Below are 109,067 nucleotides of genomic sequence, written 5' to 3'. Positions count from 1 at the left end.
AAATAACGTTGGTGAATTCTCACCAACGTTATTTATTATAGAACCGTTTTTTTGTACAAGTCAGTAGTAGAATCGGTATGATAGGTATACTTAAAGAAATCTAAAGAAAGACTGAACTCGGTCTTTAGTCTGAGGTTAAATAAAAAAGGAACGCGTATGCTATAGAAGGAAAAGGGGTTACTAGCTTAATGTACATAAGGAGAAGATGGAATGGCTGAAAAATCAGAATATGCAGGATTGAGTTATGCAGAAGTAGAAACACGAAAAGTACGTGGAGAAAGTAATGAAGCTTTGCCACCTATGACCCGAAGTTTCAAACAAATCTTCTTGGAAAATAGCCTAACCTTATTCAATCTTATTAATATTATTATCGCCGGATTTGTCATTTATACCGGGAGCTACAAGAACTTGCTCTTTCTTGGCGTCATCCTCGTCAATACTGCAGTAGGGGTTTTTCAAGAATTAAGGGCAAAGAAAAATATCGATGAACTGACTTTATTAAACCAAGCTAAAGCGACTGTTATTAGAAATGGTCAGCAAGAAGAGATCTTACAAGAAGAAATCGTGAAAAATGATTTACTTGTCATCAAACGTGGCCAACAGATTGTTGTAGATGGAATCGTGATTCAAACAAGCGGTATCGAATGTGACGAGTCTCAACTAACAGGAGAAGTTGATCCAATATTGAAACAAGTTGGAGATACTGTTTATTCAGGCAGTTTTGTGGTCAGTGGACAAGCCTTGGTGGAAGCGACAAAAGTCGGAAGAGAAAGCTATAGTTCTAAACTAACATTGGAAGCAAAAGGCGAAAAAAGTATCTACAGCGAATTACTCCAGACGATGAAAAAAGGGATTCGAATTCTGACTTTTGGCATTATCCCAATAGGTACAGCGTTGTTTATGTCTAGTCTACTTAGTGATATGTCTGTAAATCAAGCGATTCTGGGATCGACTGCAGCGATGATCGGAATGATTCCCGAAGGATTGATCTTGCTGACCACAGTCGCTCTAGCGGTCGGTGTGATTCGCTTATCTCGAAAAAAGGTCTTAGTGAAGACAATGGGGTCAATTGAAACTTTGGCTCGAGTAGATATTTTGTGTCTAGATAAAACGGGCACGTTGACGAGTGGAGAGTTGAAAGTCATTCAGACCAACGTGACTGGTGGACGAACTGAGAAAGCGTTCAAAGAACTGGTCGGTCGATTCGCTCATGACTTAAAAGAAGACAATGCAACGGGGCTTGCTTTGATGGAATCTTTCCTGGAAATGGATGAATCCTACCCTATTACAAAAACAATTCCCTTTTCTTCTGTTCGTAAATGGAGTGCCGTAGAGTATGATCAAAAAGGCACTGTGGTCATGGGTGCACCAGAATACTTATTTGATACCTTTACACCAGAACTGACAGAAAGTATGCGTCTAGCAACAACAGAAGGACTGCGCGTATTAGCGATTGCTTCAAGTGAAGCGCCGCTGATTGATCAATCCTTACCGAGTGGGCTTAGACTTGAAGGGATCTTATTTCTGGAAGATGAAATCCGTGCGAATGCACCACAAACCTTACAGTATTTCAGAGAACAAGACGTTGAAATCTGTATCATTTCAGGAGATCATCCACAAACCGTGGCCCAAATTGCAAAACGAGCAGGAGTGAAAGATAGCGATCAGCTAATCGATATGAGCAAGGTAGAAGATACAGCGGATTATCAGTCATTAGTAAAGGAAAACCGTATATTCGGACGTGTCAGTCCTGAACAAAAGCGTGCATTAGTAGAAGCTTTGCAGGCGAATGGAAGAACCGTTGGAATGACAGGCGACGGAGTCAATGATATCCTTGCGCTCAAAAAAGCGGATTGCAGTATCGTTATGGCAAACGGAAGCGATGCAACAAAAGGGATAGCCGATTTTGTTTTACTCGATTCTAATTTTGATTCCATGGTCGGTGTCGTTTTAGAAGGACGTAAAGTCGTAAATAATATCCAGCGAGTAGCTTCTTTATACCTAACCAAAACGATTTATTCCATTTTGTTGGCGGCGCTATTTATTTTTATCAGTTCACCTTATCCCTTTCAACCGATTCAACTTAGTCCAATCAGTACGTTGACGGTCGGGATTCCGTCATTCTTTTTAGCGTTAAGACCGAACGTCTCTCCCATTAAAGGTCGTTTTTTCCAGAATATCCTGGAGCCAGCCCTGGCGAGTGGATTGAGTGTTGTATTCTTTGCGTTAACAATACTATTTTTCGGCACTAGGCTAAACTGGACCTACGAAGAAACTTCAACCATTACCGTTTGGATGACTGGAATCGTCTGCTTCGTTGTGCTTTATCATATTGCTAAACCAAGCAACTGGAAAATTCTACTCATGATTGGTGTTCTTTCCGGAATCTTTTTGATTTTGTTCGTGTTCTTCGGTCAAATCTTTTCACTGGTTAGCTTATTCCAATGGCATTTGGCACTAGTATACATTCCGCTAATGCTCGTGGTCATACCATTATTTTACACACTGAAACAAATCATGCATCGACTGCTAGGGAATCACCGACAGGCCGAAAAAATGTAAATGATTTTTCCACTATTCAATTTTTGCAATATAGTCCTGTTAAGAAAAAATTTCAAATGTTACACTTATGACTTATCTTTCTGAGATAAGTCTTTTTTTGAGGGAAAATAAACTTGTTGAATGTCGTAATTCAGAGACTGAAAAATGCTATATAATGAAGATAGAGTATATGTAAAAAGATTTTGACATAGAAATTATGGCGACTATAAAGCTATTTGATGGCATAAATGTTCAGTTGGCGTTATCTTCATTTTATAAGGAGCGGATTAAATGAAACTGGGTAATCAAATAAAAAAATATCGGAATAAAGAGAATCTCTCTCAGGAGGAGTTAGCCGAGAGGATATATGTTTCGCGTCAGACAATCTCAAACTGGGAAAATGAACGTAGTTATCCGGATGTTCACAATTTATTGTTACTTAGTGTATTATTCTCTGTTTCCTTAGATGAACTAGTGAAAGGGGATGTTAGTAAAATGAAAGATGAAATTTCTCGTTTAAATATGGATAAGTATACTAAAGTGATGATGTTTTTTATTGCAATGTCTATGCTGTCAATTGGTCCTTCTCTTTACTTGCCAAAATACTGGTTTTTCGTTCCACCATTCATTCTGTGGGCGATAGGTATGTACGCATCAATAAAAGTTGAAAAAATGAAAAAGGCAGAGAATATTCAGACATTCAGAGAAATCATAGCATTTATGGAACACCGGGATATTGAAGAAGTAAGAAAAACCAGAAATAATGTGAAAGATGGGTTGTCAAAATTTTTTATAGTTATGGCTTTCTTATTAGTAGGGGTCATCATTGCTGTCTTATCAATATTTATCTTCAATTTCTAATAGAATAATAATGTTAAACACTAAAGGTATTGATCTTTGGACAGTAATAGACAAATTGACTTTGAAGAATCGCTAACTAGAGGATTCTTCTTATTTGTTTCAAGTACGATTAGTTCAATCTATAAAACTTATTGAATCTACTACTAAAAATATTATGAGACATTATGCATCTTTTACAATTTGTAAGTAAATTCATGATAAAATAAAGAAATCACATCTATAAGGAGATCATGAGTAAATGACATACGCACTAGAAATAAAAGACTTGAAAAAAGTCTATGGTACAGGCGTTGAAGCCCTACGTGGAATCGATCTAACCGTGGAAGAAGGCGACTTCTATGCTTTGCTAGGTCCTAACGGTGCCGGTAAATCAACTACGATTGGAATTATCACCTCACTAGTCAACAAAACATCTGGTAAAGTGAATGTTTTTGGCTACGATATTGACACAGACCTTGTTCGCGCTAAGCAACAAATCGGACTTGTTCCTCAGGAATTCAACTTTAATCCTTTTGAAACGGTTCAGCAGATTGTTGTTAACCAGGCTGGTTACTACGGTGTTTCTCGTAAAGAAGCGCTAGAACGAAGCGAAAAATACTTGAAGCAATCTGATTTATGGGAAAAACGCGATGTTCGTGCCCGTATGCTTTCAGGTGGGATGAAACGTCGATTGATGATTGCCCGTGCTTTGATGCATGAACCGCGTTTATTGATTTTAGATGAACCTACTGCTGGTGTAGATATCGAATTGCGACGCGAAATGTGGACATTCTTGAGAGAGTTAAACGAGAACGGAACGACTATCATCTTAACAACGCATTATCTAGAAGAAGCAGAGATGCTCTGCCGTAACATCGGAATTATTCAGACAGGGGCGCTGATTGAAAATACAAGCATGAAGTCACTGCTTTCGAAACTTCAGTTTGAAACCTTTATCTTCGACCTAGAGCCTTCTGACAAGAAACCGGAAATCACTGGCTACCAAAGCCAACTTGTAGACGAATCAACATTAACAGTAGAAGTTGAACGGAATCAGGGTGTGAATGACTTATTTGAACAACTCAGCAGACAAGGAATCAAAGTATTGTCTATGCGCAATAAGTCTAACCGCCTAGAAGAACTATTCCTGAAAGTTACGGAAGAAAAACATCAAGTGGAGGAAACCAATGTTTAATCTTTATTTTACAGCCTTAAAAAGTCTGGCAGTCAAAGAAACGAATCGGTATCTGCGTATCTGGATACAGACTTTAGTACCACCGGTTATTACGACGTCTTTATACTTTGTCATCTTTGGGAATCTGATTGGAGACCGCATCGGAGAGATGGAAGGATTCTCTTACATGGAGTTCATCGTTCCAGGTCTGATTATGATGTCGATCATTACAAGCTCTTATTCAAATGTCTCATCCTCTTTCTTTTCTCAGAAATTCCAGAAAAATATTGAGGAAATATTGATCGCACCTGTACCGACCCATGTAATTGTTTGGGGATTCTTAATTGGTGGACTTGGAAGAAGTATTTTAGTAGGGATACTCGTTACCGTTATTTCTCTATTCTTTGTACCACTTCAAGTGTATTCTTGGGCTATTGTCATCATTACATTATTCATGACCTCTACGCTATTTTCACTAGCAGGATTATTGAACGGGATTTTTGCTCAATCGTTTGATGATGTTTCAATCGTTCCAACATTTGTTTTACAACCATTGACTTACCTGGGTGGAGTCTTCTATTCAATCTCTATGTTGCCACCATTCTGGCAAGGAGTGTCTAAAGTGAATCCAATCGTTTATATGATTTCAGGATTCCGCTATGGATTCCTTGGCGTCATCGATGTACCAATCATGTTATCGATGGGGATTTTAGTTGCGTTTGTCGTGGTGCTTTACGCAATTTGCTGGTATCTTATTGAAAAAGGTCGCGGATTAAGAACATAAGTTAAAATAAGAAAGCTGGTTCAGGACAATTAGATGTCTTGAGTCAGCTTTTTTCGTTTATCTTTGAGTATAACCCGCTTTGAATGTTCATTTACCAGTGAGTTCTAGTACGACTGGATAGGATTTGTTTTATACTAGATATATAAATAAGGTACTGAAAAATAGAGTGATAGAGGAGACGATAGGATGAGGATAGAACACGTAGCACTATGGACCAACGATTTAGAAGCCATGAAAGAGTTTTACGAGACGTACTTCAAAGCAATGAGCGGATCGCGTTATCATAATGAAAAAACAGGATTTACTTCTTACTTTCTGTCCTTTGATTCCGGAGCGAGACTGGAAATCATGCATAAAGACGGGATGACCAAGACTCAATCTGAAAGCATAGGATATGCACATCTAGCTTTTGCAGTAGGGACAGAAAAAATAGTCGATTCTTTGACAAATAAACTAGTAAAAGATGGATTTTCATTACTGAATGGCCCAAGAGTAACAGGAGACGGCTATTATGAATCAGTGATTGCGGATCCCGAAGGAAACTTGATTGAAATCACAACGGATTAACTAAACAAAAATAGCCCAACACTCTATTATTGAAGTGTTAGGCTATTTTTTATATAGAACCTTTACTAAGCGTTGAAACCGTTCAGAAATTTACTGGCATCACTGTTAAACTTCCAAGTTACTCCAAATGAATCAATCAGCATACCAAAGCTAGCAGACCATGGCATTGAAGCTAGTGGCATGATCACTGCTCCGCCTTCAGATAAGTTGGTGAAGAGCTGCTCATTTACTGTTGGCTCTGCATCTATTACGCTGATCAATACAGTATTTCCACTGGTAACTGGACCAGTAACAGCTTGCATAGAAGGTAAAACATCAGAAAGCATCAAGACATTTCCAGAAAATTCAATCCGTGCTTCCATAACCATTTCTTGTTCTGTTTCGGATAAAGGATAATTCGGATCTTGTCCAAAAGCACCAAAGCGGACTTCTGTTACGTCAGTTGCCTGTAAAGCATTTTTGTAAAACGATAGAGCCTCTGCTGCGTTGCCGTTAAGTTGAAGATAAGCGATAGTTTTCATTTTTTATTTCCTCCTTTTGATAATTGAAGTATACTTGGGTATCGATGACAACTGTATGTCGTATATAGGAGAATGGAAATGAAAAAAATTGAACGATTGATTTCAATGGTTATGATTTTACTACAAAAAGAAAAAGTTTCCGCTACGGAATTCAGCCAGCTATTTAATGTTACAAAACGGACGATTCAAAGAGATATTGAAACGCTGGGCTATGCCAATATCCCAATTTATGCAGAACTTGGATCCAAGGGTGGTTACGCCCTGATGGAGGAGTATAAATTCGACAAGCGACTTTTGACGCACGAAGATATTGAAAATATCCTGATCGCATTAAGTGGATTTGAAGGATTGATTGCTGACAGGCAGATACAGGCAACCATTCAGAAAATTAAAGGAATGACCACAATTTCAGCATCACCAAAATTGGGTCTATCTTTTTACGAATGGGCCGGCAGAAATGAGATGCGAGAAGAAATTTCACTGATCAATCAGGCCATCGAACATCATTGGCGATTGAAAATAGCCTACGTTGACCGAGAAGGGAATAGGTCACAGCGTGCTGTAGAACCCTATGGATTACAGTTGAACGAAATGCATTGGTATCTGGTAGCCTATAGTTTGGATAGAGAAGATTATAGAACGTTCAAGTTAACGAGAATTCTATCTATTGAAAGAGAAGGATTTTTCTCACCAAGACTAGCTCCTGTTTATGAGAAACCCTCTGTTCAAAAAATGCAGCAGGAGATGACTCAAGTAAGCTTGTGTATAGCGCTTGAAGTAAGAGATCAGTTTATAGAGCGATACGGAAAAAGTGCAGTAAGCGAAGTAGTAGATGGAAACTGCATAGTCAATCTATCTTTGCCAGAGAATCAATATGCTTTTCAATTTCTAGCGGGCTTTGGAAGTAAAGTTAAAGTACTTGGACCGGATCAATATAGAAATCAATATATCCTCTTCTTAAAAAAAGCCCTTGAACTATATGAATCCTGATAAATCCCCTAAAAGAATGTATGCATAAAAGAGGCTGCGCTTAGAAATATCTAGCGAAGCCTCTTTGTGTCATCATTTAGATAATCAAAAACACTCATTCTTCTATCAAACGACCGTGATCATTCCATTGACCATAGAGTCTATGTTCTCTTGTATGTAAAAGGAATTTTTCTAATCGTTTACGAAATAAATCTGGTTGATTCTTGTAGCTTTGGATCGTATCGATTCTGATCCTTCTGTATAATTCCGGAAAACTTAGAAATATTTGATATAAATCTGGATCCGTTTTTAATGCTTGTTCAATTTCTGGATCGATTTTAAAGGCACTCGGATCCATTTCAGGCAACACTCGACGGCCGCTATCGGTCATAAGTCCCAGACGTTCTAATCTACGAACACGTTCTTTATTTAATTCTGTCCAGTTACTGTTAGGTTTTCTAGGAGATAAGCGTTGAACGAGTCTACCGTCAGCTAGCTTCTTTTTGATGCCGTCGATCCAGCCAAAGCAGAGCGCTTCTTCAACAACATCCAAGTACTGAATAACGTTATCTTGTTCTTTCATACCAACAACGATCCAGCAGAATTTTTCAGTCTCCGCATACTTTTCTAACCAGCATCTAAACGTTGCTCTCGACGTTACGGTGAGAAGTGGTTCAGTGTCCATTTTACAGGCTCCTATCAGAATCTCTTATATATTATAGAGTTCACATCCAATTAAACAGCAGTTGCTTCGCTTTCAGTGCGGTTAATCAGCGGCTGAAGTCTTTTGATGATAATGCCTAATAAAGGCGCAAAAATCAGCATACCAATAATCGTACCTTCCCTAACGGTTAGTGGAATATCTACTGTAAAAGTAAGGGATAGCGTTAAGATAACAGCAAGTATATCAACGGACTGTCGAATAACCGAGAAACGAGTCCCTACTTTCAAGGCAACAGCCATACAAAAAGCTTCTAAAGGAAAGGTCACGACATTCACGACCATCACCATACTCACGGCAAAAGCAGCTAAAAACGTACCTAGAAAGAAAAGAAGGGTGGACATCAAGTAGTTTGGTAGAACTAAGGTGTCAAAAATAGTGTAATAAAAGAAATTAACCAATACACCAATAAGGACGCTAGCAGGAATCTGAAGCAGCTGTCTGATTGGGAATTCTTTTCTCAATAGAACCAGTTGTCCAAAAACACAAGAAATATTCAGCATCATGCCAATTGTACCGACTTTAATCATTGAAATATGAGAAAGGGACTGGGCAATAGCATCCCACGGAGAAAGTCCGATGGCTGCTTTTATAGTCATTGAAGCGGATAACGATACAAGCGTCATGGATAGAATCATCAATGTAATTCTTTTAAACTTATGCACACGCAAATCTCCTATAGTTAGTAGTTAAAAATCATTTTATTTAAGGGAGTAAACAGGACTTGAATTTATTTGATTAAAAATAGTATATCAAAGATAAGCGCTAAATAAATCTTTTCTGAACAATAAATCTGTAAATACTTTAAATATTTTATAGCACCTTCAGTATTGAATAAATAATATTCCTAAAAGATTTTTACTTATTTTTGTATAGTAGGTTTACAAACAGATTCGTTTCACTTATAGTTGACTAGTCAATGATTGATAAGTCAAACGTTTGGAAGGAGGATGGAAATGGACCTTAAAGGATCTAGCAAGCTCTATTATCAGATCAAAATCGCAAATCAGGTCATGGTATCCAGGTTTGAGAAAAAAGTTGGATTTAGTCTGACCAGGTACGAATTAATGGTATTTCTTAAAGAATCCGGGAAATGCTCACAGAAAAAAATACAGTCTGAACTGTGTATAGACAGCGCCGCTGTTACGAGACATTTAAAGATTTTAGAAGAAAAAGGATACGTGATTCGTGAAAGAAACAAAGATAATAACCGCGAAGTCTTCGTAGAGGTCACTGAAAAGGCGAAAGAAGAACTGATGAACTGTGAAAAACAATTTGATGCTTCGCAAAGTGCTTTATGCCATTCACTGACTCCGGAAGAAGAAGAACAATTAGCAACGTTGCTTCAAAAAATAATTAAACAAGAAGAGGGTTAAGAATGACAATGAATAACGATTTTTCAGATATCACTTATAACAGAAAATCCATCCGAGTTTACGATGAGAATGTAAAAATTCCTCACGAAGAAATGCTTGAAATGCTCCAGAAATCAACGATTGCACCCTCATCTGTCAACATGCAGCCTTGGCGTTTTGTAGTAGTTGAGAGCGATGAAGAAAAAGCGAAATTAAAACCATTAATCCGTTTTAACACTAGACAAAATGATACATCTTCAGCAATGGTGCTTATTTTTGGGGATATGGAATGTTATGAGTACGGAGAAGAAATTTATGATCAAGCAGTAGCAGAAGGTAAAATGTCTCAAGAAGTCAGAGATGAGCAAATTTCTGCTATCATCCCTTATTACAAGAACCTTACTAGAGAAGAAATGAACGATGTTGTAAAAATCGATTCAAGTCTAGCTGCTATGCAATTTATGTTAGTTGCACGTTCTTATGGATACGACACAAACCCTATCGGTGGATTTGAAGCAGACCAGTTAGCAGAAGCATTTGGTTTAAACAAAGACCGTTATGTACCTGTTATGATTTTGTCTGTTGGTAAAGCAGTAGAAACGGGTTACAATTCTATTCGATTAGATGTAAAAGAATTCACTACTTTTAAATAAGAGAGGAAGATTATCAAATGAAAGTCATTAATGCATCGTTTTTCATTAAAGAAGATAAACGCGAAACATTTTTAGCAGATACGAAAGCACTGATTGCAGAAACAAGAAAAGAAGAAGGGTGTATTGAATACCACCTTTACGAATCAGTGGAAGAAAGAAACACATTCATCATGATGGAAATCTGGGCAGATCAAGCAGCCATCGAAATCCATAACCAAAGTCCCTTACTACAAAAATTATTTGGTAATGTAGCAGACTTTAGTGCAAAACCACCTGTCTTAAGAGTTTCTGAACTGGGAGAATAAATGATGTCGATACTGTCTACTATACTGACAACAGTGGTGGCACTTGAATTTTTCTATATCTTTTACATTCAAACGATTAAGACAACTTCTAGTACAACCAGTCGAATATTTAATATGAATCAGAATGAACTGAAACAAAAATCTCTGAACACCTTACTCAAGAACCAAGGCGTATATAATGGTTTAATTGGACTGGGACTGCTTTATAGTACCTTCTTCTCGACCGCCTCTCTTGAAATCACGAGGCTCATATTAATTTACATTATTCTTGTAGCTTTATACGGTAGCATCACAAGTAGTAGAAAAATCATTTTGACCCAAGGTGGACCCGCAATAATCGCCTTGATCTCGACTGTATTCTAATGAAGATTCAAATAACAGACTACTTCGGTTTTTAGAAGTAGTCTGTTATTCGTTTTTCTAGTGAAAGGTTACTCGAAATGAATTAGAATCTCAAAAAAAGATTCAATAAGCGAACTCTAAAAGTTAGTTCAATAAAAAACGTCTGTTAATCAGCTCGAAAATCTGTTATGATAATCTTTAAAAATATCATGAGGACAGCGAAGTCGCTGAATAGATTACCAGGAGGTAAACGATGAATAGAACGCAGATACATAAACTTCCTAAAGTTGAGTTGCATTGTCATTTAGATGGATCTGTTCCAATCAATCTGTTGAAAGAAATGGCACTTGAACAAGGGAAGGACCAAAAGATCATGGATAGCGTTAGAGCACCAGAGGATTGTGAAGATTTAGAAGATTACCTTTCTTGCTTTGATGTGATTTTATCCGTCTTACAGACTGAAAAAAACTTAGTGAGAGCCGTTTATGCCGTTATCGAAGAAGCTCACAAAGAAAATGTACGGTACTTGGAACTCCGTTTTGCACCACTCCTTCATTTAGCAAAAGATTTGACACCAAAACAAGCCATTGCAGCAGTCAGTGAAGGCGTAGTGAAAGCAAAAGAAGACTTTCCAATTCATGTCAATATTCTTGTATGCGCACTCCGAAAAGATTCGGAAGAAGAAAATATGCAACTCTTTGAAGCCGTACATGAACTGAAAGCTACATACGTAGTAGGAATCGATGTAGCAGGAGATGAAGCGAAATACCCGAATGAATGTGTTGAAAAATCTGTTCGATATGCGGACGAAAACCATTTTCAAATCACCATGCATTCGGGAGAATGTGGATGTGCTCGAAATGTGCTGACTGCTATGCACTTAGGTGCGACCCGAATCGGACACGGTGTAGCTATTCAAAACGATCCAGCAGTGTTAAAAGAAGTTAAGGACAGAAATGTTTTACTCGAGATGTGTCCTACTAGTAATGTTCAGACAAGAGCCGTAAAAAGTTGGGCAGACTATCCGCTCAGATTCTTTCTTGACCAAGGCATTCCTGTTAGTATCAATACAGATAACAGAACCGTGTCTAATACGACATTGACGGACGAATTTATGTTATGCGTAAAACATTGTCAACTGACTAAGCAGGAAATGAAAATAATCCTTTTGGACTCAGTTCAGCATTCATTTGCAACTGAACAAATAAAAAAAGAAATAACAAAACAGATAGACATTCAATTTGCACAGTGATATACTCATGTACAAATCAGCAAACAAATTAAAAGCGTTTAGAAAGAAAAGTAGTTACTCGGATTGTTTAAGAGAGCCTATGGTTGGTGAGAATAGGTACAAGAAAAGTGATGAAACAAGTCTTTTTAGCTTCTATGTGGATTCTTTTTGATACATAGACGTCAGTCCTCGTTACCGGACTAAGTATTTATTGATACTGAATGAAGAGAAAGTCATGTACTTTCAAAAATGGATGGCACCGTGATAATTTATCGCTCCTAGATTAATTTCTAGGGGCTTTTTTTGTATTCTAAAGGAGGAATTAAATAATGGAAAAGACAAATCGAACGATTACCGCTCTACTGACAAGCGTAGGGTTATCGAACATAGGCGAGTGGATTTATTTTATCGCTTTGAATATGATTATTTTGAGTAATGGAGGGAATGCATTCTCAGTAGGTTTGTTATATATTATAAGACCTATTGCAGATTTACTGACAAATATTTCATTTAATGCCTACATAGATCAATTACATAAAAAGAAATGGATGGTCTTATTAAGCTTTTTTAGAGCCTTTTTGGTAGGAATTCTCATACTCAATCAAGAACTGTGGATCATTTACATGGTTGTATTTTTCATTCAAGCATGTAGTTCAATCTATGATCCACTCAGTTTAGGCTTTGTTAAATTAGCGATCCCAAAAGACAAAATCAAAAAATTCAATTCTTGGAAAAGTGTCGTAAGTTCAGGAGGCTTTCTGATTGGACCAGCTATTGCTGGAATACTCCTGTCGGTAGGGACTCCTTTGATTGCTATTATCGTCAACGTAGTCGCATTATTCTTAGCAGGCGTTATTCAATTGTCTCTGCCTGATTATAGTGGTAGAAGAGTCAAAGAGTTAAACAAGCGTTCTTTGTTATTAGACAATAAAAAGGCTTTACTGTATTTAAAAGATTTCTACAAGAACCATCATAGAATGGTCTATCTTTACTTCTTTATATCTTCTCTGACGGTTCTAGCGGCAGGATTAGACTCTGTTGAAGCAGCGTTCTCAATCAATGTACTGATGATGAGCGAACAAGAATATGGATTATTAGTAAGCATAGCGGGAGCAGGATTTGTAACAGGTGCGATACTGAATAGTTTTATAGTAGAAAAATTGACAATCAAGCAAATGATTATTTTTGGTAGCATTGTCTATGTCTCAGGCTATCTGGTTTTCAGTACATCTTCTGGCTTTGAAGTAGCAAGAATTGGCTTCTTCTTACTTTCTTTTGCCTTAGCCTTTATCAATACAGGGTTTTTAACCTTTATTCAAATTGTCTTTCCTGAAAATAGAATTGGACAGCTGACAACGGCATTTAATACCATTAACTCCGTCCTTCAAATGATTGTCGTTGCAGCGGTCAGCGGACTCGGCAGTTTCATCAGTATAAGACTGGTGCTCATTGCGACTGAGCTTTTTATGGTCGGGATCGTCTTTCTAATCATACGCCATTCAAACATCATGGAAGTTGATCATCCTGTAATTGTAAAAGAATAAACAAAATAGCATCAAAAGCACAGAGAAAACACTGTGCTTTTGATGCTTCAAGTTAAAATCGTTTTATAGCGTTACAATAATCGGTCCGTCTTCAGACACGATGATCGTATGTTCAATTTGAGCCACTTTGCTTTGTTCAACCGCCAAAGTCCAGTCGTCATCTTTTTGATAAATTTCTTCTTCAAAAGAAGAAATAAAGGGTTCAAAAGCAATGACCATACCTTCTTTTAACTGAACGTTATCCCATTTATTTTTATAATTGAAGATGTGTTTGGGTGATTCATGTATAGAACGGCCTACGCCATGACCGGTTAGATTCATAATAACCGTCAAATCATTTTGCTTAGCTGTTTTGTGTACAGCTTCTCCAAGGTCGCTTGTCGTAGATCCAGGCATCGCTTTTTTAAGTCCTGCTTCAAAAGCAGCTTTTGCCACTTCACAGACTTTAGCGGATAACTCAGAGCCATTTCCGACTACGAAAGACAAACCAGTATCCGCAAAATAACCATTCTTTGATCCAGAGATATCGATATTCACTAAATCTCCTTCTTGGATTACGCGGTCTCCGGGAATACCGTGAGCCACTTCTTCATTAACACTGATACAAGCAAAGCCAGGAAAATCATAGACGCCTTTTGGTGCAGATACCGCGCCAGCTTCTTCAAATCGCTTACCCGCTATTTCGTCTAGTTCTTTTGTTGTAATGCCTGCTTTTGTTTGTTCGATCAGTTCATCTCGAATCGCTCCGCAGATTTTTCCGATTTCTTTTAATCCATTATAATCTTCTTCTGTTTTTGCAATCATGTTATAGCCTCATTTCTTCTATTCAAAAAGTGTAAGTAGTTATTTTACCTTAATCATACTCCCTTTTGCCACTTTAAGAAACTCCATTCCACCAATAAGTGACGAAGTTGTCTTACTAAAGGATCATTTATCCAAGCTAAAGGTAGTAAAAACACGTATTTTACTATAAAAAAAGCTTATGCTTACTATATCAAAAGAAACCGATTACATTTAAAGTGGAGTTATCATTTAAAAAAGGGGACAGTCGATGAAGTATCAAAATCCAATCATTAGTGGCTTTTATCCAGATCCAAGTATTTGTAGAGTAGGAGAAGACTTTTATTTAGTAACTAGTTCATTTGAATATTTTCCAGGGGTACCCATTTTTCACAGTACTGATTTAGTGAACTGGAAACAATTAGGACACTGCTTGACAACAACAAAGCAACTGCCATTGATTGAAACGCCTAGTTCTTGTGGAATTTATGCACCAACGATCCGCTATCATGAGGGTGTATTTTATGTAGTGACCACCAATGTATTGGATGGTGGAAATTTCTTTGTAACTGCGACAGACCCAGCTGGCCCTTGGTCAGATCCAATCTGGTTCAAAGATAGCTATGGAATTGATCCTTCTTTCTTTTTCGATGAGGACGGAACTTGTTACTTGACTGGAACAGGTGGTCACGGAGAAGAGCCAGGAATCTATCAAGTAGAGATAGATGTCAAAACTGGAGCATATCTATCTGATCGGAAATGCCTTACAGTGGGAACAGGAGGCGCTTTTCCAGAAGGTCCTCATCTTTATAGAATAGGAGAATATTATTATCTGTTGATGTCAGAAGGGGGAACGGAATATGGACATATGCTGACGGTTTTCAGAAGCAAAACGCCGTATGGTCCATTTGAAGGTTATGAAAAGAATCCGATTCTCACTCACCGTAGTAAAGATCATCCCATTCAAGCCACTGGTCACGCCGATTTTGTACAACGTAGCGATGGATCTTGGTGGGCTGTCTTTTTAGCCATCAGACCCATTGGGTATCCGAGAAAATACCACTTAGGAAGGGAAACTTTTTTAGCGCCCGTATCTTGGACGGAAGATGGATGGCCGGTAGTAGGAAACGACGGAATGGTCGACGAAGTAATCGAAAGCGAGTGGCTTATAAACGAGCAGCACAAGGAATGGAAAGAACGGGATAACTTTGACCAAGCTACATTAAATTTGAAATGGATTTATAGAAGAAATCCTATAGAAGAACATTATTCATTGAATACCAAAGAAGGGTATTTAAGTTTGACGGGCTCGTCAGTAACTTTGAATGATACTGCTGCACATACCTTTATCGGTCGTAGACAAGAGCATTTCGACTGCAAAGTGTCTACCTCACTTCGATTTGAACCCAAAGAGTCAGAAGAAGCGGGGCTGACAGTTTTTGCGAATGAACATTTTCACTATGAGATTGGCTTGAGAAGCGTTAACGGAAAAACAGAAGCCTTTTTCAGAAAAACAGTCGGTTCGTTAACGCTTATTGAAAAACGACTGGATTATGAAGAAGATCGCATTGAATTATGTATAACAGCTGATTCTCAATGGTACCACTTTGAAATCGTATCTCCATCTGGAGAAGTGACCGAGTTAGGTAAAGGAGAGTGCGGCCTGCTTGCAACGGAAGTAGCTGGAGGGTTTACTGGAAACGTCTTTGGCTTGTACGCAACGGCAAATGGAAAAAAGACTGCTAACCAAGCACGGTTTAACTGGTTTGATTACAAACGATTTGGAAAAGTATAAAGCTTTCGGAAATATCCGTTAGAAATATAAACATACACGTCCGAGAAGTAAAGATCACTGTTCTTGGTCGTGTATGTTTTATTTTATCATTAAAATATATATTCTATTATTTGATTAATTTTTGCCATATCTTGTATGGGTAATTGGTCTTTGTATTTCAATTTTCTTTTTCTAAAATCAAGAGATTTTAATTGAGATATAAGGACTTGACCTTTAATATCTATACCATCAGGTAATGTGTATCTAGTTGGATTGTTTTTGATTGTAGAAGTAATAGGGCAAATCACAGCAAACATTGTTTTACGATTGAAGTCGTATCTAGATACGACTAGACCGGGTCGTCTTTTTTGGATTTCTTTAACAATTGAAGGATCAAAATCGATCCAAACGATATCGCCTTTTTTAGGAATAAATATTTCCGTTTCTTCTACTATAACAATTCTCTCCCTACTGGTTCAATATCTGCCCACTCATCTTGATCATAATACTCACCTTCAATACCTTTAGTAAAAGGATCTTCAATTTTTGGAACCAAAGTAATCGTTCCATCTTCGGAATAAACCACAATGTATTCTTGATTAGGGTCCGGTTTTTTACCATTATCTGATGGTAAGGTAACGACTACTGAATTTCCTTGTATCCTAGATTTAGCTGTAAGCATACTATCACTCCTCAGTAATAGTATACCACCAAATACTCAATATTTTAAGTCTCATCTAATCACACTATATAGGTTTTTTATTATAAGAATCTACAAGATTTTACTATTATTGATGTGCCAACAACAAAAGACTTTTCAAGAAATACATAAAAGAGTATTTGACAAAATCTCTGTAAAAGATAAAATAGATAAAGTTAGTTTAAATGAGTTTCTAATCACTCATTTTATGCATAGGAACTGGATAGAGGACCTGATCAAGGAAGGAATTAAAGATTCAATATGGAAAATAACTTTTGGAATGAATTGCCGAAACCATTTTTCGTTTTGGCACCTATGGAAGATGTAACAGATGTTGTATTCAGACACGTTATTAGCGAAGCGGGTAGACCCGATGTTTTCTTCACAGAGTTTACAAATACAGTAAGTTATTGTCATCCAGAAGGGCGCAATAGCGTACGCGGACGTTTGACGTTTACTGAAGATGAGCAGCCAATCGTGGCACATATTTGGGGAGATCAACCGGAACATTTCCGCGAGATGAGTATCGATATGGCAAAAGAAGGCTTCAAAGGGATTGATATCAATATGGGCTGCCCCGTACCCAATGTAGCTAAAAAAGGTAAGGGAAGTGGGTTGATTCTTCGTCCAGAAGTTGCGGCTGAATTGATTGAAGCCGCTAAGGCTGGTGGATTACCGGTCAGCGTGAAGACAAGACTTGGCTACGCAAAACTAGATGAATGGCGCGACTGGCTGACACATTTATTGAAGCAAGATATCGCTAATCTATCTATTCACTTACGTACTAGAAACGAAATGAGCAAATACGACGCACACTGGGATATGATTGCAGGAATTAAAGAGTTACGTGATGAGATTGCACCCAATACGTTGCTGACGATCAATGGAGATATCCCTGACCGTAAAACCGGCTTAGAGCTTGTAGAAAAATACGGAGTCGATGGTGTCATGATCGGGCGTGGCGTATTTACAAATCCCTATGCTTTTGAAAAAGAACCAAGAGAGCATAGCGGTGCTGAATTACTGGAACTTTTAAGAATGCATTTAGATCTGTTCGATAAATATTCCGTTGGGGACGGGCGATCATTCAAACCGCTTCGTCGCTTCTTTAAAATTTATGTTCGTGGAATGAAAGGTGCAAGTGACTTGAGAGTTCAGTTGATGGAAACAACAACGACTGATCAAGTGCGTGCACTGCTGGATGCCTATGAAGCAGCAAACCAAGATGTTTTAGAAGACGAAAAAACGAGTGTCACTGTAGAACAATAAAAAATAGACTTCGCCTTAATGAACTGGCGAAGTCTATTTTTTTGCTTTCTATAACAAATCTCCTGGATACGGAAGATCAGCTAATGCCCCTTTATCAATAATCTGCTGCTTTTGTTTTAAGTTCATAAGATTTTTCTGATATTCTTTAGCATACAATACGGAAAATAACGTATCTAAAATGTATTCAAAAGCGACTTGAGAAGAAAAGGTACCGACTTTCAGAAAATCATATTCATCTTGAGTAGCGACAATCGACAAATCAACGAATGCTTGTAAAGAGGAAGTTGGATTACCTGTCAAAAGAATGGTCGGAACACCTTCTTTTGCAAAATAGTCAATGTATTGATCGTACTGAGGAATTTTTGCACTATAGGTGATAAAGACCGCGCAGTCATTTTTGGAAAGATTGGCTGCATTCCAAGCCTGATCGGCATAGTCTTCTGCAATCACTAGAAAACGGTTGAGCTTGACCATTTTATTTTGAAAGCTTCGAGCTCGGATTTGAGAATCCCCTTGTGCGAACAAAAAGATACGGTCAGCTTTCGTTAACATTTCTGCAGCGGTATCCAGTTTATCAGGCGTTAATTGCTCAGAAGCTCTTCTGATAGCTTCTATTGAAAGGTCCGCCATTTTCTGAGAGATTTGGCTTGTTGTATCCGTTGAATCAAAGGGGAAATTTGCATCGACTTTTCCCAGTTGATGCAAGTCTTTGTAAACTGTTTCAGAGAGTGCTAGTCGAAATTGTTTGTATCCCTCAAAGCCCAACTTTTTGGACAGGCGAACGATAGCAGAGTGAGAAGTATAAGTCTTTTTAGCGAGTGCCTCAATTCCAGTAGATGGAATTGAAGTAATATGTTCAAGAATATAGTTTGCAATTTGTTTATCAGTAGGGGTTAAGCCTTCTTGGCGTTTTAATTTATCAATTAGTAACATAAGTTCACCTTTTTATCAAAATGGTCTGGCTATCTTAAGTATACTATATAAGAAACAAACGCCGCATACAAAGGTGGTTTAAACAAAATGTTTAACGATTTTTTGAAACCGGCCTCTTTAATGGCAAAAGAAACCAGAATAGAAAAGAATCCTCCGAATCTAGTTTAAATCCATTATAATGAAGATAACGATTATAGAGGAGGCAAAACATGCTAACAATAGCTTATATAGGAAATGGTAAAAGTACAAACCGATACCATATACCTTTTTCTACAAAATTAAAAGACAAAATCAATATCAAAACGATTTATTCCCCTTCTGGTAAAAAAGATTGGACACCACTTGAAGGTGTTCACTATACAACCGATATCAAAGATATCTATGATGATTCTGAGATTCAATTAGTGGTCCTTTCTACCCCAGTTACGACGCATTTCAGTTTAGCTACAGAAGCTCTAGAAAATGGAAAGCATGTACTTGTTGAAAAACCATTCACTGAAACGGCTGAAGAAGCGCGTGCATTATTTATATTGGCAAAAGAAAAAGGCTTAGTGATTCAGTGCTATCAGAACAGACGATATGATTCCGATTTCCTTACAACACAAAAAGTGATTGAAAGTGGCGTACTCGGAGACATACTGGAAGTAGAGATGCATTACGATTACTACAGACCAGAAGTGCCTGAAAATACGACCTTTTCTAAAGAAGAAAGCTACCTTTACGGGCATGCGTGTCACACGTTGGATCAAGTCTTGTCCTACTTTGGTGAGCCAGAAAACGTTCATTACGACGTTCGTCAGCTTTTAGGCGAAGGCCGAATGAATGACTATTTTGATCTGGATCTTTATTATGACAAGCTGAAAGTATCTGTTAAATCTAGTTACTTCCGTCTAAAAGAACGACCAAGCTTTGTAATCTATGGGAAAAAAGGTGTGTTTGTTAAACATACAAAAGACAGGCAAGAAGAGCACCTCAAAGTCTTTTATATGCCAGACCATAAAGACTTTGGGATAGACTTACCTGAACATTATGGCGTATTGACGTATATGGATGATCAAGGACATTATCACGAGGAAAAAGTCATTTCAGAAGTTGGCGATTACAGTCAAGTTTACGCAGATCTTTATGAAACAATCGTGAATGGGAAAGAAAAGGTCATCAAAGACAGTGAGACGATTCTGCAGATGGAAATGCTAGAGGCTGGTATTCAGAAGTTAAAGTAGCCCATCAGTATAATAGATCAGAAGAAAAGTGGGAGGATTATGATGAAATTAGGTATATTAGGCTCAGGAATGATTGTGAAAGATTTTTTGAGTATGGTTGTAGATTTACCACAGATTGAGCTCAAAGGAATCCTTGGCACTGAAAGAAGTAGAGAGGTTATGGAAGAGCTCAAAGATGCCTATAAAATTGAGCATGTCTATACGGATATCGAGCAATGCTTAGCCAATGATACAATCGATACCATTTATGTTGCGCTGCCTAACCATTTGCATTATACCTTTACAAAAAAGGCGTTAGAAGCAAACAAACACGTTATCTGTGAAAAACCTTTCACATTAAGTTATGACCAGTTGGTTGAACTAGAAATGCTTGCGTCAAGTAAAAATCTGGTATTAATAGAAGCCATTACCAATCAATATTTAACGAACTACAAGAAAATAAAAGAAGAATTGAAAACACTCGGTAAAATCAAACTCGTAGAGTGTAATTATTCTCAGTATTCTTCAAGATATGATTCATTCAAAGAAGGAACCGTCCTTCCGGCATTCAATCCTAAAATGGGTGGTGGCGCCTTAATGGACATCAATATCTATAACATTCATTTTGTTGTTGGATTATTTGGGGAACCAGAAGCCGTTCATTATTTTGCAAATGTTGAACGAGACATTGATACATCGGGCACACTCGTACTCGAATATCCAGATACTAAAGTCGTTTGTATTGGAGCGAAAGATTCTACATCCGAGATTCAGTCTACGATTCAAGGAACAGATGGATCCATCATCGTTAAAGGCGCGACAAATGTTGTGGATGCTTACAAGAAGATCCTCAATAAAAAAGAAACAGAACTCGTTAATCATAATAGTCATCCACATAGAATGTATGAAGAATTTAAAGTGTTTGATGAAGTGATTAAAAATCGAGATACTGAGTTTGCAAAAAAACAACTGGCCCATAGCAAAGTAGTGATGAGCATTGTTGAAAAAGCACTACAACATGCAGGGATTTCGCTAGGTTAAACTCAAATAAATATAAAAAGTCATACTTATCTGCTCTTGATTTAGTCAAATCAGGAACGAGATTGGAATGGCTTTTTCTTTTTGTATAAAGAGAGAACAGTAGCCTAAACACTCCATTATATTCTGAAATCAGGGTATGTTATGCTAGAAAAAACGAAAGGAGACTGTGTAGTTAAATGACAATATTTGATGAAATCAAACAAGAAATTATGGAGGATCCGCTCAATAAAGTCTTCACGGAGAGAGGTGTTCCGCCTTTATTTAAAGCTTCTACAGATGCAACAATCGCAATCGTAGGTCAAGCTCCGGGCCGAAAAGCTGAAGAAACACAGTTGTTCTGGAATGATCCGAGTGGAGATCGTCTGCGTGAGTGGATGGGAATCACTAGAGAACAATTTTATACAACAGACAAAATCGCTCATCTACCAATGGACTTTTATTATCCAGGTAAAGCAAAATCTGGAGACGTACCGCCGCGCAAAGGATTTGCTGAAAAATGGCATCCCTGTTTACTAGAAGAGATGCCACAATTGGAGACAATTATTCTGATTGGAACGTATGCCCAGAAATATTATCTAGGAAAGCAACGTGGAAAAACATTGACAGAAACAGTCAGAAACTTTGAACACTATTTACCAGAATACTTACCACTCGTTCATCCTTCACCGCTGAATCATGGATGGCTAAAAAGGAACCCGTGGTTTGTGGAAGAAGTTGTGCCAGAGCTCAGAAAGCTCGTATCTATCGAATTATAAAGCTGTTAAATTCAGTTCTTTGAGTGTAGCATCAATGAATGTCCGACGCATAAGGAAGTCGCTTCCGTGTTTTTTAACAGCGGTAACCGTTCCTTCATCTGAATAGACACCGGCATAAATCTCAGGATGTTCAACAGCTGAAATCACTGACTGACTGCCTTGTTCAATCGTTACGAAAAAAGGAGCTAACAGACCAAAGACTAAATCTCCAGCTTTTTGTCCAACATTATTTTTTCCGATATTCGTTGAAACCATCCCCGGATGAACCGCCGTTACTTTAAGACCTTTCTTGGAGTACATTTCATGCAATTCTTGTGCTAGGTAAAGGGTGCCGAGTTTAGAACGACCATAACCGGTAATTGGATCAAAGTGTTTGGGATTAAAGAAGGGTTCTTTCATTGGAACAAATTTGTAGGCTCCAGATGATAAGATTATGATTTGTTTGCTTGAACTATTTTCTACTAGCGGTAACAGTTCGTGGGTCAGTAGGAATGGACCTAAATAATTTGTGGCCATCATTAGTTCATAGCCATCTACGCTTTTCTTTCTATGAGTAGAAACCATACCGGCATTATTGATGAGGCAATCAATATAAGTATAACGATCACGAATGGTTGCCGCAGCCGCTTTGACAGAAGCTAAGTCACTTAGGTCACATTCAACAAGTTCTACATATACAGAGGAGTTGGCCTCTATGAGTTCTTGTTTCAGCTGTTCTCCTTTTTCTAGATTTCGACAAAGTAGAAGTACACGATCAAATCTTGGAGCGAGAACTTTAACCGTTCCTCTACCAATCCCTGAAGTTGGACCGGTAATAGCTAAGATTGATTCAGACATACGATTCCTCCTATAGATTTATTAAAGACTTACGGTACTTGATAACTCTTCTAGTGCTTTGTAATCCAGAATCGTATAATGAGATTTATGTTTTTCTATAATCTGTGCTTCTCTAAAACTGGTAATGGTGCGCAATAAATGTCGATAGCTTACATTTAAAATGACCGCACAAGTCGTTAGTTGGTAAGAAAAGGTGAGGTCTTTTTCATGTTCCAAAATAAATTTTGCAAGACGAGTTTCTACAGGTTCCGTTAAAGAGTTTGCTAGATTCACCCCGGAATTTAGTCGATAACTTAATATTTGACAGATACTTTGAAGAAACCTGACATCGTTTTGAAGTGTCTGGCGGTATCGTTTCAGACTAATCCCCAAGCAAACACAAGACGTCATCGCTTTTACATTACTTTGAGGCGTCATCTCCCACAAAGAGGACGCTTCTCCAAGCAGGGTAGCTGGATGAGAGTAATCGATACAGATATTTTGAGTGTCAGATGAATAAGAATAAATCATTACAGTACCTTTGACTAGAAAATAGAGATAATCTGAACGACTGTCCGTTTGAATTAAGTGTTCGTCCTTATCGAACGAATAGAGTGCAGCAATCGATAAAAGATCTGTGTCCATATAGGACTGCAAGTCATGCTCTTTAATATAGTTTAGTAATTGTTCATCACGATTCAGTTTAAGCATTGAGATGAGAACTCCTCAAAATGGTTTTATTTTTATTATAAAGGATTCAGTTATGCACCACAATACGAACGAAGTTAGATTACAGGTGTTAAACGTATGTAAAAATAATGTAAATGTGACACGCGTCACTTCCAGATCAATCAACAATTGTTATGATAGAACAGTACTAGATACTAGTTCAAGCAGGAGGAGAAAAGAATGGCGTTCAAGCGATTGGCACAAGGGTTAGTTGGTTTGTCATTATTAGCGGTACTGTCAGCATGTGGAAACTCAGGGGATTCATCAGATGAAACACTCGTGGTTCAATTTGTACCAACGAATAACGATGGGACGATGGAAGCAAAGTCGGAACCATTTGCAGAGTATCTTTCCGAAAAATTGGATCGTGATATTGAAGTAACTGTCGCGACAGATTATTCTGCTATTGTAGAAGCAATGGATTCAGGTCAAGTGGATATTGGTATCATGCCACCAGCTGCTTATGTTCAAGCGAGAGAAACAGATGGCGCTGAAGCGATTTTGACGTCGCAATTAGGGGATTATGATCAAGAAACCGGTCTTCCGCTTGAAGGAGAGCTGACGAACACATTCAAAGGGGAAATATTGGTTCGTACGGATAGTGATATAGAATCTCTAGAAGATCTAAAAGGCAAGAACATTATCACCTTAAATCCGACTTCCGCAAGTGGCTATATTTATCCAATTGCAGAGATGAGAGAAGCTGGAATCGATCCAACAAATGAAGTGACCATGACGACAGTCAGTGATATTCCAAGCGAACTGTCAGCTGTGCTAAGCGAACAAGCCGATGCTGCTTTTGTATTTGAAGGCGCTCGAAACGTGTTTGCCTCTTTCTTTACGGAAGATGATTTGTTTGAGGAATTAAGAGTCCTTTATTTAACTGAAGGCGATATTCCAAATGATGCAATCGCTGTGCAACCAGAAATGGACGCAGAACTGAAAGAAGAGATCAAAGCAGCCTTCTTGAATATGAAAGATGATGAAGAAGGCTCGGAAGCCATGGCAATATGGGGGCACCAAGGGTATGAGGAAGCGGCTGATTCAGCGTATGACACCATTCGTGAGTACACTGAAAAAGCCAGTCAATAAAGTAATGATAGATAGTAGAGGATCGTTCGTTACTAGATTCAAGAAGGATCATTGAGAGGATTTTTCTTGAATGATCAGCCAGAGTAGAGGCTGGTCTGATTGTATATAAACATAAGGTAGAGTGTGCAACTAAAAAGCTTTTTGAGAGAAGCTTTTTAATTGCCATGCAAACGTAGAGTAGAATAAATACCGTCTTGATGGAGATCATGGCGGTATTTATAGTTATTTCTGGCTACGTAATTTGAGGAAAGAAAATGAGTATAGATGAATATAGTGCACATATCTGATATCCACTTCAGAAAAACCTATGAACAAAGCAGTGAAGGATACAAGGGAATGTTGGCGAAGATGCAAAGTCCTCTTATTCCGCTTAAAGAGTGTCTGGAAGAGATCCGAAACAAACAGGAAATTGATCTTCTGATCATCAGTGGAGATTTAACAGATGATGGAGAGGCAGAAGACTATCGATTCCTGAAACAAGTAATCCAAGAAATCGTCGGTGACATAAAAGTGATTGTTACATTAGGAAATCACGACATCAAAAGACAGTTTCGAGAAGGTTGGTTAAACGAAATATCGTCTGACGAACCGTATAATCTTATTGAGACTTTTGAAGACTTTCACGTTATTTCATTTGATAGCGCCATTTACGGAAACTCCAATGGACAGGTCAGTAAAAACCAAATGAAGTGGTTAGACCACGCGCTAGAACGCACACAGGACAAGCCAGTGATCGTAGTAACACATCACCATTTACTGGAACAACAAAGCTCTATCCCAAGTTTGCCAGAAGGTAAGCAAGTATTAGAAAAATTACAAGGTAATAATATATTGTGTATTCTAAGTGGACATACGCATCATGCCTATAAAACAAAAGTGGAGAATATTCCCTATTTCACGGTTGTAGGGATGTCTTTTGTAGGAGAAGATATCGGACAGTGTCAGGTACAGTTTGAAGAAAAATATGGGTACAACGTTTACCAGATTGAAAACGGTCAGTTCAAAGATGCAGAACAAAAGACGGTCTCAACAGGAAAACAGTTAAAAATAGTCGATATGAATTAATAAAGAATGAGTATTTAACAAACCTAGTCGATCAGCTTATGTAGCTGTTGGCTAGGTTATTTTTGTTTTAAATCGGGTAGCTGATTAACGGAAATATTCAGTATAAACCGCTTTATATACATTTATACAGCTTGTTTTTGTATAATAATAGAATATAATTGTGATTAAACTGTATATATGCTACGCTAATACTCGACTAAAATAGGAGGTTCCAACGAAATGGCCACTAAATTAAAATTTGTTTTGTTATCATTGCTTGGCTTTATATTTTTTCTAGTACCATTCACCATTAATGGCGAGAGTAGTATACTAATCTCCCATATCGTAACTTTTGTAAATGAACAAATTTTTGAAGGATTTATTTTGTTTACAGTAGCGTGTTCTTGGATTGTTCTGCTTGGAACAATCATCTTTACTTTTTATACTTCGAAAAGTGAGTACCTGAATTCCGTTTTCAAAGCTTCTCCGTTGAATGTTTTTCTAAGAATTGTAGGATCGTTTCTTTACTTAATGGTCATCAACGGATGGTTTGAACAATCCGCTATCGGACAAGCGATTTTAGATGGGGGAACTGGAGGAACGATGGCAGGTGACGGTGGGTTACTAACGACACTTTATATTACGTTCTTTGTCGGTATCCTAGCTCTTCCGTTACTTACGCATTTTGGTATCGTGGAATTTATGGGGGTCTTACTCGGACCGGTCATGGAGAAAGTATTCAAGGTCCCGGGATACTCTACGATTGATGCCATAGCTTCTTTTGTTGGAGACGGGACGATTGGAATTGTTGTAACGGATACCCAATACCAAAGAGGGTATTACAATCAAAGAGAAGCCTACGTCATTTCAACGAGTTTCTCGATTGTAGGAATCGCCTTTGCTGCAGCGGTCGCTCAAGAGTTAGGTTTCGGATCAATCTTTCCAGTATTTTATGGATCTATTATCATAGTGACACTCATTATTGCGTTCATTACAGCACGTTTACCACTCAAAAAATTCAAAAGAACGTATTATGAAAATCAAGAACCAAAAGCAGCGGACGTCCCCGAAGGTAAATCTACATTCAAGCATGCTTATGATTCAGCACTTGAACAAGCAGAATCTACTAAAATTTTAGAAGCAATCGTAGAAGCCTTAAAACATGTAATCAGTATATTTGTTGGGTTTTTACCCATCATCATGGCTGTTGGGACATTTTCTCTAATCTTAGCTGAATATACACCGATTTTTGATATTATCAGTGCACCGCTTGTTTACGTTTACGACTTTATTGGATATAGCACGGATGTCGCAAGACAAATGGCACCCGCTTCTCTAGCCGGTTTTGCGGATATGTACTTGCCAGCCTTATTCATTACAGATTCGCCATCAGAAGCGTCTAGATTCTTTATTGGTGTACTTGCCTTTACGCAACTCGTTTTCATGTCAGAGACGGGTATGATTCTAGTAAAAACAAAAATTGGATTAAACTTTTTCGATATTTTGAAAATTTTCTTATTCAGAACAATTATTTCATTGCCCATATTAGTCCTTTTGACTAATATTTTAGCAGCAATGAATATCATCTCATTTTAAATAAATTAAATTAAAATCAAGCATGATTGAACTGTACTTTAAGGTACAGATCAGCCATGCTTGATTTTTTATTGTCCGAGATCATCTTTTATGTTACCGTTTTTTAAGAGGAGGGATAGTATTCATAGAAATCGTAAGTTGTTTATTATAATGATTAGTATGGCTGTAGGGTTGATGATACTTAGTATTTCGGTCCACGCTTACTTAAGAATGGATTATCCATTGTTTCTGAAATATGACCGTGATGAAATTTACTACAAATCAGAAGAGGGATATAAAGAATATCGTTTTAAACTAGAATACATAACCAACGATGATATCGATACTGTCGTTGAACAAATCGAATTTCCAGAGCACCCTCAGCTTCAAGCCATTGTGTCTGAAGTGAATTATCCGGATTATTTAAATTATGATACGTATAATCGAATACATAGTGGATCAACATATGGGACATATAATGTTAGACAGCTATACATCTTACTTAGAGATTCAAGTGAAAATCGAAATGAAGAAGAACCTATTATAAGGCAAGCCAAAATCTATTTTAGTGATCGGACAGAAAGAGTTTCAGATATTGGCGAGCTTCATTTAAAAAATAATAAGGATACAAATGAATCCTTATTAGAAAAGACCATAGAGCATTATGAGGATGGTATAGGAGAAGTCCAATATCGTGTATTAAAACCGATTAAATTGAAAGAGATTGATCAAAACAGAATAGGTAATTATCAAGACAATCTTCAAGTAAAATTAGAACAGAAACCATTAGAAGAAATTGAAGGATCTACACTACAAGAAAATGAAGAGGTAGTTTTTTACACTGAATTGAAAAATGGAGAAGATCTATTGGACTCGTTTGTGTCTGTAGACTTTTCTCCAGATACTACACTAATAGATGAGGAAGGTCATGAGTCAGTTCAATCGCTATTTTCGATTAGAAAAGAGAGAACACCTTTCAATTTCAAAAATATTCATCGCTATGTGAAAAACCGGACGAGAAACGAATGAATAAGAAAGCATTTGGAATAAAGATGAAGAACTGATGACTAAGGATTTATTGTAGAAAAGGAGCGATACTATTAAAAAGAATCATATTTTATTTATTACTTTCATTAGTCTGATCAGTGGATTAGTGATATTTGGGTATACAGGACGCGCGTATTTTCGTCTGGACGAGCCACTTTTCATGAAAAACGATCAAGAAAAGTGGCCGATACAAAATGAAAACCAAGAGAGTAAATACGATATCGAGCTGTCTTACCTGACAAACGCAGACAATACCGACAAAATTAGTCAGATAGTATTTCCAGATTACCCCGATGTTCGAGTAGATTATCCAGCATTAGGAATCATTGATGAATGGGATAACACACAGGTGAGGATGAATGAAAAGCATTTTGATATTTATCATTTAAAAGAAGTTAGGTTTAGAATTTATGATGTTTCTGAAGACGTTGATGATAAAGACAAGGTACTCGAACAAGCAACGATTTATTTTACAGATGGAAGTGAAATAAATGTGGACTTGGGTGAAATTCATCTAAAGACTAGTGAGCCTAGAAAAGAACCTCTAGAAATGTACTCAACCATTTTATTTGAAGGTATTCTTGAAAATAGGTTCGAGGTACGAGAGAAAGTTACACTGACTGATGCTAGAATAGACCAAATAGACGAGTATAGGGATTTGGTAGATATTCAAATCGATGGCGTACCAATTAGTGAAGCAGAGGGAATGACGTTCCTGCCAGATTCCACAGTAGTCGTTACTTCAACATTGAAGAGTGATGAAGACAGGATGACTGAATTTACTCAAATAGACCTTGCGTTCGATATTATCCTAACCGATGAAGAAGGAAAAGAAATTCCCCAGAAAATCAGTTCAGTCATTAGTGAAGGTCACGTCTACAATTTTTGGGATGTACACGATTATGTGAAAATAAGGGAGGCGGAGTAAAATGATTTCTGGATACAAGCTTGTTTTTTGGGGACTGATTCTTGCACATGTGAATTTCACAGTCGGCTTTTTCACATTGTTTCCAGCATTTGTAGGCTATATTGTTCTTCTTTGCGGATACTATGATATAGAAGCTAATACGAAAAAGAAACGCTATTTAACCCCTAGAATATGCACTGCACTACTCGTTTTGATAACCATCATTTTACCCTATATGGAGTACTTTATGAATATGGATATTTATTCAACGCTGATCTATCAGTATTATCAGAGTGTATTGATGTTATTGGAATTGATTGTAGTCCACTATGTGTTTGAAATGGGGATCAACGAACTGGAAAGAGAACAGTTAAATGATACTGCCAGAAAATTTATCAGAAAAGATAAAATATTTTTATGGTTGATGGGTTTAGGTCTATGCGGTGTGACGATTGGTGTAACAGCTAATACAAATTACTTTCAAATCGTGGCGCTGGTAGGAAACACGCTAGCCTTCTTAGCTGGGATTGTGCTTCTTTTTACACTGAGCGATTTTAAAACGACATTTTTGGAAAACGAAGCTTAATAGTTAAATGATAAGTATCGATTTGAAGCTTTCTTGTCATTAGTTAAGAGGGTATACTAGTAGTAACATACGACAGGGTTCAGGTAATAGGAGAAATATCGTAGACAAGAGACATTGGAGGAAATGATGAATAATAATGATAGATTGGTTCGATTAAGATATGCTTTAGATATTAAAGATAACGATATGGTAGAAATTTTCAAATTAGGCGACAAAGTTGTAACGGTTAAAGAGGTCCAACAGCTGTTAACGAAAACAAAGCAAGATCAAGAAGAAGTCGAAGAAGAGCACACGGAAAATGAGTACGTCAAAGCTTGTGGCAATCAAACTTTGGAGTCTTTTCTTAATGGGTTGATCGTGTTCAAACGTGGTAAAAAAGAAGATAGCTCAGGCGAGGCGAAAAAGCATCAAAGCATGATCAAGAATGACCGTAGTGTAAATAATGTTTTACTGAAAAAAGTGAAAATTGCTCTAACACTGACAAGTGATGATATGCTAGATATTTTAGATGAAGCTGGCATTTATATTTCCAATAGCGAACTAAGTGCCGTTCTTCGAAAAGAAGGACAGCGAAACTACAAAGAATGTGGTGATCGCTACGCTAGAAACTTTTTAAAAGGTCTAGCTTTAAGATATAGAGGATAATTACTCTCCAAACAAATAGAAAACCAAGGGAACTGTAGTAAAGTACAATTTCCTTGGTTTTTTTGTTTTATTTCCACGATATTTAACAGTTACGTTCGAAAGGAATGGATAGTCAAAGGTGTTTTCGCACGTATCGGGCGCTTGCGTTCGAATTTTGTCAAAAGCAAACCGATTTTCACACGCATCCGTCACTTTCGTTCGACTTTTACAGAATAGTAGACCCTTTTTTGAACGCATCCAGCCTTTTTATGAAAAAGAGCTCCAAAGACTCCAATCAAAGTTCCCTATTCATAGCTTATGGTACTCAAAAACAATCATACTTCTCCATGAGAATCTCTTATCTCGGAAGTACATCTTTATACTGCTTACGCAGTTCATGTAGCTTATCTAGCTGGTTCAAATTAGTTTCCTTTTCATAGGAACTGATGGCAATGATCAACATTTCGATCATCAAAGTAGGGGCGACCATGGAGTGAAATTCCCAAGGTTCACCGCGGCTCCCAAACAAGGTAATATCTGCTTGATCTGAAATAGAAGAGACAAGTTGATCGGTCACAGCGATTACTTTGTAGCCAATTTTTTTAGCCTCAGAAAAGATAACAGCCTCTTCAGGAAGAACTTTTCGCCCAAAGGCTAACAGAATCACGACATCTTCTTTGTTTAAATGAATCATATCTTCGAGGAGTTCACTTCCACTATTCACCATCTTGTGTAAAGACAATCCGTAACGAGCTAATCTGAAATACAAAAGATCCTGAAGGCCAACGGAAGAACCTTGGGCGTAAATATACACTTTATTGGATTGAGTGATAAGTTTGGCTGCTTCGTCTAATGTTTCTTCTGAAAACTGTTTTGCGGTAAATTCTAGATGATTCATCACCGTATGAAAGTTTTTAGATAACCCTTCCGCTTCAGAGGACTGAGACAAAATCGTCTCGATCTTTTTGGCAGGTGTCGGCGTCATTTGTAGGTTTGTTTTCTTTTTAAAGTCTTTCATATTTTTGAAACCAGAAGAACGCCAAAAGCGCGAGATGGAAGCAATACTTAAACTCAGTGTATTTGCCAATTCTTGTTCGGTAGAGAGCAAGACCGTTTGTAAGTTACGCTCTACATACTCAGCGATTTTCTGCTGGGAAGTCGTCATTTCCAATGTGTTCCAATCAAATTTCAAATTTTTACCCTCCTGTTAAATCAGCTTGTAATGTAAGTATAACACTAGAATGTAAGAAAAGTTACATTTTATATTAAGTGATATAATTTTTACAATCAATTTACACGATTTAGGTTTTAAGTTAACAATCGAACGGTATAGTGTGGTTAGAACTTAAATTGGAGGGATAAAAAATGAGTCAATTGAAGACACGGTACGTACTGACAGAACAACAAAAAATGATGGTGTTTATTTTATCGATGTCACTATTTGGTATGGCAACGATGGTATCAGAATTACTTCCGGAACTGAAATTTGGATTAGTTGAATTCAAAGTTGAATATTTCTTGTTTATTCCATTGTCATTAGCCATCTTATTCCATCCGCTACATGCAGCTGTGGGTGCTGCACTAGGCAGAATCATCTTCGGGGAAATTATGCTTGGACAATTCGAAGCACTCGGAGAGATCGAAAGCTTTCTAGGTCTCGTGTTGGCGTTATATGTAGCCGGGATTATCGTTAGAGATCCGTCCAACAAAATCATGGTTGGATTCGCAGCACTACTCGCCGTCATCATTGACCAATTTATCAGCATGGCTGTCGATATCGGTAAAGTCTGGATTGGTGTTGAAGAACTTGAAGCCGTTCCTGGATTGATTGAAAGTATTGTAGCCATCGAAGGGTTCGCCTTCTTGAATGATGTTCTGTTTTCTGGAATCTTATTCGCGATGATCCCAACCATGTACCTCGTGCCTAAATTATATGGCAAAATTGAACCATTACTTGGAGTGAAACCGAAAACCAAAGACCTACATGTTCCAATCAGTGATATCATCACACCAAGATTTATGGTCGGCGCAGCAGTGGTTGCGGTTATCGCCTTTGTAGCTGAAGCCTTCTCCGAATCGGAATTCGCGCCTTCCTTTGAATGGGCCTTTGCCGTCGAGAACGAAATCTTGTTTATGATGATCAGCCTGATTGTCGCTTCTTTAATCTCCATCCTGATTATCTGGAAAATTATGAGTAACCGAGAAAACAGAAATACCGTAAACTAGACAATCTGCAGTAACGGATTTAGAAAGGACAGTATATGAGCTTAATCGAAATCAATCACGTGACATTTCAATATCCCGGAGCGACCCAGCCATCGCTGACAGACGTTTCCCTGAACATTGAAAAAGGAGACTTTATCGCTATCATGGGCGGGAATGGATCCGGAAAAACAACCTTGTGCAAGCTACTCAACGGCTTGATTCCCCACTATTATGTGGGCGACATCGAAGGCGAAGTGATCGTTGATGAAATGAAAACCTTAGAGAGCAAAGTGACCGATTTAAGCGGTTCTGTGGGGTATGTTTATCAGGACTTCGAGAATCAGTTAGTAAGAGCAAAAGTCATTGAAGATGCTAGTTACAGTCCACTCAATTTTGGTTATCCAGATTATCTGGAGCGCGGCAAGAAGGCGCTGGAAAAAGTGGGGCTGGTTGGAAAAGACAATGAATACATTTGGGAATTAAGTGGTGGACAAAAACACTTGCTGGCACTGGCAGGCGCTATTTCTTTGGAACCTGGGATTCTGATTGTAGATGAGCCGGTTGCACAACTAGATCCTCAGCATGCGAAGGAGTTGTATGAAGTATTAAAGTTGTTGAATGAAAAAGAAAAGACCACAGTCATTGTGATCGAACATCATACAGAATTTATTTCTGAATACTGTAAAAATGTAGTGCTGATGGCCGATAGTCGAATTCTATGGAAAAAAAGTGTGCGAGATGGACTGACGCGTATTCAGGAGTTAAGGGATAGACAAATCTTTCCACCACAAATCACGCAGGCAGCCTACGCTTTAGTTGAAAAAGAAGATACGACGCTACCAATCAACTTAAGTGAAGCTGTTGACTATTTCAGAGCATTCAACTTAACGGAACATTATCAGCCGTACTTGAATCCTGTTCCAAACCGTACAGGTGAGAAAATTGTGGACATCAGGGGCGTCGATTTCTCTTACAAAATGATTTCCAGACAGAAAAAGAAAATTTTAAATGATATCAACTTATCTATTCATAAAGGGGACCGAATCGCACTCGTTGGAAATAACGGTGCTGGAAAGTCCACATTGATGAAACTGATGACAGGCATCGACAAGCCGGAATTTGGAGACGTCATGCTCAAAGACAAGAATACAAAAAGCTTTTCTCCAGAAACTTTTGCGGATAGCGTCACTTATATCTACCAGAATCCGGAAGAGATGTTCATCGAAGACTCGATTCAAGCAGATATTGAATACTTCTTGAAAGCAAGAAAGGTCAAAGACTACCCAGAAACCGTAGAAAAGATTATCGACTTATTTCAGCTAAGGGAAATCAAAGACCGCGATGGTCGACTGTTAAGTGGTGGACAGCAAAGAAGAGCGTCTTTAGCAATTGGTGTTGCGATGCAGCCTTCTTTGATACTACTCGATGAACCGACGGCGAATCTGGATATTGGGACTAGAAAACATATCTCCAAATTTATTCAGTCCCTCAAAGATGAAGCAGAAGCAGTGATTATTGCGACGCATGATATGCAGCTCGTTTCTGAATGGGCCAATCGAATCATTGTGATGAAAGATGGCCACATTATTCATGACGGAGACCGTGCTTCCGTATTTTCAAACGCAGCACTACTGAAAAGTGCAGGTTTGACACCCCCACAAATTATGGAATTGAGCAGGATGTTAGGCACTAAATTAGCCTATTCAGTTGAAGAATTTGTAGACTACGCAAAGATCTGTAAGGAGGAAATGGCGTTCGATGGACATTACAAAGAAGCTGCAAGAGTTTATTAGTGTAGAGCAATTGAAAATTGAAGTATTGAACGCTGCTTACGGGAATACAGAAACAACGATTGCCAAACTGGATTCAAGAACAATATTTATGTGGTATTTCTTTTACGCGATTTTTCCGTGGTTAACGCATAGCTGGATCGTATTGATTGGAATGTTTTTGATGCTTGTTGCTATGATTTATCTAGCAAAAGTGAGCTACTTGTTACTTTTCTTGTTTGTATTTGGACTCGTTGGTCAAGGAAGTATGGTGCTGGGCGTTTCCTTACTCTTTGGCGGAAGTCTAGCAACCCTTTTGCCTTTGATGATGTTTGAACTTAAGCTGGCCATTATATCGCTAGCTGGACTGATTGCTTTTTCAACGATGGAACCAGAAAAACTCAGCGATGGCTTACTGAAAATTGGCGTACCGGGACAAGTATCTTTCAGTATTTCCTATGGTTACCGGATGTTGCCAACGCTGATTGAAGAGTATCACCATGTCTTTATGTCATTTAGACTAAGAGGGAAAGCACCTGAAAAACATGGTTTTCTGTACTGGAGATCGGTTGTCTACTTTATGACATTAGTTGTAAAGTCATTTTACCCACTCATGCTCAGTTCAGCGAAGCGAGCACGAACTACAGTGGAGTCACTAGAATCAAGAGGCAGCTTGTACTCTTTTAAAAACCCAGCAGTTAAAAAAGTGAAGCTAGGGTACATGAAATTTTCATATAAAGACAGCTTGTTTGGTCTATTCAACGTATTATACGTTGTGATGTTGTTTATGCTAGCAGTCACATTAAATTAAAAGGGAGTCATTAGATGAATATAGATTTTCACACGCACATCAAAATTGCCAAGATTTCTCGCTTTATGCCAGAATATTTTGAGGATATGGTGGAAGAAGCAAAAGTTGCTGGCTTAACAGCGATTTGTATCACGGAACATTTCAATACGTTTCAGTCCATGGATACGTACGACTATTTAAAGGCGCATTACACTTACGAACAAGAACACTATAATGTTAGAGGACTAAAAGTATTTACGGGTATGGAAGTGGATGTAAAAGAAGTCGGACATATCTTGATAATCGGTCAGCGAGACGAAATTGTCAGTATGAGACAACAGCTCACAGGCTTTGAACAGAAGCCGGACTTTATGCCGTTTAAAGCATTAATGGACTTGGCAGATCTGTATAACGTAATCAGAATTGGCGGACATCCTCTGAGAACTAGCACACCATTGACACATCACAACCCAGAGCAATTAAAACGTCTGGACGCACTCGATTTGAATGGAAGAGATTTGTATGCTCAAGGACAACATCCTTACAGAGAAGAACTAGAAGCATTCGCAGATTCTATAGGACTTCCAATCGTTGGGGGCAGTGACACGCATCAATACTTGCAATACGGCTCTGTCTATAACGAAAGTAAGCAAGAATGCGAAACGATTGAAGAGTTGAAAACGATGATCAAAACGGGAGACTATGAAACAAAGGTCTCAATAGAACTAGATCTCAAGGTTAAGTCTGCAAGCCTCGTGAAAAAACTGATCAAAACATCTCTAGACGAAAATGGGATCGCGACCGGTTATAGTAATGTTGCGCTGAAAAGAGATTCCACAGAAGTGATGAGTTAATCCTGATAAAGAAGCGATCTGAGCCTAGCTCAGGTCGCTTTTATGTGTTTAAATAGATAAAAAAGATTAGTGAATAATCAATAAACCGTGTATACTTCGAATAACAATAAGGTGAAGAAGAGGTGTACAATGAATAGAAAATCAATGAGTCTATTTCAAATTTTAGGTGTAATAGCATTGATTTTTCTAGCGCTATTTGCTTTGGCAGCTTGTCAGTCAAATGAATTTTTTGACGAGGAAACTATAGTAGTCAAAATTGAAGTTATCGAGGATCAGACGGAAGAACCTGTCGCAACCATTACAGATCAAGCCTTTATTACATCACTTACAGAAGAGCTAGAGTCTGCTCAGACGAGTTCAACGGACAATATGGATATAGAAGGACGAGACTACCAGCTATTGTTTTTAGACAAAACGGATAGCATTATTCAAAAAATAGGCTATTATATCGAAGAAAAGAACTTTGGAGTAATTGGTCGATACTTTTACAAAGGAGAGCTTATTGCTGTAACAACGGAATTGCCGATTTAAACTACAAAGAAGTTAGATTCAAATCATTCAATTGATCAAGCATTATATATATATGCAATAGTTTTCTTCATAAAATCGACATGGTATATTTAGAGTACTCTTAAACAATAAAACATACTATTATTAAAGCTAAGCAAAAATATATAGTATTTATAATAGAGTGAAACTTACTACAGGAGACTAATCATATGGAATACATAACATTGGTTGAAAGCACTACCGAAAAAATCAAAGCGTTGATAGAAGAACAAAATCTACAAGTTGGGGACAGACTCCCTAACGAGTTCGAACTCGCTCAACAATTAAAAGTAAGTAGAAACACCATTCGTGAATCAATCAAGATGCTAAAATCTCGTAATATACTCGAGGTTAAGCAAGGATCAGGAACGTTTATTAGCAAGAAGAAAGGACAAATGGATGATCCTTTGGGATTTTCAACACTAGAGGATAAAATAAAACTGACAAAGGATTTATTTGATATTCGATTTATTTTAGAACCCTATGTTGCCTCACTAGCAGCTCAAAATGCCACTGAGTCGGATTTAGTAGAAATCGATCATATTCGAATCGAGCTAGAAGAAGAAATAACGAAAGATGGTACCCGACATTTAGAACTTGATCAGAAGTTGCATGCTAAAATTGCGCAAGCTTCGGGGAATACGGCTTTGTATCATCTTGTTCCGCTGATAAGCGATTCTATAAACCTATACAATAATCACTTTACAAATGAAAAAATGAAAACTGAAACAGTAGCATCTCACAGAGATATCGTTGAATATATCAAAAAGAAAGATAGTTTTGGAGCACAACAAGCAATGTTGATTCATATAAGTCATAATCGAATATCATTAGAAAACGACTAAAGGTAGGACGTATTTATATAATACGTCCTTTTTTATCTTTTAATTGACAAAACGTCCTACGTATTTTAGAATACAAGCATAGATAACGAATGAATTAAGCTTCTGTCTATTGAATGCTATTCAAAACGTAGGAGGACTAAGATTGGAAAAATTATCAAGAAAGTTACCGAAAAATTTTCTGTGGGGAAATTCAGTTTCTAGTATGCAAACAGAAGGTGGATGGAATGAGGGAGGAAAAGGGGCCTCGGTTTATGATGTAAGAGAAGCAACTGAAATGCTCTCTGACTGGAAAGTAGCAAATGATAATTATCATGAATATGATACTGACTTAACTATGATGAAAGAGATCGGAATGAATTGTTATCGCTTTCAAATATCTTGGAGTAGAGTGAATCCAAATGGAAATGGTGCTTTTAATGAAGAAGGCATTCAATATTACAGTGACTTTATAGATGCTTTAATTAATAAAGGGATTGAGCCAATGATTTGTCTATATCATTTTGACATGCCGTTACATCTTGCTGAAAAGTATAATGGCTTTTTAAGTAAAGAAGTAATGAAAGCGTTTGTTGATTTTGGGATTGAAATGGTCAAACGATTTGGAGACAGAGTTAAGTACTGGATCACATTCAACGAACAGAATTTATTTCACGTCCCGGAAGTCTTCAATATTAGTGGTTATATGAAAGGTGAAAAAACGATTGAAGAACTCTATCAAATCAGCCATAACGTTATGATGGGACATGTAGGAGTTGCGAACTATATCCATGAACAGACGGACTGTCTAATTGGAGGAATGTTGGCTTATTCTGAAAGTTATCCGGCAACAAGCAAACCAGAAGATATCTTACTAGCTAGAAAGTGGGATGAATTTATAAACTATCATTTATTAGATGCTTTTGTTCATGGCCGCTATAGCAAAGAAGTTCTAACTTTTCTAAAAAATAATGGTATTAATATGCACGCTACACCAGAAGAATTAAACGAGCTAAGTAAATTAAAAAGTGATTTTCTTTCGTTCAGTTACTATGCAAGTTCAACACTAAATTCCGATTTAGTCGATTCAAAGACACCAATTAATTTTGCCATGCAAAAAGGAAAACAACCAAATCCACATTTGAAAAGTACAGAGTGGGGATGGCAAATAGATCCTTTAGGGTTTAGAGATATATTTAATAAGCTGTATCAAAGATACCAAATACCAGTTTTTCCTATTGAGAATGGTATAGGCGTTAAAGAAAACTGGGATGGTGTTAACCCGATTCATGATGACTATAGAATTAACTATCATAGAGAGCATCTCCAAGCTATGAAGGATGCAATGTTCGAAGATGGTGTTGAAGTTATAGGATATCTAGGTTGGGGTTTAATCGACATTCTAAGTTCTAAAGGAGATATGAATAAGAGATACGGTTTAGTCTATGTAAACAGAGACAATCATGATTTAAAAGATATGAAACGAGTACCTAAAAAAAGTTATGACTGGTTCAAAAAAGTTATTCAATCCAATGGTGAAGAACTAGAATAGGAGAATAAAAATGAAAGAAAATAATTCGTTTGTTGATCGTTTTACAATGTTCGCAGTGAAATTGGGTAATCAAGTACATCTTAGATCTTTAAGGGATGCTTTTGCAGTTATTATTCCGTTCTTTATACTGGCAGGCCTTGCTGTATTAATGAATAATGTCGTCTTTCCTTGGTTTTTTACCGGAGAAAGTTTAGACAGTATTAAAGTCTGGGGTACGGTTATCACCAATGGAACGTTAAATCTTGCCAGTTTATTGATTGCTCCTATGATTGCATATAGTTTGTCTAAAAATAAAGGATTTCAAAATCCTCTAGCATCAGCTGCGATAGCAATCGGAACACTCATTATTATGATGCCAACAACGGTTTCTATGAATGTTGTTGAAACTGGTGAAGCAGCACTAGTATCGGGTGGTCTGACGTTCAACAACTTAGGAACTACCGGAATGTTCTCCGGAATTATTGTTGGACTATTAGCTACTGAGATTTTTATGAAAATTTCGAGTTTGAAAAAATTACAAATTAATTTAGGCGACGGCGTTCCACCTGCAGTTAGTAGATCTTTTACAGTTATGCTACCTACATTGATAACACTAAGTTTTTTTGGAATAGTCTCCGCACTTTTAATTAGTGTATTTGATACAAACTTAATTGAACTAATAACAAATGTAATTCAAGAACCTCTACGTAAAATTAATACTAGTTTAATTGGGACTGTGATCATTTATAGTTTTTCGAATTTTTTATTTACTATAGGAATTCACGCGACAGTAGTTAATGGAGCAATACTTGATCCCTTGACACTACAAAATATGAATGAAAACATGCTTGCATTTGGAGCAGGAGAAGAAGCACCGAATATTATCACTAACTCATTTCTATCAACATTTGGGATGATTGGAGGAACTGGATCTACAGTTGCACTGATGATCTCTATATTGATTTTCGGTAAATTGAAATCATCAAGAGAGGTCACAAGTATTTCTTTAGCACCCGGTATATTTAATATTAATGAACCAATGATTTTTGGATTTCCAATTGTATTTAACCTTCCGATGATGATTCCTTTCGTATTATTGCCTGCGATAGGTATTATAGTGGCTTACTTTGCTACTGCTCTTGGTTTCATAGGGAAATCAGTGATAATGGTCCCTTGGACGACACCTCCTTTAATGAACGCTTACTTAACCACAGCAGGTGATTGGAAAGCCGTTCTTGTTCAACTAGCTATCATAGTGTTTGGAATATTCCTGTATATGCCTTTTATTAAAATCAGCGAGCGTGTGACAAGAGCACAAGCTGAAATGAGCAATGATTAGCTAGAGTGAACGGTTGAAAAAGCAAAAAATATAGATCAACGGAGGGACTATGAAACTAGGGTTTAGATGGTATGGACAAAGTGATAAAGTGAAACTAGACTACATCAGACAAATTCCTAACATGAAAGGGATTGTTAGTGCTTTATACTCTATCCCTGTAGGAGAGGTATGGCCGACCAAAGATATCAAAGAGTTAAGGAATGAAATAGAGAATAATCAGTTAACATTAGAAGTGATAGAGAGTGTACCCATTCATGAAGATATCAAATTAGGCTTGGAAACAAAAGATACTTGGATAAGAAATTATCAGCAGACTATCAAGAATTTAGCTGAACAAGGCGTTAAGGTCATTTGTTATAACTTTATGCCTATCTTTGATTGGACAAGAACAACTTTGGACTTTCTAAACAAAGATGGATCCAGTTCACTTGCGCTAGATGAAAAAGCGTTAGAGAAATTAGATCCTCTAAATCAGTCGATTTCTCTTCCCGGCTGGGATGAGTCTTACGAATATGAAGCTTTAAAAGAATTGATGGATCAATACGAATCTGTGGATGAGGAAAGACTCTGGGAAAACTTAACCTATTTTCTTCAGAACATCTTACCTGTTGCAGAAGAAGTAGGAATCAAAATGGCGATTCACCCAGATGATCCACCTTACAGCATTTTTGGATTACCAAGAATTATCAAGAATAAAGAATCATATAAACGTTTGTTTGAAATATCAACAAGTCCATCTAATGGCATCACGTTTTGCACAGGTTCACTTGGGGTTGGTAAGGAGAATAACATCTATAACATGTTGGATGAATACTTGAGTATGAAAAAAGTTCATTTTATGCATGTGCGGAATGTTCAATTGCATAAGGATACAAGCTTTGAAGAGACAGCACATGCGTCAAATTATGGCTCAATCGATATGGTTAAAGTTATGAGTTTACTGAAAAAACACCAATATAGCGGTTATATGAGACCTGATCATGGACGCATGATCTTTGGAGAGAAAGGAAAACCGGGGTACGGATTGTATGATCGATCATTAGGTGCGAGTTATCTATATGGTATATGGGAAACATTGAATTATCCTGATAGAATAAACTGAAAATAGAGGAAGCCAGATGTTGTACAGTCTGGGTTCCTCTATTTTTGATGATCAGTAAAGTTCATTTTAAAACTTCTTCTTAGGATGCTTATCTATAATTTCAGGATATTTCCCAAGCAGGGAAAGACCGATTGAGGTCAACATATAGCCACGAATGTTGAACAATGTTTCAAGTTCGTCTTCAAGATAAGCGCTTCTGACGCGGTCCATCAATTGTCCCTTAGTCAAAGTGGAATAGCCAGTTGCGTTTTTGTCTTTTAGTAAAGCTTTTAGTTGTGCAGCGTTTAGATGCGTTAAGGACTCCATTGAAGATAATTCTTTAGCATAGTGTTTTTCTAATACGTCCTCAAGAGCTTGTTCAGCATTGATTCCATATGTATATTCAAAGTATTTTGGAAAACCACTTTCGTTTGTAAATGTTGAAAAGCTGATTCTCCAAAGCAAGATTAAATGACCAGGCAGGATACCTTCTTCTAAACGAACCATATTTCTTTTCGGTACAAGTGAGGCCGAACCAATCTCAATATCTTTTAACCAAGCGTTTAAATCGCGGCCTGGAGACAGGTAAGGTGCTTCATCATGCTGGTCATATAACGATAAATAGTTCTGCACATTCTCGTCGTTTTGATCCAAATGCTGGTTTTGTAGTTCAATGTTACGTGTATTCATGATGACTCTCCCCTTTGATGAAATAACTGATTGAATTCCATCATACCAGATGAGATACATAGAGACAAAAGGTAAGCTAGTAAAATCAACGATGTCACTAGTCTATATACTGTTCGATTTTTATTTTCTATTAGTGAGTTATATTTGGAAATACAACTTCAAAATTTTGGCAAACCAAAATAATTTCGGGTGTATAGGTTAACCCATAGTCCCTAAACTCATTTATAAAAAAAATTTCATGTTCTTTATACCAATATTCGTAAGTTAAATCTCCTTCTCCTTCTGAGATAGCAAAAGCTTTACTCACTTGGTTCATAGGTATTTCTTCAATTTTTGTATATTTTATGATTGCTACAGGTTTGCTGTCACCATTCAAAATAATATCATACTGTCCAACTTTGGGAATAGCTTCTTTTTCGACTATATAACTTTCTTTTGCAGCGCACGTACCTGTCTTTTTTCCTGACAAAACTAAATTGACTAATTCGTCACCTAAGGCTTTGCTACCATCACCAAACATCCAAGAATCAGGCGTCTTTAATGTTAATCCATTAGATTCGGCATAACTATGCCAATATTTTTCTATATCTGTCATTGAAAATCCTCCTACTTTAAATATAAACTTTTGAAAATAGTCAAAAAAACAAGTCTATAACAACGCTGTTTTTTATTAATTACAACTTTTTAGGTAGATCTATCTAAAAAGTATTAGTCTTTCATATAAATAGACATGCCCACTTCAGTATCTTGAACACGGATATCTCCACCTTGTCGAGAAATCAAAAAGACCCAGTAAAAGTCTCCGACACAACTGGCTGCATGGCAGGATGCTAGAAAAATCAACGGAATAGACGTATTTAGAGAAAATAGAGCGTAACCCATGAGTGCCGAAGAAATCAAAACAAAAGGTGCCAGACAGATCAGAATAAATTGTCCTCTTGTGTAAAAGGAATTAGGACTCGTCGCATAAGCCATTCCGTTCTTGAATCCAAACTTTACCTTTCCTTCTGGATGAAACAGTTTGAAAAAAGCACCGTGAATCAGTTCGTGCACTACAATTAATAAAAAAAAGAACAATAAAAATATAACGAAATCCATTAGACCAAAATTCATGGATACACCGAAATCTTCGTTTCCATAAAAGACATATAATAAGGTTGTAAACAAAAATATAAACAAAAAAATCAAAGGAATAGAAATCACATTCAGCCAGAAAATCACTTTCTTATTTTCCATCAGGTTGTAAGCTTTTATCAAGGTCATGCAAAATCATCTCTTTTCTCTTAGTTTTATATGTACAGGTCACTTAGACCTTATACATAAAAGTATAGAGGAATGAAAAACATTGAGCAATATAGGATGTGTATGAATAAATAAAGCGAATCACTAGTAGACGTCCTATTTGATAAAGCGCTATCTATATCAAAATCCTTCTGATAAAATTGTATTAAGCAATACATAGTCTATCTAAGGGGGAAGTCTCATGTTCAAAAAGAAGTGGCTTGTGGCAGGAATAGGATTAGGCATTTTGTTAGCGGGTTGTTCAGGGGGAACGGATTATTCAGAGAGCGATATGTCTACGGAAGAAGCAGTGACGGATGATTTTTCTGGAGACATGTGGGATTCTGAAACAGAAGAAAGTACAACGAATACCGACGATGGAGGAATTTTGATTGGAGAAAAAGTCATCAGGTTCGTTTATCGAGATTATGAAACACTGGACTTTGAAGAAAGCAATACGTATATCATGAATAAGGTGACAGAGTTCAGCGGATTTGTTGAGCAGTCCAATCAGTCTACTGGAAACTATATGGATGATTCGAACCGTGTGTACCGTGATGGGTACTATACTTTGCGCATTCCAACCGAATCGCTTGAAGGCTTTTTAGGAGAGTTAGACGGTATCGATGCCGTCAAACTAAACGAAAATGTGGGTACAGAAGATGTAACGCAAAACTATACGGATACAGAATCCAGAGTCAATGTACTCAGAAACAAAGAAGAACGATTGAATACTTTGCTAGAACAAGCAGAATCGATAGAAGATATTATTCAGATTGAAAACAGTCTTTCGGAAACGATTTCAGAAAGAGAATCTTTACAGACAGTACTAGACAACTACGACAGTCTGGCCGATTATACAAGGGTTGAAGTCAGTCTGTCAGAACGTCCACGGATTTCTGGAGAAAGAGAAAATAGGCCATTCCTTGAACGCATTCAGGAAGCACTAGTTGATTCTGCATATGCCTTTTACTATGTGTTACAAAATCTGATTATCGGTTTGATCTATGCTTTGCCGTTTCTGATTGGAATTGGTCTGATTATCTGGATTGGTTACTACGTTCATAAAAAGAGAACAAAGCATGACAAATAGTTAAAGCCATAAACCGAAGGCGAGACCGCAAAAAAGCGGGACTTGTTTTCGGTTTTTCTATTTAAGAGAACGAATGAAAACAACAAAGTTGATTCGAATAGTGAATTAAAGTAGGGTAGAAGAAACGGGAGATTCATGAACGGATTACATAAATAGACGGGGTGAAGAGAGTGGCATTTGACTATGATTTGGATTTCGATAATATTGATTTCCGCGAACAACCAGAGCTCTACAGAGTCGGTCGAGGAGAACAAGGCGTATTGATGGTAGAGCCTTATAAAGGCGAGATTCTTCCCCACTGGCGCTTTAAAACGCCTGAGATCGCCAAAGAATCTTCTGAGAAAATTTATCAGATGTATTTGGATTACAAGGAAGCAGACGATTTCGTAGGGATGGATATGGCAAGAAAATTCATTCAAATGGGTTATACGCGCGCTCGTCGTTACGCGAATTATAAAGGCGGCAAGAAGTACGACAAAGATGGCGAAGTGAAAGAGCGAGATATTGATGAAGAAAAGGCCGAATCCGCTGCTATCTTTGAAAAGAAATGGATTATTGTTCGAGAAGACGAAGATTATCTGAAATTGAAAAAAGCGCATCAGAAAAAATACGGTTAAAACTCAAAAAGATACCTTCGAATCCTTATGTTATAGGAACTCGAAGGTATCTTTTTGTATCAATCATTATGTAGAGTGTCGGTCATCGTATTTATCGAGTTCCAGTTGATAAATAAACCACACGATTCGAGCAATAAATAATAGAATCAATATTGGCGCTACTTGAACAAAGAAATTTCAGAATAAATAGAGATAATACATTATATCTGCCATATTACTAGTAGAATATTCTGTGATTTCCATAGTACTGTCCGTTGCTATCATTAATAAATGATATAACTGCATCATTATTTCCCTCCATTTTTGCCAGTATAGCATAATCAGTGAAGAGAGAACTGACCTTTTTCAAAGATGCATTAGACCTGCCTTGTTCTATTAGACCGCTATTTGTATAATGAACAAAAGCCTACCAGAAATTGAATCCAACTAAGCGAAAACGAGGAGCCATATATGATAAAGATTATGATCGTAGAAGATGACCAGACCATCGCAGAATCTTTGAAATCAGAACTAGAAAAATGGCAGTATGAAGCCTTTTGCATTACGAATTTTCAGTCTATCCTAGAAACATTTATGGCCGAACAGCCGCAACTTGTTCTAATGGATATTAATTTGCCCGCCTTTAATGGCTACCACTGGACGCAGGAAATTAGAAGACGCTCCGATGTGCCCATCATCTTTATCTCATCACGAACCGATGATATGGATATGGTTATGGCCATCCAAATGGGTGCGGACGACTTTATTCAAAAACCCTTTAGCCTGACCGTTGTGATCGCCAAAGTCCAAGCTATGCTGAGACGGACCTACGACTACGCTGAAAGCGAAAACTACCTCACAGTAGAAGACGTCATCCTAAAACCGGCAGAGGCTGCCATCACATTAGGAGACCAGTCCATCGAACTCACCAAAAACGAAACGCAAATTCTAGAACTCCTTTTTAGAAACAAGGGTACCTTCGTCACCAGAGAAACGATCATCACCAGACTGTGGGAAAACGAATCCTTTATCGACGACAACACACTAGCCGTCAACATCTCCAGACTTAGAAAAAAATTCAAAGAACTAGAAAAAGAAGACCTAATCAAAACCAAGAAAGGAGCCGGCTATGGCGTCTGATAAAATAGCTTTGACACGCGGCTTCTTGAAGTATCTGCGTCCGCAGATCATACTCTTTTTTCTGCAGACACTCGTCTTTGGAGCGGTTTATTTCTTGACCCGACAAGAGTCTAGAGTGTTCACGACGGCTTTTCAAATCTGTTTGTTGTTATTCATTCTGTCAGTTGGAATCCAGTTTTATCTTTACACAGCAAGAGTTAAAAGAGCAGAATCGACCCAGTACGCAAAAACTGATGCCTTTTTGTCCAGTGACTACATCCACGAAATGTATGAAGAGAACTATATGAATCTAGAAGAAACCTTGTTGCGCAAAAAGCAAGCAGACATAGAAAAACAATCTGAATTGATGGATTATTTTTCCTTATGGATCCACCAGATCAAGACTCCTCTATCTGCGATAAGTTTGATCCTACAACAACAAAAAGACCAAACACCTCAGCAACGTAAATTGGAGCAAGAATTGATACACGTCAATGATTACATCCACCTTGCCCTAAATTATCTTAAGCTAGAAGAGACCGGTAAGGAACTGGAAATCGAACAAGTCGACATCGACCTCGTTATTCGCTCCGTTCTGAAAAAATATGCCATCCTCTTTATCTACAACAAAATCAGTCTGGACTTTGAACCAACAAATCTTATAGTCCAATCAGATAAGAAATGGGTACAAGTCCTGATTGAACAGATTCTATCTAACAGCTTAAAGTACACGGAAACTGGCACCATCAAAATCACAGCCACACCAGACCAGAAACTGATTATCGAAGATACTGGAACTGGCATCAGCAAAGAAGACTTGCCTAAAATTTTTGAAAAAGGCTACACCGGATTAAACGGTAGACTGCACGACAAATCGACGGGGATTGGTTTATTCATTTCAAGGAAAATCACAGAGAGATTGAACATCACCCTGACCATCGATTCTGAACTAGGCAAAGGGACACGAGCTATTATTGACTTCTCCAGAAAGAAAACGACCCTATTTGAATAAGCCTTGATTTTGAACCTTACAGATTTGTAAGGTTACTTGAGAAATCGTAAGAATAGATAAATGCTCCAGCTCGCAGAAGATTATATGATGGGTATAACAAAAGAGAGGGGCAAAACACAATGGGATTTTTAGAAGTAAAACATATTCGTAAAACATATACAGGCCGACTAGGCGCTAAAGAAACGACCGCATTAAAAGACGTGCATTTTTCAGTAAACGAGGGAGAATTTGTTTCAGTCATGGGGGAATCTGGTTCTGGTAAGACGACCTTGCTGAATCTACTATCGACACTCGATAAACCATCTGAAGGTGAGATTACTTTGGCGGGTACACCACTTACGACGATCAAAGAAAAAGAACTGTCTAAGTTCAGAAGAGAACAACTAGGATTCGTATTTCAGGATTTCAACTTACTGGATAACTTTTCCCTTAAAGACAACATCTTACTGCCACTTGTACTGGAACAGATGCCGGTAAAAGAAATGGAAGACAGGCTGAAACCACTTGTTGAAAAATTAGGCATCAGTCAATTGATCAACAACTATCCTTACGAGGTTTCAGGTGGACAGAAACAAAGAGCGGCAGTAGCCAGAGCACTAATCACGAAACCTAAACTGATTCTGGCTGATGAGCCAACTGGTGCACTGGATTCGAAAGCATCCGAAGTATTGATGGATCTGTTTTCAGATATTCATGCAATGAACCAGACCATTTTAATGGTGACACATAGTGCTCGAGCAGCAAGCTATTCAAACCGTGTCTTGTTCATTCGCGACGGCGAAGTCTATCACGAGATTTACCGTGGAGATCAGACTACTGAAGTATTTATGGATAGAATTTCCAAAGCCTTACTGTTTTCATTCGATAGAGGTGAGCAAGATGGAATTTAACCTTGCCTTAAAGCTGGCTACTCGAAATATGAAGTCCAACAAACAGGTTTATATTCCTTTTGTTGTATCTTCTACGCTAATTGTGTCAATGTTTTATATGATCGCTTCATTGATTACAAACTCCTTTGTCACTGAGCGAGGAGAATCTTTATTACCACTCTTTCGACTCGGAGCCATCGTCGTAGCGATCTTTTCTCTTGTATTTATTCTTTATGCGAATAGTTTCCTCATGAAAAGACGAAAAAAAGAAATCGGGCTCTTCAATATTTTAGGGCTTGAAAAAGGACATATTGCTAAGATTATTGCGATCGAAACGATTATAACTTTTGCAGTCAGCTTAATAACAGGATTGATTATAGGTTCACTACTAGGCCAGCTAATGTTTTATGCCATTGATTTCATTCTGATTTTACCGCAGAATTTTATCTTCACAGTAGGGATTTTACCGATACTATTGACGGCAGCGTTATTTGGAGTCATTTTTATCGTCGCTTACTCAATCAACGTAGTGAACATTCAATTTTCAAATCCGATTGAATTGCTGAAAGGTGGACAATCAGGAGAAAAAGAACCGAAAAGCTCGCCGATTTTATTTGTCCTTGGACTGGTTTCAATGGGCGCAGGTTACTACCTTTCTTTAACCATAAAGGATCCGGTTCAGGCTATATTATTATTTACAGTAGCTGTAGTATTAGTGATGCTTGGAACGTACCTCTTATTCAATGCAGGAACGATTATTATTCTAAAAGCTTTAAAGAAAAGAAAAAACTTTTACTATCAACCAGGTCCATTTATCTCGATTTCTGGAATGCTTTATCGTATGAAACAGCACGCGACAGGTCTGGCAAATCTTTGTCTGTTATCTGCGATGGTACTCATCACAGTCTCTACAACGACAGCACTTTATACGAGTGCTGAAAATCTGGTTAGGTTAGCTATTCCAGTAGAAAATACTTTAAATGTTTCAAATGTAGATGATCTAAGTGAATCCGAGTTTGAAGAGACCAAAGTAGAACCGTTACTAAATATCGTGAGAGAAGAAACAGAAAATAGCGCAGTGGACATCGAAGACTTGAAGTCGTACTCAAAAATGTCTTTTTATGATAATCAGATTATCGATGATGAGCTGATTTATCGCTATTCAGGCAAGGCTGTAGAAAGTGATGCTGTTGAGAACGTTAATACCGTCATGATTACGCTACAAGATTATAACGAGCTAACCGGTCAGTCTCTGACGCTTGAAAATGGCGCTATCTATGTAGATGATCCTTCAAAAATGATCTCAGGTAATACTTTAGATATTGAAGGTGTGGATTATAGAATCAATCAACTGGATGATGTACCGGATTATCTAGTTACGACAGGTCCAAATATGAATCAACTTCTAGTCGTTTTGCCAGACATGGATACCTTGATGTCTATCCGTAGTGTCATAAATGGATATTTAACGGACTTCACGGAAAGTGTCAGTAAAGAAATTATATGGTCAACGACAGGTTCACAGACAGAAGAACTGGCCTACGCTGAACATATGACAGAGGTTTTCAGAGATAGAAGCCTTGGCTTTCCTTTTTATCAAAATAGAGAACAGTTCCGAATCAATTACTACGACATCACAGGTGGCTTCTTGTTTCTTGGAATCTATTTAGGATTCTTGTTCGTTATTGGAACCGTATTGATCACATACTTCAAGCAGATCTCTGAAGGATATGAAGATAGAGCAAGAATTCAGGCCATGCAGAAAGTTGGGCTCGATAAAAAAATGACAAGAAAAGCGACTCGCTCTCAAGTAATTTGGATGTTCTTGTTGCCACTTGTGGTAGCAATTATACACACGATTGTTGCGTATCCGATTTTGTTCCAGATGCTTTCTGCTATCGGACTCATCACACACACGCTGCTAGCTGGGACAGTTGCAATTGTAGCTCTGGTATTCAGTCTGATTTATGGCATCGTCTATCTGATCACCTCGAAAATTTATTTGAAAATTGTAGAATAAGATAAAAAAGCGACACCTCCTCAAAACACCAGCTCATTTGCTGAGTGAAATGAGGCGGTGTCTTTTCGCGTTGACCATTTCATGATAGGGATTGTTCATTGTATAGGCAATTTGTATAATGAGTGAGAATGACGCATGAATATGATCGATAAAATTACGGACTTAGAGGTGACTTATGCAACTATTAATCGTTGAAGACGACACTACAATCGCTGCTGGTCTGGAATATTCTCTGCAAGGAGAAGGATTTAGTACCGTTCTCTGTCATGATGTTGCTTCTGGAAGGAGCGCCATTGAAACAACAGACTTTGATCTATGTCTGTTGGATATTACCTTACCGGATGGCACGGGCTATGAACTATGCAAACTGATTAGAAAAAAAAGTAACTGTCCGGTTATTTTTCTGACGGCTTTAGAAGAAGAAGTGAACGTAGTGATGGGGCTGGATATGGGCGCAGATGACTATATTACGAAACCATTCAGATTAAGAGAACTGATTTCCAGAATCCATTCTGTGTTAAGAAGGTATCAAAAACCACAGGAAGATTTGACGGGGTATACGATTGGTCAGATCAGAGTGAACAGGCAAGAAGCAAAAGTATACAAAAACGACCAAGAAGTTGCGTTAACAGCTCTAGAGTATAAGCTTTTACTGACCTTTATTCAAAATGAAGGGCACGTTTTATCTCGGGCGCAGTTGCTAGAAGGGATCTGGGATGTTGCCGGGGACTTCGTGAATGATAATACGTTAACAGTCTATATTAAAAGAATCCGAGATAAACTGGAAGAAGATGCCCAGAAGCCACAAGTCATTAAAACAGTCAGAGGACTGGGATACAAGTTAGGGGACTGATATGTTCAGAAACAAAGGAATAAGTAAAATGCTACTAAGTATGATGGGTGTGGCTTTGATTGGTGTGCTGATTATTGCTTTGATCAATCCACTTTCTGGGATTGTAGCTTTGCTCAGTATGAGTGGTTTGATTGGAGTCAGTCTCTATTTTGATCGTCAGCGGTATAAGGAAATTGAATCTTTGTCAGGTTACTTGAGAACAATCAGTAATGGCCAGTATTCTCTTGATGTAAGAGACAATCAAGAAGGTGAACTGAGTATCTTGAAAAACGAGATCTACAAAGTGACCTTGATGCTATCCAAACAAAGTGATTATTTGAACCAAGACAAGAAACGTCTAGCAGATGCACTGTCAGATATTTCACATCAGCTGAAAACACCACTGACTTCGATGCTTGTTATGATCGATCTCTTGAGTCAGCAAAATCTCACTGAAGAAAAACGGATAGAATTCACTGGAAACATTGAAAAACAACTGGAAAGAATGGACTGGTTACTCAGTTCTTTGCTGAAACTATCCAAAATCGATGCAGGCATTGCCATCTTCAAAAAGGAAACCATAGTTGTAGAGGATTTAGTTCTACAGTCGCTCGAACCGCTACGTATTCCAATTGAATTGAAAAATCAGGACCTCCTGATAACGGGGGAAAACAGCGTAACATTTATAGGAGATCAAGCTTGGACCAGTGAAGCCCTTATCAATATCCTGAAAAATTGTGTCGAACATACTCCAGCAGAAGGTCGCATTAGTATCCACTATAAAGAAAACCCGCTCTACACAGAGATTTTAATTGAAGATACGGGGAAAGGCATTTCAAGAGAAGATCTTCCAAATATATTCAAGCGATTTTATAGAGGCAAGAATGCATCAAAAAATAGTATCGGAATTGGATTAGCTATGGCGCATACGGTTATCGAGAGCCAGCAAGGATCGCTAGACGTGAAAAGCGAACTTGGAAAGGGCACGCAGTTCAGTATAAAGTTTCATAAACGTTAAAGTGACTAAATTGCAATAATCGAGTCACTGGAGAGTCATGTTCGACAGGTAAACTAATGTCATAGAACAAGAGGAGGACAAAAACATGGAGATTGTAAAGGTTGAAGGTCTGTCTAAGGAGTATGGCAGTGGTGAAACGATTGTGAAAGCACTGGACGACGTGTCGTTCACGATAGATAAAGGTGAATTTGTGGCAATTGTTGGTGCGTCAGGTTCGGGGAAGTCTACTTTGATGCATATGCTTGGTGGAGTGGACAAGCCAACGACTGGGAAAGTTTGGGTCGAAGATACGGATATTTATGAACTAGATGAAACGCAGCTAGCCATTTTTAGAAGAAGACAGATTGGGCTGATTTATCAGTTCTATAATCTGATCCCTGTTTTGAATGTAGAAGAAAATATTTCCCTTCCTTTGTTACTGGATGGTCACAAGATCGATCAGGAACAGTTTGAAAAGATCATAAAGTCACTTAAATTGGAAGAAAGACGGACGCATTTACCGAATCAATTATCCGGTGGTCAGCAGCAGCGCGTCTCGATTGGTCGAGCACTCGTCAGTAATCCAGCAATTATGCTAGCAGATGAGCCTACAGGAAATCTGGACAGCAAGAACAGCGAAGAAATTATGTCGTTGCTGAAACATTTCAACAAGACGTTCAGCCAGACGCTAGTAATGATCACACATGACGAGGAGATCGCTTTAATGGCTGACAGAATTATCGCCATAGAGGATGGACGTATCATCAGAGACGAGAGGATCCGCTCATGACAATCGTTCAAAAATTAGCGATAAAGCAGTTATGGTTGAATAAGAAACGCTCCTTGATCACCGTGATTGGTGTGATCATTTCGGTCGCGATGATTACAGGTGTAATTACATTAGGTCTCTCTTTTATGAATCTCCTGCAGCGTCAGGTAATTGCGAATGAAGGAGAATGGCATTTTTCTTATTCTGACATCAATGCTACTCAGCTGGAAGCAATCGAGCAAGATCCAAAGCAAAGAGATATTTTAGTCAGTCAGGACGAAGGGTACGCAGAGTTTGAGGGAAGCACGAATCCAGACCGACCTTATTTTTTAGTTCGTAATTACAATGCAACAGCTTTTGAGACATTTCCAATTCAGTTAAAAGAAGGAAGGCTACCTACAGAGTCCAATGAATTATTGATCTCTGAGTCTGCTAGTAATCAGGATGCTTTTACGTATGAAATTGGTGATACCATCGAAATGGAGTTGGGACAGAGAGTCCCCTCTGATGATCCTTCTAGAACGTTGACACAAGAAGATGAGGTCGTCAATTATGAAGGTGCTTCAGAAACACTGACTATAGAAAAATCAGCCGTTTATACGATTGTCGGTATGATGGAAACACCTTTTTTTGAAAATAGCTGGAATCCAGGCTATGTATTTTTATCCTACAAAGATATGCAGATGATTACGGATGACCAGACAACAGATGCTTATATCGTAATGGACCACTTAAATCAAGCATCTCCGGAATATATTACAGCGTTCGCAGAAACTCAAGGCATTGAATCAGTGGGGTCGCATGGTAACTTATTAAGATATTATGGGATTCTTTCTCAGGATAGAACACGAAATATGTTGATCACTTTGTCGATCATCGTTATCGTCATCATTGTGGTCGGCTCGATATCGCTGATCTATAATGCTTTTGCGATCTCCGTTTCAGAGCGGGCAAGACAACTTGGGATGTTATCCAGTATCGGTGCGACAAAACGTCAGAAACGCCAGATAGTCTTCTGGGAAGGCGCTTTGATTGGTGCGGTCAGTATCCCAATTGGAATCATAGTTGGCTATACAGGCATTGCTTTAACCTTTTTGATCTTCAATACATTAATCCAACAAGCAATTGATACGACTGAAAGCTTGCGCGTTGTCTTTTCTTACTGGACAATTCTGATTGCTTTAATTATTTCGATCAGTACGCTGTTCCTTTCCACCTATATACCGGCGAAGAAAGCGTCTGAAATTACAGCCATCGATGCAATCCGTCAGACTCAAGCGATTAAAATATCGAATAAAACGGTTCATACACCTAAAATCTTGCGTAAAATATTTGGTATTGAAGGAGAACTAGCTTCGAAGAATATCAGAAGAAACCGATCTGGTTACCGGGCAATCGTTTTTTCTTTAAGTATCAGTATCGTATTATTTCTGACAATCACTTATTTCGCAGCTAGTCTGTCAAAATCGAACCAATTGCTTGAGCAAGGAGTGAACTACGATGTTGAGGTCACTTTAGAGCAGAGAGGAAAAGATCCAATAAGCCCAGAACTGTATGCTAAACTTACAATACTTGATGAAATCGAACAAGTAGCAGCGCTTAGCTGGATTTCGGGTACATCATGGATTGAGGAAGACAAAATCGCTGAAGAACTCGCTGTATATGCGCAGCTAGAAGATGGGAAATATCCTTACGGCATAACGATTTATGGACTTGATGCCGAGACGATGGAAAACTATGCGGCTTCTAACGGTGTGGCATACGAGACGATGACCAATACAGAAGATCCAATGATGATTGTTCAGGAAACCATACAATATTTAACAGAAGATGGAGAAGAGAATATTGTTGAAACAAAAGCACTGAACGCAGAAGTTAACGATGAACTCGTACCTGAAATATATGATCTCGAAACCGACAGCAACTTCAATCTACCTGCTTTGAAAATTGCGGCTTTGTCGGATACATCACCGATAGGGATTACGAATAATGTAACGCTTGGTATGGTAAACGTATTCGTTTCAGAAGAAGTGTTCAACGCCTTGGTAGATGATCAACGAGTGGAAGCTGAACTAGTCGAAAGAGGATTTTATTACCAAAGCGATCAGGCACAATCGCTCGAAAATAAACTGCTAGATATTCAAGCAGATTCAGGAGGCGCGAGTTTCTCAATCTACAATAGACAGAGAGCCAAACAACGAGGAGAACAAATTATTCTCTTAGGATACGTCTTCTCAAATGCCTTTGTGGTATTGATTACGCTGATCTGTATCGCTACGATTTTCAACACTATTTCTACGAGTATCTCACTGAGAAAAAGAGAGTTTGCGATGCTGAGGTCAATGGGGATGACACCAAAAAGTTTCACCAAAATGATCCAACTGGAAAGTCTATTTTATGGATTGAAATCACTCTTATATGGACTGCCCATTAGTTTCCTAATGATCTATGCATTTTACCAAGTGTGGCGTACCAGATTCCAATTCGCCTTCGAAATGCCCTGGACTGCTATCTTCATAGCCGTTATCAGTGTGTTTGTGATCGTCGGACTAGCCATGATCTATTCCAGTAACAAAGTCAAAAAAGATACCATCATTGATGGATTGAAACAAGAGAATATATAATCAAAAAACAAATAGTAGATAATCTACGTCGTTCAGTCGAGTCATTTTGATTGAACGATTTTTTGTTTTGATTAAACGTTGATGCTTGTTTTGGTGAATGTTATAGTTTTATAAGAGTATGACAGAATAGAAGATATTTAATTATGGATAATCAATTAAGTTGATTAGTAATAAAAAGGAGTGTACGAATAGTGACATTATTTGGAATAAAAATGAACCCCAAACGACTTTTGATGGCTGCGGTAGGTGCCCTATTTTCGACTGAATTTATAGTTAACTACTCAGAAATTTTTGCGACTATTTACGAAACAGGACGCGATTTTGGTAGAAGCCTCGTCAGTCTGTTTATGTCTTGAAAAATAGTATATCTATTTACATAGTATTTTAGGATAAGCTTTTGCAGAGGAATATGTATGGTGGTCTTTACTTTCGACTGAATTTGCAATACATTCTAATGATTTTGAAATTTTGTAAATCAGGACACTAAAATAAATGATAATGAGAGATGTAACTAAAAGAGGTATCAATGGATAAAGATCCCAGTATCTGATGCGAAGGTGTTATAATAACCAAAACGGTGCTTTTAGATTTGAATTAGAAAAGGAGCAACTTCAACATGATGCCTACAAGAGATAATGGGTATACCAATATAGTGATGTTAGTGGCAACGGTCGTAGGCGCGATTAGCGGAACCATCATTGGACTTGTTTTGGGTCGAATGTTAATGGGGACATTCATTGGTGGCGGACTCGGTTATGCAATTGGAACATTGATTTATTTCTTGAAAGTTAAAGAAGATATCAATAAACATAAATAGAATAGATTTAAAGTTAAGGTACCATAAAAGAACTCGAAGACTTCACAGCGCGAACGTGAATGCTTCGAGTTTTTTGCATTTAGAAAATTAAACATACAGTACGATTCTGTTCACATTTCAAACAAAAAGCGGTTACGTAAAGAGGATCTTTTTTGATAGAATAGAGAAAAGATAAAATCGTACTATTTTTTTCAGCTTTTACTATAGGGGGAGAAAGTATGGAGAAACTTAAAAACGAGTTGAATATCGCAATCAGAGGAATCGTGTTTATATTTATACCAATAACAGCAATGGTCTATGTACTATACGGACTTGTATTCAAAACGGAACTCAATATCTTTACCTTTGAATTAGCCGCATCCCTATTCTTATTTTTAAACTGGATGACGGATAAATACAAACAAAATGAAATTGAAATACAACTGGAAAATCTAAGAGAACTCGAAGACGTTATTCAAGAAGGAAAGTGGGAGCTCATGGATCGACGCCAAAATAAACTCTTGATCAGACCGAGCTTCGATTTTCCGTTCAGTCTCGTCGTACCGGATCAAATCACGATTCATTATACATATAGAAGAGCCACCATCGAAGGACCGAATCATTATATTAGCCTCTTAAGCGAACACTTTAAAGGCGATCAAACAGGTTGGTCCAGAAAGTGGTCAAGGTTCAAAATCTTAGCCTCAGGATTTGTTTTATTTTTACCTCTTTTTCTGGATTCAGGCATTCTTTGGGAAAGCAAAGTCCTTTATCACAATGTCTTCGCAACAAATCACGAACCAGTCGAAGGCGTCGACGAACGTACACGAGGAAATCTAGTAGAGAATATTATCAATTCGGGTATCGGTGTAGAAAATGAGGCGTACATCTTTTACTTAGAAAATGATAATCAGATCGTTAGAACAGATAAATACTTTAAGAACAAGGAATTTTTAACGGAGATTGATTCAGGGTATTACAAAGGAGATTTGAATATCGCTGGAGACTGGCTCTATTATACAGAAGATAAAACCATCAAAAGGATTCAGTTTGATGGGACAGAAAAAGAAACAATTTTTGGTCTCGGTTATCCACGCAATCTTCAAATTCGAGGAGAGTGGATTTATTTTATCAGTGAAGATGCAGAATCAAACATTTACCGAATGAATCTAGATGGTAAAAACCTAGAACGTTTCTCGGATGTACATGCGTCTGAGTTCGCTCTGTATGATAATCATCTACTTGTAAGCTATAGCGAAGAAGAGTACGACTTTTATAAAACGATAGAAAGAATCGACTTGAATAATCATTCTAGAACGGTTTTATTTGAAGGCGATATATCCGGACTAGTTGAGTGGGACGGTTACTACTATTATACAAATGAAAATTTAGCTTTAATTAGAAGGGGAATCTCAGAACCAACAGAACCAGAAGTTCTTACAGAGCTATGGATTTCAGACTTCATCATCACGGAACAAGGAATTTTCTATGGACTCGACCGAGCCTATCAATCTGGTATGTATAGAATCGACTTAGACGGACAAAACGAAGAAAAACTCAATGTGAAATCTAACTTGATCGATGGGCTGAATAAAGTAGGCGACTCAGTGATCTTCCGAATTAATAACATAAATGATGAACCGACAATCAAAAAGTTGGATCCTGAAACGAATAAAATCACAGATATGGAAGTTTAACCTTTCGAACACATAGTCAAAGGAGTATCAAAAGATGAAAAAAACAAAAAGAAAATACTGGAATTGGCTTGATATTGCATTAAGAGGCACGCTTTTTCTATTTCTACCAGGATTCCTATTTATCTATATATTCTACCAAGTGTTATTCAATGTAGAACTAAACCTGTACTGGCTAACTATACTCATTGCATGGAGTGGTGTCGTCAAGTGGATGATTGAGAAATATGAACACCGGTCATTGAATGAACCCTTACCGACCTTTGACGGAGTAGAAAGATTACTAACCGCTGAAAACTGGGAAATTTTGGACAGAACGCCAAGCAGTATAATCATCAGACCCACCTTCGATTTCCCATTCAATCTATTATTAAGTGACAAAGTAACCGTGCAGTATGCCAGTGGCCGCGTGACTGTTGAAGGACCCATTCAGTACTTAAATGTCTTTCTCCAAGAAATACGAGGAGACCAGAAAAAAGAAAAAAAGAAAAATATAACAGTATCAAATGTCATTTTAACGATCTTCCTGGTTTCTTTGCCGATTTTACTAGATGGAGGAATGTGGCGTGAGATGAAGATCTTTTACCATAACGCCTTTGCTAGTTCAGAAGTTCAGATAGAAGTACCAGAAGAAGGGTTTTTAGGGAATTCCGCTGAAAATATCTTAAGCAGCGGTTTCGGAGTAGAAAACGAAGCATTCGTCTTTTATATTGAAAATAATGAAATCATTAAAACCAACAAAAACTTTGAAGAAAGAGAAGTTTTACTAGATTCCCAAGGCGCTACCCGAATGAATTTGAACGTCGTAGGCGATTACTTGTATTTCACAAACTACGATGAATTGAAAAGGATGCCAATTAATGGTGGAGAAACGGAAACGATTTATGATATGGAAGTTCTGACAGAAGTCCAGATCAAAGATGACTGGATCTACTTTACAAGTTACGAAGATAACAGTAACTTGTATAGAATGGATCTAAACGGTGGGCAGATAAAAAGACTGTTAAATGAATATGTCAGCAAATTCAGTGTCTATGAAGACAAAATTCTTGTCAGTTATGAAGAAAATCATGCGCTGAGAACAGATGAACTTAGTTTAGATGGCAGCGAACAAACGCGACTACTAAACGAAGATACCTTCAAGCTGCTAGAATGGGGAGACTATTACTATTATCTAGATTCCGGCAGCAAACTTTACCGCAGTAAAGTAGATGGCTCAAGCGAACCAGTACTCATTCTCTATGAGAACGTCCGAAACTATACCATCACTGACCAAGGCATCTTTTACTCCATCTACCAGTCTGACCTGACCAATACCCAAAACGGTGTTTACCTAACTGACCTAGAAGGAAAAGAACAAGAAAAGCTCTTCACCGCAACAAACGTCACGAACTTTGCCAAAACAGAAAAAGGTGTCCTATTTCAATCCAGTGACTCCTCAGGAAGACCAAGAATTTATGACTATTCAAGTGGAGAAGTTCGGGTATTGGATTAATAAAGCTATATAAATCGTAAGCGAAATAACTAAGCCTACAAAAAAAGTGTACCTGATGATTTTGAATCAATCAGGTACACTTTTTTCTCTAGTTTTATTTATACTGATACATAAACCGTTCCATGTAATAAATGAGGGTCTGGTTATAAAAGCCAGGGAAATACAAGTCACTAGCGTGTTCACCGTAAGGCGTTCGGATGGTAGCAATTTCTGAGTTATTGTTTTCAAGATAAGCAGCTTCAAAGAGTTCTGCTACTCGTGGGTTAACAATGGTGTCGTGCTGGCCTTGATAAACTAATGCAGGTGGGCTATCTTCCGTCACAAGCAAGGCGGGATCGACAAGCTCATCTTCCCCAGTAATATCTTGATATCCAGCTAATCCGTTTGCTGGATAGATAGGGATGATACCATGAACAGTCAGTCGCTCATCTAACAGATCTGTGTACTGACCACTGGATAGTCCGAGTGCCACAGCATTCGCTAAATGACCACCAGCTGAACCACCTGAAACAAATACAGAATCGATATTCGCTCCATATTCATCGTTATGATCGGCTAAAAAAGTCGTAAAGATACCTAGATGACGAACCATATCATCAATTGAGAAGTCTCCGGAAACCTCATCTGGAACGGTGGAGAATTCGACAAATTGTTCTTGATTATTTAAACCATACTGAACATCGAACACGACGTAACCCTGTGCAGCGAAATACTTATTCACTTGTGCGTAGTTATCGGATCCGTTACTACCTGTGTTCCAGCCACCACCATGGATTCGTATCAAAGTAGAGCCTTCTCCTGGAAGTTCTGCAGGGTCTGTTGTAGGCGTGTAAACATCAAATCGTAGTTCTAGTCCATCGTCGACGCCTTCTGTTCCTTCATAAAATAAAACATCTTTAGACACATTATATTCTGTCGATGGCGTACCAAAGAAGTAGTCAGGAATCGAAATTGGGCTACTCATAAATAGAGAATCGTCTTCACCAATCGTTTTCCATTCCTCACCAAAGGCTTCAGAATAGTTTTCTTCCGCTTCATGTAATACGGACTGAATCGTCGTCAACGGCAAGCTGAAAAAGGAGAATAAAGATAGGCCGAAAAAAGATAAAAGTAATCCTGGCATTGAACGGATTTTGATGCTTAAAACTTTCATCAGTAAACCTGTCAGACTAAGGAAAATGAAGCCATAAAACAAGCTATACTGAGATAGGACAACTTGTAGTAAGCCTACATCTCTGTTTGTTACCATGACGAATGCTAAAAAAGTACCGACTATTAAAAACAGTGCAATAAAAACTGTTAGAATCCATTTAAACAGTCTCTTCATTTTCTTTTTGGATTGATTTTTCAGTGAGTAAGGCCTGTGAACAGGCCGAACAGAATACAGCTGCGGGTTACTCGTGATGATCATGCCTAAAATCATCATCAGAAAAAGGATTATAATTGATACTAAACTTCTAGATGATTCATTAGTAGGAGAGATTGAAGCAACGGTGTTCAAAAGCATTACAGCAACCAAGCCAATACTGGATAATAGTAGGTAGACAATATCCAAAGGCTTGTAACGACTTCCAATCGTACTAGCAATGACATTGCTAATCAGGGTCGCAATCAATATAATCCCAAAACTATTTGAAAAAATAGGGTTCATAGGAAGAAATAGGTAAAAAATGCTAAGTAAAAACGAGACAATGTTCAAAATAAAGACTGACTTAAAAAAAGTTTTCATATACTCACTCCATGTTTCAGTGACGACTATATCATTGCCACCAATAAAATTTTCCGCTCCCCCTATTGTATGCAATAAAATGACCAGTTGCAAAGTATATGTGAGTAAAATATAGTAGTGAAAATCAATCAGTTAGGAGATATCAAATGAGTTCATATCAATTCATTGCCAGTGACAAGCCGCTACCAGAAGTGAAAAATCCTTATGAAGAATATTTATCCATCAACGACATGATCAAGCGGAAGATAAAAGTGGACAAGAACCTGTTGAAAGGAAATGCTGTCAATAGAAACGAGAAAATTGTTCTGTATTATCCTACAGAAGAATCTACAAACGAACTGGTTTTGTATAAAGATCAGGGTTATGCTCACTATGCCAAAGAATATTCTACCAAACGTTTCTTCACAGCTATTCAGTGGCAGTATACTGAAAAAAGAGCGGAACAGTTATTAGGATATCTAAAGGAACAGCTTAAGAATAATGATGAGTTGGAAGTCTGGGATATCTGGTTAGATGATCACGAAGAGGCTGTTGTAAGAACAGTTAAAGCAAACCAATTATCCATAGCTGATTTGGCTTTTTTACTTTGGGATCAAGGCTTTGAAAACCCAGAGTGTCTGATTATTAAGAAGTGATTCACAACTTAACTACTACTGACGTTGCAGGTGAACATCTACTAAGAATCAAAAGTTTTATTCTAACAAGTCCAATATCTATGATATGCTGGTAAAAGGTGTTTTTACGCAGTGATCATTTATTGGACAGGAGGGATAAAATGATTCAAAGAGGTGCGACCTTTATCCTTGAAAGAGGAAACCCATTCAAGTGGGTAAAATTTTCCATTTTGACACATACCGTATTTGCTATTATTAAGATATTGACCAGTATTGTGAGCTTTTCTATTTTTCTTTTTATTCATGCTTTTTATAATATTATGATCGTCAGAACCAAATACTTAGTCTTCAACACGCACCGAGATGAAAACCAGCAATCCTTAGATACGGAAAAAGTTTATAAGGTCATTGGCTATTCTATTGTTGCCATCAGTTTTATTTTTATGGTTTATTGTATAAGGCTGTTTCATCCGGATTATAACATGATTGCTTATCCTAAATTTGTGGGTATTTCAGTAGTGGTTTTCACTGTGGTTGAGTTGATGATTTCTATATCTGGAATCGTAACCGCTAGAATGGAACGGGATGTATTAGCAGAGGGATTAAAGTTTATTAACATGACTTCTTCGCTGATTTCTATCCACTTGTCTCAGTTGACCTTAGTTTCTTTTACCAATACTAATTATCAAGTGTCCATTTATATCGGGATTTCTGGGTACATGATTGGACTAGTTATTCTAGGCATGGGACTGTTTATGATCAAAAGAGCGGCACGATTTCAATCGAAAATAATAGTATAATTTAAAAAAGTTCGTCGAACCGATTGACTAGCTTTTGTAAGGCAGTAGAATCTGAGGATTTCTACTGTTTTTTTGCATAATCTGCTAATGTAGATTATTTTTATACTCTCTTTTTTACAAAGTGCGCTTGATAGGTCGTTGAGTCAAATGTAACAATTGTCTTTTCCAAAGGGAGATTTTCATCACTATAAGTAACGTGGGTAACTTCTAACAGTGGTTGATCAATTTCAATCTTTAGAGCCTTTTGAAGTTGCTTATTTGAAGAAATAGCATGCACAACTTGATGGCTGTAACTAATCTTATAGTGTCTTATTTCTTCAATGTAAAGCATCTTTGACTGAGTTAGATGAGCAACCGAGAAATCTGGAAAGTAGGAACAAGGCATATATCCTCTTTCGAAGCAGTAAGGGAAATCATCTCCATATAATACACGTTCATAATAAAAAACCATTGAATCTGGTTCTAAAAAGAGTTCTTCACGGAGCTGTTCAGAGGCAGGAGATAACTCGAATTTTGTAACTTTTGAAGAAGCTTTACGTCCTAAAAGATGCATCTCATCTGTAAATGATAGTACGTCAGCTGACCGATTCATGATTGTGTTTTTATTAAAATAAATGACCTCAGTACCACTACCTTGTGTTTTACGGACGAATTGACGTTCTACTAAAAGTTGTATAGCCTGTCTAATTGTAACTCTTGAGACATGATAATGATCACAGAGTTTTGCTTCGGTTGGGATTTTTGTCCCTTTTTGATAATAACCTCTAACTATATCTTTAGTTAGTTCGTCAGCAATAGTTTTATATAAAGGCTCGTTCATGATTTTTCCTCCTGAATTATAAGACAGCATTTTGTATGACCAATTCTTAATTTGTATTATACCAAAGTAATTTGTTATATCAAAAAGCGACCATTATCTTGGTATCGCTTACAGTTAGTGCTAGTATAATTTATATTCAACAGAAATGAGGTACGGATAGGAATGAATATAGTATATCTTCACACACATGATACAGGAAGAGTGATCAGTCCGTATGGTTACAAAGTCCATACACCAAATTATCAAGCATTTTGTGAAGCGGAAGGTTCTGTTCTCTTTCAAAAAGCTTTTAGCGTTGCTCCAACTTGTTCTCCCAGTAGAGCAAGTTTACTGACTGGTGTTTATCCACATCAAAATGGGATGCTAGGATTAGCACAAAGAGGGTTTGATCTAAAACAAGAAATGCACCTTGCAAATATCTTGAAGAAAAATGACTATCATACTGCTTTATGCGGTGTTCAACATGAAATTGGCTATTATACAGATCACGAGATGGCCATTGGAACATTAGGATATAAGCAAGACTTGAGTGCAGATCATCGACAATACTCTGAAAAGGAATTAGTCATATGGGATCAGGAAAACGCTGATAAAGTCGTTAATTTTCTAAAAAATTATCAAAAGGATCAACCATTTTTTGTATCTTATGGCATGCACGCCACACATCGTGCCTTTCCAGATAGTATACATGAAGATGAATCTGTAGATTTTGCCCAGCCACCTGTAAATCTTCCGAATAATGAGGTGACGAGGGAGGATTATGCGAGGTATAAGACAAGTTTGAGGATAGCTGATGAAAATATCGGGAAAGTTATCAACGTACTTAAAGAAGAAGGACTTTACGAGAATACAATCATTATCGTAACAACTGATCATGGGTTAGCATATCCTTTTGAAAAATGTACATTGAATGACGAAGGTATTGGCGTATTGCTAGCTATGAATGTACCAGGTTCAACCTATAACAAAAAAAGCTATGATGGATTGATTTCTCAAATTGATATGGTTCCAACATTATGTGACCTAATCGGTATAAGCCAGCCTGATTATATTGAAGGTAAAAGCTTTGCAGGAATTTTTACAGGAGAATACTTTGAAGAGAACAATGCTGTATATGGTCACATGAATTTCCACACATCTTATGAGCCTGTAAGGTCAGTTAGAACTAAACGATACAAATATATTCGCTTCTTCGATAAAGATTATTTAAGAGTCAACCGTTCGAATATAGACGCTTCTCCAATAAAAGAGTTTTATAAAAACCACGAACTTGTGGAAGTTACTAAAGATGAAGAATGTTTATATGATTTGTACTATGATACATTCGAACAAAATAATCTTGTAGATAATGAACGCTATCAAGAGGCGCTAGCAAATATGCGCGAAAAGTTAGCGGCTGTTATGAAAAAGACAAATGATCCACTACTTGATGGAAAAATAGAGATTCAACCTGAGTGGAAGGTGAATAAGCGCGAATCATATGCAACAGGTTCAAAAGATCCAAAAGATTACGATAGTTTCGGTCAATAAGAAACAATGAAAAGGGGATACGAGAATGAAAGCGATACCATTTGTAGGCCACGGAGAACTACCGAGTGCAATGATGCAATCTGTACAGATGATTGCCGGAGACAATGAACACCTTTATGCTGTTTCACTTGAACCAGAAGATGGAAAAGAAGAATATGCAAAAAAGCTAGCTCAGGTTAATGATCAACTGAAAAATTATGAAACCGTCACCGTATTCGCAGATCTAATGGGGGATCGCCAAACAATGCGGCTGTCGAACAGTATTTGGATCAAAATCATGTCGAAATCATTTCAGGTATGAATTTGCCAATGGTTTTAACCGCTGTGATGGGCGATTTACCCAGTCAGATGGTGATTGATGAAGGGCGAGCCGGAATCAAAGATGTGAAAGGTGAAATTTCTGGAACGAACAATACGGATGCACCTGCTCATAAAAATATAAACCAAGAAACAAAAGCACCAACTATAAATAGCGGAGAACCTTTTACGATTGAAAATGTCCGCGTTGATGCCAGGGGTGTCCATGGACAAGTAGCAACAGCTTGGATACCAAAACTGGGTGTTGACCGAATTGTTGTGATTGATGATCTGACTGTTAAAGATGATATGCAAAAAACGGCCCTTAAAATGGCTAAACCAAACCAGGTGAAATTGTCTGTCTTATCAACGAAAAAAGCAGTTGAGCGTTTAAATGAACCAACGAGTTATCCCGGTCAAAAATTATTAGTTATCATACAAAGAATCGATACACTAAAAAGCTTAATGGAGTTAGGCTATCATTTTAAAGAAATCAATATGGGCAACGTACCTAATCGACCGGATACTACCTCATACAGAAGAACCGTTCATTTAACGGAAAAGGAAAAAGAAATCATACAGCAATTGATTAATAAAGGAACTCATTTTACAGCTCAAATGGTCCCAAACGATAGTAAGGCAGATTTCGACAAAATCATTCAATCATAGAATAAAGACATAGGAGGAAAAAATCATGGCAATATGGCAAGCATTATCGATCGGTTTCTTTGCATATCTTGGTCGAAATCAGGTTCCTTGGTTATTTGGAACAACCGGTGGATGGTACGGAATTGGTAGACCATTAGTAGCAGGATTAATCTGTGGGATTATATTAGGTGACATTCAAGCAGGGGTACTTTGTGGTATAGCAGTACAAGCAATTTTTATAGGACAAATCACTCCAGGAGGAGCGGTGCCGTCAGATTTGAATCTAGCTGCCTATATTGGTATTCCTTTAGCAATCGTTGCTGGGGGAAATGCAGAAACAGCAGTTGCTTTCGCTGTTCCGCTAGGAGCTTTAGGTGTAGCTTTACACAATTTCACTATGACCGTGCAAGCAGGATTTGCGCACAGAGCAGATAAATATGCAGAAAAAGCAGATGCTAAAGGCGTAAGACAATCCAATATTCTCGGCACTTCCGTCTCATTCGTAGAACGATTCACTATTGTAGCGTTGACGTGTTATTTTGGAGCACCATTTGCACAACAGTTACTATCTGCATTGCCAGCAGGGGTATTAAGTTTTCTAGAAGTAGGGGGAAGAATGCTTCCAGCATTGGGATTTGCTATTTTATTGAAACAAATTATAGATGAAAAATGGATGATTTCGCTTTTCGTTTTCGGCTGGGTTTTTGCATCGTCATTTGATATTACAACTACAGCATTAGTCTTTATTGCAATTGCACTTTCTTTGATTTATGTATTGGCACGTTATGGAAACACACCTCCAAATGGTGGAGACGGTGGACAAATGGCATCAAGTACTGGAACAACGGTTTATGAAGACGAGGAGGGTAACTATGAAGAATGAGAATAAATTGACCAAAAAAGATATTGCGAAAGCAGCTTGGACTTGGATGTTCTTTCCTCAAAGTTCTCATAACTACGAACGAATGATGGGGACTGGATTTGCGCACACCATGTCAAAACCTTTAGAAAAATTATACAAAGATGATGATGAAGGATTAAAAGACGCTTTAAAAAGAAATTTAACATTCTTTAACACAGAACCTCAACTAGGTTCTATCATACCTGGCATTGCATTAGCACTCGAAGAAACATATGCTAATGATGAAGAATTCGATCCTGAAATCATTGCAAGTACCAAAAATGCGCTGATGGGACCAGTGGCTGGGATTGGCGATTCGATATTAGTGGGAACATTGAACCCAATTTTGTTGAGTATAGGAATAGGACTATCAGCTGGGGGTTCACCAATCGGCCCACTAGTGTTTTTGTTTTCATGGCTCGCAATTGTCGTTACGATGAAATACTGGTTATTTGTAAAAGGATATGCACTTGGCCTGGATGCCGTTAAGATATTAACTGACGAAAAGACAAAACGGATTGTAACAACGGCCTTGACTATGATTGGACTCATCGTTATCGGCGGAGTTGCTTCTTCAACAGTACAAGCTTCAATTGGATTTGAATATGTATCTGGGGATATGTCGATCAATATTCAGGAAATCTTGGATAGAATTTTACCGAATTTCATGCCGCTAATTGTTGCTTTAGTGAGTTACTATCTAGTGGATAAAAAAGGATGGTCAACTAACAAACTATTGTTAGGTATTTTAGCTTTCGCGGCAGTTATGGTGTTGCTTGGGATTATGGGATAACCAACTTTGTGAAAGTAAGATAAAATAAAAGCGCTAAAGTTAGTCGTTGTAGACTGACTTTAGCGCTTTTATTGCCACATTGAAAGTAGATTTAACAATTTCACAACTTTTAAAAAGTACATGAAGGTTGCGAAGAAATCGAATTAAATCACTGTTGCGCCAAGTGTATTTTTAAAATGTCTAAGCGCCCATTCATGCCCAAGCTGATCGAAACTAGCGACTGCATCTTGGTGAACAACGATTGAGAAGCCTTTGTTATAAGCATCAACTGCCGTGTGTAAGACACAAATATCTGTACAGACACCGACTAAGTGAACTTCCGTAATGTTGCGTTCTCTTAGTTTAGTTTCTAAATCTGTTCCATTGAATGCACTGTAACGTCTTTTATCTGTATAGTAGACTGTTTTAGCCTCTTTTATTTGTTGATAGTAAGCCTCCAAGTTACCATAAAGCAAACGACCATCAGTTCCTTCAATGTTATGCGGAGGAAACAAATCTGTTTCAGGATGATAAGGATCGTTTTCAGTATGCTTATCAATAGTAAAGGCAACGAAATCCCCTGCTTCATAGAATTCTTTTGTCAATGTTAATACTTTATCGTGAATAGCTTGCCCCGGTTTACCGGCTGTTAATGCGCCATCTTCAGCAACAAAATCATTTGTGTAATCAATATTAATCAATGCTTTCATTTAAGGGTATCCTTTCTAAAAATCCTGTTTAACTTTAGAGTATCAAAACTAGAAGATAAAGCAAGTGATTCATAAAGTAGAGTCAATTTAATTGTATATAAATTCAAAAAGAAGTGATTTCTTTCTTCATTAGTAAGAGAGGGGGATTTCTAAAGAAACGATTATTTTAAGGATTGTTTAATGCTGGAATTAGCGTATGATAAGCTTTATATAGTGGATTTTATTTTGCGAAATCAAGAGGTTTATTGAATGATATAAATAAACTGATGCATAAATATTTGGTGAAAGTGGATGGTAAAGTGTGAAGATAAGAAACTTCTTTTTTCAGTACCTTTTAGGACTGTTAACGAGCATTATGATTGTAAATTTAGTTAGAAATATAGACGATAATAGTTTGTTCAGTATATTCGTTAGTGTACTGACTATTCCTTTTATAGTCGTATCAAGTATGATGATATCAAACGAAATCAATAAGCAGACAAAACTATACATAGGTAGTTCTTTCAATGCACTCCCTTTGATTTTTGGGATCGCGTTGTCAGGAATCACACTAAGAATATTTTTTCCGCAATTAGTTTTTTAACGTTTAAAATGCTAAGCATTTACCTAACATAACAGTAAAAATACCTGTTATCCAGAAAAGAACTACAAGCAAATAAGATCTATAACAACCGATTGACAAATCTTTCTCACCCTGTTACTATTATGAAAATGAACAAATGATTAGAGTAATATTAAAATGTAGGTCACGTTGAAGAGAAGAGTACATGCTAGAGTATGATCAAAGAGAGCCTCTGTTGGTGGAATGAGGTATCAGAAAAGGAATGGAAGATGGTCTTGGAGTGAAATGGTCGAAGGTTCAATGAATTTCAGACCATTACGGGTGCGCCCGATAAAGCGCCACAGTATCAGTAAGCCTTTAAGGTTGAACGCACTGGTTAAGGCAGTTACTGTGAAGTGATTGCGAATCAAGGTGGTAACGCGAGAGAAATTTATCTTCCGCCCTTGCACAAGTTTATTTGTGCAAGGGCGGATTTTTTTGTTTTCAAAAGCTGGGAGGATATTGAAATGTCATTAGTCGTTAGAACAGGACCGCAGGAATATGAATGTCGAGTTGGGGTGCTAGAGACCCTTACAGATCGCTTAAATAGGCATCACTATAAGAAAGTCGTGTTAATTCATGGTGCAACGTCTTGGAGTGTCGCAAAACCTTATTTGAATACCTTGCTTGAAAGTGAGATTGACTGTGCGTTGAGTCTATTTACTGGAGAATGCACCTATGCAGAAGTGGATCGGATCGCAAAACTTGCTCAAGAAACAGATGCAGATATCATCATCGGAGTAGGTGGCGGGAAGCTCTGTGACACGGTCAAATACGCAGCGGCCAAGGTTTCAGGTGTGCAGTCTATTCTCGTTCCAACCTTAGCGAGTAATTGTGCACCATGGACACCGCTAAGTGTGATGTACGATGAAGAAGGGCTTTGTCTTGGTTTTGATATTCATAACGAACAAGTTGGTATTCTATTGATTGAACCTGAACTGATTTTAGATTCTCCAGTTAACTATTTTGTCGCAGGTGTAGCGGATACACTGGCGAAGTGGTATGAATCAGATGTCATCTTATCGCAGCCGGAACATCAGACCAACGCCTTCTTACTGATGGCAAGATCAGCGGCATTGAATTGTAGAGACAATATCGTTCAGAACGGACTTCAAGCTGTTTCAGATATCCAGGCACAATCACTAACACCGGTATTCACGCAGATCGTTGAGACTATCATCGCGATCAGTGGTTTAGTGGGCGGACTTGGTGACAGTTATGCCAGAACTACAATCGGGCACGCAGTCCATGATAAAATCACGATTTTCCCGGAGTCACATGCTTATCTGCACGGCGAAAAAGTCGCTTATGGCGTTATGGTCCAGCTTGCTTTTGAACAACAGTGGAGTGAAATCGACCAGCTAACAACTGTTTATAATGAACTGAAACTACCGAAATCATTAGTAGACTTGAATCTTGGTCATTTAACGGAACAACAAATCAAAACATTCGCAAATGAAATTATTCATGACGAAACACTTGTGAGCTCAGGATATCCAGTGACGCACGAAGGACTCTACCAAGCAATGGTTGCCTTAGAAGCTTATGTAAAATTAAAAGTGGAGGAATAGAGCATGGTCCAGTTTGAACAATCCAATACACTGAAACGTTTACCGAGGCAATACTTTTCTTATCTTGCGGAAAAGAAAAATAAAATCAAAGCTCAATACGAAGATGTGATTGACCTCGGCATCGGAAACCCGGATCTACCCGCGCCAGGCTTTATCATCGACGAACTCAAAGCGGCAGCCAGCGACCCAGTCAATGATCAATATGGACCGGCAAGAGGATTTGATTACTTGAAAGAAGCCGTAGCAGAGTATTACCAAAGAGAATACAACGTTACGCTTGATCCCAAAACAGAAGTCGCCATCTTACACGGATCAAAAGCCGGGATAGTTGAAATCAGTCAGTGCCTTTTGAACCCAGGGGACACCGTTCTCTTACCGAATCCGTCTTATCCAGATTATCTGTCTGGCATCGGACTCGCAGGCGCCAAGATCAAAGAACTACCTTTACTTCAGGAAAATGCGTTTCTACCAAGGTATGAATCGATAGACAAAGAGAGCGCTGAGGCAGCAAAATTGTTGTTTCTGAATTATCCCAATAACCCGACAGCTGCAGTGGCTACGGCAAATTTCTTTTCAGAGACAGTACATTTTGCCAAACAGCATGGCATCTGTGTGGCTCATGATTTTGCTTATGGAACGATCGGTTTTGATGGAGAAAGACCATTGAGCTTTTTACAGACACCGGGCGCAAAAGAAACGGGGATTGAGTTTTTCACCTTATCGAAGTCACACAATATGGCGGGCTGGCGTATGGGATTTGCTGTCGGCAATGCGTCAGTGATTGAAGGGATCAATCTTTTACAAGACCATACAGGGTGTGGCTACTACGGAGGGATCCAAAGAGCCGCAGCCAAAGCACTGACAGGAGATCAGTCTTCTGTACGGGAATTGACGGCTATTTACGAAAGACGCCGGGATTTCTTTTTAGATGCCTTAAGCGAAACTGGACTAGAACTCAATAAGCCAAAAGGTTCATTTTATATCTGGTTGAAAGTACCTGATGGTTTAACTTCGGAAGATTTCATGGAGTATCTAGCCCACAATGCACGTGTACTTGTGGCACCAGGAGACGGCTTCGGCAGTTTAGGAGAAGGTTATGTACGCATCGGCTTATCACAATCGGACGAGACCTTGAAAGAAGCAGCCAAACGTATCAGAGAACTCGCACCGTTTACCAATATCAATCAAAACAAAGAAGCAACTAAACATTAGGGGGAAGAATAAAATGAAAAAAGTATGGGGAATCTTAACAACAGTAGCTATCGGAGCCGTTTTAACAGGGTGTGGCGGTCAAGAATCAGGATCTGCAGAATCAGAAGGCTTGCTTGATGATGGTGTTCTAACAGTCGGTGTAACGGCCGGTCCACACGAAGATATTGTAAATGAAGTGAAGAAGCTGGCTGCAGAAGATGACTTTGAAATCGACATCGTCTCTTTTACAGATTTTGTAAAGCCAAACGCGGCACTAGCCGATGGGGAAATAGATTTAAACTCTTTTCAAACAGGGATCTTTTTAGATACGGTGGTAGAAGAAAGTGGTTACGACTTAGCCAAAATCGAACCGACGTTGACGATTCCAATGGGGATTTATTCGGAAAAATATGATGACGTCAGCGAGATTCAAGAAGGGGACGTGATTGGTATTCCAAATTCACCAACTCAAGAAGGACGTGCCCTGCAGTTATTTAACGCAGCGGGTCTGATCACATTACCAGAAGGATCAGGTGTTGAAGTCACAACGAGCGATATCGTAGAAAACCCGTTGAATCTAGATTTCGTCACATCAGAAGCCGCGCAACTTCCGTCCCAACTACAAGATGTTGGTGCTGCAGGAATCAATTCCAACTTTATTTTAGATGCCGGAATCGATCCACAAGAATACGGTATTTTCATGGAAGACGTTGATGACCTTGTACAAGTGAATTACATCGTTTCCCGTACAGAAGACCAAGGCGACGAAGCTCTAGCACAATTCGTTGACTACTACAAAACACCAGAAATCAAACAGTACATTGAAGAAACCTTCAAAGGCGCCTTAGTACCAGCTTGGTAGAATAGAAAATAATAACAGACTATCTCAAAGAAGATAAAACTACAAAAATCTCCAAAAAGTTGAGTGAAGACTCTAACTTTTGGAGGTTTTTATAGTTAATTTAGAAAATCGGATTTTAAAAGGTAGTATTCATTCATATCTCTATACTGATCATACATAATCATATCTTGTACCTTGACACCAACTAAGCTGAAACCAGTTTTTAAAGCGACTTTATTGCTAGCAATATTTTCGACATCAGCAAAGATGACTAATTTATTTAAATCAAGAGCCTCGAAGGCATACTCACAGATTCTATTTACCGCTTTAGACATAATATTTTGGCCAGTTTGACTTGAGTGGATCCAATATCCGATTTCTGCTTTTTTGTTAGTGAGATCCATTCGGTGTAAATCAATGGTACCAATGATTTTATTGTCTTTAAAAATAAGAAATAATTTGTCCGTTCCGTTGGCTGCGCCGGTTAGTTTGAGTTTGATATAGTCTGTCTGATTGCTTACATCAACGGTACTGTCTACAAAACTTAAGAAAGACCTGATATGTTCTCTGTCGGAATCAACTAACTGGAAAAGTTCATCCGCCATGCTCAATTCTGGAACAATTAAATCCAAGTTTTCTTCAATATTTAAACCAATATACTTTGTCATAACATTCTCCTTAAGTACTTATTCAATTTGCCTTTTATAATAGTGATAACTACTATTTAATCTTAAAGTAAGCTCAATTGCAAACGCTGTTTAACAAATGATTTTGACATTATTGATGTATCTTACTAAAACAGTTAATCTCGTTTAAACTTATTTTCGTCATTCAAGATTGAGAAGAATGGATGAATTTCAAATTTTTTTGATGCTGTTTTACTGCATTCTATTAAAAGAGAATTAGACAGAAAGATATCTGATAATAATAAATTTCAAATGTAAACGTAACCTTTTTTATTTTAGTGAAAATGCCCAACACCAACGTTCTATAATGTGGTATTATTATGAATTATAAATGAGAATGATGCTAAAGGGGACTAGGATATGGAAGGGTTTATGGAGCAGGTCATGAAGGTGAACGAGTTCGTGAACAACCTCGTTTGGGGATGGCCATTTTTACTATTAATTTTTGGGACAGGGATTTTCTTGACGGCTTTCACAGGATTTATTTCTTTTAGAAAATTTGGATATATCATCCGACAGACGTTTTTCAAAATCTTCAGTAAAGACCAAGTTGGTGAAGGGGAAATTACAGCATTTCAAGCTGTTTCAACCGCTTTAGCTGCGACAGTCGGTACGGGGAATATCGCGGGTGTCGGGACAGCCATCGCGATTGGTGGACCAGGAGCGGTTTTCTGGATGTGGATCGCTGCATTATTTGGGATGACAACAAAGTATGGGGAAGTTGTCTTGTCTATCAAGTACCGTGAAAAGACAGAAGATGGTCGCTTCGTTGGGGGACCAATGTACTACTTAACGAAAGGTGCCAATATGAAATGGCTCGCGATTGTTTTTGCGGTATTTGGAACACTTGCGACCTTTGGGATTGGAAATATGGTTCAATCGAATTCCGTTGCGGATTCATTGAATGCGACGTTTGGAATCAATCCATTGATCACAGGTGTTGTGCTCGCAGTTCTGGTAGCACTCGTTATATTGGGTGGTATTCAATCCATCGGGAAGGTTACTGAAATCATTGTGCCTTTCATGGCAGCCATCTATATTATCGGTGGTGTCAGTATCATCTTACTAAACATCACATTAGTACCAGAAGCATTTAGAGTCATTTTCCATGATGCCTTCACAGGCTCAGCAGCAACTGGTGGATTCGTTGGGTCTTCTATTATGTTATCTGTTCGTTATGGTGTAGCTAGAGGAGTCTTCACGAATGAAGCCGGACTTGGTAGTGCACCGATTGCGCATGCGGCTGCGACAACAGATCATCCTGTTAGACAAGGTCTATGGGGTGTTTTTGAAGTTTTCGCAGATACACTTGTCTTATGTACGATTACAGCACTGGTTATCGTCATGACAGGGGCTTATGATTCAGGACTAGACGGGGCGCCACTAACTACTGCGGCCTTTGAAGAAGGACTGGTGTACGGTGGATATGTTGTAACGTTTGGACTGATTTTCTTTGCTTTTTCAACACTACTAGGATGGTCATATTACGGAGAACGTTGTATGGAATTCTTGTTTGGGCCTAAATCGATTATTGTTTATCGTCTAGTTTACTTGCCATTGATTGTTGTAGGATCAGTTGGAGGACTACGTGCAGTATGGGCACTAGCGGATACTTTGAATGGTTTAATGGCTCTACCAAACTTGATAGGACTTCTCATTTTGAGTCCAGTTATTGTCAAACTCACCAAAGAGTATTTTGGTAAAGGCGGAATCTACGAAAAAGAAGAGAAATAGAAATAAGTAAAATAGAAATTGACGGAGAACCTCTAAATTAGGGGTTCTTTTTCTCTGAAGAAGTGTAAAATAAGAGTATATAAAGGAGGTTATCTTGTGTCCATCGTATTCTATCTAGTATCTGATTTTTCTTTCGAGGAGCAAGTGGAAGATACAATTTCATACTCAATAAGCGAACTCGAGAAGAAAGGGATCACTAAAAAAGACTTGAAAAAGCAGTTTGCAAATTGGGCAATTGATTTAAGTCAAATCGACCGCCATGAAAAGTTGTTTTTCCTTATCGATGATTTATTTGATGAAGGCCAACCAGCATTCAGTGTTCTTGAAGATGCTGATCCTCAAGTCATAGTTAAATACACGAAAAAAAGATATTACTACGAAATTAGAATCAATAATAAAGAACGATTTTACAGTGAATTCATAGGATACTTAGAGAATCAAAATCAATCCTTTGAACTGTGGAAAATATGGGAAGGCGAATATGAACCATACCATCTTAGAACACACACTGTAAAGAACTGGACACATGATGAACTTGAAAAAATATTTGGTGATCGACTATTTAGACAGTCTATTAAAATGATAAAACACGCATAATCAACTAATGAGAAAGATAGGATTGAAAATTTGGTCTATGTGAGTGATACTACCAAAGTAGTAGTTGTTTCAATAAAAAATCTAGGAGTGATAACTTATCGATACAAAAATAATCAGAAGCAAAGCAAATGAAATTGTGAAAAAGAACCGCTTGATTACATACGGTTCGGTCATCGTACCACCGATTCTTATATATGTAGTGATGCTTAGTGCAATTATTATCCCTATTTTATTTGAAAGTTTTATTTCGGCCTATACAATTGCAATTTTAATTGGTTTAATCGCTGGAATCGTTCCTTTTCTAGTAGCTAGTATTCATTTGAAACTTGTGCGAGACGAAGAAACATCTATTAGAGAATATGTGATTGGTGAAATCAGAAATAATGGTATACGTTATTTCGTAGGTTCTTTGCTCGTTCAAGTCTTTATCTTTCTCTGGGCATTGTTGTTTACGATACCTGGTATCATCAAGCAGTATTCCTATGCCATGACACCTTATATTATGAAAGACGATGCGTCTATTAGACCCATTGATGCGATTACAGAAAGTCGTAGAATGATGGATGGACACAAGAAATCTCTATTCTTCCTTTTTTTAACTTACGCATTACCGCCGGCCTTATTGTATATACTGGCATTGTTTGTTGCGATAGTTGGCACAGCCTTCTTGCCTGATGGCGCATATGAAGGGGGCACTGCAATTTTTATTTCCTTTGCTGCCCTAGTAATGTTCATTATTGCAGTAATAGGTCCGCTTGTCCTAGCTATTAGAAATATTCCTCGCTACAATGTCGCAGCTGCTCTTTTCTACGAAGAAGTTCGTGGAGAAAGTCATTACGTTGTTGAAGAAACGCAGCCTGAATGGGACGAAGAGTTTTAAAGTAGGTAATTAGATACATCAAAAGGAAGAATCGCTGAGTATAGCGGTTCTTCCTTTCTGTTTGAATTGACTATTTCTTAAAATCAATGATAAACACTTTCTCTCAACGATTTTTTTGCTAAATAAATTTCAGAAATCAGTAGCTTATTTTCTATAATACAGGAAAGAATAGCTGTAAGATCAACTTCGTCTTTAACTTCTAACATTATTTCTGAACTGCTCTTTAGTTGTATTTCATTCTGAAAAACATTTGAAAGAACTGCACAGATTTTCTTGGCTTCAGATGACTTCAATAGATATGAATAGTATTTAGCTGTTTCGTTACCATAAGTTATCTCAGAAACAGATCCGTGGTTCACTATCTTACCTTTATCCAAAATGTAGACGTAGTCAGATACTCTTTCTAGTTCGTCCAAGTTATGCGATGTTAATAGAATACCAGCTCCATCTGCTTTAAGTTGTTCAATGACTTCTAACATGATGATTGCTGAGGGTTCATCTACGCCAGAAGTGGGTTCGTCAAGAATATAGGTATCATATTTTCCTATACAAGCCTGGATGAAACTCAACTTCTTTTTCATCCCAAAAGAATAGCCACTGATTTTCTTTTTCAAATCTTGGGAAAGGCTCAATGTTTCAGATAATTCTAACGCTTGATCAATTGATACAGATTTTAGTGAACTTATGAATTTTAAAAATTCTTTTCCTGTAAAGTCTTCGTACATTGTATTCGCATCGGGCATGATGGAAATCGAACCTTTTTTTATTTCACCAGAATCAGGGGGATAATAACCAGCTATAGCACCGATAATTGTTGATTTACCAGCTCCATTACTTCCGACTAACGACGTGATTTGCCCGTTATGCACCTTAAGTGAAATACTCGAAACGATTATTCTTCGGTTAAATGTTTTAGTAATCGATGTGCATTCTATCATAATTATAATGATTTCCTTTCAAATAACGTTGCACCTAATATGTACACTAAGATGGCTAATAATAATAAAATAAGAATCTCCCAACCACTATTCAAATATCTAAATGGTAAAAGCCAGTTTAAAATATTTAGTAAAGTATAATCTTTGAAAAATGTGTAAGTAAAAATGATTGGAAATAAGAGGCTCAATACAATGCCGATCAGCGTGGCTGTTCTTTCATTTCTACTAACAGTAGAAATGAGTAGTACGAGCGCTAGAGTATACAAGAAAAATACTAGTATATTAGCTAAACTAGCCAAAGGAATAACGATAGCACCGCGGCTTACAAATAATATTGTTAATGAAAAAACAATCATTAAAGCGAAATAAGTGAGTGTGACGAGATACTTTGCCAAGTAAATTTTTTTTCTGGAAAGATAGGGAGATATGTAGCGAATTGTCTCCGTTTCAATTTCTCTAGAGATAATGCCTCCAAATAAAATAGATGAGAACAAAAATCCTAAGAACATGTATAGAACAAAAAGCGTATCTATGGCTGGTGAAACACCATTATTATTTATTGCAATAGTAAGTGAAGGTGAAAAATTGGCTATTAGAAAGGATAGACCAGTAAATACTAAGCTTACGACAATAGTCTTTATAGATTTTAGTTCATATTTCAAACCATATAAATAAATACTTTTCATATACTACTCCTTTTTTCTTCGTAAAAGAACATTTTATCACTTTGAACTAAGAATTGAAAATTGAATTAGACAAAGAACTTGTATCACAGTACTAAACAATTTTAGTAGTCAACGATACGATTGCTTTTCATTTTTAATGTAAGCTTGTATTTTTAATCAGTTACTTATACGATAAGACCAACCCATTAGGTGATTTTCTATTAAAAAGTACTTAAAGGAGTGAAATTATGAGAAAAAACAGTTTGGACAATAAAGTATACTTCACGATTGGGCTAACACTCGTTGCGATTAGCCTGATTTATATCGGTGCGTATGCATTTTTTCTAAAGGAATATAGTGCAATGCATTTTATATTGAGGTACTCTTTTATCTACTTTCTGATTGCTCGTCCAGTTTTTTATACCGCTCTATTCGCTGTCATAACTAGAATCATCATATTGAGGCCGTTTCTTACACTGCCCACTGGCTACATACGTTTTGCCAGATGCCTATTCGCTATTCTGATTTTGCTTTACATATTACTGATGATTCAATTCTTTTTCGTAGTTTTTCCGTTAATTCCGTTCAATATAGACTTTTATTTAACGTTTGATAGTCCTATTTTATATATATTAATCGGTATTTTTTCAAGTTTGAGTATATCTACAAGGTGAAATAATTGAGTCATTCAAGGATTGAAGACAAAAAAATACCAGAAGTTAGCCGTTAAGCTGACTTCTGGTATTTTAGTTTTTTATTGATCTTTATTTAAATCTTCTTGTTATTTCTCACTAACAGTAACGGATGATTTTCCTGATTTAGATCGCTCTTCTTCAGCTAATTTTTCAGCAACAGCTTCTACGAGTGCTTCATCTTGAACTCTCGTTTGAATAACTTCGCCAATAATATGATCATCTGTAACTCTTTGTAGTTTTTGGTTAACTGCTCGTTCAATCAAGAATTCCTGTCTTAAACCTAAATAGAGTGAATAGATCATTGCGAGCAGGATAAAGGTGAACGGCAAGCCGGTAATTACGGAAGCTGTTTGTAGGGCAGATAATCCACCCCCAACAAGTAATGTTGCTGCGATGATCCCGGAAATAGCTGTCCAAAAGATACGTTGCGGAATTGGAGAGTCCAATTTCCCACCAGAAGTTAAGTGATCGACAACTAATGAACCAGAATCTGCGGAAGTAACGAAGAACACAATAACTAGTACAACTCCGACGAATGACAAGATTTGAGAGAAAGGCAAGCTTTCAACCATTGCGAATAGGGCAAGTGACTCATCAATAGCAACAGCTGATGCTAGATCAGCGATACCGTTCATTTCTTGGAAGATAGCTGTTCCACCGAATACGCTCATCCAGATGAATGAGATGGCCGTTGGAATCAAAACAACCCCAACAATAAATTCTTTAACCGTACGTCCTTTTGAAACACGTGCGATAAACATACCAACAAATGGTGACCATGAAATCCACCATGACCAGTAGAATATCGTCCAGGTACTTTGCCAGTTACTGTCCCTGAATGTTTCGGTCCAAGTACTCATTTCGATAAAGTTCGCCGCGAAGTAGCCAATGTTTTGAGTGAACCCACTTAAGATATAAACAGTGGGACCTGTGATCAATACGAATAGCAAGAAAACACCAGCTAGAACCATATTGATTTCGCTTAGACGCTTAACACCACCATCTAATCCCATAACAACAGAGATTGTGGCAAAACCAGTAATGACAACAATTAGAATAACTTGAACGGTTGTACTGATCGTAATGCCAAACAAATTGTTTAGACCAGCATTAACTTGAGAAACACCGAGGCCAAGTGATGTTGCGAGTCCCATCAATGTAGCAAGTACTGAAAGGATATCGATGATATTTCCCCAGATTCCGTAGATTTTATTTCCAATCAACGGATAGAAAAGTGATCGAATCGTTAATGGTAAACCTTTATTGTAAGAAAAGAAGGCTAGTCCGAGTCCAACGACAGCGTAAATCGCCCAAGGGTGGACACCCCAGTGGAAGAATGTGGAAGCCATAGCTGATTGTGCAGCACCAGGCGAATTCGGAGCCACAGAGTCGAACATTGGAGAAGGGTTACCCAAGTGATTGATCGGTTCTGCAACACTCCAGAACAGTAATCCAATCCCCATACCGGCACTTAATAACATGGCGTACCAGGCAAAACGCGAAAACTCTGGTTTTGCTGTTTTTCCACCAATGACGATAGATCCGTAACGACTGAATGCAAAGTACAACCCTGCAACAATGAAAATATTAGCCGCGAAAATCATAAACCATCCAGTGGTACTGGAAATAACATCCAACGTACTTACAAAAAATGTTTCAGCCCGTTGAGGGAATAATAGCGTTATTGCAATAAAAATAGTGAGTATGATTGCTGAGGGAATTGTAACTTCAGGATGGATATCGAATCCATAGCCTTTCCAGTTTCTTTCTCCGACTTCTTCTCGACCTTCTTTATCAAATAAAGAAACAGTCGGTCTGATTTGAAGACCTTTGAATCGTTCTCTGTTCTTGATTGCATCTTTGCGCGCTTCTACTTCTTCTTTACGAAGTTTCTTGGCTAGAAGACGTTCAGATTCGAGTTTCTTTTCAAATTCTGTTTGCTCTCTTGGCGGTCTCTTCTTTCTTTCCGGTTTCTTTCTTTCAGGTTTCTTTTTCGTATCTTTTTCTTGATCCATTTCCAACCGATCCTTTCTTGATTTGCGGTGAGAGGAGATAAGTCGGTTCAATCGCTACAAGGATAGTAACCATTGATTGACAGTGACGTTCCTCTCCTCGTGAGTGATTTTCTATAAATCTTCATCTAATCTATATTAACATGCCCAACTCTATCTTTCACTAAAGAATACCCTGGATTTTTGAATTCATATTTGAAAAATAGTACGGGTTATAAAAATAAGATTGGAAATGCCTATATGTATAAACATGAAAGCTCTACCAATACTTAGGTTCGCTAAGAGTACTGGTAGAGCTTGTATAGTTGACGTATTGAACTTTTTTATTTATCGAATGATGCTTCAAGTTTTGTTCTGTTTCCTGAATAAATAAATGAAGTCATATCAAAGTTAGTAGAAGCTTTAATAGAGTATGCTTTTTCTGCAACTCTTTCTAGACCCTTATGATCATAAAAGCCGTAATTACAACTTGTATCTGTATAAAGGAAGAAATGATCAAGGTTTCGTTTTTTCATCTGATTTAGGAAACGATTGAATAGTCCAGAACCGATTCCTAAGCCTTGTGCTTTTTCTCCAACAGCAAAAAGGGTAACTTCGCCTTCAAAGGTTTCGTCTAATTGATTGAATAGCTGCTGATCTTTTGAAAGAATCTCTCTTTGAATCCTTAGGCTAGCTCGACCTTCTTTAGATAATAGTAGAGATAGGCCGTGCACCAATCCGTTGAGTAGATAAAGTCTTTTAATTAGAGGGACTCTACCAAAACTACTTGCAAGCATACCAACGACTTCTCCATCGACTTCAGCAACTTCTGTGTAAGATGATTTGGCTAGTTCGAAATTCAGGAAAAGAATACCCATATGGTACGCGTTCTTCTCAGACAAGATTTGATCAAACTTCCAGTTTTTGATCAGAATAGAAACTAGTGACGGAATATCTCCTTTTTTAAATGTTCTATAGATAACGTTTTTCATGTTAACACCTTTCTTAATCCTATTTTTTTTATTACTATAAGTATAAACGCTACAGTTACTGTAAGGTCAAGGGGGAAAAAGATGAAAAAATACAGGTTTAAAATTTCAGAGTTAGCGGATCTTTTAGGAATCAATAAGCGAACGTTGCATTACTATGATGAGATTGGACTGTTTTCTCCCGACTTCAAGGACGATAATGGTTATCGATACTATTCCGTTGAGAAGTCCATGGACCTAGCTGTAATTTTGTCATTGAAAGAACTAGAGATTCCTTTGGAGGATATCAAAAAGATTATTGATGGAGATATCTCCCATTCTAAAACGATTCTTGAAAGTAAGATTGATGAATTAGATAAGCAAATTGAATCCTTAAAGGAAATCAGACAATTAGCCACTAGAAAATTAAAACAGATCAAGATGACTGGAAGAGGCTTTTTCGATATTGAAGAAATCAAATTACAAGAAGAGTACCTGGTATTGAGTGAAGTACTGGAAACAGATGATTTTCTAACAACGGTTAATGCTGGGTTTCAGTTACTACATGATGAAGGGAAATATCTGTTTACCAATAATCGTTACGGCTATATGATTCACAGTCTTAAAAAAATGAAAGATAGTAAAGATGAACACTACGACTATCTTTATTTAGAGAAAGATCAGATAACGCAAGGAGCATTTATCAAACCTGCTGGAACTTATCTCAGTATGCTTTATAACGGCGCAGAGACAGATTTATACAAGGCGTACGATGACATCTTGAAATATGTTTCGGATAACGAGTATGAACTAACGGGCTACTTCTATGAATTTCCGATCCATCAAAGTGTTCATGAAAATCCTGAGGCGTTTATTACGGAAATACAAGTAAAGTTCACCAGAAAAGGATGAAACACAAAAAACTAGTGAGAAAGACTGCGATTCCTGCAGATTTTCTTACTAGTTTTTTTATCTATTCGCTCGTTATTTTGAGTGAACGGTTTTTTACGATCGTATTCAGTCGTTCGTTGTAGATGAACATAACAATCGTGAAGAAGCAGAGGTAAACGGGATATAATTGAATACTCAAGATTGAAGCAATCCACCCGAATAATGGTGGCATGAAGGTTGTTCCAAAATAAGCCACCGCCATTTGAATACCGATAATGGATTGAGAATACGCTTTTCCAAAGTTTGCCGGCGTACTATGAATGACCGATGGATAAATCGGAGCACAGCCGATTCCGATAATGACGAGACCTGAAAGAGCAAAGCCAGTGTAAGTTGTAGGAATGAATAGTAAAAGAATGCCAACGAATAAAATGCCTGTTCCAATTCTGATCAACTTTTTATCTCCCAAATGATTGGCTATAAATCCACAGACAAATCGACCAAAGGTGATTCCTAAAAAGAAGAACGAGGCGAATTGAGCTGCCGTTTCAGGATCAACGGATCTAGCTTCAACAAGGTAGGTACTCGCCCATAATCCTGTCGTTTGTTCAATGGCTTGATATGCAAAAAAAGCAATCAAAAGGGGGACGATGCCACTTAGTCTGAAAATTTGTTTGAAGGTCAATGATTTGGATTCTGCAATTTCAGAGTCCTCGATACTTTTGGATCCACCTTTCCACAAAGGTAAGCTAAATAGTAGAACAAGAGAAATGACAACTTGAATAACGCCCACAGTCTGATATCCGCTAGACCAGCTAGCACCTCTTGTTAAATAAAAACCCATAATATAAGGACTAACAGAAGCACCAACTCCCCAGAAACAGTGAAGCCAGTTCATATGCCTTGGCCCATAATAGAGTGCGACATAGTTGTTTAAAGCCGCATCAACAGCACCTGCACCGAGACCATAAGGGATGGCCCAAAAAATTAAAGAAATGAACGAACTTGAAATTGAAAAACCAAAAAGAGCAACCGCTGTAGTTAAAACGCTCAAAAATGTTACCAGACCAGTACCGAGTCTCTTAGTTAGTTTATCTGATAGCAAACTGGAAATAATCGTTCCGCCAGCTATCGTCATAGTAATCAGTCCAGCATAGGAGACGGGGACATTGAGATCTCCTTGCATGACTGGCCATGCTGAACCGAGTAGCGAGTCAGGTAATCCTAAACTGATGAAGGCGATATAAATAACGAGTAAAAGTAATGAATACATAAAAACTCCTATAAGAAATGTTTTGAAAGCGGATCAAATGATACTTACGAAGAAAACTGTAACACAATTTAGTTTGAATATCAGTAAGAATATCACTTTAAGTTCTATTAAAAAAGCTTCCTAGGATATAGAAAGCTTTTTTCAACAACTTAGTTTATAAAACTTTGTAATGTAATTCGACAAATTGATTGAACGTCTGCGTGCCAATTAATTTAAGGTCTGCATGATAAGAACCAGAGTTGAAGAGTGGAATACCTCTACCAATGATTTTTGGAGCGACTGTTAAATAAAGTTCGTCGACAAGTTTGTTTTCCAGAAAATAAGAAAAGAGTTGTCCGCCACCAACTAACCAGATAGTTTTACCATCTCTTTTTTTAAGCTCACTTATAAATTGTGGAATATCTTCTTTTATAAATTGAACATCATCCGTATTTTTACGAACACTTTTTGAGAAAACGAAACTTTTCTTATCTTTATAAGGATATTCGATAATTTGGTCATCATTCATAATCCAATCATAGGTCTTTTTGCCCATTAAAATGGTATCAATCTTATCGTAAAAGGCTGAATAACCATTATCGCCTTCTCCTTCAACATCAAATAACCATTCCAATGTTTCATCTTTGGTAGCGATGAACCCATCCAAACTGGTAGCGATAAATAAAACGACTTTTCTTTTTCCACTCATGGATATACCTTCTTTCAAAGCATTTTAGTCAATATTATGGAACGAATGATTCGTTCTGGCTGTTCGTGAGTTTTTGGAAGTCTTCTAATGAGTAAACTTCTCTATTATTCCACAACCATCTAGGGCGGGTGTTATGACCAAGGCGATAGTGATTGTCTTCAAAAATTGTATCTGTATTTCCTGTATATTCATGACTGATAAACAAACCAGAAGGAGAGGCTGTCAGATCATTGGACTCGATTATATTTGAATCAGAATAGTACTGAAATAAGATCTGTCCACCTTCAAGACCAATCGTATCATTATCAGTCAATGTATTTCCAGAGATCAGTGAATGGGTTGTTCCACCTCTATCCGCATCATAACCACCAATGGAAATGCCTGCATAAGTATTCTCGTAAACGTTATTGTTCAAGATTTTTATCTGATTGGCTGATCGATCCTTGTGTTCTGAAGTCGCTTCGATACCGATATCATTTTGGTAAACGGTATTGTTTTCAATTGTAATATCTTGCCCACCGTCTATATAAATTCCGCCAGCGCTATAATCGTTTTCGTAACTGGGATTATGATAACTAGAATTGTTATGAACCGTATTTTCACTGATGACACCGTTTCGAGCATAATCTTCATTACCATTATCTGCAACACCTTCATATCCGATAGCGTCGATAGCGATATTATCTGTTTCATAGATATGGTTTTCTTTAATGGAAAAGTCGCTGACGTTTCCATTAACAACGAGTGCTTCGCTCAATCCGAGTTTAAGATTGGTTAAAGTGTTTTTATGAATAGTAATCTCTTGAATAGGTACGTTGCCGTATACAGCGATCCCATGCGCGTTTCCTTCAAGTGCAGTCGTTCCGATATTTTCAATCCAATTATTAGTGAGTTCAATATATTGACTGTGTCCAGTTACTAGCATGCCTATCACCGTTTTGTCAGGAAGACCTGTGGATAGATTTTTAAGTGTCAGTCCTTTTATCGAGATATGATCATATCCATCAATTTCAACTAATGCACGATCATCAGGGGTATCTTCAAATTGTTCACCACTTAAATGAACCTTTTCGTCTGAGTATGCTTGAAATACAATCGGATCTGAGGCAGTACCATCGTGTTGAACGATAAGAGATTCAAAGTAGATGCCTCCTCGAATGGACACAGTTGTTCCGGGAACAGCTTGATCAGCGGCTGCTTCTAAAGTTCTTAGCGGTTCGCCAATTGTTCCTGGATTCTCGTCACTGCCGTCAGTAGCGACGAATAGTTCAGATGAATTGCTCGTAGACATCTGAAAATAATATCGACCAGACCATAAAAGTCCTAAAAGAATGATGGCCGATGCGGTCAGGGTTAGAAATTTTTTCAATAGTGTTACTTCCTTTCCAAGTAAAACGCTCCTTAAGAGATTATAAATTGAATGAATACAGAATCGTATCTGCTTTTATAAGAAAAGATTCCCAATATATTTGTGAAATCAGTTTCGCTATTTGTGGTTTGTAACCAAATAAATCACTATAATAAGTGTGAAGATTGTTTCTTAGATTCTACTGTTTTATATTATTGGAAATTCTAAACCTGCGTTCATCAGATCCTAATTTCTCATTTATAAAAGAGGAGCGGATAAATTTCTGAATTGGAAAAAGGCTGGTACATGAATTCATTTAAGTGCATAAGAACAACTCGTAAGTTTGATTTGTGCGCTAGTCTAGTATACCGTATTCTAATAAAAAGTGGTGTAATTGAGAGGAGAAATCTGAGATGCGTGATTCGTTTGAAGAAGAAAATGAAAAACAACTGTATAAAGGTAAAGGGTATTCCTGTTTTGGGGTGTTTTCCTTACTATTTATTTTAGTGATCATCTTGATTCTGGGATTTGTTGGCTTCTTGCTTTATAACTTTGTGAATACACCATAAATGATTGTGCATAGATTGAAGGGGGAGCAATATGAGTATTCCGGTATATGAGCCACTCAATACTTTGAAAAAAGTAGCAGAGGATATCTGGATTGTCGATGGGGAAGTGATTCATATGAATGTCTTATCAGTAGGCATTCCTTTTTCAACTAGAATGACCATCATTAAACTTGCGGATCAGTCGCTGTGGTGTCATTCACCGATTCAACCGAGCGCAGATTTGTTCAAAGAAATCGATAAAATAGGAAACGTTCGTCATCTGGTTTCACCTAATAAAATTCACTACGCTTTTATTGAAGAGTGGAAAATACAGTATCCTGAGGCCACTGCCTGGTCAAGTCCAGGCGTAGAAAAACGAGCAGCTAGCCAAAAGATAGCTATAAAATTCAACCGAGCTTTAAAAGATGATCCACCAGTAGAATGGCGTAAGGAAATCGATCAATTGATTTTCAAAGGGAGCCATGTAATAGAGGAAGTAGTCTTTTTTCATAAAACTAGCCAAACGTTGATCTTAGCAGACTTAATTGAAAACTTTGAACCAGAATACACAACAAATCCTTTCTGGAGATGTGTGCATAAACTTGCTGGAATTTCGGATCCAAATGGGCAAACACCTATAGATATGAGACTGACTTTCTTAGGACAAAAACAACAAGCCAGGGAATGTTTTCAGCGTATGTTAAGTTGGCATCCAGATAAAATCATTTTGGCACATGGCCGCTGGTATGAAAAAAATGGAACAGCTGAGTTGAGACGAGCTTTTAGCTGGTTAACAGACTGATGTCCTGTATACACAAATAGAGTACATGAGAATGGAGAAGAATTGTATGGACCCTTTTTTACATAAGCCGACATTGACCGAAGGAGATCTGGTTTTACGTCCTTTTAGAAGAGAAGATGGTGGGCGTATGCTTGAGATTCTCAAAATTCCTGAAGTGTTGTTCCTCACAGGAAGCGTAGAAAGCAGGGAAGAGGCAGAAAATCCAACGTTCGATGCCAAAGAAATTGAGCAATGGTATGGTTCTTTGTCCACTGCCAAAAATCGGCTTGATCTGGCGATTGAGTACAAGGGAGTCGTTATTGGGGAATTGGTTTTGAACGAATATGATCAAAAGAAATCTGAAGCGAATTTCAGAGTACTAATGGATACGCATCATACTTCAAAGAAAATCGGGTCTAAATCAATCGAGCTGTTTTTAGAGTATGCTTCAATCAATTTACCAATCAGAAAAATCGTACTCGGCGTATTGGAATTTAATGATAGAGCACGACATGTCTATGAAAAAGTAGGATTTACCTTTCAGTATCGAGAAGAAAAGGCGCATCGCTTTGATGGAAGAGACTATGCAATGGACCATTATGAACGGATTAACGATAACGAAAAAAACGTCTTCTCAAATGAGTGAGAAGACGTTTTTATTGATTTACTCTTTGGTTAAAGACTGGCCGTTTGTTTTAATGACTTCTTTGAACCAATGGTAACTTTTTTTAGGGACTCTCTTCATATCTTTCAGGTCGTGATTGTCACGGTTGACGTAGACGAGTCCGTAGCGTTTGCGCATATCTCCCTGCGAGCTGAGAATGTCTATCAGCCCCCAGCCAAGATAGCCCATGACTTCTACGCCATCAATGTTGATTGCATCATACATCGCAAGTAAATGCTGTTTATGATAATCGATCCGGTAGGAGTCATCAATTGGATTTTGACCATCCCATTCTTCTTTTACACCAATCCCGTTTTCTATCGGAAAGATAGGTAACTGATAACGTTGATAGAGTTTGTTCATAACATCTCTGAAGCCCAGTGGGTCGATCTGCCAGTTCCATTCTGTTTTATCCAAGTGAGGATTCTCAACGCCGCCATGATTCAGATAAAGATTGGGTACGGTATGTTCTGGAATCTTTTCTGCGCTGATTGTGGAAGAAGCGTAGTAGCTAAAGCTGATAAAATCGTTTTTTTGAGCTTTGATGGTTTCTAATTCTCCTGGTAGAATATTCATATCAATCTGATTTTGTTCAACATAATGCATCATTTCTTTTGAATAGGTACCTTTAGTATAAGCATCAAGAAGCGTGTAGTTGACGAATTCATCGTGTTTTCTCGCTACGAGAATATCTTCTGGCTTGCTAGTAGCGGGATACACTTCACTGTAGGCTAACATACCACCGATTTGAGCATCCGATTTTTCGTGTAGATAGTTAGCGATTGAAGCATGCGCAACCATCACATTGTGGAGAATCTGGTATAATTCATCGGTCGTTTCATCGCCTTCTAGATAGCCGCCGATTCTAAAAGCAGCAGGCACATGATAAAGGTTCTGTTCATTGAAGACAATCCAGTATTTAACTTTGTTTGCGAAACGGTCAATCATTTCCTTACCATAGCGAATGAAGGCACCAAGAACTTCTTTAGAAACCAGACCATTATACTTCTCGGCAAGATGCAAGGGCATATCAAAGTGATACAGACAGATCATCGGTTCAATGCCTCTTTCGATTAATCCATCAATGAATCGTTCATAATAAGCGATACCTTCTTCGTTGACAGCACCATCTCCATCTTTCATTACACGAGACCAGGAAATCTGGAATCGGTACATATTCATGCCCAAATCCTGAATCAAATCTAGATCTTCTTCAAAGTTGTGGTAATTATCGTTTGCAAATTTCCAGTCACTAGAATCTTCAGTAGCTTCGCGAATATCGTAGACAGAAGGCGATTTGCCCCCTTCGTTCCATCCACCTTCAGTCTGCATACTTGAAACGGAATTTCCCCAGAAAAACTTCGTCATACTACACGCTCCCTTTATAAAATGAAATCGCTTTTACAAGTTAACTTTAGCGGAGACCGTTTTCAATGTAAAGGACTAATGAGGAGATCTACAAGAAATCTAAAGCAAATAGTAGATAGTCGGAATCATTAAGTTGTGATTGCATCAAATTGAAATTAGTAAAAAATAAAGATTGATAAGTCTAGAACTCGGTTAAATAATCAGGTACACTAAGATTAAGAATGTACTAATAAAAGGAGAGAGTGAAAAAAATGGTTATAACCGGAATGAAAGTTTTTAAATTTGTGACGATCTTCAGTATGCTCTATCTAATCATAAAAATTGCAGTTGGAATATATAATGGAAAGGCCGAACTAATAGATACAGATGTGATGCTCATTGTTTCTACCGCTCTAATTTACTTGTCAGTCAGTCAAAGTAAGAAAAAAGTGTACCAAACAAAAAGTAGATCAAGAGAGGATGTTAATGAATAATGAATAATGAATAATGAAAGATGGAAATATTAGATGGATCAAACGCTTCAGCCCAGTGTTTTTGGGACTCTTTATTGTATTTGCCTTTATTCCAAATATTGATACAATCTTTGAGATGGGCAAAGAAGTTGGAAGAGCGCTAGCTTACTGGTTCTAAGACTTCTTGGAAATCGGTTATTTTGTCACTGTAAACAATTGACTCTACTTTTAAACTTCTTTAATCTAGAAGCAAGAGAAAGAAGGTGAATACTATGATTACGGATATGGACATGATGGAAGTGGATCCTTTTAGTAACATGCTTCAATATGCAGAAAGAACGATGATGATAAACGTTGTTTTTCAAATTGTTATGATCATCCTAGCAGTGGTTGTAATCGCTGGAGTCATTTATGGACTGGTCTTGTTGCGTCAGTTTTTGAATGTGTATAAAGCAAACAGTGAACAAACGTTTAAAAGGGACAATCAGTAGCTAGGATCAAAGAAAATAGTACATAAAGAGATAAGCACGAGTATGGCCAAAAGGCGGTATTCGTGCTTTTTTGCGAATCAAGGTTGGTAGAATAGGTGTATTTTTATAAAATTTGTTTTATAGTAGGGAATATAAAATAAATTTTGTAGTCGTCTATTAAGGGAGTCTTTAAGGTAATGAATGAATATAACCATAATTTTAGGAATGAATGCTTCAATGGCTTTATGATGCACCAATGAACATACCTGTTAAACAAACGTATAGCTATGAGAATTTCTTACATTACTCGATGTGTATGGTTGGAGGCTTTTGCGGAAGCTATGCGTTATTATTAAGAGGAAACTTCGGTTCAGCTCAGACAGCGAACCTCATCCAGATGTTTATCAGTATCAGCGAAGTGAGTGTATTAGATGCATTTGTTAGAATATCAGCACTTGGGATCTTTATGATCAGCTTATTTATTTCCTCTTTTTTAAGAGAAAAGTATACGGAAGCCTCTGTCAGAATCTGTCTTTTAGTTGAAATTGTTGGGGTCTGCATGATTGGAGTCATTCCAAGACAAGCAGATGATTTACTGGCTTTATTGCCGCTATTTGCTTTGACTGCTTTTCAATGGGGCGTCTTCAATGGAACAAAAGAATACGTCAGTCCGACGCTTTTTTCAACTGGAAATATTCGTCAGTGTATTCAGGCATGGATGGACTATCATTTGAATTCAACAGCATCTAGTAAGGTCAAAGGGACTTTTTACGGTTATACGTTATTCCATTATCATCTTGGCGTATTAGCTGGGATTGCGCTGATTCCAGTATTTGGTGTTAGGAGTATCTTATTTTGTTTGCTTCCATTGCTGGTTAACCTCAAATTGGAAAGTCAGACTAAAGGATAAGACTGCTATCATCAAATAAATAAAAAAGTCATAGAATTTTATAAAAATTTATACACATTCACGACTTTAAAAAGGTATAATCTAATAGGATGTATAAACAGGTAAGTCAAAAGGGGAACAGACTTATGGAATTTGCACGAGTAGTTAAAAGAAGAAATCTTGTCATGGTTATTTTGCTTATTGCAGGCTTTTTGCAGGGCTCTTTGTCTACAGGAGGATCGTGGGCTGAAGTCATTTTTGTAGGGGTATTTGCAGGTGTTTTTTACGCAATGATCACGTACGTAGTGTTCAGTATCTATATTTATTTTTATAAAATACTTGGAAAACCATAGAGTGAAAAGAGGCATGCAAAAGCAGGCCTCTTTTTTTAAAGATTAAAAAGGAGTGTATACATATGAAAAATGTGATATCAGGAGAAAAAATTGCCTTTACGCATTTTGAAGAAGAAGACTTTGGGATGTTAACGCAATATCAGTGGGATAATGAATTTCTGCGGAATATTAGCTGGGATACTTTTCATCCTTGGAATGAAGAATCGTGGAAGAACTTTCAGGGAGACAGTGATAGTAACGAGCGATTTTTATTTGCCATCAGAGAAAGATTTTCAAGTGAATTCTTGGGATGGGTCTCGCTGTCTGATGTACAGTTCAAGAATAGAGGAGCGGAACTAGGACTTGCAATCGTCCCAGCATCTAATAGAGGAAAAGGATATGCGACAGATGCCGTGCATACAATCTGTAAATTTGCCTTTTATGAACTAGGTCTCCATAAAATTCGTTTGAGCGTACACAGCAACAACGAACCAGCAATCAAGGTTTACGAGAATATTGGTTTCCAAAGAGAAGGCATCGACCGCGAAGGCTTGTTTCAAGACGGGAAATGGCTAGATGTTTATAATTACGGCTTATTATTCAGTGACTGGCATTCAAACTAAGCGAAAATAAGGAGTCTAACTTGAAGTCTATAACCTTCATCAAGCAACTGATAGTACAATTGGGTTTTGAAGAGATAACAAATATAAAAACGGAAACTCAGAATTCTGAATACGAAGGAACGCGTTTTAATTTGAATCAATATTCTTATAGAAGTCGCTTAGCAAAATTGACTTCAAAGAAAGCTGGATATTTTGTGGTATTCTGGGAAAAAGATGCCAACAATAAGAATCAACCTTATTCATTTCTTGAAAGCCCAGATAAAGTGATTGTATCTGTCTTAGATAATGAGAAAATTGGTCAGTTTGTTTTTCCTAAAGCTGTCTTACATAAGCAAGGCATACTGAGAAGCGAAACTTCCAAAGGGAAAATGGCAATCAGAGTTTATCCTACTTGGGAAAAAGAACTAAATCCTTCAGCAACAAAAACTCAAAAGTGGCAGTCAGCTTATTTTATTGACTTAACCCAAGATACAAATACGGATAAACTTTCCAAGCTATACAATTCATGAAACACAACAATTCAACTAAAAGCGAGCATCTTAGTTAGTTTTTACTAAGATACTCGCTTTTATGGTTGTTTGAAATGGATAAAACTCAATCGAAATCCATTCGTATGATCTCCAAATTTTTCGCCTTCTGATACAATGATCTGCTGGTCAAGTAGCGTCATTAATATCTGTTCCACTTCTTTTTTTGATTGATTTGGAAAGCGACAATACAAGTGAAAGCCACCTTTAGCAGGATCAAACTGGATTGAGTCACCAAACTGCTCACGCAGCCAGGCTTCCATTTCCTGAGCCCTTTTTGCCAGCTCGGTTCTAACAAACTGTAAATGATCTTCAAGTTCATTTCTCAAAAAAGTATCTGCCATAAATTGAGGAAGAAAACTAACCTCTGAATCAATCTGCAAGCGAATATCCGCGAGTTCCTTTAGTACAGCTTGCGGACCCACCATCCAGCCAACCCGCAAATGATGCCCAGCCAGCTTCGACATTGTCCCCAGATAAATAACCTGCTGCGCTGTATCGAGTTGTTTCAGCGGAAGGTAGTCCATACTCTCATCGAATGCCAGTCCACCATAAGCATCATCTTCAACAATTGGAATGCGTTTCAGCAAACAATAATCCAGAATTTCTGTCTTTCTCTTCGAGCTCATAACTAGTCCCGTAGGATTCTGAAAAATTGGATTCAAAAAGACCATCTTCAAAGGATGATTCAAAGAAGCCTCTTGCAGACCCTTGATCGTCATCCCTTCACTATCCATCTTGATCGGTACAATGCGAAGACCCGCAGCCTGAAATAGGCGCAGAGAGTAGAAGTAAGAAGGGGCCTCTATCCCGACGGCATCTCCCGGTTTCAGAAGTCCTTGCGTAATCAGAAATAAGGCATTTTGTGTACCAGAAGTAATTAGGATCTCTTCGAGCGGTACAGTGATTTCATAAGTACGCTTTAGATGACGCTGCACGCTTTCACGTAAGCTTTTTATACCATGGGTGACGGCTACTTGGGCTTTTTCCTGCTCAACAAGTTCTTTCCAAGATAGACTTGGTGCGTGTAATTCAGGAAGAAGATCAGAAGGTAAGCTCCCGTTTGAGAGGTCTAGAACCGTTTTGGGAAACTGAGCTTTCATGCGTTCTGCGGCTTGCTGATAAGGAGAGACTCTTTTCAGATGTTCAGTCGTCAGTGCTGAACCCCAAATGATCATTGGACGCATTTGTAAGCCCCATTTATCTGGATTCACAAATGTACCGCTCCCTTTTTTTCTTGTCAAAACGCCTTGAGCAGTTAGCTCTTCCATTGCACGGATCACTGTTGACCGGTTCACATCCAAAGTATCGGCTAATTTGCGTTCTGCGGGCAAACGTTCTCCAGGTGCTAATTGACTGGAACGAATCTTTTCTTCTATCAGTAACATAATTTCTTGGTACAGTGGTTTGGATTTCGTTTCTGGAAGTGACCAGTTTTCCATCATAGAGGCTCCTTTCTGGTTTTTGATTATTCTACCACAAAATTGGATGGATTAATTGTCGTCCAATTGGATGTAGGGAGACGTTCCTTCTTTTTGTATACTGACAATCATTAAGAACGATAAAAAATTGGGGGACATTAAACATGAGTAAAAAAGTCATCGGTAGTGAACGAGTGAAACGTGGCATGGCACAAATGCAAAAGGGTGGTGTCATTATGGATGTCATCAATGCAGAACAAGCACGCATTGCAGAAGCAGCGGGTGCGGTAGCGGTCATGGCGCTGGAACGTGTACCATCTGATATTCGTAAAGCAGGTGGGGTTGCACGTATGGCAGATCCGACAATCGTTGAAGAAGTGATGAACGCGGTCAGTATTCCAGTCATGGCGAAAGCAAGAATCGGACACATTTCGGAAGCGAGAATGCTAGAAGCGATGGGTGTCGATTATATTGACGAAAGTGAAGTACTCACGCCAGCGGATGAAGAATTCCACTTACTGAAATCAGACTATGTTGTGCCTTTCGTCTGCGGTTGTCGAGACTTAGGGGAAGCACTGAGAAGAATTGGTGAAGGCGCATCGATGCTGAGAACCAAAGGGGAACCTGGGACTGGGAATATTGTTGAAGCGGTTCGTCACATGAGACAAGTGAATAGTCAAATTCGTTTGTTATCAACAAAGTCTGATGATGAACTCATGACCTTTGCCAGAGACTTGGGTGCGCCTTATCAATTGGTAAAAGAAATCAAAACATTAGGGAAGCTCCCAGTGGTGAATTTTGCGGCAGGTGGCGTAGCGACACCAGCAGATGCGGCGCTGATGATGAGTTTAGGAGCGGACGGAGTCTTTGTTGGATCAGGTATCTTCAAATCAGAGTCACCAGAGAAATTTGCACGCGCAATCGTTCAAGCAACGACAAACTATGACGACTACGAGCTACTTGTGGAACTGTCTAAAGACTTGGGTGAACCGATGAAAGGAATTGAAATCAGTCACCTACAAGAAAGCGAACGGATGCAAGAAAGAGGAAGGTAAATATGGTGAAAAGAGTTGGGGTATTAAATTTGCAAGGCGCTGTCACAGAGCACCTTGAAGCGCTGAAAAGGTCAGAAGTTCAAGCTATATCGGTCAAAACAGAAAAAGACTTTGATCAATTGGACGGCTTGATTATTCCAGGAGGAGAATCGACCGCTATCGGACGTTTGATTCGAGAACAGGGATTGGAGAAGCGATTAAGACAGTTCTATCAAGAAGGAAAAGCGATATTTGGAACCTGCGCCGGACTGATTTTGTGTAGTACAGACAACAGTCACGAAACAACTGATCTTCGCTTAGGCTTTATCGAGATGGAAGTAGAGCGTAATGGTTTTGGTAGACAAGTGGCTAGCTTTGAAACGTTACTAGACTTCAAAGGCATCGAACAACCAGTAGAAGCCGTTTTTATTCGAGCGCCTTATATCCAGTCAGTGGGACCAGATGTTAACGTCCTAGCGAAGATAGACGACAAAATCGTTGCAGCTGAACAAGGGAATGTACTCGTAACAGCACACCATCCTGAACTAACAGAGAGCGATACGGTCTTAGCTTATTTTTTGAAAAAGTGTTAACGAACATTCGAGTTTTTAGTGAGTATGATTAAAGTTATTTGTTTATTTCGATTTCGAGACTTATACTAGAAGTAGTACGACTTTAAAACGGTATAACTCTTGAAAGGGGTCACTTATGGGACTATTAGTTAAAGGAAAATGGCACGATAAATGGGATTACAACAATGACGAAGGCGAATTTATTCGTGAGGAGTCACAATTTAGAAACTGGATCACGAAAGATGGTAGCGCAGGTCCAACGGGTGAAGCTGGATTCAAAGCAGAGCCAAATCGTTATCACTTATATGTTTCGCTCGCTTGTCCATGGGCTAGCCGCGCATTGATCATGCGTAGCCTAAAAGGACTAGAAGACATGATTTCAATATCTGTCGTGAACACTTTAATGGGAGAAAACGGGTGGACATTTGAAGAAGAAGAAGGCGTCATTCAAGATCCCGTCATCCAAGCAAATTATATGTATCAGATTTATACACATGTAGAACCAGACTATAGTGGGCGCGTAACTGTACCCGTTTTGTATGATTTAAAAGAAAATAAAATCGTCAATAACGAATCCGCAGATATCATGCGCATGTTGAATTCAGCTTTCAACGAAGTAGGCGGAAATGATAAAGACTTTCTTCCAGAAGACAAAATGGCAGAAATTGATGCAATCAATGAAAAAGTTTATGGCACAATCAATAACGGTGTCTACAAAGCGGGTTTCGCTATAACTCAAGACGTTTATGAAAAAGAAGTCACAACATTATTTGACGCTTTGGATGACATTGAAGAACGACTAGAACATAGTCGCTATTTAGTAGGAGACGAAATCACGGAAGCAGACTGGCGTCTATTTACGACATTGATCCGTTTCGATAGTGCTTATTATGGTCACTTCAAGTGTAATATCAGAAGAATCATAGACTATAAAAACTTATGGCATTATACAAGAGAGTTGTACAATGAGCCCGGTGTAAAAGAGACAGTCAACTTTGACCATATCAAGAAACATTACTACCGTAGCCATAAACAAATCAATCCAAATGGCATTGTACCAAAAGGACCAGAACTAGACTTTAGCCTAGACAAATAAAGGACCGATCAAAAAGCTGTCTTTCTTCGGAAAGAGAGCTTTTTGCGTTATACTGCTGACGAGAATAAAACAGAGAAAGAGATGGTGATTATGATCAAAGCGGTCTTATTTGATATGAACGAAACATTATTAAACTTAAGTTTATTAAAAGAAAAATTCGCCCAGCACTTCGAGGGAGACTTTGCGATGGCTTACTGGTTCAAAACGGTTCTTCATTCCTCAACCGTATTAGGAGGACTGAATGAGTACGAAGATTTCAGTAAACTAACCGAAGCAGCTCTTGAAAGTCTTTTTATGGAAAGTGGTAAAGAACTAACAGAAGAAACTAAAAAGGATATCCTTGGTGCATTTCAAGAACTGCCGGCCTACGATGATGTAGAAAAAGCGTTGAAGCTACTGCAAGATAACGAATTGACTGTTATTGCGGTCACAAACTCATCAGAAGCGATGGTCGAAAAGCAATTGACCAAAGCTGGGATCATTGACCAAGTGGATCATTACTACTCAGTAGACGCCGTAAAACGATACAAACCGTACAAAGAAATCTATGACTATGTAGTGAATGACCAATCACTGAATACGCAAGAAACAGTGATGGTAGCGACTCACGACTGGGATTTATTTGGCGCTAAAAAAGCTGGGCTCAAAACAGCTTATATTAAACGGAAAAATACTCAATTCAATCCCTATTATCCAGAGCCGGACTTTTCAAATGATGACCTCGTAAAACTTGTAGAAGATATTCTCGAAAGTAATAAATCTCATCAGTAAACAAAAAACGATTTAGATTGTTCATAAACTCAATCTAAATCGTTTTTTTTATGTTCAATTCGGTTAGCTAATAAAAGGATCGAACAAACTAAGATCTTTTTATTGAGATATCTGTGGAGAATATTTGTAGTAACAATTTCCATCTTTAAAAACGCCAAAAGGATCTTGAGAATAAGCAGGGATTTCACCGTATAAAACAAATCCCTCCGATTGGTAAAGAGCGTTTGCTGGTCCATCTTTTTCTGTATCTAATAACAATAAGGTTCTATTTTCTTCTTCGGCTATTTTTAGAACATAATTTAGGATAGCTCTAGCGACACCTTTCCGTTGTGCTTTTGGATGGGTCATCAGTTTAGCAATCTCAGCACGATGTGGAGCATTTTCTTTGTCACTCATCTGTAATTGAACAGTGCCCACAATTTCATCCTCTAGTAAAGCAACGAATAATCGAACATGTTTTGAGAGTACACCGTTCCAATACTCAATAGCAGTCTCTTCGCTCATTGGGTGTAGAAAATTCATCGCCGCACCAGAAGCCACGACTTCTTGAAACAATTCTACTAATTCTGCTTGTTCAGTTGTGATTTTCGTAATCTCTTTAATGGTTATCATGATATCCTCCTCTTATTCTTACTGATTATAAACTAAAATACGATAAAAAAATAATTATAGAAAAAATTTATGATACAAATGTTATTATACTTAATAAGAAAGTTCGTAACGTAATTATGAATGATTAGAAAGGAGAGAGACAATGAAAAATTATAATAAACTTGTACGAGACAATATTCCTCAAATTCTTAAAAATAATGGACAAAGAGGTCAGTTTAAAGTCTTGGACGAAAATGAATATAGGTTACAACTTAGACAAAAATTAAAAGAAGAAGTAAAGGAATATTTTTTAGCTGAAAATGATGATTCATCTATTGAGGAACTTTCAGATATTATAGAAGTAATTCATAGTTTGGCAAATGTACATAAGCAATCAGTAGAAAGTTTAGAAAAAAAACGGTTAGAAAAGTTAACAGAGCGTGGTGGATTCAAGAATAGAATTATACTGATTGCAACTGAGTAAATACGAAGGAGCGCATGAAATGTACATCAAAACTATTACATTTCCAGATCATGAAGCAGAAAGTTTGTACTTCATTTGCAAAGTGAAAAGGAAAGTCTATTCCTCCTATTATCCTTTTCAAGTACTCGCGAAAAGAGGATTGGAGCGTTTGGACTTTGAGCCTATTACGATTCTTTATGGTGGAAACGGTTCAGGCAAAACCACTGCATTAAATATCATTGCAGAAAAGGTAGAGGCCAAAAGAGATGCATTGTATAATAAATCTTCTTTTTTTCCAAAATACTTAGAGTTTTGTGAGACTGAAGAGACGTTTGAACAGCCAGATTTCAAAAGAATCATTACAAGTGATGACGTCTTTGATTTTGTTCTGACGCTTCGGTCTGTGAATGAAGCAGTAGATGAAAAAAGAGAGGAAATGTTTGAAGAGTATTTGGAGACTAAACGGGCTAAGTTCCATTTACGCTCTCTTGAGGACTACGATCAGTTAAAGAAAATGAACGAGACGAGAAGAAAGACGCAATCAAAATACATCCGAGATCATCTGATGAAAAATATACGAGAACAATCAAACGGTGAAAGTGCCTTTCGATATTTTATAGAAAAAATTGAAGAGAACGGACTTTATCTTCTAGATGAACCAGAGAATAGTTTGTCACCTACGAAGCAGTTAGAATTAAAACAATATATTGAAGATGCCGCACGCTTCTTTAACTGCCAATTTATTATTTCAACGCATTCTCCGTTTTTTCTCGCGATGAATCATGCTAAAATTTATGATTTAGATCAAGATCCAGTTGAAACAAGAAAATGGACAGAGTTGGAGCAAGTAAGGGTCTATCGGTCTTTTTTTAAGAAACATGAGGATGCATTCAAAGAAAATGATTAACGCTTATAAGAAGAGCTTAAGAATCATTGCGATTCTTAAGCTCTTCTAAAAAAGATTGAGCTACACTGGACAACGGATGATCTTTCTTCCAAATTACACTCAACGATGAATAAAGATTAGGATATAAGGGAATAAACTTTAAAGTAGAAGAATCTTGTAAAATGCCTTCTAAGCATAGTGCGCTGCCAATTTCTGCTTCCACCATAAGCGAAGCGTTGTATAAGAGATTATAATTACCTACGATACTAAGATAATCATTATTCCCACCAAGCCATTCAGTAATCTGATCATCAACTAGAGATTGACGAGAAACGAATAAAGGATGATCAATCAAATCATCTGAAAGAATCTTCTTCTTTTGAGAAAGTGCATGGTGTTTATGGATTAATAGACCCCATCGATCTTTCTCAGGCAAAACGATAGAATGATATAACCGTTTGTCGGTTGGATTAATGACGATTCCAAAATCAAGTACACCGTTATTTAATTTATCCATAACATCATCTGCGTTACCGCTATAGAAATGTAGCTTAATCGCTGGATGGTTTTGTAAGAGCTTTTTTAGGGTATGAGCTATAAGTTTCATTACTCTTGTTTCTCCAGCTCCAATATATAGATCTCCAGTAAGTTCTTTTCCTTGTTTCAAATTGCTAGTTGTTTTGTCGACTAAAGAAAGGATATTTTTCCCTTGGTTATACAAAAAAATTCCATCATCAGTAAGTTTGATTTCACGATTTCCTCTTTCAAAAAGAACGACCCCCAGCTCGTTTTCCAGTCCTTTTAATTGTTTAGATAAAGTTGGTTGAGACAAATGTAAACTCTTCGCAGCTTTACTAATATTTTTTTCTCTCGCCACGGCCATAAAGTAACTCAAGACGCGAAACTCCATTATATAATCCTCCTACTTTTCTATAACTATTCATCTAATTCTGTTTAGTATAACTAAATGCTATATCTATCTATTGTATATAAGTATTATACATATTTTAAAATGCAGGATACACTAAAGATAACTTATTGGAAAAGGAGACCTATAAATGGACTCATTATTAAAACAAGTATCAGGTAAGGAAATAAGAGTAAATCATGCGCTTTTTAGGACAATTGATAGAATACAGGATGAAAATCAAAAACACGTTATGGAACTCAATACACACCATCGCTCGAAAGAAAGTACAAATAGATTACTCGGGAAAATAATGGGTAAAGAAATAGATGAGTCGGTAACAGTATTACTCCCATTCTATACAGATTTTGGAAAACATATTAAATTAGGTAAAAATGTTTTTATCAATCAGAATGCAACATTTGTGGATTTAGGTGGAATTACAATAGAAGATGATGTGCTGATTGGTCCGAGAGTAAATTTATTGACGGTTAATCATATAACAGATCCTAATCATCGCAGAGGCATTATTACAGCCCCTATAAAAATAGAGAGAAACGTTTGGATAGGTGCTGCAGCAACCATTTTACCGGGTATAACGATTGGGGAGAATGCAATCATTGCTGCTAATGCAACAGTTACCAAAGATGTTCCGGCGAATACAACTGTGGGTGGTACTCCAGCTAAAATAATTAAATAGATGACATGCCTACTTGCCTTAAAGGCAACTTTAAGGTGTAAAGTATAAACGTACTTTAGAATTTTAAGGAGGTAGCCAGCTTGTTAAAACAATATCTCGTTATATTATTAACAACAAAAAATTCACCTGGGAGCAGTAAACTGAAGAGATTGTGCGAAAATTATAATCAGAACATGTATAAGAATACTATTCAATTATCTTACATTGAGTTGGAAGATCAAAATGTCTATGAACTTATTGAATCAGATATCGTACTTGCGGATTACTTTTTGATTGAATCAATCGACTATATTAAGCGTAGGATAAGTAAACATACGATTTTAGATTTCGTTAACATTGGTAGTTTGAGCTTGCAAGACGAAGAGCTGCTCGAAGACCAATTAGAGTCTATTATCAATTTAGACAAGGAACAAAAGAAACGATTGAACCAGAAAGATTGGACACTGGAAGAATATATACTAACAAGAACTTTGTGGAATAAATATTAATTATGACTAGCAAGATAGGGTATCTAACAATGAAATGATTCTTCAATACAACAGTAATAGGCAAATAACAACCAAAGTCTTTCTTTTTGCTTTAGTAGTGGGAACTTGATAGTCTTGGAGTTGATTAAATAAAACCTGTTATAGGAGTGGAAAGATGAATCAGGAACAATTGGACGTCATAGTGATTGGTGCTGGCCTAGCTGGCCTATCCGCTGCTAGAGCTTTAAAAGAAAAAGGATTATCGTATAAACTTCTTGAAGCAACTGATCGAGCTGGAGGGAAAGTGCAGTCGGAAGTTTCAGAAGATCGCTCAAGTTATGTTGAACTGGGTGCTCAGTTTGTTAATGATGATATGACTGAGATGGTTCAGCTAATCAAAGAATCGGGTATGAAACTAGACGATACGTATATAGTAGAAGACGCTATTATTATCAATGAAACAAAAGATGAAGTCGGTCATATTGATTTTGATCATCACGCAAAATTATTGGAAGATCGTTCATTCAGAAAAAAACATACTCTATCTGAAGTCGTGGATGAGGTTATCGAAGATGATGTTGAAGCGAAAGCAATGAAGAGTTTAGTGGCTTCGGAATTTACAGTAAGTAGCGATTACATTAATCCAAAAGCACTGAAGCGGTTAATTGGAAATATCACGCTGGAAGAAGATGAAGTGAAATATCAAGCTTCCGGTCCTTTGAGTCAGGTGATTGACCATCTAGTAGATATATCAAAGGCGAATCTTTTGTTTGAAGAGTCTGTCAAAGAAATTAGCGAAGTGGAAGATGGCTATGCTGTCTTATCGAAAACAGGACAGACCTTTAAAACAAAAGCTGTGATTGTCGCTGTTCCACCTACTGTAGCACGTCGTATTCAGTTTAGTGAAAGACTTAAAGAGAAATTTTATCCTGCACTGAATAGTTTTATAGATGGGGCAGTTATCAAGTTAACCTTTACCTATGAAGAGCCCTTCTGGCGTGAAATCACAATCAATGGAGAAAAGAAGAAGTTGTTTGGGGTTTTGTTTGGAGAAGAAGAAGGCGTCAATGTAATGGAATCTTCTAAGAAACTAGGAGAAAATCGCTTGACCATGTTTGTTGGTGGCGATAAAGCGATTGAACTTACGCGCGTATCACATGATGAAAGAATAGCATTTGCAGTCAATCGTTTAGCGCAAGTTTTGGGCGAGCGTGTCGAGGATTACAAGTCGATAGAAGAGAAAGTATGGGTGGATTCTCCTTACTATGGTGGAGGTTATGGTGGTATCACGCATTATGGAGGAGCTCTCGATGCAAAACATACACTGAAAGAACCCTACCAAAACGTCGTATTTGCCAGTACCGAATTAGCCCCAGCATTTCCTCAATTCATGGAAGGCGCTATTCTATCTGGAAAATATGCAGTTAGACAATTACTAAAAGAGCTTATTGAGTAAAAAATATAATAGAAGAACCCGAGTTGTGTAAATACACGCAACTCGGGTTCTTCTATTATAAATCCGATTTATCTGAAAATCGCTTTGATTTCGAAGTAGTCTTCAACGCCATAAAGGCCGTTTTCTCGACCGAAACCAGACTGTTTGTAACCACCAAATGGTGCTTTAGGTGAGCGTTCTGCGTCGTTAATTGCGATGTTACCTGTACGCAACTGACGAGCGACTTTAACAGATTCTTCTTCGGGTCCAACAACTCCACCGGATAATCCGTAGATAGAATCGTTAGCAAGCTCGATCGCTTCTTCAACGGAATCATAGGTAATCACAACGAGTACAGGTCCAAAGATTTCTTCTTGGGCAATTGTCATATCGTTGGTAACATTGACGAAGACCGTTGGTTCAACGTAATACCCTTTACGGTCCATTCTGTTGCCACCAACCAAGACTTCTGCGCCTTCTTTTTTACCTTTTTCGATATAATCCAATACCGTTTCCATTTGACCTTCTGAAACTAATGGCCCAACGATGGTATCCTCTTCTGCTGGATCTCCAATTTTGATGTCCTTATAGTAGTTTTTGATGACTTCTTTTGTACGTTCAAGTTCATCTTTAGGTACAAAAAGTCGTGTTAATGCAGAACACGTTTGACCTTGGTTATGCAGTACAGTATCTGCCGCGTTTTTAACAGCCAATTCAAGGTCTCCACCTTTAAGATAGATCATAGGTGATTTTCCACCCAATTCCAGTACGAGTTTCTTGATATTGGTTTTGGCTTTTTCGTACAAGCTCGATCCAACCTTAGTAGATCCGGTGAAAGAGATAACAGATACGTCTTTGTGACCAGTAAGATAATCTCCCGTATCACTCCCAGTTCCTGTAATCACGTTGAATACACCTTTAGGTAATCCCACATCATGTGCAATTTCTGCTAATAGTAAGGCAGTAAAAGGTGTCAAGTTTGCTGGTTTCACAACTACGGTATTCCCTGCTAATAAGGCAGGTGTGATCTTTCTTTGAATTTGGTTTAATGGGAAGTTCCATGGTGTAATACAAGCAACGACACCAAAGCCTTCTTTGATGACAGTGGCATTGTCTACATCTTCTTCAAAATCATAATTTCTGATTTCTTCAATAGTTGCTGACATTTCTGCGACAGCTAAACCAACTTGAGTGCTATCAGCAAAGACATGAGAAGTACCTAATTCTTTGATCATAATATCCATAAGATCTTGTTTACGTTCTTTTATACCATTCAACAATTTTTCTACATAATCTGCTCTAACATCAGGATTCGTCTGATTCCATTCTTTGAACGCGAATTTAGCTGAAGCAACAGCCAAATCAACGTCTTTCTGGTTAGCGTTAACGACTTTTCCAATCGTTTCTTCAGTTGTTGGGTTGATAACTTCTGTATAATCGGTTGATTGGGCTTTTTGCCAATCTCCATTATAATAAAGGGTTTGTTCTTTCACTTAAAATCAGCTCCTTAGTACTATTATGTAAAAAGTTGTCTAAAAAACCAACCCAAAGACCTTGTGAAATTAAATTGTGTACATGGAACTAGGATAGAATATTAAACGAGCGTGCTAAAAAAGGCCTAGTGAGTATGTTCACTAGGCCTTCTCGATTAAATAAGATTATTCTTCTACATATGCGGGTAATTCTTCTATAGAATCGATATCCATATAAGCAGGGACAATATAACCAACTTGAGTACCATGAAGGTTAACGCCCAAGTCATCCAATTGACCGGCATACTCTTTGATTAAAGGCGCTTGAGTCGTCGGCAACCAGACAGCGACCGTTGCATCTGTTTCTCCAGCAGCGAGAGCCTTGAACATGATCGCGGGATCAACATTCGTCGTCGTAACCTTATAACCTAATTCTTCTAGGACAGCTTCGACAACATGACTGGAAGCGCGCTCTGTATCCCAAGGGAAAGAGACAAGATTAAAAGACTCTCCATCTACATGATCGATGCCTTCAGTCCAGCTTTCCACCATGTCTCGATTCTCTTCAATCCAAGTTTCAGATGCTTCCTCAAATTCTACGTCGATAGCGTCGACCATAACAGCCTGCATATCTTCAACGGTCCAGTTGAAGTTTTCCAGAAACGCATAAGCTTCTGGTTTGTCTTCTTTTAAACCAAGGCGTGCCATCGTATGGATATCCTCGGCATCTCCAAGAACATTTTTTGGATCTTCTAAGAACTTGATGTCATAAGTTTCAAATATAAAATGTGGTGCCCATCCCGTAATAATTACAGGCTCCTTGCGTTTCGTAGCCTGATCTAATGCAATAAGCATACCTGCAGTTGAGCTTTCATGAATTTCCCAGCCCTCTAAGTTATCGTATGCTGCTAGTGCTTTTCGAGATGTTTCAGCGATACCGGATCCAGGTTCCATTCCAGTAATCGTAAAGTCCATTTGTTCTCCAAGATTCATTTCTTCTCGGGGTTTTCTATCTCCACAGGCAGCCATAAGTAAGGAAAGAGCCGTAAGAGAGAGAAACCTGAATGATGCTTTTTTCATCGTTTCCTCCAGTGAGTTGTGCTTCGTTAAACTAAGGATGTTGAATCCTCAGGAAAGTCGCTTTTTTATCGTACATCTGATAAGTGGTTACACAGATTTTACTAGCCTATCATAAATAATTACCCACATCAAAATATATTCTATGAATTCTAGTTAGAGTGAGGAGTTTCTCATACAAGTATAAAAAAAACTATGGATTTTAGAACGCTAAACTGTTCTAAGCCAATCGTTTACTGTATTCTTATAATCGAGGTGGAACAATATGAAATTGATGATCAGAAAAAGAAGTATCGGAAATGTTCCAATACTTGAAGTTGTAGAAAGAGAGAAAAGAAACCAATTACGGCCATTAATCATTTATTACCATGGATGGCAGTCATCCAAAGAATTGGTCCTAACGCAAGGACGTAAATTAGCAGAAGCGGGGTTTAGAGTATTATTGCCGGACGCAGCAAATCATGGAGAGCGGAAACAGCCTATCATTCAAGTGCCTTCGTTGACTTTTTGGCAGAGTATTCAAGCCAATCTTTTTGAATTTGGTTCACTTGTGAATCATTTCAAAAAACTAGGATTAGCAGATGATCGAATTGGGGTCGGTGGTGTTTCTATGGGGGGCATCACAACTTGTGCATTGATGACGAATCATCCAGAAATTAAGACGGCTGCCTGTATAATGGGATCACCAAAACCAGTGTATTACCGTGAGCGGATTTACGAACGCGCAACGGAATCGGGTAGATACGTACCTGAAGATTACAAAAATCTACTAGCATGGATTCCCTATTACGATTTATCTTTGAGACCCGGAACGTTAGCTGGAAGACCTATGCTTTTCTGGCACGGAATAGAAGACAAGATTGTGCCTTATAGTGATGCAGCAGAATTTGTTGCTGAGAATCCGGATGCGAATCTAACCTTTGTAGACGAGGATGAAAAGCATCTTGTCAAAGTAGCCACAATGGAAATGATCACGGCCTTTTTTGTAGATAAAATGAGTATAAGCAACTGATAAAAAATAAAGGCCTTATGTAGAGTCTAAGTGAATACTGGAGAAAATCTTTTTTCTAATAACTGGACTCTATGTTCTTACGTTAGTCTAATCCGTTCCCTATGAATGATCCACCATTTGGTGGTATACTAAAAGTAAGTAAAAAGAGAGGTTGTTTAAAAGAATGAGATTAAGTGTATTGGACCAGGCACCGATTACAGGTGGGAAAACACCACAAAACGCGCTAGAGTATGCTGTAGAACTTGCACAAGTTGCTGAAGAACTAGGTTATGACCGTATGTGGCTTGCAGAGCACCACGGGAGTGATGCGTTCGCGAGCTCAGCACCAGAAATCATAACGGCTTATATCGCAGCAAAAACAAATCGCATTCGCTTAGGTACTGGTGGAACGATGATTATGCATTATTCACCATTGAAAATGGCAGAAGTATTCAAAACCTTGAGTGCACTTGCACCGGGAAGAATTGATTTCGGGGTAGGCCGTGCACCAGGTGGAGATCAAAGATCTATTTATGCATTATCTCAAGGAAACAATCCGGACTTTGATCATTTATATGAAAAACTGGATACGACGTTAACGTTAATGAATGATGAAGTACCAGAAGAGCTATTATATAAACATACAATTGCGACGCCTCAAAAGGTCGTATTGCCAGAGTCATGGTTACTGGGATCTAGTGGGAACAGTGCCATTGAAGCAGGACGTAGAGGGATGGGGTATTCATTTGCTCAATTCTTTATGCTTGGATCCATGCGTAAAGAAATCTTTGAGTTATATAGATATCACTTCAAACCTTCTGCTTTTATGGAAAAACCTGAAATCAATGTAGCTTATCTAGTAACGGTAGCTGAAACAAAAGAAGAAGCAGAATATCAAGCAAAACCTCAAGACATTGCGCGTATCCATTTAGCACAGGGTAGAATGGAACAGTTGATGTCACCTGAAGAGGCTAAAAATTACCAATTGTCTGAAGAAGAAAAAGTTGGTATCCAAACGAATCGTCAGATTCACTTAGTTGGAACAGCGAAAGAAGTGGCAGATAAGTTACGTCAGGATGCAGAAGAATATGGATTCCAAGAAGCAATGATCTGTAGTATTGCGCATTCTCAAGAACAAAGATTAAATGCGTACCGATTGTTAGCTAAGGAAATGCTTTAAAAAAATTACAGTTGAAAAAGGAAGGAGACGTATCCAAGTCTCCTTCCTTTTTTTGATTTTCAAAAATATGTATAAAAACTGAAGCAGTAAGATTACTGCTTCAGTCAAATTTGGTTGTTTTATGGACGGTTGTTAAATCCGTCATTTTTTTCGTCTTCAACATCAACGTTTCCATCTGTGTTGATATCGACATCTTCTTTACGAACAGTTTCAGATACTTGTTTAGTATCTTCTTTTGTTTCTTTGTTGATGACGACTTCGTCTGTTACAACGGGACGTTTAGTGACTTCAATTTGTTCTTCTGTAACTGGAATTGAAATTTCTTCGCTATCATCTAAAGTGTTTTCTGCGGGTCTACCATCTGTGACAGCATGTTTTTCAACAGTAACTTCTTCATGTTTAACGGGAACTTCAATCGTTTTTGTATCTTCCGTTACGTTTTTCTGAACATGTACTTCGCCAGTTTGTACTTCGTTAGTATCAACATCTACTTGTTCTTCTTGAAGTTGAATCTTTTCTTTGCTTGAGTCAGTACTTGTAGCATCCACTTCAGGTTCGCGATCTACTGAATTTAAAGCTGCTTCATTTGTTGTATCAAGCGTTGGATCTACAGTAGGGTCTAGAGATGGGTCAGTTGTTGAACCAACAATAACATCTGAACTATCCATAGTTGGATCTACGGTAGTATCTCCAACTGGTTCAAGAGAAGCATCATCAGATACTCTATCCACATCTGGGTTTTCTTCTACTAAGACGACGATTCGACCATTATTGATCTCGTCAGTGTAACGGTTCAATACATCATTTTCAGAGTCTGTTGTATTGTTTGAAGAATCGTTTTCGTCGCCAGTGAACATATCTTTCACTTTATCCATAAATGATTCATCTTCTGATTCAGAATTAGCATATACTTTAGTATGAACGTTTGTTGAGAGGTTACTGTTTGTCGCATCGTTTGAAACTAAAGTGATATCACTACTATCATATCCTTGAGCAATTAATGAATCTACTGCCGTATTTGCTTCATCAGCTGTTACATAAGTTCCTTGAACATATTTGGTCATAATTTGTTTCCTCCTATTAATTTTATATAAATATATGATTAATTTGAGTACGCTATCAGTATATGAGGTAGATAGAATATATACAATTAAAACGCTTGTTGTTTGTTCTCTACTAAATCGTCAGTGATTAGCGGCCAGAATGATTAGGATCTTCTAAAGAAGAGGCTCCTGAAGCTTTACCTGGCTCAACAGATATATGATCTTGGCTCGGATTTCCATGATCCGGACGAGTATCAGCCTTAGGGTTGCTGCTCGTTCCAGTGTTATGAGCGGGATCTGTTGGATCAATATCTGGATGATCCGCAGGCGTGATGGAATGATTTGGAGAAGTGTGGTCATCATCATCTACAAGGATATCAGCGCCTTGATTAACTGTGTCAACTACTGGAGTATCTGATGAATTTGTTGGATTAGTTTTGTTAGAAGTTTCGCGAACCACATTGTCATTTTCTTCTACCAGTAGAATTAAACGTCCATTATTTAGTTCAGTCTCATAATTATTTAAAAGTTTCTGGTCAGCATCGTCTGTATGCTTTTCATCTGAACTAGAAAAGATATCTTTGATTTTATCCATCATAGATTCATCTTTCGAATCGTCTCCATATACGCTAACAGAGATGTCGGTATCTAAACCTTCTTTAGTTTCATGGTTAGCAACGA

The 109,067-nt window shown here is 37.8% G+C and carries 113 protein-coding genes, 1 pseudogene and 1 other annotated feature (1 of these 115 cut by a window edge); of the genes and pseudogenes, 82 read left to right on the top strand and 32 right to left on the bottom strand.

All coding sequences use genetic code 11. The features are described 5' to 3' along the window. Positions 1-210: 210 nt before the first annotated feature. The 5 genes from VXN63_RS06315 (at position 211) to VXN63_RS06295 (ending at position 5,906) form a co-directional block, all read left to right on the top strand. On the top strand, positions 211-2,562 hold the full coding sequence (locus VXN63_RS06315; protein ID WP_327757164.1) for an HAD-IC family P-type ATPase: 2,352 nt from the start codon (positions 211-213) through the stop codon (positions 2,560-2,562). 270 nt (positions 2,563-2,832) lie between these two features. Continuing rightward, positions 2,833-3,402, top strand: coding sequence for a helix-turn-helix transcriptional regulator (locus VXN63_RS06310; protein ID WP_327757163.1), 570 nt, complete (start codon positions 2,833-2,835; stop codon positions 3,400-3,402). Between the two features lie 238 nt (positions 3,403-3,640). Then, positions 3,641-4,576 (top strand): ABC transporter ATP-binding protein, encoded by a 936-nt coding sequence (locus VXN63_RS06305; RefSeq protein WP_327757162.1) that lies wholly within the window; start codon positions 3,641-3,643, stop codon positions 4,574-4,576. After that, a complete protein-coding gene (locus VXN63_RS06300; RefSeq protein WP_327757161.1) occupies positions 4,569-5,339 on the top strand; it encodes an ABC transporter permease in 771 nt (256 codons plus the stop codon). Before VXN63_RS06305 ends, VXN63_RS06300 begins: the two co-directional genes overlap by 8 nt. A 186-nt stretch (positions 5,340-5,525) precedes the next feature. Continuing rightward, entirely contained in the window at positions 5,526-5,906 is a 381-nt protein-coding gene (locus VXN63_RS06295; protein WP_327757160.1) for a VOC family protein, read from the top strand. A gap of 65 nt (positions 5,907-5,971) precedes the next feature. On the opposite strand, the gene VXN63_RS06290 is transcribed toward VXN63_RS06295, so the two are convergent. Further along, complete coding sequence (locus VXN63_RS06290; protein ID WP_327757159.1) at positions 5,972-6,427, bottom strand: VOC family protein; 456 nt, start codon at positions 6,425-6,427, stop codon at positions 5,972-5,974. A 78-nt stretch (positions 6,428-6,505) separates the two neighbouring features. On the opposite strand from VXN63_RS06290, the gene VXN63_RS06285 reads away from it, so the two are divergent. Beyond that, positions 6,506-7,417, top strand: coding sequence for a helix-turn-helix transcriptional regulator (locus tag VXN63_RS06285; RefSeq protein ID WP_327757158.1), 912 nt, complete (start codon positions 6,506-6,508; stop codon positions 7,415-7,417). 94 nt (positions 7,418-7,511) lie between these two features. Here the strand turns inward: VXN63_RS06285 and VXN63_RS06280 are convergent, their stop codons facing one another. Together VXN63_RS06280 and VXN63_RS06275 are read right to left on the bottom strand one after the other, a co-directional pair. After that, positions 7,512-8,081 (bottom strand): YdeI/OmpD-associated family protein, encoded by a 570-nt coding sequence (locus tag VXN63_RS06280; protein ID WP_327757156.1) that lies wholly within the window; start codon positions 8,079-8,081, stop codon positions 7,512-7,514. Between the two features lie 50 nt (positions 8,082-8,131). Beyond that, positions 8,132-8,782 carry a YczE/YyaS/YitT family protein gene (locus VXN63_RS06275; protein ID WP_327757154.1) on the bottom strand — a complete coding sequence of 217 codons (651 nt, stop codon included), beginning with the start codon at positions 8,780-8,782 and terminating at the stop codon, positions 8,132-8,134. Positions 8,783-9,073: 291 nt separating this feature from the next. Between VXN63_RS06275 and VXN63_RS06270 the strand changes: the two genes are divergently transcribed. From VXN63_RS06270 to VXN63_RS06245, 6 genes are all read left to right on the top strand, one after another. After that, entirely contained in the window at positions 9,074-9,493 is a 420-nt protein-coding gene (locus VXN63_RS06270; protein ID WP_327757152.1) for a MarR family winged helix-turn-helix transcriptional regulator, read from the top strand. 2 nt (positions 9,494-9,495) lie between these two features. Continuing rightward, positions 9,496-10,125, top strand: coding sequence for a nitroreductase family protein (locus VXN63_RS06265; protein ID WP_327757151.1), 630 nt, complete (start codon positions 9,496-9,498; stop codon positions 10,123-10,125). A 17-nt stretch (positions 10,126-10,142) separates the two neighbouring features. Then, positions 10,143-10,430: a putative quinol monooxygenase gene (locus tag VXN63_RS06260; protein WP_327757150.1), complete on the top strand. Its 288-nt coding sequence runs from the start codon at positions 10,143-10,145 to the stop codon at positions 10,428-10,430. A 3-nt stretch (positions 10,431-10,433) separates the two neighbouring features. Next, complete coding sequence (locus VXN63_RS06255) at positions 10,434-10,793, top strand: DUF1304 domain-containing protein (RefSeq protein ID WP_327757149.1); 360 nt, start codon at positions 10,434-10,436, stop codon at positions 10,791-10,793. Positions 10,794-11,025: 232 nt separating this feature from the next. Further along, a complete protein-coding gene (gene add, locus VXN63_RS06250; protein ID WP_327757148.1) occupies positions 11,026-12,024 on the top strand; it encodes an adenosine deaminase in 999 nt (332 codons plus the stop codon). Positions 12,025-12,052: 28 nt separating this feature from the next. Next, positions 12,053-12,286: a binding site (T-box leader), on the top strand. Between the two features lie 46 nt (positions 12,287-12,332). Beyond that, on the top strand, positions 12,333-13,547 hold the full coding sequence (locus VXN63_RS06245) for an MFS transporter (RefSeq protein ID WP_327757147.1): 1,215 nt from the start codon (positions 12,333-12,335) through the stop codon (positions 13,545-13,547). A 63-nt stretch (positions 13,548-13,610) separates the two neighbouring features. Here the strand turns inward: VXN63_RS06245 and map are convergent, their stop codons facing one another. Further along, a complete protein-coding gene (map, locus tag VXN63_RS06240; protein ID WP_327757146.1) occupies positions 13,611-14,351 on the bottom strand; it encodes a type I methionyl aminopeptidase in 741 nt (246 codons plus the stop codon). 247 nt (positions 14,352-14,598) lie between these two features. Here map and VXN63_RS06235 point away from each other — a divergent pair, with 247 nt between their 5' ends. Continuing rightward, positions 14,599-16,122 (top strand): glycoside hydrolase family 43 protein, encoded by a 1,524-nt coding sequence (locus VXN63_RS06235; RefSeq protein WP_327757145.1) that lies wholly within the window; start codon positions 14,599-14,601, stop codon positions 16,120-16,122. Positions 16,123-16,211: 89 nt separating this feature from the next. Here the strand turns inward: VXN63_RS06235 and VXN63_RS06230 are convergent, their stop codons facing one another. Together VXN63_RS06230 and mazE are read right to left on the bottom strand one after the other, a co-directional pair. Further along, positions 16,212-16,556 carry a type II toxin-antitoxin system PemK/MazF family toxin gene (locus VXN63_RS06230; protein ID WP_327757169.1) on the bottom strand — a complete coding sequence of 115 codons (345 nt, stop codon included), beginning with the start codon at positions 16,554-16,556 and terminating at the stop codon, positions 16,212-16,214. Continuing rightward, positions 16,553-16,783 (bottom strand): type II toxin-antitoxin system PemI/MazE family antitoxin, encoded by a 231-nt coding sequence (gene mazE / locus VXN63_RS06225; protein ID WP_327757144.1) that lies wholly within the window; start codon positions 16,781-16,783, stop codon positions 16,553-16,555. The genes VXN63_RS06230 and mazE overlap by 4 nt, the downstream gene beginning before the upstream one ends. A gap of 279 nt (positions 16,784-17,062) precedes the next feature. Here mazE and VXN63_RS06220 point away from each other — a divergent pair, with 279 nt between their 5' ends. After that, a complete protein-coding gene (locus VXN63_RS06220) occupies positions 17,063-18,070 on the top strand; it encodes a tRNA dihydrouridine synthase (protein WP_327757143.1) in 1,008 nt (335 codons plus the stop codon). Positions 18,071-18,118: 48 nt separating this feature from the next. Here VXN63_RS06220 and VXN63_RS06215 read toward each other — a convergent pair whose 3' ends face one another. Beyond that, positions 18,119-19,003, bottom strand: a complete 885-nt coding sequence (locus VXN63_RS06215; protein ID WP_327757142.1) for a MurR/RpiR family transcriptional regulator — start codon at positions 19,001-19,003, stop codon at positions 18,119-18,121. 209 nt (positions 19,004-19,212) lie between these two features. On the opposite strand from VXN63_RS06215, the gene VXN63_RS06210 reads away from it, so the two are divergent. The 3 genes from VXN63_RS06210 (at position 19,213) to VXN63_RS06200 (ending at position 22,001) form a co-directional block, all read left to right on the top strand. Beyond that, positions 19,213-20,226, top strand: a complete 1,014-nt coding sequence (locus VXN63_RS06210) for a Gfo/Idh/MocA family oxidoreductase (protein WP_327757141.1) — start codon at positions 19,213-19,215, stop codon at positions 20,224-20,226. Positions 20,227-20,268: 42 nt separating this feature from the next. Then, positions 20,269-21,246 carry a Gfo/Idh/MocA family protein gene (locus VXN63_RS06205; protein WP_327757140.1) on the top strand — a complete coding sequence of 326 codons (978 nt, stop codon included), beginning with the start codon at positions 20,269-20,271 and terminating at the stop codon, positions 21,244-21,246. 176 nt (positions 21,247-21,422) lie between these two features. Then, positions 21,423-22,001 carry a uracil-DNA glycosylase family protein gene (locus tag VXN63_RS06200; RefSeq protein WP_327757139.1) on the top strand — a complete coding sequence of 193 codons (579 nt, stop codon included), beginning with the start codon at positions 21,423-21,425 and terminating at the stop codon, positions 21,999-22,001. Here VXN63_RS06200 and VXN63_RS06195 read toward each other — a convergent pair. Both VXN63_RS06195 and VXN63_RS06190 read right to left on the bottom strand, forming a co-directional pair. Continuing rightward, positions 21,996-22,838: an SDR family NAD(P)-dependent oxidoreductase gene (locus VXN63_RS06195; RefSeq protein ID WP_327757138.1), complete on the bottom strand. Its 843-nt coding sequence runs from the start codon at positions 22,836-22,838 to the stop codon at positions 21,996-21,998. The two genes, VXN63_RS06200 and VXN63_RS06195, sit on opposite strands and share 6 nt — an antisense overlap. Before the next feature lie 21 nt (positions 22,839-22,859). Beyond that, on the bottom strand, positions 22,860-23,528 hold the full coding sequence (locus VXN63_RS06190) for a cyclic nucleotide-binding domain-containing protein (protein ID WP_327757137.1): 669 nt from the start codon (positions 23,526-23,528) through the stop codon (positions 22,860-22,862). A 198-nt stretch (positions 23,529-23,726) separates the two neighbouring features. Here VXN63_RS06190 and VXN63_RS06185 point away from each other — a divergent pair, with 198 nt between their 5' ends. From VXN63_RS06185 to VXN63_RS06155, 7 genes are all read left to right on the top strand, one after another. Next, positions 23,727-24,638 (top strand): phosphate/phosphite/phosphonate ABC transporter substrate-binding protein, encoded by a 912-nt coding sequence (locus VXN63_RS06185; protein WP_327757136.1) that lies wholly within the window; start codon positions 23,727-23,729, stop codon positions 24,636-24,638. 264 nt (positions 24,639-24,902) lie between these two features. Then, the gene (locus VXN63_RS06180; protein WP_327757135.1) at positions 24,903-25,703 is read left to right on the top strand and encodes a metallophosphoesterase family protein; all 801 of its coding nucleotides are present in this window, start codon (positions 24,903-24,905) and stop codon (positions 25,701-25,703) included. 219 nt (positions 25,704-25,922) lie between these two features. After that, positions 25,923-27,278, top strand: coding sequence for a YjiH family protein (locus VXN63_RS06175; protein ID WP_327757134.1), 1,356 nt, complete (start codon positions 25,923-25,925; stop codon positions 27,276-27,278). Between the two features lie 150 nt (positions 27,279-27,428). Beyond that, positions 27,429-28,286, top strand: a complete 858-nt coding sequence (locus tag VXN63_RS06170; RefSeq protein WP_327757133.1) for a hypothetical protein — start codon at positions 27,429-27,431, stop codon at positions 28,284-28,286. A 178-nt stretch (positions 28,287-28,464) separates the two neighbouring features. Further along, positions 28,465-29,232 carry a hypothetical protein gene (locus tag VXN63_RS06165; protein ID WP_327757132.1) on the top strand — a complete coding sequence of 256 codons (768 nt, stop codon included), beginning with the start codon at positions 28,465-28,467 and terminating at the stop codon, positions 29,230-29,232. A 1-nt stretch (position 29,233) separates the two neighbouring features. Further along, positions 29,234-29,797 (top strand): hypothetical protein, encoded by a 564-nt coding sequence (locus tag VXN63_RS06160; RefSeq protein WP_327757131.1) that lies wholly within the window; start codon positions 29,234-29,236, stop codon positions 29,795-29,797. 126 nt (positions 29,798-29,923) lie between these two features. Next, on the top strand, positions 29,924-30,442 hold the full coding sequence (locus tag VXN63_RS06155; RefSeq protein WP_327757130.1) for a DUF1456 family protein: 519 nt from the start codon (positions 29,924-29,926) through the stop codon (positions 30,440-30,442). Between the two features lie 337 nt (positions 30,443-30,779). On the opposite strand, the gene VXN63_RS06150 is transcribed toward VXN63_RS06155, so the two are convergent. Further along, a complete protein-coding gene (locus VXN63_RS06150) occupies positions 30,780-31,613 on the bottom strand; it encodes a MurR/RpiR family transcriptional regulator (protein ID WP_327757129.1) in 834 nt (277 codons plus the stop codon). 173 nt (positions 31,614-31,786) lie between these two features. Here VXN63_RS06150 and VXN63_RS06145 point away from each other — a divergent pair, with 173 nt between their 5' ends. From VXN63_RS06145 to uxuA, 9 genes are all read left to right on the top strand, one after another. Continuing rightward, positions 31,787-32,647 (top strand): hypothetical protein, encoded by an 861-nt coding sequence (locus VXN63_RS06145; protein WP_327757128.1) that lies wholly within the window; start codon positions 31,787-31,789, stop codon positions 32,645-32,647. A gap of 35 nt (positions 32,648-32,682) precedes the next feature. After that, entirely contained in the window at positions 32,683-34,419 is a 1,737-nt protein-coding gene (locus VXN63_RS06140; protein ID WP_327757127.1) for an ABC transporter ATP-binding protein, read from the top strand. Beyond that, on the top strand, positions 34,385-35,206 hold the full coding sequence (locus VXN63_RS06135; RefSeq protein ID WP_327757125.1) for an energy-coupling factor transporter transmembrane component T family protein: 822 nt from the start codon (positions 34,385-34,387) through the stop codon (positions 35,204-35,206). The genes VXN63_RS06140 and VXN63_RS06135 overlap by 35 nt, the downstream gene beginning before the upstream one ends. Before the next feature lie 14 nt (positions 35,207-35,220). Continuing rightward, on the top strand, positions 35,221-36,039 hold the full coding sequence (locus VXN63_RS06130) for a PHP domain-containing protein (protein WP_327757124.1): 819 nt from the start codon (positions 35,221-35,223) through the stop codon (positions 36,037-36,039). Positions 36,040-36,168: 129 nt separating this feature from the next. Beyond that, positions 36,169-36,570, top strand: a complete 402-nt coding sequence (locus VXN63_RS06125) for a hypothetical protein (protein ID WP_327757123.1) — start codon at positions 36,169-36,171, stop codon at positions 36,568-36,570. 188 nt (positions 36,571-36,758) lie between these two features. After that, the gene (locus VXN63_RS06120) at positions 36,759-37,433 is read left to right on the top strand and encodes a FadR/GntR family transcriptional regulator (RefSeq protein WP_327757122.1); all 675 of its coding nucleotides are present in this window, start codon (positions 36,759-36,761) and stop codon (positions 37,431-37,433) included. Between the two features lie 142 nt (positions 37,434-37,575). Next, positions 37,576-38,961, top strand: coding sequence for a glycoside hydrolase family 1 protein (locus VXN63_RS06115; protein WP_327757121.1), 1,386 nt, complete (start codon positions 37,576-37,578; stop codon positions 38,959-38,961). Between the two features lie 10 nt (positions 38,962-38,971). After that, on the top strand, positions 38,972-40,279 hold the full coding sequence (locus VXN63_RS06110) for a PTS sugar transporter subunit IIC (protein ID WP_327757120.1): 1,308 nt from the start codon (positions 38,972-38,974) through the stop codon (positions 40,277-40,279). A gap of 49 nt (positions 40,280-40,328) precedes the next feature. After that, positions 40,329-41,381, top strand: coding sequence for a mannonate dehydratase (uxuA, locus tag VXN63_RS06105; protein ID WP_327757119.1), 1,053 nt, complete (start codon positions 40,329-40,331; stop codon positions 41,379-41,381). 66 nt (positions 41,382-41,447) lie between these two features. Here uxuA and VXN63_RS06100 read toward each other — a convergent pair whose 3' ends face one another. The 3 genes from VXN63_RS06100 to VXN63_RS06090 form a co-directional block, all read right to left on the bottom strand. Next, positions 41,448-42,050, bottom strand: a complete 603-nt coding sequence (locus tag VXN63_RS06100) for a hypothetical protein (RefSeq protein ID WP_327757118.1) — start codon at positions 42,048-42,050, stop codon at positions 41,448-41,450. A 130-nt stretch (positions 42,051-42,180) separates the two neighbouring features. Continuing rightward, entirely contained in the window at positions 42,181-42,645 is a 465-nt protein-coding gene (locus tag VXN63_RS06095; RefSeq protein WP_327757117.1) for an ASCH domain-containing protein, read from the bottom strand. A 113-nt stretch (positions 42,646-42,758) separates the two neighbouring features. Next, a complete protein-coding gene (locus VXN63_RS06090) occupies positions 42,759-43,313 on the bottom strand; it encodes a DUF3267 domain-containing protein (protein WP_327757116.1) in 555 nt (184 codons plus the stop codon). 220 nt (positions 43,314-43,533) lie between these two features. Here VXN63_RS06090 and VXN63_RS06085 point away from each other — a divergent pair, with 220 nt between their 5' ends. From VXN63_RS06085 to VXN63_RS06025, 13 genes are all read left to right on the top strand, one after another. Next, on the top strand, positions 43,534-44,424 hold the full coding sequence (locus tag VXN63_RS06085; RefSeq protein ID WP_327757115.1) for a DUF4349 domain-containing protein: 891 nt from the start codon (positions 43,534-43,536) through the stop codon (positions 44,422-44,424). A 170-nt stretch (positions 44,425-44,594) separates the two neighbouring features. Beyond that, positions 44,595-45,041, top strand: coding sequence for a DUF4385 domain-containing protein (locus tag VXN63_RS06080; protein ID WP_327757114.1), 447 nt, complete (start codon positions 44,595-44,597; stop codon positions 45,039-45,041). Between the two features lie 450 nt (positions 45,042-45,491). After that, entirely contained in the window at positions 45,492-46,160 is a 669-nt protein-coding gene (locus tag VXN63_RS06075; RefSeq protein WP_327757113.1) for a response regulator transcription factor, read from the top strand. After that, positions 46,150-47,151, top strand: coding sequence for a sensor histidine kinase (locus VXN63_RS06070; protein WP_327757112.1), 1,002 nt, complete (start codon positions 46,150-46,152; stop codon positions 47,149-47,151). The genes VXN63_RS06075 and VXN63_RS06070 overlap by 11 nt, the downstream gene beginning before the upstream one ends. Positions 47,152-47,270: 119 nt before the next feature. Beyond that, positions 47,271-48,041 carry an ABC transporter ATP-binding protein gene (locus VXN63_RS06065; RefSeq protein WP_327757111.1) on the top strand — a complete coding sequence of 257 codons (771 nt, stop codon included), beginning with the start codon at positions 47,271-47,273 and terminating at the stop codon, positions 48,039-48,041. Continuing rightward, positions 48,031-50,040 carry an ABC transporter permease gene (locus VXN63_RS06060; RefSeq protein WP_327757110.1) on the top strand — a complete coding sequence of 670 codons (2,010 nt, stop codon included), beginning with the start codon at positions 48,031-48,033 and terminating at the stop codon, positions 50,038-50,040. The genes VXN63_RS06065 and VXN63_RS06060 overlap by 11 nt, the downstream gene beginning before the upstream one ends. A gap of 175 nt (positions 50,041-50,215) precedes the next feature. Then, positions 50,216-50,893: a response regulator transcription factor gene (locus tag VXN63_RS06055; RefSeq protein ID WP_327757109.1), complete on the top strand. Its 678-nt coding sequence runs from the start codon at positions 50,216-50,218 to the stop codon at positions 50,891-50,893. A gap of 1 nt (position 50,894) precedes the next feature. Further along, on the top strand, positions 50,895-51,890 hold the full coding sequence (locus VXN63_RS06050) for a sensor histidine kinase (RefSeq protein WP_327757108.1): 996 nt from the start codon (positions 50,895-50,897) through the stop codon (positions 51,888-51,890). Between the two features lie 85 nt (positions 51,891-51,975). Then, entirely contained in the window at positions 51,976-52,659 is a 684-nt protein-coding gene (locus tag VXN63_RS06045) for an ABC transporter ATP-binding protein (RefSeq protein ID WP_327757107.1), read from the top strand. Next, positions 52,656-55,262 carry an FtsX-like permease family protein gene (locus VXN63_RS06040; RefSeq protein ID WP_327757106.1) on the top strand — a complete coding sequence of 869 codons (2,607 nt, stop codon included), beginning with the start codon at positions 52,656-52,658 and terminating at the stop codon, positions 55,260-55,262. The genes VXN63_RS06045 and VXN63_RS06040 overlap by 4 nt, the downstream gene beginning before the upstream one ends. A gap of 616 nt (positions 55,263-55,878) precedes the next feature. Further along, on the top strand, positions 55,879-56,079 hold the full coding sequence (locus VXN63_RS06035) for a hypothetical protein (RefSeq protein ID WP_327757105.1): 201 nt from the start codon (positions 55,879-55,881) through the stop codon (positions 56,077-56,079). Positions 56,080-56,297: 218 nt separating this feature from the next. After that, a complete protein-coding gene (locus VXN63_RS06030) occupies positions 56,298-57,755 on the top strand; it encodes a DUF5050 domain-containing protein (RefSeq protein WP_327757104.1) in 1,458 nt (485 codons plus the stop codon). A 34-nt stretch (positions 57,756-57,789) separates the two neighbouring features. After that, entirely contained in the window at positions 57,790-59,247 is a 1,458-nt protein-coding gene (locus VXN63_RS06025; protein WP_327757103.1) for a DUF5050 domain-containing protein, read from the top strand. A gap of 94 nt (positions 59,248-59,341) precedes the next feature. On the opposite strand, the gene VXN63_RS06020 is transcribed toward VXN63_RS06025, so the two are convergent. Then, on the bottom strand, positions 59,342-60,976 hold the full coding sequence (locus tag VXN63_RS06020) for an alpha/beta hydrolase (protein WP_327757101.1): 1,635 nt from the start codon (positions 60,974-60,976) through the stop codon (positions 59,342-59,344). Positions 60,977-61,122: 146 nt separating this feature from the next. On the opposite strand from VXN63_RS06020, the gene VXN63_RS06015 reads away from it, so the two are divergent. Then, entirely contained in the window at positions 61,123-61,611 is a 489-nt protein-coding gene (locus tag VXN63_RS06015) for a hypothetical protein (protein ID WP_327757100.1), read from the top strand. 140 nt (positions 61,612-61,751) lie between these two features. Beyond that, entirely contained in the window at positions 61,752-62,390 is a 639-nt protein-coding gene (locus VXN63_RS06010) for a hypothetical protein (protein ID WP_327757099.1), read from the top strand. A 100-nt stretch (positions 62,391-62,490) separates the two neighbouring features. On the opposite strand, the gene VXN63_RS06005 is transcribed toward VXN63_RS06010, so the two are convergent. Then, positions 62,491-63,210 (bottom strand): GntR family transcriptional regulator, encoded by a 720-nt coding sequence (locus tag VXN63_RS06005; RefSeq protein ID WP_327757097.1) that lies wholly within the window; start codon positions 63,208-63,210, stop codon positions 62,491-62,493. A 162-nt stretch (positions 63,211-63,372) separates the two neighbouring features. On the opposite strand from VXN63_RS06005, the gene VXN63_RS06000 reads away from it, so the two are divergent. The 5 genes and pseudogenes from VXN63_RS06000 to VXN63_RS05980 all read left to right on the top strand — a co-directional run bounded on the left by VXN63_RS06000 (position 63,373) and on the right by VXN63_RS05980 (position 67,379). Beyond that, a complete protein-coding gene (locus tag VXN63_RS06000; protein ID WP_327757096.1) occupies positions 63,373-64,740 on the top strand; it encodes a sulfatase family protein in 1,368 nt (455 codons plus the stop codon). Between the two features lie 25 nt (positions 64,741-64,765). After that, a pseudogene (locus tag VXN63_RS05995) lies at positions 64,766-65,016 on the top strand (PTS sugar transporter subunit IIA); the annotation flags it as partial. A 21-nt stretch (positions 65,017-65,037) separates the two neighbouring features. After that, positions 65,038-65,706, top strand: coding sequence for a PTS sugar transporter subunit IIB (locus VXN63_RS05990; protein WP_442915299.1), 669 nt, complete (start codon positions 65,038-65,040; stop codon positions 65,704-65,706). Positions 65,707-65,731: 25 nt separating this feature from the next. Beyond that, positions 65,732-66,568, top strand: coding sequence for a PTS mannose/fructose/sorbose/N-acetylgalactosamine transporter subunit IIC (locus VXN63_RS05985; RefSeq protein WP_327757092.1), 837 nt, complete (start codon positions 65,732-65,734; stop codon positions 66,566-66,568). Further along, the gene (locus VXN63_RS05980; protein WP_327757090.1) at positions 66,558-67,379 is read left to right on the top strand and encodes a PTS system mannose/fructose/sorbose family transporter subunit IID; all 822 of its coding nucleotides are present in this window, start codon (positions 66,558-66,560) and stop codon (positions 67,377-67,379) included. Before VXN63_RS05985 ends, VXN63_RS05980 begins: the two co-directional genes overlap by 11 nt. Positions 67,380-67,522: 143 nt before the next feature. Here VXN63_RS05980 and VXN63_RS05975 read toward each other — a convergent pair whose 3' ends face one another. Continuing rightward, the gene (locus VXN63_RS05975; protein WP_327757089.1) at positions 67,523-68,068 is read right to left on the bottom strand and encodes a cysteine hydrolase family protein; all 546 of its coding nucleotides are present in this window, start codon (positions 68,066-68,068) and stop codon (positions 67,523-67,525) included. 1,068 nt (positions 68,069-69,136) lie between these two features. On the opposite strand from VXN63_RS05975, the gene VXN63_RS05970 reads away from it, so the two are divergent. From VXN63_RS05970 to VXN63_RS05960, 3 genes are read left to right on the top strand one after another with little or no spacing between them, the layout of a single operon-like run. Then, on the top strand, positions 69,137-70,240 hold the full coding sequence (locus VXN63_RS05970; protein WP_327757087.1) for an iron-containing alcohol dehydrogenase family protein: 1,104 nt from the start codon (positions 69,137-69,139) through the stop codon (positions 70,238-70,240). A 3-nt stretch (positions 70,241-70,243) separates the two neighbouring features. After that, a complete protein-coding gene (locus VXN63_RS05965) occupies positions 70,244-71,452 on the top strand; it encodes an aminotransferase class I/II-fold pyridoxal phosphate-dependent enzyme (RefSeq protein WP_327757086.1) in 1,209 nt (402 codons plus the stop codon). A 13-nt stretch (positions 71,453-71,465) separates the two neighbouring features. Then, positions 71,466-72,293, top strand: coding sequence for a MetQ/NlpA family ABC transporter substrate-binding protein (locus VXN63_RS05960; protein WP_327757084.1), 828 nt, complete (start codon positions 71,466-71,468; stop codon positions 72,291-72,293). Between the two features lie 95 nt (positions 72,294-72,388). Here VXN63_RS05960 and VXN63_RS05955 read toward each other — a convergent pair whose 3' ends face one another. Then, complete coding sequence (locus VXN63_RS05955) at positions 72,389-72,940, bottom strand: GNAT family N-acetyltransferase (RefSeq protein ID WP_327757083.1); 552 nt, start codon at positions 72,938-72,940, stop codon at positions 72,389-72,391. 378 nt (positions 72,941-73,318) lie between these two features. On the opposite strand from VXN63_RS05955, the gene VXN63_RS05950 reads away from it, so the two are divergent. From VXN63_RS05950 to VXN63_RS05940, 3 genes are all read left to right on the top strand, one after another. Then, the gene (locus VXN63_RS05950; protein WP_327757082.1) at positions 73,319-74,692 is read left to right on the top strand and encodes an alanine/glycine:cation symporter family protein; all 1,374 of its coding nucleotides are present in this window, start codon (positions 73,319-73,321) and stop codon (positions 74,690-74,692) included. Between the two features lie 96 nt (positions 74,693-74,788). Further along, on the top strand, positions 74,789-75,289 hold the full coding sequence (locus VXN63_RS05945; RefSeq protein WP_327757081.1) for a hypothetical protein: 501 nt from the start codon (positions 74,789-74,791) through the stop codon (positions 75,287-75,289). Positions 75,290-75,425: 136 nt separating this feature from the next. Then, positions 75,426-76,169: a DUF975 family protein gene (locus VXN63_RS05940; RefSeq protein WP_327757080.1), complete on the top strand. Its 744-nt coding sequence runs from the start codon at positions 75,426-75,428 to the stop codon at positions 76,167-76,169. 83 nt (positions 76,170-76,252) lie between these two features. On the opposite strand, the gene VXN63_RS05935 is transcribed toward VXN63_RS05940, so the two are convergent. After that, a complete protein-coding gene (locus tag VXN63_RS05935; RefSeq protein WP_327757079.1) occupies positions 76,253-77,107 on the bottom strand; it encodes an ABC transporter ATP-binding protein in 855 nt (284 codons plus the stop codon). A gap of 2 nt (positions 77,108-77,109) precedes the next feature. After that, entirely contained in the window at positions 77,110-77,793 is a 684-nt protein-coding gene (locus VXN63_RS05930) for an ABC transporter permease (RefSeq protein WP_327757078.1), read from the bottom strand. Between the two features lie 227 nt (positions 77,794-78,020). On the opposite strand from VXN63_RS05930, the gene VXN63_RS05925 reads away from it, so the two are divergent. Further along, positions 78,021-78,446 carry a hypothetical protein gene (locus tag VXN63_RS05925; RefSeq protein ID WP_327757077.1) on the top strand — a complete coding sequence of 142 codons (426 nt, stop codon included), beginning with the start codon at positions 78,021-78,023 and terminating at the stop codon, positions 78,444-78,446. Between the two features lie 107 nt (positions 78,447-78,553). Here the strand turns inward: VXN63_RS05925 and VXN63_RS05920 are convergent, their stop codons facing one another. Both VXN63_RS05920 and VXN63_RS05915 read right to left on the bottom strand, forming a co-directional pair. Continuing rightward, positions 78,554-80,482, bottom strand: a complete 1,929-nt coding sequence (locus VXN63_RS05920) for a BCCT family transporter (protein ID WP_327757076.1) — start codon at positions 80,480-80,482, stop codon at positions 78,554-78,556. 320 nt (positions 80,483-80,802) lie between these two features. Next, positions 80,803-81,450 carry a GNAT family N-acetyltransferase gene (locus tag VXN63_RS05915; RefSeq protein WP_327757074.1) on the bottom strand — a complete coding sequence of 216 codons (648 nt, stop codon included), beginning with the start codon at positions 81,448-81,450 and terminating at the stop codon, positions 80,803-80,805. A gap of 81 nt (positions 81,451-81,531) precedes the next feature. On the opposite strand from VXN63_RS05915, the gene VXN63_RS05910 reads away from it, so the two are divergent. After that, positions 81,532-82,338, top strand: a complete 807-nt coding sequence (locus VXN63_RS05910; RefSeq protein WP_327757073.1) for a MerR family transcriptional regulator — start codon at positions 81,532-81,534, stop codon at positions 82,336-82,338. 61 nt (positions 82,339-82,399) lie between these two features. Here the strand turns inward: VXN63_RS05910 and VXN63_RS05905 are convergent, their stop codons facing one another. From VXN63_RS05905 to VXN63_RS05895, 3 genes are all read right to left on the bottom strand, one after another. After that, a complete protein-coding gene (locus VXN63_RS05905) occupies positions 82,400-83,590 on the bottom strand; it encodes an MFS transporter (protein ID WP_327757072.1) in 1,191 nt (396 codons plus the stop codon). 154 nt (positions 83,591-83,744) lie between these two features. Continuing rightward, a complete protein-coding gene (locus VXN63_RS05900) occupies positions 83,745-84,278 on the bottom strand; it encodes a dihydrofolate reductase family protein (protein WP_327757070.1) in 534 nt (177 codons plus the stop codon). A 34-nt stretch (positions 84,279-84,312) separates the two neighbouring features. After that, on the bottom strand, positions 84,313-85,647 hold the full coding sequence (locus tag VXN63_RS05895; protein ID WP_327757069.1) for a hypothetical protein: 1,335 nt from the start codon (positions 85,645-85,647) through the stop codon (positions 84,313-84,315). A 392-nt stretch (positions 85,648-86,039) separates the two neighbouring features. On the opposite strand from VXN63_RS05895, the gene VXN63_RS05890 reads away from it, so the two are divergent. Genes VXN63_RS05890 through VXN63_RS05880 form a run of 3 tightly spaced genes read left to right on the top strand, consistent with a single transcriptional unit; the run spans position 86,040 to position 87,601 of the window. Beyond that, positions 86,040-86,195 carry a hypothetical protein gene (locus tag VXN63_RS05890; protein WP_327757067.1) on the top strand — a complete coding sequence of 52 codons (156 nt, stop codon included), beginning with the start codon at positions 86,040-86,042 and terminating at the stop codon, positions 86,193-86,195. A 31-nt stretch (positions 86,196-86,226) separates the two neighbouring features. Then, positions 86,227-86,976, top strand: coding sequence for a DUF4336 domain-containing protein (locus VXN63_RS05885; protein WP_327757065.1), 750 nt, complete (start codon positions 86,227-86,229; stop codon positions 86,974-86,976). A 46-nt stretch (positions 86,977-87,022) separates the two neighbouring features. Beyond that, complete coding sequence (locus tag VXN63_RS05880) at positions 87,023-87,601, top strand: GNAT family N-acetyltransferase (RefSeq protein ID WP_327757064.1); 579 nt, start codon at positions 87,023-87,025, stop codon at positions 87,599-87,601. Positions 87,602-87,619: 18 nt separating this feature from the next. On the opposite strand, the gene VXN63_RS05875 is transcribed toward VXN63_RS05880, so the two are convergent. Then, positions 87,620-88,987 carry a glycoside hydrolase family 1 protein gene (locus VXN63_RS05875; protein ID WP_327757063.1) on the bottom strand — a complete coding sequence of 456 codons (1,368 nt, stop codon included), beginning with the start codon at positions 88,985-88,987 and terminating at the stop codon, positions 87,620-87,622. 251 nt (positions 88,988-89,238) lie between these two features. On the opposite strand from VXN63_RS05875, the gene VXN63_RS05870 reads away from it, so the two are divergent. The 7 genes from VXN63_RS05870 to VXN63_RS05840 all read left to right on the top strand — a co-directional run bounded on the left by VXN63_RS05870 (position 89,239) and on the right by VXN63_RS05840 (position 92,262). Then, positions 89,239-89,460, top strand: a complete 222-nt coding sequence (locus tag VXN63_RS05870; protein WP_327757062.1) for a hypothetical protein — start codon at positions 89,239-89,241, stop codon at positions 89,458-89,460. A gap of 13 nt (positions 89,461-89,473) precedes the next feature. Next, positions 89,474-89,617, top strand: a complete 144-nt coding sequence (locus tag VXN63_RS05865; RefSeq protein WP_327757061.1) for a hypothetical protein — start codon at positions 89,474-89,476, stop codon at positions 89,615-89,617. A 94-nt stretch (positions 89,618-89,711) separates the two neighbouring features. After that, a complete protein-coding gene (locus VXN63_RS05860; RefSeq protein WP_327757060.1) occupies positions 89,712-89,930 on the top strand; it encodes a hypothetical protein in 219 nt (72 codons plus the stop codon). 208 nt (positions 89,931-90,138) lie between these two features. Beyond that, positions 90,139-90,819: a YoaK family protein gene (locus VXN63_RS05855; RefSeq protein WP_327757059.1), complete on the top strand. Its 681-nt coding sequence runs from the start codon at positions 90,139-90,141 to the stop codon at positions 90,817-90,819. A 125-nt stretch (positions 90,820-90,944) separates the two neighbouring features. Continuing rightward, on the top strand, positions 90,945-91,151 hold the full coding sequence (locus VXN63_RS05850; RefSeq protein ID WP_327757058.1) for a hypothetical protein: 207 nt from the start codon (positions 90,945-90,947) through the stop codon (positions 91,149-91,151). A gap of 62 nt (positions 91,152-91,213) precedes the next feature. Further along, on the top strand, positions 91,214-91,753 hold the full coding sequence (locus VXN63_RS05845; RefSeq protein ID WP_327757057.1) for a GNAT family N-acetyltransferase: 540 nt from the start codon (positions 91,214-91,216) through the stop codon (positions 91,751-91,753). Positions 91,754-91,773: 20 nt separating this feature from the next. Beyond that, complete coding sequence (locus VXN63_RS05840) at positions 91,774-92,262, top strand: MepB family protein (protein ID WP_327757056.1); 489 nt, start codon at positions 91,774-91,776, stop codon at positions 92,260-92,262. Positions 92,263-92,321: 59 nt separating this feature from the next. Here VXN63_RS05840 and VXN63_RS05835 read toward each other — a convergent pair whose 3' ends face one another. Beyond that, positions 92,322-93,722: an aminotransferase-like domain-containing protein gene (locus tag VXN63_RS05835; RefSeq protein ID WP_327757055.1), complete on the bottom strand. Its 1,401-nt coding sequence runs from the start codon at positions 93,720-93,722 to the stop codon at positions 92,322-92,324. Positions 93,723-93,865: 143 nt separating this feature from the next. Here VXN63_RS05835 and pdxS point away from each other — a divergent pair, with 143 nt between their 5' ends. The 4 genes from pdxS to VXN63_RS05815 all read left to right on the top strand — a co-directional run bounded on the left by pdxS (position 93,866) and on the right by VXN63_RS05815 (position 97,174). Continuing rightward, positions 93,866-94,756 carry a pyridoxal 5'-phosphate synthase lyase subunit PdxS gene (pdxS, locus tag VXN63_RS05830; protein ID WP_327757054.1) on the top strand — a complete coding sequence of 297 codons (891 nt, stop codon included), beginning with the start codon at positions 93,866-93,868 and terminating at the stop codon, positions 94,754-94,756. A gap of 2 nt (positions 94,757-94,758) precedes the next feature. Continuing rightward, positions 94,759-95,328: a pyridoxal 5'-phosphate synthase glutaminase subunit PdxT gene (gene pdxT / locus VXN63_RS05825; RefSeq protein WP_327757053.1), complete on the top strand. Its 570-nt coding sequence runs from the start codon at positions 94,759-94,761 to the stop codon at positions 95,326-95,328. Positions 95,329-95,443: 115 nt separating this feature from the next. Beyond that, positions 95,444-96,403, top strand: a complete 960-nt coding sequence (locus tag VXN63_RS05820; RefSeq protein ID WP_327757052.1) for a glutathione S-transferase family protein — start codon at positions 95,444-95,446, stop codon at positions 96,401-96,403. A gap of 42 nt (positions 96,404-96,445) precedes the next feature. Beyond that, positions 96,446-97,174, top strand: a complete 729-nt coding sequence (locus VXN63_RS05815) for a haloacid dehalogenase type II (protein ID WP_327757051.1) — start codon at positions 96,446-96,448, stop codon at positions 97,172-97,174. A gap of 99 nt (positions 97,175-97,273) precedes the next feature. Here VXN63_RS05815 and VXN63_RS05810 read toward each other — a convergent pair whose 3' ends face one another. After that, positions 97,274-97,786 carry a GNAT family N-acetyltransferase gene (locus VXN63_RS05810; protein ID WP_327757050.1) on the bottom strand — a complete coding sequence of 171 codons (513 nt, stop codon included), beginning with the start codon at positions 97,784-97,786 and terminating at the stop codon, positions 97,274-97,276. Between the two features lie 142 nt (positions 97,787-97,928). On the opposite strand from VXN63_RS05810, the gene VXN63_RS05805 reads away from it, so the two are divergent. Beyond that, positions 97,929-98,249, top strand: a complete 321-nt coding sequence (locus VXN63_RS05805; protein ID WP_327757049.1) for a nucleoside triphosphate pyrophosphohydrolase — start codon at positions 97,929-97,931, stop codon at positions 98,247-98,249. A gap of 19 nt (positions 98,250-98,268) precedes the next feature. Continuing rightward, entirely contained in the window at positions 98,269-99,135 is an 867-nt protein-coding gene (locus tag VXN63_RS05800) for an AAA family ATPase (protein WP_327757048.1), read from the top strand. 16 nt (positions 99,136-99,151) lie between these two features. Here VXN63_RS05800 and VXN63_RS05795 read toward each other — a convergent pair whose 3' ends face one another. After that, the gene (locus VXN63_RS05795; protein WP_327757047.1) at positions 99,152-100,024 is read right to left on the bottom strand and encodes a LysR family transcriptional regulator; all 873 of its coding nucleotides are present in this window, start codon (positions 100,022-100,024) and stop codon (positions 99,152-99,154) included. A gap of 148 nt (positions 100,025-100,172) precedes the next feature. Here VXN63_RS05795 and VXN63_RS05790 point away from each other — a divergent pair, with 148 nt between their 5' ends. The 3 genes from VXN63_RS05790 (at position 100,173) to VXN63_RS05780 (ending at position 102,644) form a co-directional block, all read left to right on the top strand. Continuing rightward, positions 100,173-100,721, top strand: coding sequence for a DapH/DapD/GlmU-related protein (locus tag VXN63_RS05790; RefSeq protein ID WP_327757046.1), 549 nt, complete (start codon positions 100,173-100,175; stop codon positions 100,719-100,721). A gap of 80 nt (positions 100,722-100,801) precedes the next feature. After that, positions 100,802-101,209: a hypothetical protein gene (locus VXN63_RS05785; RefSeq protein WP_327757045.1), complete on the top strand. Its 408-nt coding sequence runs from the start codon at positions 100,802-100,804 to the stop codon at positions 101,207-101,209. 154 nt (positions 101,210-101,363) lie between these two features. Beyond that, a complete protein-coding gene (locus VXN63_RS05780; protein WP_327757044.1) occupies positions 101,364-102,644 on the top strand; it encodes a flavin monoamine oxidase family protein in 1,281 nt (426 codons plus the stop codon). A 68-nt stretch (positions 102,645-102,712) separates the two neighbouring features. On the opposite strand, the gene VXN63_RS05775 is transcribed toward VXN63_RS05780, so the two are convergent. Further along, positions 102,713-104,116, bottom strand: coding sequence for an aldehyde dehydrogenase family protein (locus VXN63_RS05775; RefSeq protein ID WP_327757043.1), 1,404 nt, complete (start codon positions 104,114-104,116; stop codon positions 102,713-102,715). 165 nt (positions 104,117-104,281) lie between these two features. Next, positions 104,282-105,175 carry a glycine betaine ABC transporter substrate-binding protein gene (locus VXN63_RS05770; RefSeq protein ID WP_327757042.1) on the bottom strand — a complete coding sequence of 298 codons (894 nt, stop codon included), beginning with the start codon at positions 105,173-105,175 and terminating at the stop codon, positions 104,282-104,284. Between the two features lie 262 nt (positions 105,176-105,437). Between VXN63_RS05770 and VXN63_RS05765 the strand changes: the two genes are divergently transcribed. Next, a complete protein-coding gene (locus VXN63_RS05765; protein ID WP_327757041.1) occupies positions 105,438-106,184 on the top strand; it encodes an alpha/beta fold hydrolase in 747 nt (248 codons plus the stop codon). Between the two features lie 163 nt (positions 106,185-106,347). Further along, a complete protein-coding gene (locus tag VXN63_RS05760) occupies positions 106,348-107,343 on the top strand; it encodes an LLM class flavin-dependent oxidoreductase (protein ID WP_327757040.1) in 996 nt (331 codons plus the stop codon). Positions 107,344-107,462: 119 nt separating this feature from the next. Here the strand turns inward: VXN63_RS05760 and VXN63_RS05755 are convergent, their stop codons facing one another. Beyond that, positions 107,463-108,407, bottom strand: a complete 945-nt coding sequence (locus VXN63_RS05755) for a YsnF/AvaK domain-containing protein (RefSeq protein WP_327757039.1) — start codon at positions 108,405-108,407, stop codon at positions 107,463-107,465. A gap of 127 nt (positions 108,408-108,534) precedes the next feature. After that, positions 108,535-109,067, bottom strand: the 3' portion of a protein-coding gene (locus VXN63_RS05750) for a general stress protein (RefSeq protein ID WP_327757038.1). It continues 100 nt past the right edge of the window; only the last 533 of its 633 coding nucleotides appear in the window; its start codon lies off the right edge, out of view; its stop codon occupies positions 108,535-108,537.

The sequence above is a fragment of the Marinilactibacillus sp. XAAS-LB27 genome (assembly GCF_036039175.1).
Lineage (GTDB): Bacteria > Bacillota > Bacilli > Lactobacillales > Carnobacteriaceae_A > Marinilactibacillus.
This window is presented reverse-complemented; position numbering and strand designations above follow the sequence as displayed.

Bases quoted from the DNA above. Each gene is read 5' to 3' on its own strand.
- VXN63_RS05990 (WP_442915299.1), top strand. From the start codon at position 65,038: ATGAATTTGCCAATGGTTTTAACCGCTGTGATGGGCGATTTACCCAGT.
- VXN63_RS05765 (WP_327757041.1), top strand. From the start codon at position 105,438: ATGAAATTGATGATCAGAAAAAGAAGTATCGGAAATGTTCCAATACTT.
- VXN63_RS05790 (WP_327757046.1), top strand. From the start codon at position 100,173: ATGGACTCATTATTAAAACAAGTATCAGGTAAGGAAATAAGAGTAAAT.
- VXN63_RS06055 (WP_327757109.1), top strand. From the start codon at position 50,216: ATGCAACTATTAATCGTTGAAGACGACACTACAATCGCTGCTGGTCTG.
- VXN63_RS06035 (WP_327757105.1), top strand. From the start codon at position 55,879: ATGATGCCTACAAGAGATAATGGGTATACCAATATAGTGATGTTAGTG.
- VXN63_RS05805 (WP_327757049.1), top strand. From the start codon at position 97,929: ATGAAAAATTATAATAAACTTGTACGAGACAATATTCCTCAAATTCTT.
- VXN63_RS06260 (WP_327757150.1), top strand. From the start codon at position 10,143: ATGAAAGTCATTAATGCATCGTTTTTCATTAAAGAAGATAAACGCGAA.
- VXN63_RS06210 (WP_327757141.1), top strand. From the start codon at position 19,213: ATGCTAACAATAGCTTATATAGGAAATGGTAAAAGTACAAACCGATAC.
- VXN63_RS06235 (WP_327757145.1), top strand. From the start codon at position 14,599: ATGAAGTATCAAAATCCAATCATTAGTGGCTTTTATCCAGATCCAAGT.
- VXN63_RS06070 (WP_327757112.1), top strand. From the start codon at position 46,150: ATGGCGTCTGATAAAATAGCTTTGACACGCGGCTTCTTGAAGTATCTG.
- VXN63_RS06265 (WP_327757151.1), top strand. From the start codon at position 9,496: ATGACAATGAATAACGATTTTTCAGATATCACTTATAACAGAAAATCC.
- VXN63_RS05960 (WP_327757084.1), top strand. From the start codon at position 71,466: ATGAAAAAAGTATGGGGAATCTTAACAACAGTAGCTATCGGAGCCGTT.
- VXN63_RS05905 (WP_327757072.1), bottom strand. From the start codon at position 83,590: ATGTATTCATTACTTTTACTCGTTATTTATATCGCCTTCATCAGTTTA.
- VXN63_RS05865 (WP_327757061.1), top strand. From the start codon at position 89,474: ATGAAAGATGGAAATATTAGATGGATCAAACGCTTCAGCCCAGTGTTT.
- VXN63_RS06090 (WP_327757116.1), bottom strand. From the start codon at position 43,313: ATGACCTTGATAAAAGCTTACAACCTGATGGAAAATAAGAAAGTGATT.
- VXN63_RS06220 (WP_327757143.1), top strand. From the start codon at position 17,063: ATGGAAAATAACTTTTGGAATGAATTGCCGAAACCATTTTTCGTTTTG.
- VXN63_RS06050 (WP_327757108.1), top strand. From the start codon at position 50,895: ATGTTCAGAAACAAAGGAATAAGTAAAATGCTACTAAGTATGATGGGT.
- VXN63_RS06245 (WP_327757147.1), top strand. From the start codon at position 12,333: ATGGAAAAGACAAATCGAACGATTACCGCTCTACTGACAAGCGTAGGG.
- VXN63_RS06140 (WP_327757127.1), top strand. From the start codon at position 32,683: ATGAGCTTAATCGAAATCAATCACGTGACATTTCAATATCCCGGAGCG.
- VXN63_RS05885 (WP_327757065.1), top strand. From the start codon at position 86,227: ATGAGTATTCCGGTATATGAGCCACTCAATACTTTGAAAAAAGTAGCA.
- VXN63_RS06125 (WP_327757123.1), top strand. From the start codon at position 36,169: ATGAATAGAAAATCAATGAGTCTATTTCAAATTTTAGGTGTAATAGCA.
- VXN63_RS06175 (WP_327757134.1), top strand. From the start codon at position 25,923: ATGGCCACTAAATTAAAATTTGTTTTGTTATCATTGCTTGGCTTTATA.
- VXN63_RS06060 (WP_327757110.1), top strand. From the start codon at position 48,031: ATGGAATTTAACCTTGCCTTAAAGCTGGCTACTCGAAATATGAAGTCC.
- VXN63_RS05955 (WP_327757083.1), bottom strand. From the start codon at position 72,940: ATGACAAAGTATATTGGTTTAAATATTGAAGAAAACTTGGATTTAATT.
- VXN63_RS05915 (WP_327757074.1), bottom strand. From the start codon at position 81,450: ATGAAAAACGTTATCTATAGAACATTTAAAAAAGGAGATATTCCGTCA.
- VXN63_RS05780 (WP_327757044.1), top strand. From the start codon at position 101,364: ATGAATCAGGAACAATTGGACGTCATAGTGATTGGTGCTGGCCTAGCT.
- VXN63_RS05810 (WP_327757050.1), bottom strand. From the start codon at position 97,786: ATGATAACCATTAAAGAGATTACGAAAATCACAACTGAACAAGCAGAA.
- pdxT (WP_327757053.1), top strand. From the start codon at position 94,759: ATGGTGAAAAGAGTTGGGGTATTAAATTTGCAAGGCGCTGTCACAGAG.
- VXN63_RS06285 (WP_327757158.1), top strand. From the start codon at position 6,506: ATGAAAAAAATTGAACGATTGATTTCAATGGTTATGATTTTACTACAA.
- VXN63_RS05795 (WP_327757047.1), bottom strand. From the start codon at position 100,024: ATGGAGTTTCGCGTCTTGAGTTACTTTATGGCCGTGGCGAGAGAAAAA.
- VXN63_RS05875 (WP_327757063.1), bottom strand. From the start codon at position 88,987: ATGACGAAGTTTTTCTGGGGAAATTCCGTTTCAAGTATGCAGACTGAA.
- VXN63_RS06300 (WP_327757161.1), top strand. From the start codon at position 4,569: ATGTTTAATCTTTATTTTACAGCCTTAAAAAGTCTGGCAGTCAAAGAA.
- VXN63_RS06295 (WP_327757160.1), top strand. From the start codon at position 5,526: ATGAGGATAGAACACGTAGCACTATGGACCAACGATTTAGAAGCCATG.
- uxuA (WP_327757119.1), top strand. From the start codon at position 40,329: ATGAAACTAGGGTTTAGATGGTATGGACAAAGTGATAAAGTGAAACTA.
- VXN63_RS06075 (WP_327757113.1), top strand. From the start codon at position 45,492: ATGATAAAGATTATGATCGTAGAAGATGACCAGACCATCGCAGAATCT.
- VXN63_RS06305 (WP_327757162.1), top strand. From the start codon at position 3,641: ATGACATACGCACTAGAAATAAAAGACTTGAAAAAAGTCTATGGTACA.
- VXN63_RS06185 (WP_327757136.1), top strand. From the start codon at position 23,727: ATGGCGTTCAAGCGATTGGCACAAGGGTTAGTTGGTTTGTCATTATTA.
- VXN63_RS05970 (WP_327757087.1), top strand. From the start codon at position 69,137: ATGTCATTAGTCGTTAGAACAGGACCGCAGGAATATGAATGTCGAGTT.
- VXN63_RS06290 (WP_327757159.1), bottom strand. From the start codon at position 6,427: ATGAAAACTATCGCTTATCTTCAACTTAACGGCAACGCAGCAGAGGCT.
- VXN63_RS06015 (WP_327757100.1), top strand. From the start codon at position 61,123: ATGAGTTCATATCAATTCATTGCCAGTGACAAGCCGCTACCAGAAGTG.
- VXN63_RS06155 (WP_327757130.1), top strand. From the start codon at position 29,924: ATGAATAATAATGATAGATTGGTTCGATTAAGATATGCTTTAGATATT.
- VXN63_RS05855 (WP_327757059.1), top strand. From the start codon at position 90,139: ATGCTTCAATGGCTTTATGATGCACCAATGAACATACCTGTTAAACAA.
- VXN63_RS06025 (WP_327757103.1), top strand. From the start codon at position 57,790: ATGAAAAAAACAAAAAGAAAATACTGGAATTGGCTTGATATTGCATTA.
- VXN63_RS06045 (WP_327757107.1), top strand. From the start codon at position 51,976: ATGGAGATTGTAAAGGTTGAAGGTCTGTCTAAGGAGTATGGCAGTGGT.
- VXN63_RS06095 (WP_327757117.1), bottom strand. From the start codon at position 42,645: ATGACAGATATAGAAAAATATTGGCATAGTTATGCCGAATCTAATGGA.
- VXN63_RS06130 (WP_327757124.1), top strand. From the start codon at position 35,221: ATGAATATAGATTTTCACACGCACATCAAAATTGCCAAGATTTCTCGC.
- VXN63_RS06205 (WP_327757140.1), top strand. From the start codon at position 20,269: ATGAAATTAGGTATATTAGGCTCAGGAATGATTGTGAAAGATTTTTTG.
- pdxS (WP_327757054.1), top strand. From the start codon at position 93,866: ATGAGTAAAAAAGTCATCGGTAGTGAACGAGTGAAACGTGGCATGGCA.
- VXN63_RS05860 (WP_327757060.1), top strand. From the start codon at position 89,712: ATGATTACGGATATGGACATGATGGAAGTGGATCCTTTTAGTAACATG.
- VXN63_RS05770 (WP_327757042.1), bottom strand. From the start codon at position 105,175: ATGAAAAAAGCATCATTCAGGTTTCTCTCTCTTACGGCTCTTTCCTTA.
- VXN63_RS06065 (WP_327757111.1), top strand. From the start codon at position 47,271: ATGGGATTTTTAGAAGTAAAACATATTCGTAAAACATATACAGGCCGA.
- VXN63_RS05890 (WP_327757067.1), top strand. From the start codon at position 86,040: ATGCGTGATTCGTTTGAAGAAGAAAATGAAAAACAACTGTATAAAGGT.
- VXN63_RS06255 (WP_327757149.1), top strand. From the start codon at position 10,434: ATGTCGATACTGTCTACTATACTGACAACAGTGGTGGCACTTGAATTT.
- VXN63_RS05760 (WP_327757040.1), top strand. From the start codon at position 106,348: ATGAGATTAAGTGTATTGGACCAGGCACCGATTACAGGTGGGAAAACA.
- VXN63_RS05820 (WP_327757052.1), top strand. From the start codon at position 95,444: ATGGGACTATTAGTTAAAGGAAAATGGCACGATAAATGGGATTACAAC.
- VXN63_RS06200 (WP_327757139.1), top strand. From the start codon at position 21,423: ATGACAATATTTGATGAAATCAAACAAGAAATTATGGAGGATCCGCTC.
- VXN63_RS05965 (WP_327757086.1), top strand. From the start codon at position 70,244: ATGGTCCAGTTTGAACAATCCAATACACTGAAACGTTTACCGAGGCAA.
- VXN63_RS05935 (WP_327757079.1), bottom strand. From the start codon at position 77,107: ATGATAGAATGCACATCGATTACTAAAACATTTAACCGAAGAATAATC.
- map (WP_327757146.1), bottom strand. From the start codon at position 14,351: ATGATTGCAAAAACAGAAGAAGATTATAATGGATTAAAAGAAATCGGA.
- VXN63_RS05920 (WP_327757076.1), bottom strand. From the start codon at position 80,482: ATGGATCAAGAAAAAGATACGAAAAAGAAACCTGAAAGAAAGAAACCG.
- VXN63_RS05870 (WP_327757062.1), top strand. From the start codon at position 89,239: ATGGTTATAACCGGAATGAAAGTTTTTAAATTTGTGACGATCTTCAGT.
- VXN63_RS06005 (WP_327757097.1), bottom strand. From the start codon at position 63,210: ATGAACGAGCCTTTATATAAAACTATTGCTGACGAACTAACTAAAGAT.
- VXN63_RS06135 (WP_327757125.1), top strand. From the start codon at position 34,385: ATGGACATTACAAAGAAGCTGCAAGAGTTTATTAGTGTAGAGCAATTG.
- VXN63_RS06165 (WP_327757132.1), top strand. From the start codon at position 28,465: ATGAAAAACGATCAAGAAAAGTGGCCGATACAAAATGAAAACCAAGAG.
- VXN63_RS05910 (WP_327757073.1), top strand. From the start codon at position 81,532: ATGAAAAAATACAGGTTTAAAATTTCAGAGTTAGCGGATCTTTTAGGA.
- VXN63_RS06110 (WP_327757120.1), top strand. From the start codon at position 38,972: ATGAAAGAAAATAATTCGTTTGTTGATCGTTTTACAATGTTCGCAGTG.
- VXN63_RS06020 (WP_327757101.1), bottom strand. From the start codon at position 60,976: ATGAAAACTTTTTTTAAGTCAGTCTTTATTTTGAACATTGTCTCGTTT.
- VXN63_RS06190 (WP_327757137.1), bottom strand. From the start codon at position 23,528: ATGCTTAAACTGAATCGTGATGAACAATTACTAAACTATATTAAAGAG.
- VXN63_RS06280 (WP_327757156.1), bottom strand. From the start codon at position 8,081: ATGGACACTGAACCACTTCTCACCGTAACGTCGAGAGCAACGTTTAGA.
- VXN63_RS06030 (WP_327757104.1), top strand. From the start codon at position 56,298: ATGGAGAAACTTAAAAACGAGTTGAATATCGCAATCAGAGGAATCGTG.
- VXN63_RS05835 (WP_327757055.1), bottom strand. From the start codon at position 93,722: ATGGAAAACTGGTCACTTCCAGAAACGAAATCCAAACCACTGTACCAA.
- VXN63_RS05975 (WP_327757089.1), bottom strand. From the start codon at position 68,068: ATGAAAGCATTGATTAATATTGATTACACAAATGATTTTGTTGCTGAA.
- VXN63_RS06145 (WP_327757128.1), top strand. From the start codon at position 31,787: ATGAGTCAATTGAAGACACGGTACGTACTGACAGAACAACAAAAAATG.
- VXN63_RS06000 (WP_327757096.1), top strand. From the start codon at position 63,373: ATGAATATAGTATATCTTCACACACATGATACAGGAAGAGTGATCAGT.
- VXN63_RS05925 (WP_327757077.1), top strand. From the start codon at position 78,021: ATGAGAAAAAACAGTTTGGACAATAAAGTATACTTCACGATTGGGCTA.
- VXN63_RS05755 (WP_327757039.1), bottom strand. From the start codon at position 108,407: ATGACCAAATATGTTCAAGGAACTTATGTAACAGCTGATGAAGCAAAT.
- VXN63_RS05980 (WP_327757090.1), top strand. From the start codon at position 66,558: ATGAAGAATGAGAATAAATTGACCAAAAAAGATATTGCGAAAGCAGCT.
- VXN63_RS06160 (WP_327757131.1), top strand. From the start codon at position 29,234: ATGATTTCTGGATACAAGCTTGTTTTTTGGGGACTGATTCTTGCACAT.
- VXN63_RS05985 (WP_327757092.1), top strand. From the start codon at position 65,732: ATGGCAATATGGCAAGCATTATCGATCGGTTTCTTTGCATATCTTGGT.
- VXN63_RS06215 (WP_327757142.1), bottom strand. From the start codon at position 19,003: ATGTTACTAATTGATAAATTAAAACGCCAAGAAGGCTTAACCCCTACT.
- VXN63_RS06085 (WP_327757115.1), top strand. From the start codon at position 43,534: ATGTTCAAAAAGAAGTGGCTTGTGGCAGGAATAGGATTAGGCATTTTG.
- add (WP_327757148.1), top strand. From the start codon at position 11,026: ATGAATAGAACGCAGATACATAAACTTCCTAAAGTTGAGTTGCATTGT.
- VXN63_RS06100 (WP_327757118.1), bottom strand. From the start codon at position 42,050: ATGAATACACGTAACATTGAACTACAAAACCAGCATTTGGATCAAAAC.
- VXN63_RS06120 (WP_327757122.1), top strand. From the start codon at position 36,759: ATGGAATACATAACATTGGTTGAAAGCACTACCGAAAAAATCAAAGCG.
- VXN63_RS05800 (WP_327757048.1), top strand. From the start codon at position 98,269: ATGTACATCAAAACTATTACATTTCCAGATCATGAAGCAGAAAGTTTG.
- VXN63_RS06040 (WP_327757106.1), top strand. From the start codon at position 52,656: ATGACAATCGTTCAAAAATTAGCGATAAAGCAGTTATGGTTGAATAAG.
- VXN63_RS05845 (WP_327757057.1), top strand. From the start codon at position 91,214: ATGAAAAATGTGATATCAGGAGAAAAAATTGCCTTTACGCATTTTGAA.
- VXN63_RS06170 (WP_327757133.1), top strand. From the start codon at position 27,429: ATGATTAGTATGGCTGTAGGGTTGATGATACTTAGTATTTCGGTCCAC.
- VXN63_RS06270 (WP_327757152.1), top strand. From the start codon at position 9,074: ATGGACCTTAAAGGATCTAGCAAGCTCTATTATCAGATCAAAATCGCA.
- VXN63_RS05850 (WP_327757058.1), top strand. From the start codon at position 90,945: ATGGAATTTGCACGAGTAGTTAAAAGAAGAAATCTTGTCATGGTTATT.
- VXN63_RS06010 (WP_327757099.1), top strand. From the start codon at position 61,752: ATGATTCAAAGAGGTGCGACCTTTATCCTTGAAAGAGGAAACCCATTC.
- VXN63_RS05880 (WP_327757064.1), top strand. From the start codon at position 87,023: ATGGACCCTTTTTTACATAAGCCGACATTGACCGAAGGAGATCTGGTT.
- VXN63_RS06315 (WP_327757164.1), top strand. From the start codon at position 211: ATGGCTGAAAAATCAGAATATGCAGGATTGAGTTATGCAGAAGTAGAA.
- VXN63_RS05950 (WP_327757082.1), top strand. From the start codon at position 73,319: ATGGAAGGGTTTATGGAGCAGGTCATGAAGGTGAACGAGTTCGTGAAC.
- VXN63_RS05900 (WP_327757070.1), bottom strand. From the start codon at position 84,278: ATGAGTGGAAAAAGAAAAGTCGTTTTATTTATCGCTACCAGTTTGGAT.
- VXN63_RS06180 (WP_327757135.1), top strand. From the start codon at position 24,903: ATGAATATAGTGCACATATCTGATATCCACTTCAGAAAAACCTATGAA.
- VXN63_RS06195 (WP_327757138.1), bottom strand. From the start codon at position 22,838: ATGTCTGAATCAATCTTAGCTATTACCGGTCCAACTTCAGGGATTGGT.
- mazE (WP_327757144.1), bottom strand. From the start codon at position 16,783: ATGCTTACAGCTAAATCTAGGATACAAGGAAATTCAGTAGTCGTTACC.
- VXN63_RS05930 (WP_327757078.1), bottom strand. From the start codon at position 77,793: ATGAAAAGTATTTATTTATATGGTTTGAAATATGAACTAAAATCTATA.
- VXN63_RS06310 (WP_327757163.1), top strand. From the start codon at position 2,833: ATGAAACTGGGTAATCAAATAAAAAAATATCGGAATAAAGAGAATCTC.